General features: G+C 55.5%; 109 protein-coding genes and 1 other RNA gene (2 of these 110 running past the window's edge). 39 read left to right on the top strand and 71 right to left on the bottom strand.

Annotated features, from left to right (window positions below; genetic code table 11):
- On the top strand, nucleotides 1-1104 hold the 3' portion of the coding sequence (locus tag USH94_RS12515) for a PLP-dependent aminotransferase family protein (RefSeq protein WP_111963403.1). The gene continues 318 nt to the left of window position 1, outside the view; only the last 1104 of its 1422 coding nucleotides appear in the window; its start codon lies beyond the left edge, outside the window; it ends in the stop codon at nucleotides 1102-1104.
- Nucleotides 1105-1185: 81 nt separating this feature from the next.
- Here the strand turns inward: USH94_RS12515 and USH94_RS12510 are convergent, their stop codons facing one another.
- From USH94_RS12510 to ffs, 6 genes are all read right to left on the bottom strand, one after another.
- Nucleotides 1186-1401: a hypothetical protein gene (locus tag USH94_RS12510; RefSeq protein WP_023310588.1), complete on the bottom strand. Its 216-nt coding sequence runs from the start codon at nucleotides 1399-1401 to the stop codon at nucleotides 1186-1188.
- Nucleotides 1398-1649 carry a hypothetical protein gene (locus tag USH94_RS12505; RefSeq protein WP_032638522.1) on the bottom strand — a complete coding sequence of 84 codons (252 nt, stop codon included), beginning with the start codon at nucleotides 1647-1649 and terminating at the stop codon, nucleotides 1398-1400. Before USH94_RS12505 ends, USH94_RS12510 begins: the two co-directional genes overlap by 4 nt.
- Before the next feature lie 452 nt (nucleotides 1650-2101).
- The gene (locus tag USH94_RS12500) at nucleotides 2102-2491 is read right to left on the bottom strand and encodes a hypothetical protein (RefSeq protein WP_258525015.1); all 390 of its coding nucleotides are present in this window, start codon (nucleotides 2489-2491) and stop codon (nucleotides 2102-2104) included.
- A 106-nt stretch (nucleotides 2492-2597) separates the two neighbouring features.
- Entirely contained in the window at nucleotides 2598-3206 is a 609-nt protein-coding gene (locus USH94_RS12495) for a hypothetical protein (RefSeq protein WP_111963404.1), read from the bottom strand.
- The gene (locus tag USH94_RS12490) at nucleotides 3203-4252 is read right to left on the bottom strand and encodes an N-acetylmuramidase family protein (protein ID WP_258525016.1); all 1050 of its coding nucleotides are present in this window, start codon (nucleotides 4250-4252) and stop codon (nucleotides 3203-3205) included. Before USH94_RS12490 ends, USH94_RS12495 begins: the two co-directional genes overlap by 4 nt.
- Before the next feature lie 162 nt (nucleotides 4253-4414).
- Nucleotides 4415-4511: signal recognition particle sRNA small type (ffs, locus tag USH94_RS12485), an RNA gene on the bottom strand.
- A 118-nt stretch (nucleotides 4512-4629) separates the two neighbouring features.
- Here ffs and USH94_RS12480 point away from each other — a divergent pair.
- Nucleotides 4630-4995, top strand: coding sequence for an MGMT family protein (locus USH94_RS12480; protein ID WP_249575790.1), 366 nt, complete (start codon nucleotides 4630-4632; stop codon nucleotides 4993-4995).
- A gap of 33 nt (nucleotides 4996-5028) precedes the next feature.
- On the opposite strand, the gene USH94_RS12475 is transcribed toward USH94_RS12480, so the two are convergent.
- Nucleotides 5029-5556 (bottom strand): YbaY family lipoprotein, encoded by a 528-nt coding sequence (locus tag USH94_RS12475; protein WP_024906833.1) that lies wholly within the window; start codon nucleotides 5554-5556, stop codon nucleotides 5029-5031.
- A gap of 200 nt (nucleotides 5557-5756) precedes the next feature.
- Between USH94_RS12475 and tesB the strand changes: the two genes are divergently transcribed.
- Nucleotides 5757-6617, top strand: a complete 861-nt coding sequence (gene tesB / locus USH94_RS12470; RefSeq protein WP_111963407.1) for an acyl-CoA thioesterase II — start codon at nucleotides 5757-5759, stop codon at nucleotides 6615-6617.
- A 96-nt stretch (nucleotides 6618-6713) separates the two neighbouring features.
- Here the strand turns inward: tesB and amtB are convergent, their stop codons facing one another.
- The 5 genes from amtB to USH94_RS12445 all read right to left on the bottom strand — a co-directional run bounded on the left by amtB (nucleotide 6714) and on the right by USH94_RS12445 (nucleotide 12633).
- Nucleotides 6714-8003: an ammonium transporter AmtB gene (amtB, locus tag USH94_RS12465; RefSeq protein ID WP_008503303.1), complete on the bottom strand. Its 1290-nt coding sequence runs from the start codon at nucleotides 8001-8003 to the stop codon at nucleotides 6714-6716.
- A gap of 35 nt (nucleotides 8004-8038) precedes the next feature.
- Nucleotides 8039-8377 (bottom strand): P-II family nitrogen regulator, encoded by a 339-nt coding sequence (gene glnK / locus USH94_RS12460; RefSeq protein ID WP_008503304.1) that lies wholly within the window; start codon nucleotides 8375-8377, stop codon nucleotides 8039-8041.
- 220 nt (nucleotides 8378-8597) lie between these two features.
- Nucleotides 8598-10379 carry a SmdB family multidrug efflux ABC transporter permease/ATP-binding protein gene (locus USH94_RS12455; protein ID WP_111963408.1) on the bottom strand — a complete coding sequence of 594 codons (1782 nt, stop codon included), beginning with the start codon at nucleotides 10377-10379 and terminating at the stop codon, nucleotides 8598-8600.
- A complete protein-coding gene (locus USH94_RS12450) occupies nucleotides 10372-12144 on the bottom strand; it encodes a SmdA family multidrug ABC transporter permease/ATP-binding protein (RefSeq protein ID WP_111963409.1) in 1773 nt (590 codons plus the stop codon). The genes USH94_RS12455 and USH94_RS12450 overlap by 8 nt, the downstream gene beginning before the upstream one ends.
- A gap of 30 nt (nucleotides 12145-12174) precedes the next feature.
- On the bottom strand, nucleotides 12175-12633 hold the full coding sequence (locus USH94_RS12445; RefSeq protein ID WP_023310581.1) for an Lrp/AsnC family transcriptional regulator: 459 nt from the start codon (nucleotides 12631-12633) through the stop codon (nucleotides 12175-12177).
- A 115-nt stretch (nucleotides 12634-12748) separates the two neighbouring features.
- Between USH94_RS12445 and USH94_RS12440 the strand changes: the two genes are divergently transcribed.
- Entirely contained in the window at nucleotides 12749-13795 is a 1047-nt protein-coding gene (locus USH94_RS12440) for a PLP-dependent cysteine synthase family protein (protein WP_111963410.1), read from the top strand.
- A 40-nt stretch (nucleotides 13796-13835) separates the two neighbouring features.
- Here the strand turns inward: USH94_RS12440 and cof are convergent, their stop codons facing one another.
- Nucleotides 13836-14654 carry an HMP-PP phosphatase gene (gene cof, locus USH94_RS12435; protein ID WP_111963411.1) on the bottom strand — a complete coding sequence of 273 codons (819 nt, stop codon included), beginning with the start codon at nucleotides 14652-14654 and terminating at the stop codon, nucleotides 13836-13838.
- Nucleotides 14655-14755: 101 nt separating this feature from the next.
- Between cof and USH94_RS12430 the strand changes: the two genes are divergently transcribed.
- Nucleotides 14756-16456 (top strand): SgrR family transcriptional regulator, encoded by a 1701-nt coding sequence (locus tag USH94_RS12430; RefSeq protein ID WP_111963412.1) that lies wholly within the window; start codon nucleotides 14756-14758, stop codon nucleotides 16454-16456.
- Nucleotides 16457-16522: 66 nt separating this feature from the next.
- Entirely contained in the window at nucleotides 16523-17218 is a 696-nt protein-coding gene (gene queC, locus USH94_RS12425) for a 7-cyano-7-deazaguanine synthase QueC (protein ID WP_008503311.1), read from the top strand.
- Between the two features lie 61 nt (nucleotides 17219-17279).
- Here the strand turns inward: queC and USH94_RS12420 are convergent, their stop codons facing one another.
- From USH94_RS12420 to bolA, 9 genes are all read right to left on the bottom strand, one after another.
- Entirely contained in the window at nucleotides 17280-17678 is a 399-nt protein-coding gene (locus USH94_RS12420) for a YbgC/FadM family acyl-CoA thioesterase (protein WP_024906822.1), read from the bottom strand.
- Nucleotides 17679-17777: 99 nt separating this feature from the next.
- Nucleotides 17778-18158, bottom strand: a complete 381-nt coding sequence (locus tag USH94_RS12415; protein WP_111963413.1) for a helix-hairpin-helix domain-containing protein — start codon at nucleotides 18156-18158, stop codon at nucleotides 17778-17780.
- Between the two features lie 148 nt (nucleotides 18159-18306).
- Nucleotides 18307-20178 carry a peptidylprolyl isomerase gene (gene ppiD / locus USH94_RS12410; protein WP_111963414.1) on the bottom strand — a complete coding sequence of 624 codons (1872 nt, stop codon included), beginning with the start codon at nucleotides 20176-20178 and terminating at the stop codon, nucleotides 18307-18309.
- A 212-nt stretch (nucleotides 20179-20390) separates the two neighbouring features.
- Nucleotides 20391-20663 (bottom strand): nucleoid-associated protein HU-beta, encoded by a 273-nt coding sequence (gene hupB, locus USH94_RS12405; protein ID WP_002444653.1) that lies wholly within the window; start codon nucleotides 20661-20663, stop codon nucleotides 20391-20393.
- A gap of 210 nt (nucleotides 20664-20873) precedes the next feature.
- Nucleotides 20874-23228 (bottom strand): endopeptidase La, encoded by a 2355-nt coding sequence (gene lon, locus USH94_RS12400; protein ID WP_023334706.1) that lies wholly within the window; start codon nucleotides 23226-23228, stop codon nucleotides 20874-20876.
- A 182-nt stretch (nucleotides 23229-23410) separates the two neighbouring features.
- A complete protein-coding gene (gene clpX, locus USH94_RS12395; protein ID WP_023310570.1) occupies nucleotides 23411-24685 on the bottom strand; it encodes an ATP-dependent protease ATP-binding subunit ClpX in 1275 nt (424 codons plus the stop codon).
- Nucleotides 24686-24811: 126 nt separating this feature from the next.
- Nucleotides 24812-25435 (bottom strand): ATP-dependent Clp endopeptidase proteolytic subunit ClpP, encoded by a 624-nt coding sequence (gene clpP / locus USH94_RS12390; RefSeq protein WP_010428105.1) that lies wholly within the window; start codon nucleotides 25433-25435, stop codon nucleotides 24812-24814.
- A 260-nt stretch (nucleotides 25436-25695) separates the two neighbouring features.
- Nucleotides 25696-26994 carry a trigger factor gene (gene tig, locus USH94_RS12385; RefSeq protein ID WP_023310569.1) on the bottom strand — a complete coding sequence of 433 codons (1299 nt, stop codon included), beginning with the start codon at nucleotides 26992-26994 and terminating at the stop codon, nucleotides 25696-25698.
- A gap of 330 nt (nucleotides 26995-27324) precedes the next feature.
- Nucleotides 27325-27642 carry a transcriptional regulator BolA gene (gene bolA, locus USH94_RS12380; protein ID WP_021241655.1) on the bottom strand — a complete coding sequence of 106 codons (318 nt, stop codon included), beginning with the start codon at nucleotides 27640-27642 and terminating at the stop codon, nucleotides 27325-27327.
- A gap of 305 nt (nucleotides 27643-27947) precedes the next feature.
- Here bolA and USH94_RS12375 point away from each other — a divergent pair, with 305 nt between their 5' ends.
- From USH94_RS12375 to USH94_RS12340, 8 genes are all read left to right on the top strand, one after another.
- Nucleotides 27948-28526, top strand: coding sequence for a lipoprotein (locus USH94_RS12375; protein WP_023310568.1), 579 nt, complete (start codon nucleotides 27948-27950; stop codon nucleotides 28524-28526).
- A gap of 46 nt (nucleotides 28527-28572) precedes the next feature.
- Complete coding sequence (ampG, locus tag USH94_RS12370) at nucleotides 28573-30048, top strand: muropeptide MFS transporter AmpG (protein WP_111963415.1); 1476 nt, start codon at nucleotides 28573-28575, stop codon at nucleotides 30046-30048.
- Nucleotides 30049-30525: 477 nt separating this feature from the next.
- Nucleotides 30526-31473: a cytochrome o ubiquinol oxidase subunit II gene (cyoA, locus tag USH94_RS12365; RefSeq protein WP_014882770.1), complete on the top strand. Its 948-nt coding sequence runs from the start codon at nucleotides 30526-30528 to the stop codon at nucleotides 31471-31473.
- 16 nt (nucleotides 31474-31489) lie between these two features.
- A complete protein-coding gene (gene cyoB, locus USH94_RS12360; RefSeq protein WP_014168864.1) occupies nucleotides 31490-33481 on the top strand; it encodes a cytochrome o ubiquinol oxidase subunit I in 1992 nt (663 codons plus the stop codon).
- Nucleotides 33471-34085, top strand: coding sequence for a cytochrome o ubiquinol oxidase subunit III (locus USH94_RS12355; RefSeq protein WP_111963416.1), 615 nt, complete (start codon nucleotides 33471-33473; stop codon nucleotides 34083-34085). The genes cyoB and USH94_RS12355 overlap by 11 nt, the downstream gene beginning before the upstream one ends.
- A complete protein-coding gene (locus tag USH94_RS12350) occupies nucleotides 34085-34411 on the top strand; it encodes a cytochrome o ubiquinol oxidase subunit IV (RefSeq protein ID WP_006176899.1) in 327 nt (108 codons plus the stop codon). Before USH94_RS12355 ends, USH94_RS12350 begins: the two co-directional genes overlap by 1 nt.
- Nucleotides 34412-34422: 11 nt before the next feature.
- Entirely contained in the window at nucleotides 34423-35310 is an 888-nt protein-coding gene (cyoE, locus tag USH94_RS12345) for a heme o synthase (protein ID WP_013095848.1), read from the top strand.
- Nucleotides 35311-35460: 150 nt separating this feature from the next.
- Complete coding sequence (locus USH94_RS12340) at nucleotides 35461-36822, top strand: MFS transporter (protein WP_111963417.1); 1362 nt, start codon at nucleotides 35461-35463, stop codon at nucleotides 36820-36822.
- 31 nt (nucleotides 36823-36853) lie between these two features.
- Here the strand turns inward: USH94_RS12340 and USH94_RS12335 are convergent, their stop codons facing one another.
- On the bottom strand, nucleotides 36854-37345 hold the full coding sequence (locus USH94_RS12335) for a YajQ family cyclic di-GMP-binding protein (protein ID WP_023334701.1): 492 nt from the start codon (nucleotides 37343-37345) through the stop codon (nucleotides 36854-36856).
- A gap of 121 nt (nucleotides 37346-37466) precedes the next feature.
- Between USH94_RS12335 and panE the strand changes: the two genes are divergently transcribed.
- Together panE and yajL are read left to right on the top strand one after the other, a co-directional pair.
- Nucleotides 37467-38378 carry a 2-dehydropantoate 2-reductase gene (gene panE / locus USH94_RS12330; protein WP_111963418.1) on the top strand — a complete coding sequence of 304 codons (912 nt, stop codon included), beginning with the start codon at nucleotides 37467-37469 and terminating at the stop codon, nucleotides 38376-38378.
- Nucleotides 38341-38931 carry a protein deglycase YajL gene (gene yajL / locus USH94_RS12325; protein ID WP_111963419.1) on the top strand — a complete coding sequence of 197 codons (591 nt, stop codon included), beginning with the start codon at nucleotides 38341-38343 and terminating at the stop codon, nucleotides 38929-38931. The genes panE and yajL overlap by 38 nt, the downstream gene beginning before the upstream one ends.
- Before the next feature lie 69 nt (nucleotides 38932-39000).
- Here the strand turns inward: yajL and thiI are convergent, their stop codons facing one another.
- Nucleotides 39001-40449: a tRNA uracil 4-sulfurtransferase ThiI gene (gene thiI / locus USH94_RS12320; RefSeq protein ID WP_111963420.1), complete on the bottom strand. Its 1449-nt coding sequence runs from the start codon at nucleotides 40447-40449 to the stop codon at nucleotides 39001-39003.
- A gap of 191 nt (nucleotides 40450-40640) precedes the next feature.
- On the opposite strand from thiI, the gene xseB reads away from it, so the two are divergent.
- From xseB to USH94_RS12300, 4 genes are all read left to right on the top strand, one after another.
- Nucleotides 40641-40883 (top strand): exodeoxyribonuclease VII small subunit, encoded by a 243-nt coding sequence (gene xseB, locus USH94_RS12315; protein ID WP_008503331.1) that lies wholly within the window; start codon nucleotides 40641-40643, stop codon nucleotides 40881-40883.
- Complete coding sequence (gene ispA, locus USH94_RS12310) at nucleotides 40884-41783, top strand: (2E,6E)-farnesyl diphosphate synthase (RefSeq protein WP_111963421.1); 900 nt, start codon at nucleotides 40884-40886, stop codon at nucleotides 41781-41783. It abuts the gene before it with no gap.
- Nucleotides 41784-41807: 24 nt separating this feature from the next.
- Nucleotides 41808-43670: a 1-deoxy-D-xylulose-5-phosphate synthase gene (gene dxs / locus USH94_RS12305; protein ID WP_111963422.1), complete on the top strand. Its 1863-nt coding sequence runs from the start codon at nucleotides 41808-41810 to the stop codon at nucleotides 43668-43670.
- A gap of 64 nt (nucleotides 43671-43734) precedes the next feature.
- Entirely contained in the window at nucleotides 43735-44709 is a 975-nt protein-coding gene (locus USH94_RS12300; RefSeq protein ID WP_111963423.1) for an aldo/keto reductase, read from the top strand.
- 88 nt (nucleotides 44710-44797) lie between these two features.
- Here the strand turns inward: USH94_RS12300 and thiL are convergent, their stop codons facing one another.
- The 5 genes from thiL to nrdR form a co-directional block, all read right to left on the bottom strand.
- Nucleotides 44798-45769 (bottom strand): thiamine-phosphate kinase, encoded by a 972-nt coding sequence (gene thiL / locus USH94_RS12295; RefSeq protein WP_111963424.1) that lies wholly within the window; start codon nucleotides 45767-45769, stop codon nucleotides 44798-44800.
- 77 nt (nucleotides 45770-45846) lie between these two features.
- Nucleotides 45847-46266: a transcription antitermination factor NusB gene (gene nusB, locus USH94_RS12290; RefSeq protein WP_006809908.1), complete on the bottom strand. Its 420-nt coding sequence runs from the start codon at nucleotides 46264-46266 to the stop codon at nucleotides 45847-45849.
- Between the two features lie 21 nt (nucleotides 46267-46287).
- Nucleotides 46288-46758: a 6,7-dimethyl-8-ribityllumazine synthase gene (gene ribE, locus USH94_RS12285; protein WP_006176874.1), complete on the bottom strand. Its 471-nt coding sequence runs from the start codon at nucleotides 46756-46758 to the stop codon at nucleotides 46288-46290.
- Between the two features lie 87 nt (nucleotides 46759-46845).
- On the bottom strand, nucleotides 46846-47949 hold the full coding sequence (gene ribD, locus USH94_RS12280) for a bifunctional diaminohydroxyphosphoribosylaminopyrimidine deaminase/5-amino-6-(5-phosphoribosylamino)uracil reductase RibD (RefSeq protein WP_111963425.1): 1104 nt from the start codon (nucleotides 47947-47949) through the stop codon (nucleotides 46846-46848).
- Nucleotides 47950-47953: 4 nt separating this feature from the next.
- Nucleotides 47954-48403 carry a transcriptional regulator NrdR gene (gene nrdR, locus USH94_RS12275; RefSeq protein WP_008503337.1) on the bottom strand — a complete coding sequence of 150 codons (450 nt, stop codon included), beginning with the start codon at nucleotides 48401-48403 and terminating at the stop codon, nucleotides 47954-47956.
- 152 nt (nucleotides 48404-48555) lie between these two features.
- Here nrdR and USH94_RS12270 point away from each other — a divergent pair, with 152 nt between their 5' ends.
- Together USH94_RS12270 and USH94_RS12265 are read left to right on the top strand one after the other, a co-directional pair.
- Nucleotides 48556-49095 carry a DUF3251 domain-containing protein gene (locus USH94_RS12270; RefSeq protein WP_111963494.1) on the top strand — a complete coding sequence of 180 codons (540 nt, stop codon included), beginning with the start codon at nucleotides 48556-48558 and terminating at the stop codon, nucleotides 49093-49095.
- Between the two features lie 270 nt (nucleotides 49096-49365).
- Nucleotides 49366-50244, top strand: coding sequence for a nucleoside-specific channel-forming protein Tsx (locus USH94_RS12265; protein ID WP_111963496.1), 879 nt, complete (start codon nucleotides 49366-49368; stop codon nucleotides 50242-50244).
- 88 nt (nucleotides 50245-50332) lie between these two features.
- On the opposite strand, the gene USH94_RS12260 is transcribed toward USH94_RS12265, so the two are convergent.
- The 7 genes from USH94_RS12260 to queA form a co-directional block, all read right to left on the bottom strand.
- A complete protein-coding gene (locus USH94_RS12260; RefSeq protein WP_111963426.1) occupies nucleotides 50333-51013 on the bottom strand; it encodes a helix-turn-helix transcriptional regulator in 681 nt (226 codons plus the stop codon).
- A 14-nt stretch (nucleotides 51014-51027) separates the two neighbouring features.
- Complete coding sequence (locus USH94_RS12255) at nucleotides 51028-51393, bottom strand: VOC family protein (RefSeq protein WP_111963427.1); 366 nt, start codon at nucleotides 51391-51393, stop codon at nucleotides 51028-51030.
- 143 nt (nucleotides 51394-51536) lie between these two features.
- Entirely contained in the window at nucleotides 51537-52508 is a 972-nt protein-coding gene (secF, locus tag USH94_RS12250; RefSeq protein WP_008503342.1) for a protein translocase subunit SecF, read from the bottom strand.
- Nucleotides 52509-52518: 10 nt separating this feature from the next.
- Nucleotides 52519-54366 (bottom strand): protein translocase subunit SecD, encoded by a 1848-nt coding sequence (secD, locus tag USH94_RS12245; protein ID WP_111963428.1) that lies wholly within the window; start codon nucleotides 54364-54366, stop codon nucleotides 52519-52521.
- Nucleotides 54367-54393: 27 nt separating this feature from the next.
- On the bottom strand, nucleotides 54394-54726 hold the full coding sequence (gene yajC / locus USH94_RS12240) for a preprotein translocase subunit YajC (protein ID WP_003859109.1): 333 nt from the start codon (nucleotides 54724-54726) through the stop codon (nucleotides 54394-54396).
- Between the two features lie 22 nt (nucleotides 54727-54748).
- Nucleotides 54749-55876 carry a tRNA guanosine(34) transglycosylase Tgt gene (tgt, locus tag USH94_RS12235; protein ID WP_003859110.1) on the bottom strand — a complete coding sequence of 376 codons (1128 nt, stop codon included), beginning with the start codon at nucleotides 55874-55876 and terminating at the stop codon, nucleotides 54749-54751.
- Between the two features lie 53 nt (nucleotides 55877-55929).
- A complete protein-coding gene (gene queA / locus USH94_RS12230) occupies nucleotides 55930-57000 on the bottom strand; it encodes a tRNA preQ1(34) S-adenosylmethionine ribosyltransferase-isomerase QueA (protein ID WP_045328322.1) in 1071 nt (356 codons plus the stop codon).
- 92 nt (nucleotides 57001-57092) lie between these two features.
- Between queA and acpH the strand changes: the two genes are divergently transcribed.
- Together acpH and USH94_RS12220 are read left to right on the top strand one after the other, a co-directional pair.
- Complete coding sequence (gene acpH / locus USH94_RS12225) at nucleotides 57093-57674, top strand: ACP phosphodiesterase (RefSeq protein ID WP_111963429.1); 582 nt, start codon at nucleotides 57093-57095, stop codon at nucleotides 57672-57674.
- A gap of 251 nt (nucleotides 57675-57925) precedes the next feature.
- On the top strand, nucleotides 57926-58528 hold the full coding sequence (locus USH94_RS12220; protein ID WP_008503347.1) for a peroxiredoxin: 603 nt from the start codon (nucleotides 57926-57928) through the stop codon (nucleotides 58526-58528).
- Between the two features lie 43 nt (nucleotides 58529-58571).
- Here USH94_RS12220 and USH94_RS12215 read toward each other — a convergent pair whose 3' ends face one another.
- From USH94_RS12215 to phoB, 7 genes are all read right to left on the bottom strand, one after another.
- Entirely contained in the window at nucleotides 58572-59957 is a 1386-nt protein-coding gene (locus tag USH94_RS12215) for a DUF3999 domain-containing protein (protein ID WP_111963430.1), read from the bottom strand.
- Complete coding sequence (locus USH94_RS12210; RefSeq protein ID WP_111963431.1) at nucleotides 59954-62569, bottom strand: DUF2339 domain-containing protein; 2616 nt, start codon at nucleotides 62567-62569, stop codon at nucleotides 59954-59956. The genes USH94_RS12215 and USH94_RS12210 overlap by 4 nt, the downstream gene beginning before the upstream one ends.
- A gap of 86 nt (nucleotides 62570-62655) precedes the next feature.
- A complete protein-coding gene (malZ, locus tag USH94_RS12205) occupies nucleotides 62656-64473 on the bottom strand; it encodes a maltodextrin glucosidase (RefSeq protein WP_111963432.1) in 1818 nt (605 codons plus the stop codon).
- A 163-nt stretch (nucleotides 64474-64636) separates the two neighbouring features.
- Nucleotides 64637-66010, bottom strand: coding sequence for a proline-specific permease ProY (gene proY / locus USH94_RS12200; RefSeq protein WP_111963433.1), 1374 nt, complete (start codon nucleotides 66008-66010; stop codon nucleotides 64637-64639).
- Between the two features lie 81 nt (nucleotides 66011-66091).
- Nucleotides 66092-67411 carry a branched-chain amino acid transporter carrier protein BrnQ gene (gene brnQ / locus USH94_RS12195; RefSeq protein WP_111963434.1) on the bottom strand — a complete coding sequence of 440 codons (1320 nt, stop codon included), beginning with the start codon at nucleotides 67409-67411 and terminating at the stop codon, nucleotides 66092-66094.
- A 409-nt stretch (nucleotides 67412-67820) separates the two neighbouring features.
- A complete protein-coding gene (gene phoR, locus USH94_RS12190) occupies nucleotides 67821-69116 on the bottom strand; it encodes a phosphate regulon sensor histidine kinase PhoR (protein ID WP_111963435.1) in 1296 nt (431 codons plus the stop codon).
- A 21-nt stretch (nucleotides 69117-69137) separates the two neighbouring features.
- A complete protein-coding gene (phoB, locus tag USH94_RS12185; RefSeq protein ID WP_008503265.1) occupies nucleotides 69138-69827 on the bottom strand; it encodes a phosphate response regulator transcription factor PhoB in 690 nt (229 codons plus the stop codon).
- Nucleotides 69828-70014: 187 nt separating this feature from the next.
- Here phoB and sbcD point away from each other — a divergent pair, with 187 nt between their 5' ends.
- Both sbcD and sbcC read left to right on the top strand, forming a co-directional pair.
- Entirely contained in the window at nucleotides 70015-71220 is a 1206-nt protein-coding gene (gene sbcD / locus USH94_RS12180; protein WP_111963436.1) for an exonuclease subunit SbcD, read from the top strand.
- Nucleotides 71217-74348 carry an exonuclease subunit SbcC gene (sbcC, locus tag USH94_RS12175; RefSeq protein WP_111963437.1) on the top strand — a complete coding sequence of 1044 codons (3132 nt, stop codon included), beginning with the start codon at nucleotides 71217-71219 and terminating at the stop codon, nucleotides 74346-74348. The genes sbcD and sbcC overlap by 4 nt, the downstream gene beginning before the upstream one ends.
- Nucleotides 74349-74424: 76 nt before the next feature.
- On the opposite strand, the gene mak is transcribed toward sbcC, so the two are convergent.
- Nucleotides 74425-75330, bottom strand: a complete 906-nt coding sequence (gene mak / locus USH94_RS12170) for a fructokinase (RefSeq protein ID WP_111963438.1) — start codon at nucleotides 75328-75330, stop codon at nucleotides 74425-74427.
- 123 nt (nucleotides 75331-75453) lie between these two features.
- On the opposite strand from mak, the gene rdgC reads away from it, so the two are divergent.
- The gene (rdgC, locus tag USH94_RS12165; RefSeq protein ID WP_023310540.1) at nucleotides 75454-76368 is read left to right on the top strand and encodes a recombination-associated protein RdgC; all 915 of its coding nucleotides are present in this window, start codon (nucleotides 75454-75456) and stop codon (nucleotides 76366-76368) included.
- 48 nt (nucleotides 76369-76416) lie between these two features.
- On the opposite strand, the gene ppnP is transcribed toward rdgC, so the two are convergent.
- The 5 genes from ppnP to USH94_RS12140 all read right to left on the bottom strand — a co-directional run bounded on the left by ppnP (nucleotide 76417) and on the right by USH94_RS12140 (nucleotide 79054).
- Nucleotides 76417-76704, bottom strand: a complete 288-nt coding sequence (gene ppnP / locus USH94_RS12160; protein WP_008503270.1) for a pyrimidine/purine nucleoside phosphorylase — start codon at nucleotides 76702-76704, stop codon at nucleotides 76417-76419.
- Nucleotides 76705-76775: 71 nt separating this feature from the next.
- Nucleotides 76776-77453: an AroM family protein gene (locus tag USH94_RS12155; RefSeq protein ID WP_111963439.1), complete on the bottom strand. Its 678-nt coding sequence runs from the start codon at nucleotides 77451-77453 to the stop codon at nucleotides 76776-76778.
- A gap of 237 nt (nucleotides 77454-77690) precedes the next feature.
- The gene (gene yaiA / locus USH94_RS12150; RefSeq protein ID WP_023334675.1) at nucleotides 77691-77882 is read right to left on the bottom strand and encodes a protein YaiA; all 192 of its coding nucleotides are present in this window, start codon (nucleotides 77880-77882) and stop codon (nucleotides 77691-77693) included.
- A gap of 44 nt (nucleotides 77883-77926) precedes the next feature.
- The gene (aroL, locus tag USH94_RS12145) at nucleotides 77927-78451 is read right to left on the bottom strand and encodes a shikimate kinase AroL (RefSeq protein ID WP_032639634.1); all 525 of its coding nucleotides are present in this window, start codon (nucleotides 78449-78451) and stop codon (nucleotides 77927-77929) included.
- 144 nt (nucleotides 78452-78595) lie between these two features.
- The gene (locus USH94_RS12140; protein ID WP_010428006.1) at nucleotides 78596-79054 is read right to left on the bottom strand and encodes a YaiI/YqxD family protein; all 459 of its coding nucleotides are present in this window, start codon (nucleotides 79052-79054) and stop codon (nucleotides 78596-78598) included.
- Between the two features lie 97 nt (nucleotides 79055-79151).
- Here USH94_RS12140 and proC point away from each other — a divergent pair, with 97 nt between their 5' ends.
- On the top strand, nucleotides 79152-79961 hold the full coding sequence (proC, locus tag USH94_RS12135; protein ID WP_111963440.1) for a pyrroline-5-carboxylate reductase: 810 nt from the start codon (nucleotides 79152-79154) through the stop codon (nucleotides 79959-79961).
- A gap of 14 nt (nucleotides 79962-79975) precedes the next feature.
- Here the strand turns inward: proC and adrA are convergent, their stop codons facing one another.
- The 6 genes from adrA to USH94_RS12105 all read right to left on the bottom strand — a co-directional run bounded on the left by adrA (nucleotide 79976) and on the right by USH94_RS12105 (nucleotide 85643).
- Nucleotides 79976-81079, bottom strand: coding sequence for a diguanylate cyclase AdrA (gene adrA, locus USH94_RS12130; protein WP_111963441.1), 1104 nt, complete (start codon nucleotides 81077-81079; stop codon nucleotides 79976-79978).
- 102 nt (nucleotides 81080-81181) lie between these two features.
- Nucleotides 81182-81502, bottom strand: a complete 321-nt coding sequence (gene psiF / locus USH94_RS12125) for a phosphate starvation-inducible protein PsiF (protein WP_008503278.1) — start codon at nucleotides 81500-81502, stop codon at nucleotides 81182-81184.
- Between the two features lie 89 nt (nucleotides 81503-81591).
- The gene (phoA, locus tag USH94_RS12120; protein ID WP_111963442.1) at nucleotides 81592-83007 is read right to left on the bottom strand and encodes an alkaline phosphatase; all 1416 of its coding nucleotides are present in this window, start codon (nucleotides 83005-83007) and stop codon (nucleotides 81592-81594) included.
- Nucleotides 83008-83106: 99 nt separating this feature from the next.
- Nucleotides 83107-83367, bottom strand: a complete 261-nt coding sequence (gene iraP, locus USH94_RS12115; RefSeq protein ID WP_024906786.1) for an anti-adapter protein IraP — start codon at nucleotides 83365-83367, stop codon at nucleotides 83107-83109.
- Nucleotides 83368-83576: 209 nt separating this feature from the next.
- Nucleotides 83577-84791 (bottom strand): multidrug efflux MFS transporter, encoded by a 1215-nt coding sequence (locus USH94_RS12110; protein ID WP_048990434.1) that lies wholly within the window; start codon nucleotides 84789-84791, stop codon nucleotides 83577-83579.
- Nucleotides 84792-84959: 168 nt separating this feature from the next.
- On the bottom strand, nucleotides 84960-85643 hold the full coding sequence (locus tag USH94_RS12105) for an extensin family protein (RefSeq protein WP_111963443.1): 684 nt from the start codon (nucleotides 85641-85643) through the stop codon (nucleotides 84960-84962).
- Nucleotides 85644-85746: 103 nt separating this feature from the next.
- Here USH94_RS12105 and ddlA point away from each other — a divergent pair, with 103 nt between their 5' ends.
- Complete coding sequence (ddlA, locus tag USH94_RS12100) at nucleotides 85747-86847, top strand: D-alanine--D-alanine ligase (RefSeq protein WP_111963444.1); 1101 nt, start codon at nucleotides 85747-85749, stop codon at nucleotides 86845-86847.
- On the opposite strand, the gene USH94_RS12095 is transcribed toward ddlA, so the two are convergent.
- Nucleotides 86844-87080 (bottom strand): DUF2754 domain-containing protein, encoded by a 237-nt coding sequence (locus tag USH94_RS12095; RefSeq protein ID WP_111963445.1) that lies wholly within the window; start codon nucleotides 87078-87080, stop codon nucleotides 86844-86846. The two genes, ddlA and USH94_RS12095, sit on opposite strands and share 4 nt — an antisense overlap.
- 247 nt (nucleotides 87081-87327) lie before the next feature.
- On the opposite strand from USH94_RS12095, the gene USH94_RS12090 reads away from it, so the two are divergent.
- Entirely contained in the window at nucleotides 87328-87627 is a 300-nt protein-coding gene (locus USH94_RS12090) for a DUF2755 family protein (RefSeq protein ID WP_008503287.1), read from the top strand.
- On the opposite strand, the gene USH94_RS12085 is transcribed toward USH94_RS12090, so the two are convergent.
- The 3 genes from USH94_RS12085 to USH94_RS12075 form a co-directional block, all read right to left on the bottom strand.
- Nucleotides 87624-88721 (bottom strand): DUF1615 domain-containing protein, encoded by a 1098-nt coding sequence (locus tag USH94_RS12085; protein WP_111963447.1) that lies wholly within the window; start codon nucleotides 88719-88721, stop codon nucleotides 87624-87626. The two genes, USH94_RS12090 and USH94_RS12085, sit on opposite strands and share 4 nt — an antisense overlap.
- Nucleotides 88722-88735: 14 nt before the next feature.
- Nucleotides 88736-89956 carry a peptide antibiotic transporter SbmA gene (gene sbmA / locus USH94_RS12080; RefSeq protein WP_104949290.1) on the bottom strand — a complete coding sequence of 407 codons (1221 nt, stop codon included), beginning with the start codon at nucleotides 89954-89956 and terminating at the stop codon, nucleotides 88736-88738.
- Nucleotides 89957-90071: 115 nt separating this feature from the next.
- Entirely contained in the window at nucleotides 90072-90605 is a 534-nt protein-coding gene (locus USH94_RS12075; protein ID WP_111963449.1) for an isochorismatase family protein, read from the bottom strand.
- A 204-nt stretch (nucleotides 90606-90809) separates the two neighbouring features.
- Between USH94_RS12075 and ampH the strand changes: the two genes are divergently transcribed.
- Nucleotides 90810-91970 (top strand): D-alanyl-D-alanine-carboxypeptidase/endopeptidase AmpH, encoded by a 1161-nt coding sequence (gene ampH / locus USH94_RS12070; RefSeq protein ID WP_111963450.1) that lies wholly within the window; start codon nucleotides 90810-90812, stop codon nucleotides 91968-91970.
- 2 nt (nucleotides 91971-91972) lie between these two features.
- Here ampH and USH94_RS12065 read toward each other — a convergent pair whose 3' ends face one another.
- Both USH94_RS12065 and USH94_RS12060 read right to left on the bottom strand, forming a co-directional pair.
- Entirely contained in the window at nucleotides 91973-92596 is a 624-nt protein-coding gene (locus tag USH94_RS12065) for a helix-turn-helix domain-containing protein (RefSeq protein WP_111963451.1), read from the bottom strand.
- Between the two features lie 93 nt (nucleotides 92597-92689).
- The gene (locus tag USH94_RS12060; protein ID WP_111963453.1) at nucleotides 92690-95464 is read right to left on the bottom strand and encodes an autotransporter outer membrane beta-barrel domain-containing protein; all 2775 of its coding nucleotides are present in this window, start codon (nucleotides 95462-95464) and stop codon (nucleotides 92690-92692) included.
- Between the two features lie 454 nt (nucleotides 95465-95918).
- On the opposite strand from USH94_RS12060, the gene hemB reads away from it, so the two are divergent.
- Together hemB and USH94_RS12050 are read left to right on the top strand one after the other, a co-directional pair.
- Complete coding sequence (gene hemB, locus USH94_RS12055; protein WP_111963454.1) at nucleotides 95919-96893, top strand: porphobilinogen synthase; 975 nt, start codon at nucleotides 95919-95921, stop codon at nucleotides 96891-96893.
- Nucleotides 96894-97020: 127 nt separating this feature from the next.
- A complete protein-coding gene (locus USH94_RS12050; protein WP_111963455.1) occupies nucleotides 97021-98733 on the top strand; it encodes a lysophospholipid acyltransferase family protein in 1713 nt (570 codons plus the stop codon).
- 25 nt (nucleotides 98734-98758) lie between these two features.
- Here the strand turns inward: USH94_RS12050 and tauD are convergent, their stop codons facing one another.
- From tauD to mmuP, 6 genes are all read right to left on the bottom strand, one after another.
- On the bottom strand, nucleotides 98759-99610 hold the full coding sequence (tauD, locus tag USH94_RS12045; protein ID WP_111963457.1) for a taurine dioxygenase: 852 nt from the start codon (nucleotides 99608-99610) through the stop codon (nucleotides 98759-98761).
- Complete coding sequence (gene tauC, locus USH94_RS12040) at nucleotides 99607-100434, bottom strand: taurine ABC transporter permease TauC (RefSeq protein WP_111963459.1); 828 nt, start codon at nucleotides 100432-100434, stop codon at nucleotides 99607-99609. The genes tauD and tauC overlap by 4 nt, the downstream gene beginning before the upstream one ends.
- Nucleotides 100431-101198: a taurine ABC transporter ATP-binding subunit gene (gene tauB / locus USH94_RS12035; protein WP_111963460.1), complete on the bottom strand. Its 768-nt coding sequence runs from the start codon at nucleotides 101196-101198 to the stop codon at nucleotides 100431-100433. The genes tauC and tauB overlap by 4 nt, the downstream gene beginning before the upstream one ends.
- Before the next feature lie 10 nt (nucleotides 101199-101208).
- Complete coding sequence (gene tauA / locus USH94_RS12030; protein ID WP_001018397.1) at nucleotides 101209-102171, bottom strand: taurine ABC transporter substrate-binding protein; 963 nt, start codon at nucleotides 102169-102171, stop codon at nucleotides 101209-101211.
- Between the two features lie 178 nt (nucleotides 102172-102349).
- The gene (gene mmuM / locus USH94_RS12025) at nucleotides 102350-103282 is read right to left on the bottom strand and encodes a homocysteine S-methyltransferase (RefSeq protein ID WP_111963462.1); all 933 of its coding nucleotides are present in this window, start codon (nucleotides 103280-103282) and stop codon (nucleotides 102350-102352) included.
- Nucleotides 103269-104669 (bottom strand): S-methylmethionine permease, encoded by a 1401-nt coding sequence (gene mmuP / locus USH94_RS12020; protein ID WP_008503244.1) that lies wholly within the window; start codon nucleotides 104667-104669, stop codon nucleotides 103269-103271. The genes mmuM and mmuP overlap by 14 nt, the downstream gene beginning before the upstream one ends.
- Nucleotides 104670-105003: 334 nt before the next feature.
- On the opposite strand from mmuP, the gene USH94_RS12015 reads away from it, so the two are divergent.
- Together USH94_RS12015 and USH94_RS12010 are read left to right on the top strand one after the other, a co-directional pair.
- Complete coding sequence (locus USH94_RS12015) at nucleotides 105004-106113, top strand: AI-2E family transporter (RefSeq protein ID WP_111963463.1); 1110 nt, start codon at nucleotides 105004-105006, stop codon at nucleotides 106111-106113.
- A gap of 119 nt (nucleotides 106114-106232) precedes the next feature.
- Nucleotides 106233-108017, top strand: a complete 1785-nt coding sequence (locus USH94_RS12010; protein WP_111963464.1) for a diguanylate cyclase — start codon at nucleotides 106233-106235, stop codon at nucleotides 108015-108017.
- Nucleotides 108018-108048: 31 nt separating this feature from the next.
- On the opposite strand, the gene USH94_RS12005 is transcribed toward USH94_RS12010, so the two are convergent.
- Together USH94_RS12005 and USH94_RS12000 are read right to left on the bottom strand one after the other, a co-directional pair.
- Nucleotides 108049-108558 carry a hypothetical protein gene (locus USH94_RS12005; RefSeq protein ID WP_111963466.1) on the bottom strand — a complete coding sequence of 170 codons (510 nt, stop codon included), beginning with the start codon at nucleotides 108556-108558 and terminating at the stop codon, nucleotides 108049-108051.
- Nucleotides 108559-108574: 16 nt separating this feature from the next.
- A complete protein-coding gene (locus USH94_RS12000; RefSeq protein ID WP_111963467.1) occupies nucleotides 108575-109474 on the bottom strand; it encodes a LysR family transcriptional regulator in 900 nt (299 codons plus the stop codon).
- A 109-nt stretch (nucleotides 109475-109583) separates the two neighbouring features.
- On the opposite strand from USH94_RS12000, the gene USH94_RS11995 reads away from it, so the two are divergent.
- Nucleotides 109584-110789 carry an L-dopachrome tautomerase-related protein gene (locus USH94_RS11995; RefSeq protein WP_111963468.1) on the top strand — a complete coding sequence of 402 codons (1206 nt, stop codon included), beginning with the start codon at nucleotides 109584-109586 and terminating at the stop codon, nucleotides 110787-110789.
- Here USH94_RS11995 and USH94_RS11990 read toward each other — a convergent pair.
- Together USH94_RS11990 and USH94_RS11985 are read right to left on the bottom strand one after the other, a co-directional pair.
- Nucleotides 110786-111190, bottom strand: coding sequence for a helix-turn-helix domain-containing protein (locus tag USH94_RS11990; protein WP_111963470.1), 405 nt, complete (start codon nucleotides 111188-111190; stop codon nucleotides 110786-110788). The genes USH94_RS11995 and USH94_RS11990 overlap by 4 nt on opposite strands.
- Before the next feature lie 124 nt (nucleotides 111191-111314).
- Nucleotides 111315-111959, bottom strand: coding sequence for a TetR/AcrR family transcriptional regulator (locus USH94_RS11985; RefSeq protein ID WP_111963472.1), 645 nt, complete (start codon nucleotides 111957-111959; stop codon nucleotides 111315-111317).
- Between the two features lie 179 nt (nucleotides 111960-112138).
- On the opposite strand from USH94_RS11985, the gene USH94_RS11980 reads away from it, so the two are divergent.
- The 3 genes in view from USH94_RS11980 to USH94_RS11970 are tightly spaced (at most 50 nt apart) and all read left to right on the top strand, a layout consistent with a single transcriptional unit that may run on beyond the window.
- Nucleotides 112139-113635, top strand: a complete 1497-nt coding sequence (locus tag USH94_RS11980; RefSeq protein WP_146749024.1) for an efflux transporter outer membrane subunit — start codon at nucleotides 112139-112141, stop codon at nucleotides 113633-113635.
- A 50-nt stretch (nucleotides 113636-113685) separates the two neighbouring features.
- The gene (locus tag USH94_RS11975; protein ID WP_111963476.1) at nucleotides 113686-114828 is read left to right on the top strand and encodes an HlyD family efflux transporter periplasmic adaptor subunit; all 1143 of its coding nucleotides are present in this window, start codon (nucleotides 113686-113688) and stop codon (nucleotides 114826-114828) included.
- A 13-nt stretch (nucleotides 114829-114841) separates the two neighbouring features.
- Nucleotides 114842-115074, top strand: partial view of a DHA2 family efflux MFS transporter permease subunit gene (locus tag USH94_RS11970; RefSeq protein WP_258525017.1) — the 5' end (the start) only. It continues 1312 nt past the right edge of the window; only the first 233 of its 1545 coding nucleotides appear in the window; it begins with the start codon at nucleotides 114842-114844; the stop codon falls past the right edge of the window.

Here is a 115074-nt window from a genome sequence, read left to right as displayed (position 1 = left end):
GCACTGGATCTCTCCACTGCCGCCCTCAATGCCGGGCCGGAGATCCATCAGGCGTATACCCATGCGCTCACGGCCATTACCCCGCATCTCTCGCTGACGGGCTACGATCAGCTAGGGTTGCCGACGCTGCGGGAAGCCATCGCTGCACGCTATACCGCGCGTGGTCTGCCCACCCGCGCAGACGAAGTGATGGTGGTCAATGGCGCCGTCAGCGGCTTTGCGCTGGTACTGCGGATGATGGCCGGGCCGGGGGACCGCGTCGTGGTCGATCATCCCACCTATCCGCTGGCGATTGCCGCCATTCAGGGCGCGCAGTGTCGGCCAGTCGGGGTGTCTCTGCCGGAAACCGGTTGGGATACGGATGGCTTTGCCGCAACGCTTGCCCAGACGGCGCCTCGTCTGGCCTATCTGATGCCAGATTTTCATAATCCGACCGGGCGCTGTATGGATATTGCCACCCGTCAGGCCATCACGGATATTGCAGCCCAAACCCGCACGGCGCTGGTGGTGGATGAAACGATGGTGGATCTCTGGTTTGATGCGCCTCCCCCACCACCGCTGGCCTCCTTCAACCCGCAGGCCACCGTCATCACTTTAGGCTCTGCCGGCAAAAGCTTCTGGGGAGGGCTTCGTCTAGGTTGGATCCGCGCCTCATCGCGCACCATCGCCACGCTTGCTCAGGCGCGGGATACGCTGGATTTAGGCTCGCCGCTGCTGGAACAGCTGGCAATGCAGTGGCTCATTAACAGCAGCGAGACGTTTCTGCCCGCACGCCGGAAAATGCTAGCGGAACGGCGCGATCGATGCGGTGACCTGCTGCGAGAACATTTCCCGGAGTGGAAATTCCACGAGGCGGAAGGCGGGCTCTCCTACTGGATAGAGCTACCGGGCATGCTGGCGACACAGCTTGCCGCACGGGCAGAAATAATCGGGATTAACCTTGGAACCGGGACGCGATTTGGTTTATCGGGGGCGTTTGACCGCTATTTACGTATGCCCTTCTCGCTGGAATCGACAGAGCTTGAGCAGGCGTTACTGAGGATCAAACCGTTATGGCTCGCCCTGAATAAAAACGTGCCATCGTTAAAACGCAGCGTAATTTAATATTAAAAAATTTGAAGCAGATCATAAAATAAAAACTGCTGACTGTAATATATGCAGTCAGCAGTTTTCACTGGTCAGTGTTTAATGCTGAGGAGGAATAGGAAAGCCTTTTAGTGAAATAACGAAATTATCACCGTCTTTCTTTATTTTTGCACCGGTATCACACCAGTCAGACGCAATACGAAAGAACTCATCGCTTCCAACATTCCAGCCAAGACGTACATGCTTCACGTAGCCTGAACGCAACAGATCGCAGGCCTCGTTGTAGTCACTGGCAGTTGACAGTTGTTGTTTCATTTTCTCTTCTTCAGAAGTTTACGTAGAGCCTTGATTTCTTTAGGAGTAAAAGGAGAAACACTCTCTTCTTCCGTATGCTGATTATCAATATCCTCTTCCGATACTCCCGCCTCTTCTACTGCTTCGAATGCCAGCAGCAGCAGTTTCTCTGTTGTCACGCTTAAATTCTCGTTATTGAGTTCCGCATAGTGGCGAAGCCTTTCTTTTAGCGCGTCATCAATCTTAACGTTTAATACCGCTGTAGCCATGTTTGTCACTTCCCTTCGGAATAAGTACTTTATTTAATACACGAAGTTAACAATGTTATCCAGATATAAATTTTTTCGAGTTTTGGAAGAAAATAGACGTCCAATTATAAAATGACAGTCTATTATTACAGGTTTATGACAATAATATTTCAGTGCGATGAAATATATATTACACGATATAGTCATAATATTATTGTGGGATAGCAGTCAAAAGTGAGAGGTGAAAGCAGGAAGATTTTATGAGGGCGGAAATGGGTAGGGGCCCTGCCAGCTAAGCTTTTTCTAATAAAACCTATGTATTTCAATGCACTAAAAAGCGGTGGAGCAATGATTTTGTATCACCAAAAGTATACACTGGCAAGCCGTTTTCTCATGCGACAGACACAAAAAAACCGGGGCTGACCCGGCTTTGTATGGCTTTTTACCAAACTCCATCTAAGCTACATTTTCCACTACCATGTAGGATCGCCCAACCTCTTCAATAGTGGTTGGAGGTTCGTATTGCTGCCTTTGACTGTAAATAGGTCTTCTGGCTGTTCATCTTTTACGGCTTTTTTAACATAACCATAATACGGACGACTAACCGCAGTCCTTAAAGATACCTCCGCACAAGAAGATAAAGCGACCACATTTTCCCCTGTGTACTTGAACACTGGCGGCTCGTAGTTTTTGATCACACTCCGGCAAGAGTTCATAAATTGTGTGAACGCTTCAATTTTACCTGCCAGGGCCATACGACGGGCATGTTCGATCTCATCTACCGTGAGATCGGGAGCGGAATATCTGTCGCACAAATGGGTGGGCCCCTGACGGCTAGCTATAACTCTCATTTTCAGTGTCATAGGGTGCGGTCATGCGGGGAAAATAGCGTTACGGATTAGCTTAATGAGATTGCCGATGCGAAAGCATCGCCCGGCAATATTGAATTCAGGGGGAGAAATAAATCGATCAGGATGCAGGAGGCGTTAACGGCTGAACGTCATTGCTATTCACCCAGCCGTGCGTCGTTTTTCCGCTACGGGCGACAAACTCTACCTCTGCCCAGCCAGCCTGGGTTTGTATTACCCCTACTACGTCTCCTTTAACGATCCAGGCTTTACGCCGGGTCGCGGCATCAGGCGTGGAGCTCAGATAAGCCCGCGGGCTGCTTACCTTCATCAGCGTTTGCCACTGTGTCTGCCGCGTCCTCTCCAGCTCCAGACCTGTCGCAATTTCAGGCATCAGCACATTCATACACCCAGCATGGTTTTGCCCATCAGGAATGGCTAATGTGACACCCGCGGTATTCGCGGCAATATGGCCCGCGAGCACAGATGAAGACCATGAAGTGATGGTGTCTGGCTGTTGCGCTGAAACATGGCCTGTCAGAAAGAAAGTGCAGGTACGTTTTACGCTGTCTTCAGCCGATTCAGAGTAATACCCGGTGATATTGCCCGTCGGTGAGACGGCGAGTAACAAACCTTCATATACGCCAGACTGTAGCGTCGTGGCATACGAAGAAAACGCCGCCATTAAGACTGAAAAACCGCAAACTATGCGCATCATTTTAATTTTCATCTCCGCCCCTTCTCCAGGCTTTCATACGTTCTGCGAATTTTAACGTCATAATCACCGAAATCGCTTCCGTTATAGTTGAATGCCATATTATAAAAGTCCTTATTTACCATTGCCGACAGTAGTGAGCTGTTCTTATTGCACAAATGTAAAAAAGCATTTAATTGCTTACAGGCATTAGACTTCATATCTTTTAAAAATGTGCCGAGATCTTTATAACCGCACGATTCGTAATTAAACCCCATAATCTGGAACATCCCCCATGAACACGATTTTATCGCAGCTTCGGCATCAAGTGCGTAGGCCTTCGCCAGGGTATTCCATGCAGAAAGCTGGTCGATATTGTTTTTTTGCCATTCCGGACCCGCTTTCTTTACATATTTATAAGACAAAAAAGGGTGGGTTTGATCGTATTTCCTTTTGGTGTATTTACGGAAAATATGCCCTTCATACGCAATAATCGGTAGATTTAAAGCATTAAACCCAGATCGTCCGCCCGACTCCACAATAGAAAAAGCTTTGATGATATTCAGTTCTACCCGACGATTAAGATTTTCCCAGGCTTCAGTAAAGTCCTGTTCCGTCAGCGATACAGCCCCATCAATTCCAGGCGCTATCAGCTTGCTTCGCTCAAGGGTTTCATCTGCTACGTTGTAGCGCTCTTTTCTCAGATAATCGTTAACCAGCTGACGGACGCTATTTTCATTGGCAGAAGGTTGCCTAAAAAATGAAGACGTGAAAGACGATTGTTGAGACGCAAGGGGATATTTCATCGCAGCAGCAACTAATCCACGGAAAGTCTTCCCTTCTGGCTCAATAACCCCATCGGGATGCTGGAAACGCAAATGAATGGACTGAAACTGGCTGATGGTTCTGATCAATGTCGGGGAAATAATCCCATCTTCTGGGATGTCATACTGGATGATAGGCTTAATGAGATTAAACAGGTATTGCACGATAATCACGTCGCGCTGAAAGTTTCCTGCTTTGCCTGGCGTTCCTACGGCACTTTTCAATAAAGGTGACAAACGTCTGAGAGAATTATCCATTTCTGAGTACTCATAAATGAAAAAATATACGGTTAGTGGGAAACCGCATCTCGTGATCGACAGCATCAAGCTGCTCACATCCAGCAGGCATTGATACGCCACTTGCGCCACACCAGGTAAACACTGAAAACAGGAGTTATTGGGAGCACAAATGGGTGGGGGCCCTGCCAGCTACATCCCGGCACACACGTCGTCTGCCCTGGCTGCTTCCTTCCGGACCTGACCTGGTGAACAGAGTAGCGTTGCGGGAGAACCAACAGAGCCCCCATTGAGAGCGTTGATAACCAACGCGCTGGCGCATTATCCCTGTGCTAAAGCCCAATTGCAAGCGACCAGCAACCGGATGCTGGTTTCTTGCGCAAACAGGCGCAGCAATCATGAAGATCTTCATTTACCATAGCGTTCCAGAAACTACCCCCACAGGTGAAGGTATGGACGAACACGACTCCTTTCCACAGCGCGTATGGCAAATCGTGGCCTCAATCCCCGAAGGCTATGTCACTACCTATGGTGATGTTGCGCGCCTGGCCGGTTCCCCGCGCGCGGCGCGACAGGTTGGAGGCGTGCTGAAACGGCTACCGGAAGGCAGTACGTTGCCCTGGCATCGGGTGGTGAATCGTCATGGCACCATTTCGCTCACCGGGCCGGATCTTCAGCGTCAGCGTCAGGCGTTACTTTCAGAGGGTGTCCAGGTGACAGGGTCGGGTCAGATCGATTTGCAGAAGTTTCGCTGGATATATTGACCCCTCTCCCGGAGGAGAGGGGAAATGCAGAAATTACATCTGAGTCGGTGGGGTTGGCAGAGACGGCTGATTGGTCTGCGGTGCGACCGGTACTTCGGTCTGCTGCACCGGCACCAGGTTCAGGTCGATTTTTGTCCCACCGTTGTTGATTGCTTCCTGAACCGTATCGGTGATAAAGACCAGCTTACCGTTGATGGTTACCGCTGCACTCAGCAGAATACGGGCGTTAGGCTGCACGTCCGACGGGTTATACGGCAACACGAAGCTAAATGGCGCCTGCTTACCTTCTGTACGGACCGCACGCTGGGCCACGACTTTAGACGGCGCGTCGGCCAGGGAAGCATCAGACAGCGTTACCGTTAGTACCGCGTCCGGTGGCAGAGCTACTCTCTGCTTGATCCAGATTGTACCGGAAACGTTAGGCTGCTGAATGGACTGCTGTGAAAGGGTATTAATCCCGTTCGGATCTGCAGCTGGAACCGGCACCTGGGCGCTCTTACCGGCACAGGCGGACAACGCCACCGCAATAGCTACACCACTAAGCATGGGCACGAGTTTCATTGAAGTCTCCTTATCAATGCACCAGCGGGATCGATCCCATCCGATGTCGTTTCAATCACATATCGTATTCAAGTGTGGCACAGATCACCGATTTATGCCTGAAAACGTGCCGATATTCAGATTATTCTACCCATCGGACCACTTTCATTTCTGCGTTATACTCTGCCTATCTTTCGCTGCGGCGTTTATTGAGGACAACTATGAGTCAGGCACTGAACAATCTGCTGACATTACTAAATCTGGAAAAAATTGAGGAAGGACTCTTTCGCGGACAGAGCGAAGATCTCGGCTTACGCCAGGTATTCGGGGGGCAAGTCGTCGGACAGGCACTGTACGCAGCAAAGGAGACTGTCCCGGCAGACCGTCTGGTGCATTCATTCCACAGCTACTTCTTACGCCCTGGCGATAGCGCAAAACCGATTGTGTATGACGTTGAAGTTCTGCGAGACGGCAACAGCTTCAGCGCGCGCCGCGTAGCGGCCATTCAGAGCGGCAAGCCGATCTTTTACATGACGGCCTCTTTCCAGGCGCCGGAGCCGGGCTACGAGCATCAGAAAGTGATGCCCCCGGCTCCGTCACCTGACTCTTTAAAATCAGAGACGGATATTGCTCGCGCGCTGGCGCATCTGCTTCCCCCTCAGGTCAAAGAGAAGTTTCTCTGCGATAAGCCGCTGGAGATCCGCCCGGTTGAGTTCCACAACCCGATGAAAGGCCATACCGCCGAGCCGAAACGCCAGGTTTGGATCCGTGCCAACGGGACCGTGCCGGAAGATTTCCGCGTCCATCAGTATCTGCTGGGCTATGCGTCTGACTTCAACTTCCTGCCGGTGGCGCTGCAGCCGCACGGCGTTGGTTTCCTGGAAAAAGGGATGCAGGTCGCGACGATCGATCACTCCATGTGGTTCCACCGTCCGTTCAACATGAATGAGTGGCTGCTTTACAGCGTGGAGAGCACGTCAGCGTCGAGCGCGCGCGGATTTGTGCGTGGAGAATTTTATACTCAGGACGGCGTGCTGGTCGCTTCGACGGTGCAGGAAGGGGTGATGCGTAATCACGGGTGATTGTGTGCGGCCTGATGCCCTCACCCTGCCCCTCTCCCACCGGGAGAGGGAATACACATTAAAAACGGCAACCAGAGGTTGCCGTTTTGCTGTTTATCAGGCGTTATACGCATTCTCGCCGTGGCTGTTAACGTCCAGGCCTTCGCGCTCCTGCTCTTCCGGTACGCGCAGACCCACCGTCATATCCGCCAGCTTATAGCCAATGAAGGCCACAACAGCAGACCAGACAACGGTGATAGCAATACTTTCCAGCTGCACCAGCACCTGATGAACCATGGTGACACCTTCCGCGTAACCCACGCCACCGAGCGATTTCGCCGCGAAGATACCGGTCATGATACAACCGACTATGCCGCACACGCCGTGCACGCCAAATACATCGCATGGGTCGTCGACGCGCAGCACACGTTTCAGTGCGGTCACGCCCCACAGACCCGCCAGACCCGACACCAGGCCGACCAGCAGCGCACCGCCGACACCGACATAACCACACGCAGGGGTGATACCAACCAGACCGGCAATCGCACCTGAACAGGCACCCAGCAGAGAAGGTTTACCGCGCACCGCCCACTCGCCAAACACCCAGGAGAGAATCGCACCCGCCGTGGCAACAACGGTGTTCACGAAGGCCAACGCGGCGATTTCGTTGGCCGCACTCGCAGAGCCGGCGTTGAAGCCAAACCAGCCAAAGTAGAGGATCGCAGTACCGGTAAACACCATCGGCAGGTTGTGCGGTTTAAACGCTTCTTTACCGAAGCCCACGCGTTTGCCAATCAGGTAGGCCCCCACCAGACCCGCTACCGCGGCGTTGATGTGTACAACGGTACCGCCCGCGAAGTCCAGCGCACCGTGCGTTGCCAGCAGACCGCCACCCCAGACCATGTGCGCAATCGGCACATAGGAGAGCGTCAGCCAGACCACCACGAAGATCAGAACGGCAGAGAAACGAATACGCTCCGCCAGTGCGCCCACAATCAGCCCGACGGTAATACAGGCGAAGGAGCCCTGGAACGCCACGTGAATATACTGATAGAAGCTGCCCATCAGCGCGGTCAGCTCAATATTTTTCAGCATCACCCAGTCGAAGTTACCAAAGAACGCGTTGCCCGTACCGAACGCCAGCGAGTAACCGTAAACCACCCACAGCACGCAGACCAGCGCAAACGTCACGGCAACCTGCGTCAGCATGGAGAGAACGTTTTTGCCACGGATCAGGCCGCCGTAGAACAGCGCAATGCCCGGAATGGACATGAAAAGCACCAGCGCGGTGCTGATCATCATAAAGGCGTTATCGGCTTTATCAGCCACCGCAGGAGCAGCAGCCAGCGCCAGGCCCGGCAGCAGCGCCAGCGAACCCAGACCCGTTTTAAGTGTTGCTATCTTCATTTTCTCGATCCCTATCACTGTGTGCCAGGCGTTATTTACAATGCCGCTTCGTCAGATTCGCCGGTACGGATGCGAATGACGCGCTGCAGTTCGGCAACGAAAATTTTGCCGTCGCCAATTTTGCCGGTGTAGGCCGCTTTGCTAATGACATCAATGACTTCATCAAGCTGATCGTCAGCAATCGCGACATCAATTTTTACTTTTGGCAGAAAGTTAACGCTGTATTCCGCCCCGCGATAAAGCTCGGCATGACCCTTCTGACGACCAAAGCCTTTCACTTCGGTGACAGTCAGTCCCTGAATACCCATTGAAGACAACGCTTCACGCACGTCTTCGAGTTTGAATGGTTTGATTACAACCGTAACCAGCTTCATAGATCCCCTCCAGTCAGAATTCGGTAATGGCCGTAGCTTACGCAGAAGGTATTGCAAGGGATGTGCCAGAAATGCAAACGGGGGGGAACGGCGGCGCACAGAGCATTACACGGCCTTGATAAACGAACTGGTGAAAAAAAACGCACCATGCCGGTGCATGGTGCGTTTCAGTTTTGCACCAACAGGAATGACTGTTAGTGCGCCGCCTCATTTTGGTGCATCAGGCGCTAAGCGACTCTTCATCGCGCACGCTGGCCGCCAGCTCTTCGCCCGCCAGCTGCAGCTGGTACATCTGCCAGTAGCGCCCTTTTGCTTCCAGCAGTTCACGGTGGGTACCACGTTCAACGGCCTGTCCGCGATGTAGCACCAGAATGGTATCGGCATCGACGATGGTGGAAAGACGGTGGGCAATCACCACCAGCGTCGTATGGTCGCGTACGGCGGAGAGTGCCTGCTGGATGGCCTGCTCGGTGCCGGAGTCAATACTGGCAGTGGCTTCATCCAGAATCAGGATCTGCGGCGTTTCAATCAGCACCCGCGCCAGCGCCAGGAGCTGCTTTTGCCCGACAGAGAGATTATTCCCCTGCTCGCCCAGCCTGGTATTTATCCCATCGCTAAACCCGCGCGCAAGCTCTGCCAGCTGCACTTTTTCCAGCACGTCCCAGACCTGTTCCTGAGTGTAGTCTCGTCCCAGAGTCACGTTGGCGTAGAAGGTATCGGCCAGCACGACCGGATCCTGTTGCACCATCGCGACGCCTTTACGCAACACAGTGTGGCTGAGAGACGCGAGCGGGCGCCCGTCGAGGCGGATTTCGCCGCGCGTGACCGGGTAATAGCCCATCAACAGGCTGGCAAGTGTGCTCTTACCGCTGCCGGTATGCCCCACCAGCGCCACGAAACCGCGCGACGGAACGTCAAGCGTGATGTCCTGCAGCACCAGCCGATCTTCGCGATAGGCAAACGAGACGTTATCAAAGGCGATAGTCCCGCTTTGCAGAGGTTGCTCGTCATTGCCGTAGGCCTGACGCGGCCTGTCCATCAGCTCAAACACGCGCTCACCGGCGACCACCGCCTGCTGCAGCATCGATTGCTGCGTGGTGAGCTCGATCAACGGCTCGTTAAGGCGTCCCAGATAGCTAATAAAGGCGTACAGCACGCCCACTTCAATCGTACCGTTTGAGCTCAGCCCAAAGAGCATCAGCAGCCCGCAAAGCACCAGCGCCGAGAAAAGGCTCAGCAGCGGACGCAGCAGGAAACCATCAAGCCGCAGCGTCTGCATACGCGCCATATAGTGCGAACGGCTGGCTTCTCCCATGCGTTCGCCAAAGCGGGCCTGCTGGCGGAACTGCTGGATGACGCTCATACCGTTAATCACTTCGTTGAAGCCATCGTTGATGTCGGCCAGATAGGCGCGAACACGGCGCACAATCGGCGTGCTGTAACGCTGGTAAATCACCATGACGATCAATACCGCCGGGAAGATGGTGATCGCCACCAGCGCCATGCGCCAGTCAAGGCTGAACATCGCAACCAGCATCGCGCCAATCAGCGCCGCGCTGCGCAATACGGTCGCGACCACGGTGACGTACAGATCGCGGATCACCTCGGTATCGTTGGTCACGCGCGAAATTACCTGCCCAACCGGCTGGATATCAAACTCGCTGAGCGGCTGGCGAAGCGCCGCGTCCATCACATCCGTACGCAGTTGCTGAACAACGCCCACGGCAGCACGGTTAAACAGCAGCGACTGAGCATAGTGCAGCCCTGCCGCCGCCAGCTGAAGGCCAACGTAGGCCACGCCTAACCCCGCCACCAGCCCCAGGGGCAGATAGCTTTTGGCGACCATATTGTCGATGAAGTAGCTAATGAGCAAAGGACCGCTCACTTCAGCAATCGCCGCAATCCAGAGTAAAAGCACGGCAACGGAGAGCGGTTTACGCCACGGCGAGCCGTAGGCCAGCAGACGTTTGAGCGTCGGCCACATCGTTCCGAGCTTACGCATTGGCGGCCTCCTCATCTTCTTCCGGCGCATCGTCCAGCGCCGCCTCAAGCTGTTGATAGCGGTACATATCGCGATACCAGCCCGGCTGCTCGGCAAGCGTTTCATGCTGCCCGCGCTGGGCAATGTGCCCGTGCTGCAAGACCAGAATTTCGCTGGCTTCGGTTAGCGCAGACAAACGGTGGGCGCTGATAATGACCGTGCGTCCGTCGCCCCACTGGCGCAGGTTATGCAGAATTTGATGCTCGGTACGGCCGTCCACGGCGGAAAGTGCATCATCCAGAATCAGGATTTCAGCATTCAGCAGCAGCGCGCGGGCAATGGAGATACGCTGTTTTTGCCCGCCGGACAGCATGACGCCGCGTTCCCCGACTTCCGTCTCGTACCCCTGCGGCAGACGCAAAATATCATCATGAACGCTGGCCAGACGCGCCACGTGTTCAATCTCTTCCTGCGTCGCCCCAGGGCGGCCAAGGGCGATGTTGTTCGCCACGGTGTCCGAAAATAAAAACGGCGTCTGGCTGACAACCGCCAGGCGACCACGCCACTCGTCCAGCAGCAGATTCGTCAGGGGGATATCATGGAAACAAATATCGCCCTCGGTGACGTCAAAGTGGCGCTGGAGCAGAGAGAGCACGGTACTTTTACCGGATCCCGTCGGGCCGCAGATGCCCAGCATCTGGCCCGGCTGAAGCGTAAAGCTGACGTTCTCCAGCACCGGATGCTCCGTTTGTGGATAGGCAAACTTGCGGACGTCGACATGCATGACGCCGCGTCCTTCCGGTACGACTTCGCTGCCGTCATTGACCACCGGCGCTTCGGCCAGCATGGCGCGAATACGGCTGTAGGCGGCGCTGCCGCGCTCCACGATGTTAAACATCCAGGCCAGCGCCAGCATCGGCCAGATCATGAGACCCAGATACATCGCAAAGCTGGTCAATTGCCCCAGGGTAAGCGTGCCCTGCACTACCATCCAGCTTCCGCCGCCAATGGCCAACATATTTGCCATGCCGATTGCGATGTAAATCGTCGGATCGAAACGGGCGTCGATACGCGCGACGCGCATGTTTTTCGCCCCCGTGTCCGCGGCATCGGCGGCAAACAGCGCAGACTGCCGGTCTTCCAGACCAAACGCTTTGATCATGCGGATGCTGGTCATGCTCTCCTGGGTGCGATCGTTCAGCGACGAAAACGCCGCCTGCGCCAGCTTAAAACGCTCGTGTAGCTGTTCACCATAGCGATTAATCGCCAGCGCCATGAGCGGCATCGGCAGCAGGGCCAGCAGGGTCAACTGCCAGCTGATCTGCGTAGACATCACGATCAGCACCGCACAGCCCATCACCAGCGAGTCCACCAGCGTCAGCACCCCTTCCCCGGCAGCAAAGACCACGCGATCGACGTCGTTCGTCGCGCGGGCGATGAGATCCCCGGTGCGATGGCGCAGATAAAATTCGGGATGCTGTCGGCTCAGCTGGCAGTAAAAATCTTCACGTAGCTCAACGGCCAGCTGATAGGACGCACCAAACAGCAGCACGCGCCAGACGTAGCGCAGCAGATAAACAATGACCGCCGTCAGCACCAGCGTGCCAACCCACATCAACACCCGTGCGGTGGTGTAATGCTGTTCGGTGACGCCATCCACGACGTAGCCCACCACTTTCGGCGGGATCAGCTGCAGGATGGCAATGATAATAAGCAGGGCGACTGCACCGAGGTAGCGTTGCCACTCCCGACGAAAGTACCAGCTTAATTGGGCAAATAATCGCACGCGGTTTGTTCCTGAAGGTATTTTACGAAGTTATTCAATAGGTAATGCTGTGGTGTATTTAATCTGTTCCATGGCGAAGCTTGAGGTGACGTCCGACAAACCCGGCACGCTGTTCACCAGCCGCTTGTAGAAATCATCATAGCGCTTCATGTCGGCCACCTGGACGCGCATCAGGTAATCATACTCTCCGGCCATGCGCCAGAAACCAAGCACCTCGGGCATCTCAGACACCTGAGTGACGAAGCGGCAATACCACTCGCTGCTGTGATGCTGGGTTTTTATCAGCACAAATGCCGTCAACCCAAGCCCCAGCTTTTCGGGATCTAACAACGCGACGCGCCCCAGAAGAATGCCGTCATCTTCCAGCTTCTTAAGACGCTTCCAGCACGGGGTGGTGGTCAGATTAACGGCATCTGCCAGCGCCTGCAAAGAGAGGGTACAGTCATTTTGCAGCAATGAAAGGAGCTTGCGGTCAATTTTATCTAGCATACCCACCTCTCAGAGAAAATTTTTCTCCCTTCATTCTATTTTAAAGGCCAGATAGCAACAATTTTTTCTGTGCTTTTCGCTATGCTAGGCACAAAATGACAAACGGATAACGACGATGAATAGCACCTGGGTTAAACATGCGATCAGCGAAATTAATGCCGACTATCAGCGCTCTGCGGATACGCACCTGATTCGCCTTTCCCTGCCGGGATTTGACGGCATTCAGCTCTATCTGAAAGATGAAAGCACCCATCCTACCGGCAGCCTGAAGCATCGCCTGGCGCGCTCGCTGTTTTTATACGGTTTATGTAACGGCTGGATTAAAGAAGGCACGACTATCATTGAATCTTCGTCCGGTTCAACGGCGGTGTCCGAAGCCTATTTTGCCCGCCTGCTGGGCCTGCCGTTTATCGCGGTGATGCCGTCCTGCACCGCGAAACGCAAAATTGAACAGATCGAGTTTTACGGCGGACGCTGCCACTTTGTGGAAAGCGCCTGCGAAATCTACGCCGCTTCTGAAATGCTGGCCCGCGAGCTGAACGGCCACTATATGGACCAGTTCACCTTCGCCGAGCGCGCGACGGACTGGCGCGGGAATAACAACATTGCCGACAGTATTTTCCGCCAGATGACCCACGAACCACATCCGGTTCCGTCCTATATCGTCATGAGCGCCGGTACCGGCGGCACGTCAGCCACGATCGGACGCTACATCCGCTGTCAGGGTTACGATACCCAGTTGATGGTGGTTGACCCGCAAAACTCCGTGTTCCTCGACTACTGGCAAAACCGCGATGCTGGCCTGCGCAGCCCGGTGGGCAGTAAAATTGAAGGGATTGGCCGCCCGCGCGTGGAGCCCTCTTTCATCCCCGACGTGGTGGACGAGATGATGCGCGTGGCAGATGCCGCAAGCGTGGCAACGGCACACTGGCTGGAAACGCAGCTGGGCCGCAAAGTGGGTGCATCGACGGGCACCAATATGTGGGGAGCACTGCAGCTTGCCGCACGCATGCGCGAAGAGGGCCGCACCGGTTCCATCGTCACGCTGCTGTGCGACAGTGGAGAGCGCTACCTTGAAACTTACTACAATGCGGAGTGGGTGCAGGCCAACATCGGCAATATCGCCCCGTGGAAAGCGCAGATTGCAGAACTGGTGAAATAAAAAAAGCCAGACCGAAGTCTGGCTTGCTGGAAGGGTCTCACTATTCGGGGGAATACGGGAGATTGTTGTTGTCCAGCCAATGAGTCAAAAAATGAGACACTGCTTCATTGCGGCAGTGGCCAATAACCGGCAGATGGGGAAGTTCTGCTTTCAGCTGCGCCATCGCATTTCCCATGATCAGACCGCGACCTACGCTACCCAGCATTTCGCGGTCGTTCATGGCATCACCAAACGCCATACACTCCTGCAGCGTTAAGCCCAGGTGGTCGCTCAGAACCGCCAGAGCGGAACCTTTGTTACAGCCCACCGGCAGCACTTCCAGACAATCCACCGCCGAGAAGGTCAGGTGCGCCAGGTCGCCCAGCGCCTCATTCAGCTGAATCCGTAAGCGACACAGATCTTCATGATCGCCGCAGAAGCAGATCTTAGTGACCGCATGGGCGGGGATCCGACGCAGATCGATAAGCTGATATTTGAAACCGCTGTATACATGCGCGTGCAGCAGTTCAGGGATTTCGCTTCCGGTAAACCAGCCCCGATCGTTAAAGACGTGGATACTGGCCTGCGTGTCCCAGGTGCTGTGCAGCACGATATCCGCCACTTCCGGATTGAGATCCTGACGGTGCAGTACATCGCCTTCTATAGAATGTATTCGCGTCCCGTTGCCGGTAATCAGAAAAGCGTCGAGGGAAAACGCACCAAGCAGATGGCGCATCTCCAGCACATGGCGGCCAGTGGCAAACGTCAGGGTAACATCACGTTCGTGCAGGCGTTTCAGCGTGTTCAGGGTTTTTTCCCCTAAACGGTGATCCGGCATTAACAGCGTACCGTCCATATCAAATGCAGCGAGCCGAGCCATGATTACTCCCGAAATGTGATGCGGTTAACTTGTGCATCAGTATCGTGTGAGATATACGGAAGTAATAGTGAATAGATGAAAATTATTGTTCCGGGTTTCTTATGCGCCAGCTCAATCGACTCAATCAGTATCACCGCCTCTGGCAGCCTTCCCTGGGTGCAACGCAACAGGTCACTATCAGCGAGCTGGCTGCCCGCTGTTTTTGCAGCGAGCGGCATGTCCGAACGTTGCTGCGTCAGGCCCAAGAGGCGGGCTGGCTGAGCTGGCGAGCGCAGTCTGGCCGCGGTAAGCGCGGTGAGCTGACGTTTCATGTCGCGCCGGAGTCACTGCGCAATGCGATGATGGAGGAGGCGCTGAAGAGCGGGCAGCAGCATAACGCGCTGGAACTGGCCCAGCTTGCCCCTGAAGCGCTGCGATCATTACTGCATCCTTTTTTGGGCGGGCAGTGGCAAAACGATACGCCGACGCTGCGCATTCCCTACTATCGCTCCCTGGAGCCGCTGCAGCCGGGGTTCTTACCTGGTCGGGCGGAGCAGCATCTGGCAGGACAGGTGTTCTCAGGCTTGACGCGTTTTAACGGTAACAGCAGTGAACCCACGGGCGATCTGGCGCATCACTGGGATGTCTCTGCTGACGGTATGCGCTGGCATTTCTACATTCGCTCCACCCTGCACTGGCATAACGGCGATAAAATAGAAACGGCGCAACTCCAGCGAAGTCTGACAGCGATGTTGACGCTCCCCGCCCTGCGCACCCTGTTACAGAGCGTCTTAAATATTGAGACAACGCATCCACAGTGTCTGACGTTTACGCTGCATCAACCTGACTACTGGCTACCGCACAGGCTGGCAACCTACTGTAGCCGTCTGGCGCATCCCGACCATCCTTCGGTTGGCTCTGGCCCCTTTCGGCTGGCTGCCTTTGAGCCCGACCTGGTTCGTCTGGAAAGCCATGAGCAGTATCACCTGAGTCATCCGCTGCTCAAAGCCATCGAATATTGGATCACACCCCAGCTTTTTGATTACAGGTTGGGTACCAGCTGTCGTCACCCGGTGCAAATCGCGATCGGCGAGGCCGACGAGCTGGAAAGTCTGCGGCTGGTAAGCAGCAGCACCAGCCTGGGGTTCTGTTACCTTACGCTAAAACAGAGCGCACGCCTGAGTGAGCTCCAGGCAAAGCGGCTTATCAATATCATTCATCTCTCCCGGCTTCTCCACACCCTTCCACTAAACGAAGGGCTCATCACGCCAACTCAGGAACTGCTTCCCGGCTGGACCATCCCCGAATGGCCTGATTTATCGGGCGTAACCCTCCCTGAAGCATTGACGCTGGTTTATCATCTCCCTGTTGAGCTTCACACCATGGCCAGCCAGTTGAAGGCATACCTGGCGCTACAGGGTTGTGAACTGACCGTCATCTTTCACGACGCCAAGACGTGGGACGGATGCCTGGCGCTTGCAGATGCAGACATCATGATGGGCGACAGGCTTATTGGCGAAGCGCCGGAATATACGCTGGAACAGTGGCTGCGCTGCGATGCCCTCTGGCAGCACGTTCTTAGCGCACCGGCTTACGCCCATTTGCAAGCGACGCTGGATGCGGTACAGACGCAGGCAGAGGCGCGGGATAGGCACGCGGGGCTGCAAGCCATCTTCAACCGGTTAATGGAAAGTGCAGTGCTGACACCACTCTTTAATTATCAATACCAAATCAGTGCTCCACCAGGCGTGAATGGTATACGTCTCAATACCCGCGGCTGGTTTGACTTTACCGAAGCCTGGCTTCCCGCCCCTAAATCGTGAAGAAGCTGGTCGGCGCCACAGGCAGACGGTAACATAACGTTTTTACCGTAACAGTCGAGATGATTTATGAAACGTGCCGTCGTCGTGTTCAGCGGAGGACAAGACTCTACTACCTGCCTGGTTCAGGCCCTTCATCAGTACGATGAAGTTCACTGTGTCACTTTCGATTATGGTCAGCGCCACCGCGCTGAAATCGACGTTGCCCGTGAACTTGCCCTGAAACTGGGCGCACGCGCGCACAAGGTGCTGGACGTTACGCTGTTAAATGAACTGGCCGTGAGCAGCCTCACCCGCGACAGTATTCCCGTCCCGGACTACGAACCTGATGCCAGCGGCATTCCGAATACCTTCGTGCCGGGCCGTAATATCCTCTTCCTGACCCTGACGGCGATCTACGCCTACCAGGTAAAAGCCGAAGCGGTGATTACGGGCGTTTGCGAGACCGACTTCTCCGGCTACCCGGACTGTCGTGATGAGTTCGTGAAAGCGCTAAACCACGCCGTCAATCTGGGGATGGCGAAAGAGACGCGCTTTGAAACTCCGCTCATGTGGCTGGATAAAGCCGAAACCTGGGCGCTGGCGGATTACTGGGGCAAGCTGGACCTGGTTCGCAGTGAAACGCTCACCTGCTATAACGGTATCAAAGGCGACGGTTGCGGCCAGTGCGCGGCCTGTAATCTTCGCGCTAACGGACTGAACCACTATCTTGCCGATAAAGCCGGCGTGATGGCCGCGATGCAGAAAAAGACCGGCCTAAAATAGGGCTACTTGACCGTGCTGTCGCAAAACGGGTGTCGACAGCACGAGTACGCCTTAACAAGTCTTACGCGATCATCAACTCCAGCTTTTCACGCAACTCCCCTTCCAGCGGCAGCGCTTTCTGCGTTTTCAGATCGATACAGACAAAGGTGATCAGCGCATCAGCCACCACCTGCCCTTCTGGATCGAGCGTCACCACCTGGCTTAACACCCCGCTTTTGCCATTGATTTGCTGCACCTGGCTTGTCACCGTGAGCACATCGCCCAGCACGGCCGGACGGCGGTAGTTGATGTTGATATTGACGACCACGAACGCGATGTTGTGCGCGGTCAGCCACTGAAAGCTTTCGCTGTTTTCTAGCCCGTCCCACCGCGCTTCTTCAAGAAACTCAAGATAGCGGGCATTGTTCACATGCTGATAAACGTCGAGATGAAAACCGCGTACTTTGATTTTTGTCTGCATAGCGCAATAGCCTTTACTGTTATTGTAGGATGAGAGGTCATAACTGGTATGACCTCATTATCCTGGCAAAATTTTGCCGCAGTGCAAGAAATTGCGTAATTACAATGTCAGGTGTGAGAGGTTGCGTTCAACCAGTGCGCTGCCCATGCCCGGCACCTGTTTGAGATCGTCTACCGTTTTGAAAGGACCATACTCTTCGCGGTAGCTGACGATGGCCTGCGCTTTTTTCAGGCCGACACCATTCATCGCGCGGGCCAGATCTTCCGCAGAGGCAGAATTGATACTGACCCGCGTACCGTCATCATCCGCGTTTTTACCGGCGTCAATCGCTTTGGTTTGCCCTTGCACCGGCGCAGCCGCGTCGGACTTGCTCTGGGTAGTTTGTGATTTGGCGGCGGGAGCCGACGCCATCGCACCCACGCTCATCCCGGTGGTGGCAATAGCCAGCGTAATTAACAGTGCTTTGATTCCACATTTCATGCTGTTATCTCCTTGTTTGTTGACAGCCACGTCACGATAGCCGCCAGTTCAAACCGGCACAAACAGCAGATTGCAGAAATGGAAAAGGCCGCGAAAGCGGCCTTTAGTTTTTGCAGAGCGTTACGAAAATCTGCGAGCAGACACGTAATTACTGCTGCTGAGTCATTACATCACCCAGCTTGATTTTGGCTTCTTTACGCAGGTTGCTCATCATGGCTTCGAAGGCAATCTGGGCATTGTTCTGGGTAATTCCCTGAACCATCGCTTTCTTCTGCGCTTCTGGCAAGGTGCCGGCTTTCACTTCATCCAGCGCCAGCAGAACGACATTACCCTGCGCATCGGTGGTGGTACCGAAGCTTGGCTTGTCCTTTGCAGGCAGGGTCAGACCAAACGCGGCCTGGCTGATAGGGTCCTGACCGGTACGGCTCAGCGTTTTCGCTTCACCGAAGCTCAGGCCAGCCGCTTTCAGCGAGTCTTCTTTACCCGCTTTCAGATCGGACAGAATCTTCTCAGCATCCAGTTTCGCCTGCTGTTCCGCTTTGTTGTGCTTAACCTGAGCGATGACCTGATCCTTCACTTCCGCCAGCGGTTTGACCGCTTCTGGCTTATGCTCGCTGACGCGCAACACAAATGCACGATCGCCGTCGACGGTAATGATGTCAGAGTTACTGCCCGGCGTGCCGTTCTCGCCCACCAGACCACCGTTGAAGATTGCATCAGAAACCGGTTTGAAGTTCAGCTCTTCCGGCAGGTTGTCACGACCAAACCAGCCAGTTTCAACCGCCTTCACGCCCGCCGCCTGCTCTGCACCTGCCAGAGATTCGTTGTCGTTGCTGGCAGCATCGCTAACCTTCTGCTGCAGCGCGTAGTAGGCATCCAGCGCTTTTTCCTGTTTCACTTTCGCTGCGATATCATCGCGGACGTCAGCCAGCGGCTTGGTTTTCGCCGCGGTGATGTCGTCCAGACGCACGACCAGGAAACCTACGGAAGACTTAATGACGCCAGAAAGCTGGCCTTTCTCTTTCAGACCGGCATTTTTCAGCTCGTCAGGCGTGGTCGCGTCTTCCAGCCAGCCCATATCACCGCCGTTTTTCGCCGAGATAATGTCGGTGGATTTCGCTTTCGCAACGGTCGCGAAATCAGCGCCTTTGTTCAGCTCATCGAGCGCCGCTTTAGCATCAGCCTCGGTTTTCGTCTGAATCACGCTGTAGCGGTTACGCTGGGGCTGAGTGAACAGATCCTGATGCTGATCGTAGTAAGACTGGATCTCTGCATCAGACGCGGTTTCCTGCAGCGCGGCCGCATCCAGCTTGATGTAGCTCACGCGGAACTGCTCTGGAGAAACAAAAGAATTCTTGTTCTGTTCGTACCAGGCGTTAACGTCAGCGTCGCTCACCTGCTGTTTCGCCGCCAGGGCGTTAACATCAATGGTCGCTTCGCGTACAACACGCTGCTGTGCCACCAGCGCGGCCAGTTCGTCCGTTTCACCTTTGAGCATGAAATCGGTGCCCACGACAGCATTGATGAGCTGCTGGGTGGTCAGCTGGTTACGCAGCGCCTGAGCGTACTGATCGGCCGTCATCCCAATCTGGTTGACGATACTGTTGTAACGCGCGTTGTCGAATTTACCGTTAGACTGGAAGGCCTGGGTGGAGAAGATGGCTTTTTTCACCTGCTCATCACTAATGCCAAGGCCGAGTTTTTTGGCATACTGATCGAGCAGCGCTTCGTCGATAAGACGGTTCAACGTCTGTTGGCGCAGAGTCTTCATGTACCCTTCGTTCGCCGCCAGTTCAGAGAATTGGTCGCCCAGCTGTTGCTGCATACGGTTACGTTCACCGGCAAAAGCATTCTCGAACTGACCGCGGCTGATCTCCTGGCCATTCACTTTTGCGGCGTAGTTTGCGCCACCGCCAATAAGGTAACTGCTCACGCCGGTCAATATGAACGACACGATAATGATACCGAAAATAATCTTGAGCACGAGACTGTTAGCAGCCGTGCGTAAGCTGTCCATCATGGTGTAACAACACTCCGCTGTAGGTGACTGGTTACCTGACGCTGACGGAAAATCCTGACCGTCGCGCGTGAAGGCGTATTGTGACAAGAAAACGGGGCGATTGTCAGCCCACAACTCGCATAAACTCGCACAAATCAGGTCTGGACAAACAAAAAAGGCACATCAAATGATGCGCCCTTGTACTTTCCGGCTTCCCTGAAACGGGAGAGCAATCAGTTTACTGCGTCTTTCAGCGCTTTACCTGCACGGAAACCCGGCACTTTAGCAGCAGCAATGGTGATCTCTTTACCGGTCTGAGGGTTGCGGCCAGTACGGGCAGCACGCTCTTTAACAGCAAAAGTACCGAAGCCTACCAGTGCAACGTCGTCCCCAGCCTGCAGAGATTCAGTAACAGAAGCAATTAATGCATCTAACGCACGTCCAGCTGCAGCTTTAGAAATATCAGCACCAGCAGCAATTTTGTCAATCAGTTGAGATTTATTCACTGTTCTCTTCCTCTCTTTATAATTTATATCGCGCCTGAATCCTTCACAACGCGACCGCGCAGCAGTTATATCAGGCCTGCCATGACCTTACAACACCCGTTGTTGATGGCTGACCTAATCAGCAATCTAAATTAGCTATACAAAAAAAGGCTGGCAAGTGCGAAATCACTTACCAGCCTTGTTTTTATTGACGCTCTTTGCGCGAGGTCACTATTTTGCGGTTACAACCTGCATTCCGGAGGGTTCATTCTGCAAAGCGAGACTGAGAACTTCCTCAATTCGCTTAACAGGATGGATCTGCAGATCGGCAATCACGTTGTCCGGAATCTCTTCCAGATCGCGTTTGTTTTCGTAAGGGATCAATACGGTTTTGATCCCACCGCGGTGTGCCGCCAGCAGTTTTTCTTTTAAACCACCAATCGGCAGAACCTGGCCACGCAGCGTAATTTCACCGGTCATTGCCACATCGGCACGCACCGGGTTCCCGGTCAGGCAGGAAACCAGAGCGGTACACATGGCAATACCCGCGCTTGGACCATCTTTTGGCGTCGCCCCTTCAGGTACGTGCACGTGGATGTCGCGTTTTTCGTAGAAATCAGGGTTAATTCCCAGTTTCTCCGCACGCGCGCGTACCACGGTCAGCGCAGCCTGGATGGATTCCTGCATCACTTCACCCAGCGAGCCGGTGTAGGTCAGTTTGCCTTTACCCGGTACACAGGCGGTTTCGATGGTCAGCAGATCGCCGCCCACTTCCGTCCATGCGAGCCCGGTCACCTGACCAACGCGGTTTTCGTTGTCCGCGCGGCCGTAGTCGAAGCGCTGAACGCCGAGATAGGCATGCAGATTGTCGCCGTTAATCACAATGTGTTTCAGGCTCTTATCCAGCAGCAGCTGTTTCACCGCTTTACGACACAGCTTTGAGATTTCACGCTCAAGGCTACGCACGCCCGCTTCACGGGTGTAGTAACGAATGATGCCGATAATCGCGCTGTCCTCAACGGTCAGCTCGTTGGCTTTCAGCGCGTTACGCTCAATCTGTTTCGGCAGCAGGTGCTGCTTAGCAATATTCAGCTTCTCGTCTTCGGTATAGCCCGAGAGACGGATCACTTCCATACGATCCAGCAGCGGGGCCGGAATGTTCATGGAGTTGGAGGTCGCTACGAACATCACATCGCTCAGGTCGTAGTCCACTTCCAGGTAGTGATCGCTGAACGCCACGTTCTGTTCTGGATCAAGCACTTCCAACAGTGCAGATGCAGGGTCGCCACGCATGTCCGACGACATTTTGTCGATCTCATCGAGCAGGAACAGCGGGTTTTTAACCCCCACTTTCGCCATCTTCTGGATCAGTTTACCCGGCATAGAACCGATGTAGGTACGGCGGTGACCGCGGATTTCCGCTTCATCGCGCACGCCACCCAGCGCCATACGGATATATTTACGTCCGGTCGCTTTGGCGATGGACTGACCCAGAGAGGTTTTACCCACCCCCGGCGGTCCTACCAGGCACAGAATTGGCCCTTTAATTTTGTTTACACGGCTTTGTACCGCGAGGTACTCAAGAATGCGGTCTTTCACGCGTTCCAGGCCGTAGTGGTCGGTATCCAGGATTTCCTGTGCCTGACGCAAGTCTTTTTTGACCTTGCTGCGGGCGTTCCACGGAACCTGCACCATCCACTCAATGTAGCCGCGTACAACGGTCGCTTCAGCCGACATTGGAGACATCATTTTCAGCTTCTGCAGTTCTGCTTCGGCCTTCTCTTTCGCCTCTTTCGGCATCTTCGCCGCGTCGATCTTACGCTTCAGCGCTTCGTTTTCGTCCGGCGCGTCGTCCATCTCGCCCAGTTCTTTCTGAATGGCCTTCATTTGCTCATTCAGATAGTACTCACGCTGAGATTTCTCCATCTGCTTTTTCACGCGGTTGCGAATGCGCTTCTCAACCTGCAGCAGATCGATTTCAGACTCCATCATCGCCATCAGGTATTCCAGACGCTCGTTAACGTCGGACATTTCCAGCACGGACTGCTTGTCAGCCAGCTTCAGCGGCATATGTGCAGCGATGGTGTCCGCCAGGCGCGCAGGATCGTCGATGCTGTTCAGCGACGTCAGCACTTCTGGTGGGATTTTCTTGTTCAGCTTGATGTAGCCTTCAAACTGGCTAATCGCGGTGCGAACCAGTACTTCCTGCTCGCGCTCATCAAGCTCAGGCGAATCAAGGTACTCTGCCTTGGCAGAGAAGTGTTCGCCGTCGTCTGACAGAGTGGTAATACGCGCACGCTGCAGGCCTTCTACCAGCACCTTCACGGTGCCATCAGGCAGCTTCAGCATCTGCAAAATAGAGGCCACGGTCCCGACGGTGAAAAGATCGTTTACACCCGGCTCATCCGTTGATGCTTCTTTCTGCGCCACCAGCATGATTTTTTTATCATGATCCATGGCGGCTTCAAGGCAACGGATAGATTTTTCCCGCCCTACAAATAAGGGTATGACCATGTGCGGATAAACCACCACATCGCGCAACGGCAATACGGGGATTTCAATGCGTTCAGAACGCTCAGGATTCATAGAGCTCTCTCTTAGTTAGTGTCCGCCAGGTAAGCTGGTCATGTCACTGTGCTTCACATAACCATTAACATGTATCCAGTATATGGGGATGTTTCCCACACATTCAACGCTATGAATACGGAAAAAGTAAAGGGGAGATAAAATCCCCCCTTTTTGATTAACTGCTTGTATGGTTTGGTGAATTATTCGCCAGATGCCTGCTGCGCTTCCGGTTTGCCGTAAATCAGCAGCGGCTTGGTTTGACCGCTAATAACGGACTCGTCAATCACCACTTTCTCAACATCTTCCATCGACGGCAGATCGTACATGGTGTCGAGCAGTGCTGCTTCAACAATTGAACGCAGACCACGAGCACCGGTTTTACGGACCATCGCTTTCTTGGCAATAGCATCCAGCGCTTCGTCGCGGAATTCCAGGTCAACGCCTTCCAGATTGAACAGCGCCTGATACTGCTTGGTCAGCGCATTTTTCGGTTCTTTCAGGATCTGGATCAGCGCGTCTTCACTCAGCTCATTCAGCGTTGCCACAACCGGCAGACGGCCGATGAACTCAGGGATCAGACCGAATTTGATCAGATCTTCCGGTTCAACCTGAGACAGCAGCTCGCCTTCGTTTGGTTTTTCGGACGTCGATTTCACCGTTGCGCCAAAACCAATGCCGGAGCCGGTTTCAACACGGTGGGAGATGACTTTATCCAGACCAGCAAACGCACCACCACAGATGAACAGGATCTTGGAGGTATCAACCTGCAGGAACTCCTGCTGCGGATGTTTACGACCACCCTGTGGCGGAACGGCGGCAACCGTACCTTCAATCAGTTTCAGCAGTGCCTGCTGTACGCCTTCACCCGATACGTCACGGGTGATGGACGGGTTGTCTGATTTACGGGAGATCTTGTCGATCTCATCGATGTAAACAATCCCGCGCTGGGCTTTCTGTACGTCGTAATCGCACTTCTGCAGCAGTTTCTGAATGATGTTTTCAACGTCCTCACCCACGTAACCGGCCTCGGTCAGGGTGGTGGCATCCGCCATCGTGAACGGAACATCGAGCAGACGCGCCAGGGTTTCAGCCAGCAGCGTTTTACCGGAACCGGTTGGGCCGATCAGCAGAATGTTACTTTTACCCAGTTCTACGCCATTGCTGGTGTCGCCGTTACGCAGACGTTTGTAGTGGTTATAGACCGCTACCGCCAGCACTTTCTTGGCCTGCTCCTGTCCGATGACGTAGTCGTCAAGGTGATGACGAATTTCATGCGGCGTTGGCAGCGCGCTGCGCTCACGGTGCGGTGCGACTTCTTTAATCTCTTCGCGAATAATGTCGTTACATAAATCGACACATTCGTCGCAGATATACACGGACGGCCCGGCAATCAGTTTACGCACTTCATGCTGGCTTTTGCCGCAAAAAGAGCAGTACAGCAGTTTGCCCGAACCATCTTTGCGTTTATCTGTCATGAGTCCAAACCTCTTTTTAAGTTCTTTGTGCCGCACATGACGACGCAAATGCCATTCTAAGACGCAAGCTGCAATGAGCAGCGTGCCGCCCTACCTTAGTATAGCGGCACACTCGCGTCGCGGGCATCAATTACGATGGGTCAACACGGAGTCGACTAAGCCGTACTCAACTGCCTCTGGAGCAGAGAGGAAGCGATCGCGCTCGGTATCGCGCTCGATCTGCTCGAGTGGTTGACCCGTATGCTGCGCCATAAGTTCATTCATGCGCGCTTTTACTTTCAGAATTTCGCGGGCGTGGATTTCGATATCCGTCGCCTGCCCCTGATAACCGCCCAGCGGCTGGTGAATCATCACGCGGGAATTTGGCAAGCAGAAACGCTTACCCTTCGCTCCTGCTGTTAACAGGAACGCGCCCATAGATGCAGCCTGACCCATACAGATAGTGCTTACATCAGGTTTGATGAATTGCATGGTGTCATAAATGGACATCCCTGCTGTAATCACGCCACCCGGGGAGTTAATGTACAGGTAAATGTCTTTTTCCGGGTTTTCCGCTTCCAGAAACAGCATCTGCGCCACGATCAGGTTAGCCATATGGTCTTCCACCTGGCCAGTCAGAAAGATAACGCGTTCCTTGAGCAGACGGGAATAGATATCAAAAGAACGCTCACCACGTGAGGTCTGTTCAATAACCATTGGCACCAGAGCCATATGGGGTGCAAAGTTATCTCGTTCGCCACTGTATGACATTTCCGTCTCCTGGATCAAAATTGAAAACACCTGCTGTACTGATTGTAACCTTACGGACGGATTATCAGCCAGTCTCATTCATCGTGATTACGTACTTATGGGGTTTACAGTGCCCTATTTCAAGCATAACAACCTTTTGTTGTTACGCTAACACCGAAAGGGCGTTTTAGCACTCTTCCTGGGCTATAGCTGCGATAAAAAAAACCCGTTGCCGCAAGGCAACGGGTTTTCTGTTCAAACTTTAAACCGTTGGGGCGAAATTACGCCTGCTGGTTCATCAGTTCGTTGAAAGAGGTCGCTTTTTCGGTCACTTTCGCTTTCGCCAGTACCGCTTCAACAGCCTGCTCTTCCAGGGCAACGTTGCGCATGTTGTCCATCAGTTCTTTGTTCTTACCGTAGAACTCGATCACTTCTGATGGATCTTCGTATGCAGAAGCCATCTCTTCGATCAGGCCTTTCACACGTTCTTCGTCAGCTTTCAGCTCGTGGGTACGAATCACTTCGCCCAGCAGCAGGCCAACAACAACGCGGCGTTTCGCTTGCTCTTCGAACAGCTCGCGTGGCAGTTCCATCGCTTGCTGCTGGTTGCCACCGAAACGCTGTGCAGCCTGACGGCGCAGAACGTCGATTTCGCTGTCGATCAGGGCAGCTGGAACGTCGATTTCGTTGGCTTTAACCAGACCTTCGATCGCCTGAGATTTCACACGGTTACGCACCGCGCCGTTCAGTTCGCGTTCCATGTTCTTACGCACTTCGGTACGCAGACCCGCTACAGAACCATCTTCCACGCCGAAACGCTTGATGAATTCTTCAGTCAGTTCTGGCAGTTCGCGCTCTTCAACTTTCTTCAGGTTGATAGCGAACTTCGCTGCTTTCCCTTTCAGGTTTTCAGCGTGGTATTCTTCCGGGAAGGTCACGTCGATGGTGAACTCTTCGCCAGCTTTGTGGCCTTTGATACCGTCTTCGAAGCCTGGGATCATACGACCCTGGCCCATTGCCAGTACGAAGTCAGACGCTTTACCGCCTTCGAACTCTTCGCCGTCTACAGAACCGGTGAAGTCGATGGTGACACGGTCTTCAGCGTCAACAGCGCCTTCTTTCTCTTTCCAGTTCGCCTGCTGCTTGCGCAGGGTATCCAGCATGCCGTCAACGTCTTCGTCAGTCACGGAAACAACTGGTTTTTCAACTTCGATAGATTCCAGACCTTTCAGCTCAACTTCCGGGTACACTTCGAACTCTACAGAGTAGGTGAAGTCTTCGCCCAGTTTGTATTCGCCTGGAACGTAGTTCGGCGCACCGGCCGGATTGATTTTTTCTTTGATGATCGCATCGATAAAGTTGCGGCTCATCAGTTCACCCAGCACATCCTGACGCACGGAAGCGCCATAACGCTGAGCAACAACATTCATTGGTACTTTGCCCTTGCGGAAGCCGTCAATACGTACTTTTTTTGCTACGTTGACCAGCTCGCTTTTCACAGCAGTTTCGATGCTGTCAGCAGCGATAGTAATCGTTACACGGCGGCCAAGGCCTTGAGTGGTTTCAACTGAAACTTGCATCTTGTTACCTCAAAAAAATCACAGTGCTCGGTCAACTCTGAATCTGTCTGTTATACCGGGATGCTCTCTTAGTGCAGATTCACATTCCCTGTCGCCAGAATCATCCCGAAGACATTCAATAAGACGCGGCATTATAGCGGCATCACTTAGGTGAGTCGAGAACGGTTGGGGCATGTTGCTGCGGCTTTTTTCACACTTTAAGGCTATTTTTAGCCTTAAAATCGCACCATCCGCTCAAAACTCAGACAAAACAAAACGGCCCGGAGGCCGTTTTGAGGAAATCTCTAAGCAACATACTGGAAAAGCTCCAGCCGTTGCAAATCCGATTTATCAGGCGATAGTGCCTGCACCGCGACAAGGTGGCGATGCGAAAACCGTATCCTGCAGACCTTCCCATTCCTTAATGGTGTAGGTATGCAGTGCCAGCGCATGCACGGTCGTGGAGAGTTCTTCCGTCAAGGTGCTGTAGATCAAGCGGTGTCGATTCAGGAAACGTTCTCCCGTGAAGCGATCGCTAACCAGAACCACTTTAAAGTGGCTTTCAGAACCTGCCGGCACGTTATGACGATAGCTTTCGTCGACGACTTCGAGGAACACAGGGTTGAACGCTGCCCTTAATTTATCTTCTATATGCTCACGTATCATCATGAAATTACTCCTCCGACAACGCCAGGATGTCACCCATCCCTTTAAATGTTAGCCGCTTTTACCGTTTCCATTACACCTTGACAACAAATATTTAGCTTTCGTCTGATTTTCTCATTCAAACGAATGAAGTTCACTGTGAGACTCATACGTTTTGTCATACACGGTTTGGGAAAAACGGTGAACTGGTCAGTTTTCGGACAAGGCGATGAATTTACATGCGTTGACCACTTCCCCTCGCCGTTGGCGATGTTATGATGACGACAATTTTTCTCTTTATATGCTTACGATTCGTTGAGAACCCGAAAATGTTAAAAAAACTCTTCTTTCCGTTGGTAGCCCTTTTTATGCTGGCAGGCTGCGCTACCCCGCCTACCACTATTGATGTCTCACCAAAAATCACCCTGCCTCAGCAGGACCCAAGCCTGATGGGCGTCACCGTGAGCATTAACGGCGCCGATCAGCGTCAGGATCAGGCGCTGGCTAAAGTGACCCGCGATAACCAGCAGGTTACCCTCACCGCGTCCCGTGACCTGCGCTTCCTGCTGCAGGAAGTGCTGGAGAAACAGATGACCGCTCGCGGGTATATGATTGGCCCAAGCGGCGCGGTCGATCTGCAGATCATCGTGAACAACCTGTACGCTGACGTGTCTCAGGGCAACGTGCGCTACAACATCGCGACCAAAGCGGATATCGCCATCATTGCCACCGCGAAGAATGGCAACAAGATGACCAAAAACTACCGCGCCAGCTATTCTGTTGAAGGTGCGTTCCAGGCCTCCAACCAGAACATTGCTAACGCCGTTAACAGCGTGCTGACCGATACCATCGCCGATATGGCGCAGGACACCAGCATTCACGACTTCATCAAGCAGAACGCGCGTTAATCCCGCTCGCTGACCCGGTGTATCACCGGGTCAGTTTTATAAGAACATGTCCAGCCATTACTTACGCATTTTCCAGCAACCGAAATCAGCGATTCTGCTGATCCTCGGCTTTGCCTCGGGTTTACCCCTCGCGCTCACTTCCGGCACGCTTCAGGCGTGGATGACGGTTGAAAACATCGATCTTAAAACCATTGGGTTCTTCTCGCTTGTCGGCCAGGCCTATGTCTTTAAGTTCCTGTGGTCTCCGGTCATGGATCGCTACACGCCGCCTTTCCTCGGGCGTCGGCGCGGCTGGTTAGTGATGACGCAAATTCTGCTGCTGCTGGCTATTGCGGGTATGGGCCTTCTTGAACCCACCACCCAGCTTCGCTGGATGGCCGCACTTGCGGTAGTGATTGCTTTCTGTTCCGCCTCTCAGGATATCGTGTTCGACGCCTGGAAGACGGACGTGTTACCTGCGGAAGAGCGCGGTGCTGGTGCAGCAATCAGCGTGCTGGGCTATCGCCTCGGGATGCTGGTTTCCGGCGGGCTGGCGCTGTGGCTCGCCGACAGGTACCTCGGCTGGCAGGGTATGTACTGGCTGATGGCCGCCCTGCTTGTCCCCTGCATTATCGCGACGCTGTTCGCGCCCGAACCGAGTGACGTTATTCCGGTACCCCGCTCGCTGGAGCAGGCCGTCGCCGAACCGCTGCGTGACTTTTTTGGCCGCAACAACGCCTGGCTGATCCTGTTGCTTATCGTCCTTTATAAGCTGGGTGATGCTTTCGCCATGAGCCTGACCACCACCTTCCTGATCCGCGGCGTCGGTTTTGACGCCGGTGAAGTAGGCGTGGTGAATAAAACGCTTGGGCTGTTTGCGACCATCGTCGGCGCGCTTTATGGCGGCGTTCTGATGCAGCGTCTGACGCTGTTTCGCGCGCTGCTAATTTTCGGCATCCTTCAGGGTGCCTCTAACGCAGGCTACTGGCTGCTGTCGATTACCGACAAACATACGATCAGCATGGCCACAGCGGTATTCTTCGAAAACCTCTGCGGCGGCATGGGCACTGCGGCGTTTGTCGCCCTGCTGATGACCCTGTGCAATAAGTCGTTTTCAGCCACCCAGTTCGCTCTGCTCTCGGCGCTCTCAGCCGTTGGCCGGGTGTACGTTGGCCCGATTGCCGGCTGGTTCGTGGAAGCCCATGGCTGGCCAACATTTTATCTCTTCTCGGTCGTAGCTGCCGTGCCGGGAATTTTATTGCTGCTGGTCTGCCGTCAGACGCTGGAATATACCCAGCGAACAGAACACTTTATGCCGCGCACCGAATATCACCGCGCCTACCGTTTTGCGTTACGTCTGTTAATGGCGGGCTGCATTGCTCTGGCGCTCTGGCTCGTGGTGCTTATTATCAATGCCAGCACCTCTCTGGAACTCCCTTTCGAAGCCCTTCTGCTGGACGCAGGCGCCCTGCTGGCTATCGCCGGGATCCTGATCGGAGGTCTGCTTGATTTCATGGCGTTGCGTAAAACGCAGATGACCTGAAGAAAAATGCGAAAGGTTATTTCCCGTTGTAATCACTAACCGAAATTATAACGACGAAATAGCCGCCAGGCGCAAAAAAAATATTTGTTGTTTTGTGCGGGATAGGATTTGGAAATTATTGGCTCCTATTCCAAAACGCTATTTTTCATTAAACGATTCAGCATACGAGAGTTTGATTTTTCGTTTTTTATATGTCTTTTTATTGATAATTAATTGTTAATTTTTTGTTTATTTTCAACAATGGTTATACCAATTGCCCCTTTTAAGGTATGCTTGGGGGTCCTTTCGTTATAAAGCCCATGCCGTGCGGCTTCGGTCATAAAAACCGACATAATTTGCAACACTTGTGACACGTGCGGCAGAACCCGGTAACACCTTCCTGACACAGGCCTAATGATGTTTACAGTAATGTAACCTTCCCGTAAAATGCCCGCACACTTTAAACGCCACCAGACTCCGTGGAATTGAGGTCGTTAAATGAGACTCGGGAAATACAATAAAAGTTTGGGATGGTTGTCATTATTCGCGGGCACTGTATTACTCAGTGGCTGTGATTCTGCACTACTAGACCCCAAAGGACAGATTGGACTGGAACAACGTTCACTGATATTGACGGCTTTTGGCCTGATGTTGATTGTGGTTATTCCTGCCATTTTGATGGCTGTTGGTTTCGCCTGGAAGTATCGTGCGAGCAATAAAGATGCGAAGTATAGCCCTAACTGGTCACACTCCAATAAAGTGGAAGCTGTGGTCTGGACGGTACCTATTCTGATCATCCTGTTCCTTGCCGTGCTGACCTGGAAAACCACTCACGCACTTGAGCCAAGCAAACCGCTGGTTCACGATGAGAAACCTATTACCATTGAAGTGGTCTCCATGGACTGGAAATGGTTCTTCATCTATCCAGAGCAGGGTATTGCTACCGTGAATGAAATCGCCTTCCCGGCGAACACTCCGGTTCAGTTCAAAGTGACCTCCAACTCCGTAATGAACTCCTTCTTCATCCCACGTCTGGGTAGCCAGATTTACGCGATGGCCGGTATGCAGACCAACCTGCATCTGATCGCGAATGAAGCAGGCACCTATGATGGTATCTCCGCCAGCTATAGCGGCCCGGGCTTCTCAGGTATGAAGTTCAAAGCTATTGCGACGCCAGACCGTGCCGCTTTCGACCAGTGGGTTGAAAAAGCGAAGCAGTCTCCAAACACCATGTCTGACATGGCGGCGTTCGAAAAAGTGGCTGCACCAAGCGAATACAACAAGGTGGAGTACTTCTCTAATGTGAAACCTGATTTGTTCAAAGATGTTATTGGCAAATTTATGGATCACGGCAAGAGCATGGACATGACCCAGCCAGAAGGCGAGCACAGCGCGCACGAAGGTATGGAAGGCATGGACATGAGCCACGCGGAAACCGCTCACTAAGGGGCCGAGGAAGAAAATGTTCGGAAAATTGACACTGGATGCAGTGCCCTACCATGAACCGATTATCGTGGTTACGGTGGCTGCAATTATCATTGGTGGCGCGGCCTTACTGGCCCTGATCACTTACTTCGGTAAGTGGAGCTACCTGTGGAACGAGTGGCTGACTTCGGTTGACCACAAAAAACTCGGTATCATGTACTGCATCGTCGGTATCGTCATGTTAATTCGTGGCTTTGCGGATGCGATCATGATGCGTAGCCAGCAGGCACTCGCTTCTGCGGGTGAAGCCGGCTTCCTGCCGCCGCACCACTACGATCAGATCTTTACCGCCCACGGCGTTATCATGATCTTCTTCGTGGCGATGCCGCTGGTTATCGGTCTGATGAACGTTGTCGTTCCGCTGCAAATCGGCGCGCGCGACGTGGCGTTCCCGTTCCTGAACAACCTGAGCTTCTGGTTCACGGTTGTCGGCGTTATCCTGGTTAACCTGTCACTGGGTGTGGGCGAATTCGCGCAGACCGGTTGGCTGGCTTACCCACCGCTGTCAGGAATTGAGTACAGTCCTGGCGTTGGCGTCGACTACTGGATTTGGGCGCTTCAGCTCTCCGGTGTTGGTACAACCCTGACCGGTATCAACTTCTTCGTGACCATTATCAAGATGCGTGCCCCTGGCATGACCATGTTCAAGATGCCGGTATTTACCTGGGCATCTCTGTGCGCCAACATCCTGATTATTGCCTCCTTCCCAATTCTGACCGTCACCATCGCGCTGCTGACCCTGGATCGCTATCTGGGCACCCATTTCTTCACGAATGATATGGGTGGCAACATGATGATGTACATCAACCTGATTTGGGCCTGGGGTCACCCGGAAGTGTACATTCTGGTTCTGCCTGTGTTCGGTGTGTTCTCCGAAATCGCGGCAACCTTCTCGCGTAAACGTCTGTTTGGTTACACCTCTCTGGTGTGGGCAACCGTGTGTATTACCGTTCTGTCGTTCATCGTTTGGCTGCACCACTTCTTCACCATGGGTGCGGGCGCGAACGTAAACGCCTTCTTCGGTATCACCACCATGATTATCGCCATCCCTACCGGGGTGAAGATCTTCAACTGGCTGTTCACCATGTACCAGGGCCGTATCGTGTTCCACTCAGCGATGCTGTGGACCATCGGCTTCATCGTAACCTTCTCCGTAGGTGGGATGACCGGCGTACTGCTGGCGGTACCGGGCGCTGACTTCGTTCTGCACAACAGCCTGTTCCTGATTGCGCACTTCCATAACGTTATCATCGGTGGCGTGGTCTTCGGCTGCTTCGCTGGCGTAACCTACTGGTGGCCAAAAGCGTTCGGCTTCACGCTGAACGAAAAATGGGGTAAACGCGCGTTCTGGTTCTGGATCATCGGCTTCTTCGTAGCATTTATGCCGCTGTACGTGCTGGGCTTCATGGGTATGACCCGTCGCCTGAGCCAGCAGATCGATCCGCAGTTCCACCCAATGCTGATGGTTGCAGCGGGCGGTGCCGTGCTGATTGCCTGTGGTATCGCGTCTCAGCTGATTCAGTTCTACGTGTCTATTCGCGACCGCGATCAGAACCGTGACCTGACCGGTGACCCATGGGGTGGCCGTACGCTGGAGTGGGCGACCTCTTCTCCACCTCCTTTCTATAACTTCGCCATTGTGCCGCAGGTTCATGAACGTGACGCATTCTGGGAAATGAAAGAGAAAGGTGAAGCGTACAAGCAACCTGCTCATTACGAAGAGATCCACATGCCGAAAAACAGCGGTGCGGGCATCGTGATTGCCGCCTTCGCAACGGTATTTGGTTTCGCAATGATCTGGCACATCTGGTGGATGGCGATTGTTGGCTTCGCCGGCATCGTAATCAGCTGGATTGTGAAGAGCTTTGACGAGGACGTGGACTACTACGTACCAGTCCGTGAAGTTGAGAAGCTGGAAAATCAGCATTTCGACGAGATTTCTAAAGCGGGGCTGAAAAATGGCAACTGATACTCTGGCGCACTCAACTGCCCACGCGCATGAGCATGCGCACCACGATACAGGACCGACCAAAGTCTTCGGTTTCTGGATCTACCTGATGAGCGACTGCATTCTGTTCTGCTGTCTGTTCGCAACCTATGCCGTTCTGGTGAACGGCACAGCGGGCGGCCCGACCGGCAAGGACATCTTTGAACTGCCGTTCGTTCTGGTTGAAACCGCACTGCTGTTATTCAGCTCCATCACCTACGGCATGGCGGTTATCGCCATGTACAAAAACAACAAGAGCCAGGTTGTTTCCTGGCTGGCGTTGACCTGGTTGTTTGGTGCTGGATTTATCGGGATGGAAATCTATGAATTCCATCACCTGATCATGGAAGGCTTCGGCCCGGATCGCAGTGGCTTCCTGTCCGCGTTCTTCGCGCTGGTCGGCACTCACGGTCTGCACGTGACCTCCGGCCTGATCTGGATGGCAGTCCTGATGTTCCAGATCTCCCGTCGCGGCCTGACCAGTACTAACCGTACCCGTATCCTGTGCCTGAGCCTGTTCTGGCACTTCCTGGACGTGGTGTGGATCTGTGTGTTCTCTGTTGTCTATCTGATGGGGGCGATGTAATGAGTCATTCTAACGATCATGGCGCTTCCCACGGCAGCGTAAAAACCTACATGACAGGTTTCATCCTGTCGATCATCCTGACGGTGATCCCGTTCTGGATGGTGATGAGCGGTTCTGCGTCTAAGCCGGTTATCCTGGGTGCAATCCTGGTAACCGCTGTGATTCAGATTCTGGTGCATCTGGTTTGCTTCCTGCACATGAACACCAAGTCCGATGAAGGCTGGAATATGACCGCCTTTATCTTTACCGTGATTATCATCGCTATCCTGGTAGTCGGTTCCATCTGGATTATGTGGAACCTCAACTACAACATGATGGTTCACTAAGAGCGGCGAGTATGTTTAAGCAATACCTGCAAGTAACGAAACCAGGCATCATCTTTGGCAACCTGATCTCCGTGATCGGAGGGTTCCTGCTGGCCTCTAAGGGCAGCATTGATTACACCCTCTTTATCTACACGCTGGTCGGTGTGTCACTGGTTGTTGCGTCCGGTTGTGTATTTAACAACTACATCGACATGGATATCGACAAGAAGATGGAAAGGACCAAAAATCGGGTGCTGGTGAAAGGCCTGATCGCCCCTTCCGTCTCGCTGGTGTACGCCACCTTGCTGGGTATTGCTGGCTTTATGCTGCTGTGGTTTGGTGCTAACCCACTGGCCTGCTGGCTGGGGGTGATGGGGTTCGTGGTGTATGTGGGCGTCTACAGCCTGTATATGAAACGCCACTCCGTCTACGGCACGCTGATTGGTTCTCTCTCCGGCGCTGCGCCGCCGGTGATTGGCTACTGTGCGGTCACGAACGAGTTCGACAGCGGTGCGCTGATCCTGCTGGCTATCTTTAGCCTGTGGCAGATGCCGCACTCCTATGCCATCGCGATTTTCCGCTTTAAGGATTATCAGGCAGCGAACATCCCGGTTCTGCCGGTCGTGAAGGGCATTTCGGTTGCCAAGAACCACATCACGCTGTACATCATCGCCTTTGCCGTGGCAACGCTGATGCTCTCTCTGGGTGGTTACGCTGGATATAAATATCTGGCGGTAGCGGCTGCGGTGAGCGTCTGGTGGCTCGGTATGGCGCTGCGCGGTTACAAAGTGGAAGATGACAAAGTCTGGGCGCGCAAACTGTTTGTGTTCTCGATTGTGGCCATCACCTCGCTGTCCGTGATGATGTCCGTAGACTTCATGGTGCCGGATTCACATAACCTGCTGACTTACGTCTGGTAAGCCAAAACAGGTCAATAAAGGGGGTGCTTCGGCACCCTTTTTTATTCGCTGAATCTACTAATAACGCATGTAATATTTGTTAAATAACCCTTTATTTACCCCGCCCCTTCCCCGCACTACACTATGGCCTGCTTTTGAACTGAGGTGGTAATGAACGATTATAAAATGACGCCAGGCGAGCTACGCGCGACCTGGGGCTTAGGGACTGTCTTCTCGCTACGGATGCTTGGCATGTTTATGGTCCTGCCTGTTCTGACCACGTACGGTATGGCGCTGCAGGGGGCCAGCGAGGCGCTGATTGGACTCGCGATCGGCATCTACGGCCTGGCGCAGGCGGTTTTCCAGATCCCGTTTGGCCTGCTCTCTGACCGGGTGGGCAGAAAGCCGCTGATTGTCGGCGGGCTGCTGGTCTTTGTGCTCGGAAGCGTGATTGCCGCCCTCTCCCACTCCATCTGGGGGATTATTCTTGGCCGCGCCCTGCAGGGCTCCGGCGCGATTGCCGCCGCGGTGATGGCGCTGCTGTCCGACTTAACCCGCGAGCAAAACCGCACCAAAGCGATGGCGTTCATCGGCGTGAGCTTTGGCGTGACGTTTGCGATTGCGATGGTGCTTGGCCCCATCATTACGCACACGTTGGGTCTGCACGCCCTGTTCTGGATGATTGCCGTGCTGGCAACCATTGGTATTGCGTTAACCCTGTGGGTCGTGCCGGACAGCAAAAACCACGTCCTCAACCGTGAATCCGGGATGGTAAAAGGCTGCTTCAGCAAAGTGATTGTCGAGCCGCGTCTTCTGAAGCTGAACTTTGGCATTATGTGTCTGCACATCCTGCTGATGTCGACCTTTGTCGCCCTGCCCGGCCAGCTTGCGGCAGCGGGTTTCCCGGCGGCTGAGCACTGGAAAATTTATCTGGTCACGATGCTGATTTCGTTTGTCTCCGTCGTGCCGTTCATCATCTACGCCGAAGTGAAGCGCAAAATGAAGCGCGTCTTCGTGGGCTGCGTGGCGGTCCTGCTGATTGCCGAAATCGTGCTCTGGGGTGCCGGTCCGCACTTCTGGGAGCTGATTGCCGGCGTGCAGCTGTTCTTCCTGGCATTTAACCTGATGGAAGCCCTGTTGCCGTCGTTTATCAGCAAAGAGTCCCCCGCCGGTTACAAAGGTACGGCAATGGGTATTTACTCCACCAGCCAGTTTCTCGGCGTGGCGATCGGCGGCTCGCTCGGCGGCTGGGTGGACGGCCTGTTTGATTCACAAACCGTATTTCTCGCCGGTGCGCTGTTAGCGACAGTCTGGCTGCTGGTCGCCAGCACCATGAAAGAGCCGCGCTACGTGAGCAGCCTGCGGATAGAAATCCCGGATGATGTGGAAATCAGCGATGCGCTAAAGCAGCGTCTGGAAGAAAAAGAGGGCGTGACGGACGTGCTCATTGTCCCGGAAGAGCGCAGCGCTTACGTCAAGATAGACAGTAAAATGACTAACCGCTTCGAAGTCGAGCAGGCGCTCAAGGCGTGAAAAAAAGCCCGGTTTAACCGGGCTTTTTATATTAATCGCGGAAGTTTTTAAACTGGAACGGTTGTCCCAAATCGCCGCCGCGCACCAGCGCCATTACGGACTGAAGATCATCGCGGGACTTACCGGTCACGCGAATTTCTTCACCCTGGATCTGCGCCTGCACCTTCAGCTTGCTGTCTTTTATGAGCTTAACGATTTTCTTCTGTACCGCGCTCTCAATACCCTGCTTCAGCTTGGCTTCTACAAACCAGTTCTTACCGCTGTGCACGAACTCTTCCGGCACATCGAGAGACGTCCCTTCGATACCGCGCTTTAACAGCTTTGCACGCAGAATGTCGAGCAGCTGATTCACCTGGAAATCAGACTCGCTCAGCACCTTAATGGTCTTATTTGCATCGTTCAGCTCAAACGACGCCTCAACGCCACGAAAATCGAAACGTGACTCAACTTCGCGGGTTGCGTTCTCAACGCCGTTGCGAACTTCCTGGATATCAACTTCGGAAACAATATCGAAAGATGGCATCTTTTCTTCTCCCTTCACTTTTGTTGCGTTGCATAATACCCGCTACGAGGCATAACTCAACAGAAGCTTAGCTGTATAATTAAGCTGTAACACCTGACGCAGTTGCAGGTGAGGAGGAACAATGAAAATTACGGTGCTCGGATGCGGAGCGCTTGGTCAGCTGTGGCTGACCGCGCTGTGCAAGCACGGACATGAGGTTCAGGGCTGGCTGCGAGTGCCCCAACCCTACTGCAGTGTAAACCTGATTGGTGAAGACGGAAGCATCTTTAACGAATCTCTCACCGCCAACGATCCTGATTTCCTGGCGCAAAGCGACCTTTTACTAGTGACGCTCAAGGCCTGGCAGGTCTCAGACACGGTAAAGACACTGGCCGCGCAGCTCCCCCCCACTTCGCCCATACTGCTGCTGCATAACGGCATGGGTACCCTCGATGAGCTGAAAAGCGTCCCGCAGCCCCTGCTGATGGCGACGACCACGCACGCTGCCCGTCGCGACGGCAACATCATTGTGCATGTCGCCAGCGGCGTGACGCACATGGGTCCTGCCAGACCACAGGATGGCGACTACAGCTATCTTGCCGATGTTCTGCAAAAGGTCTTACCGGACGTCGCTTGGCACAACAACATCCGTCCTCAGCTGTGGCGTAAGCTTGCGGTAAACTGCGTGATCAATCCGCTGACGGCGCTGTGGAACTGCCCGAACGGGGAGCTGAAAAATCATCCGCAGGACGTTGCCATTTTGTGTGCGGAAGTCGCGGCGGTCGTTGAGCGGGAAGGGCTGCATACCTCGGCAGACGATTTGCGCTGCTATGTCGAGCAGGTTATTGAGAGTACAGCAGAAAACATCTCCTCAATGCTGCAGGATGTTCGGGCATTACGCCACACGGAGATCGATTACATCACGGGATATCTGCTAAAACGCGCCCGCGCGCACGGCATCGCCGTGCCGGAAAACGCCCGTCTGTATGACCTGGTTAAACGTAAGGAGAGTGAATATGAGCGCGTCAGCACTGATCTGCCTCGCCCCTGGTAGCGAAGAGATGGAAGCGGTCACCACCATTGATTTGATGGTGCGCGGCGGCATTAAGGTCACCACCGCCAGCGTCGCCAGCGACGGCAATCTTGCAATCACCTGTTCACGCGGGGTGAAAATCCTGGCAGACGCGCCGCTTGTTCAGGTGGCAGACGGAGATTACGACATCATCGTGCTGCCCGGCGGCTTAAAAGGCGCGGAATGTTTTCGCGACAGCCCGCTGCTGGTCGAGACCGTGCGTCAGTTCCATCTGTCAGGCCGTATCGTCGCGGCTATCTGCGCCGCCGCGGGAACGGTTCTGGTTCCGCACGATATCTTCCCCGTCGGCAATATGACCGGCTTCCCGGGGCTGAAGGATACGATCCTGGAAGAACATTGGGTGGACAAACGCGTCGTCTGGGACCCGCGCGTAAACCTGCTGACCAGCCAGGGGCCAGGCACTGCGATTGATTTTGGCTTAAAGATTATTGACCTGCTGATCGGGCGCGAGAAGGCCTACGAAGTGGCATCATCGCTGGTGATGCCGGCGGGGATTTATAATTATTACGAATAGATGTTTTCTCCCTCTCCCCGTGGGAGAGGGCCGGGGTGAGGGCATCTGGCCGCACTCCCCGGTAATAAACTACGGGCGATACACCTTCACATTCGCAAAGCCCTGCTCGCGCAGATACAGCGCCTGCAGGCGACTCATCACCCCGCGCTCACACCACAGCAGATACGTTTTGCTCTGGTCGAGATCGCCAAACTTGGTGCTCAGCTTGTAGAACGGCAGAGAAACCACTTCGACGCCTTCCACCTGTAGCGGCTTGTCATCCTGCTCGTCAATGGAGCGAATATCCAGAATCGCATCGTTCGCGCCGAAACCGCTCACGGTCTCCACTTCAACCACTTCCTGCTCGGTCTGCTGGGCAATCTCGCGGATATCAATGTTGGACGCTTCTTCCACCACTTTATCCAGAATGCTGAAATCGAAGTTCTCTTCTTCCGCTTCGATCTTCGCCTTCACCGCTTTCACCGTTGGGCTTTTAGAGATCACGCCGCAGTATTCCGGCATGGTGCGGGCAAAATCTTCGGTGCCGATTTCGCGCGCCAGATCGATGATGTGCTCTTTGTCATGGGAGATGAGCGGACGCAGGATCAGCGTATCAGATACGTTGTCGATCAGACGCAGGTTGGTCAGCGTCTGGCTGGAGACCTGGCCCAGCGCTTCGCCGGTGACCAGCGCCTGCACGCCGTAGCGTTCAGCCACTTTGGACGCCGCACGCACCATCATGCGCTTAAGGATGACGCCCATCTGACCGTCGTCCACTTTCTCGAGGATTTCGCCGACCACAGGTTCGAAATTGATTGCCACGAAACGCACGCGGTGGGAGCTGCCGAAGCGGTTCCACAGATAATGCGCCACCTGACGAACGCCGATTTCGTGCGCCGCGCCGCCCAGGTTGAAGAAGCAGTAGTGCACACGGCAGCCGCGACGCATCAGCATATAGCTTGAGACGCCGGAGTCGAAGCCGCCAGAGATCAGGGATAATACGTCTTCCTGGGTGCCGATAGGGAAGCCGCCGATACCTTCATAGCGCCCTTTCACCAGCAGCAGGCGATCGTTTTCGATCTCCAGGTTCACCGTCACGTCCGGGTTGGTCAGACGTACGCGCGCCGTTTCAACGTGCTGGTTTAAACCGCCGCCGACATAACGTTCCACTTCAATGGAGCTGAATTCGTGCTTACCGCGACGCTTGACGCGCACGCAGAAGGTTTTGCCTTCGATCTGGTCACGGTACTGGACCAGCGCTTTCTCGAAGATGTCGTGCATATCGCTGAACGGAACATCTTCCACTTCCAGGATATGGTGGATCCCCGGAATACGGGTCAGCGCGTCGCGAATATCCTGACGTTTGTTTTCGTCTTTCGCACGGACCTCAACGTGGTCCCAGTGGCGCACCACGGCGAGGGTTTCGTCGTAGTGCTTTAATACGTTACGAATGTTCCCGGTGAGAATTTTAATAAAGCGCAAACGCACAGATTGGCTTTTGATGGTGATTTCAGGGAACAATTTAATGATAAACTTCATGGCGGCAATGTTTCTTAGGCAAGCCTGTTAAGGCTTGTAATGGAAAAGAGTACAGCAGCCCACACCCGTGGCTGCATCCAGGCGCGCAAGTATACCACCATCGCGCCGCTCCTGTGCACATTGCGCGTTATTTGCTTATCCGCCCGAGTCCGTTACCATGTCGGGGCGAAGAATATAAGAGTCAATTCACTATGCCGAAGAAGAACGACGCACCGGCCAGTTTTGAAACTGCGCTGAGTGAACTGGAGCAAATTGTTACCCGTCTTGAGAGCGGCGATCTCCCGCTGGAAGAGGCGCTCAACGAATTCGAGCGTGGCGTGCAGCTGGCGCGCCAGGGGCAGGTCAAGCTGCAGCAGGCCGAGCAGCGCGTGCAGATCCTGCTTTCCGACAGCGAAGACGCGAAAACCACGCCTTTCACACCGGACGCCGAGTAAATGGATTTTGCCAACGAGCTTCAGGCGCGTGTCGTACGCGCCAACGACGCCCTGCGCCGTTTTATTGCGCCACAGCCTTTTCAGAACACTCCACTGGTTGAAGCCATGCACTATGGCGCACTCTTGGGTGGAAAGCGCCTGCGCCCGTTCCTGGTGTATGCCACCGGCAATATGTTTGGCATCAGCGATAACACGCTGGACGCTCCGGCAGCCGCCGTTGAGTGCATCCATGCCTACTCGCTGATCCACGACGATCTCCCGGCCATGGACGACGACGATTTGCGTCGGGGTAAACCCACCTGCCATATCAAGTTTGGCGAGGCGAATGCCATCCTGGCGGGTGATGCCCTGCAGACGCTGGCGTTCTCGATTCTGAGCGACGCGCCAATGGCGGAAGTGGCTGACCGCGACCGTCTGGCGATGATCTCCGAGCTGGCAATGGCCAGCGGCGTGGCCGGCATGTGCGGCGGACAGGCGCTGGATCTTGAAGCGGAAGGACGTCAGGTTAATCTGGAACAGCTGGAGCGTATTCACCGCCATAAAACCGGGGCACTGATTCGTTCCGCCGTTCGCCTGGGCGCGCTGAGCGCGGGTGAACAAGGGCGCAAAGCCCTGCCGATTCTGGACAGATACGCAGAAAGTATCGGTCTGGCATTCCAGGTTCAGGATGACATTCTGGATGTGGTGGGCGATACTGCAACATTGGGTAAACGTCAGGGTGCGGACCAGCAGCTTGGCAAAAGTACCTACCCCGCCCTGCTGGGCCTTGAGCAAGCCCAACGTAAAGCCCGGGATCTGATTGACGATGCCCGCCAGTCGCTGAATCAGCTGGCTGCGCAATCGCTGGATACCTCGGCACTGGAAGCGCTAGCGGACTATATAATCCAGCGTGATAAATAAACTATATATCTCGATGAGCCTTTGATGAGTTTTGATATTGCCAAATACCCGACACTGGCGTTAGTTGACTCCACCCAGGAGTTACGTCTGTTGCCGAAAGAGAGCCTGCCGAAGCTGTGCGACGAGCTGCGTCGCTACCTGCTCGACAGCGTAAGCCGCTCCAGCGGCCATTTCGCCTCCGGGCTTGGCACGGTAGAGCTGACCGTGGCGCTGCACTACGTCTATAACACGCCGTTCGATCAGCTCATCTGGGACGTGGGTCACCAGGCCTATCCGCACAAAATTCTGACCGGCCGTCGCGATAAAATTGGCACCATTCGTCAGAAAGGCGGCCTGCACCCGTTCCCGTGGCGCGGTGAGAGCGAGTACGACGTACTGAGCGTCGGCCACTCCTCTACCTCCATTTCGGCGGGCATCGGTATTGCCGTTGCCGCCGAGAAAGAGAATAAGCAGCGCCGCACCGTCTGCGTGATTGGCGACGGCGCTATCACCGCCGGTATGGCCTTTGAGGCCATGAACCACGCGGGCGACATCAAGCCGGACATGCTGGTTGTTCTTAACGATAACGAAATGTCGATTTCCGAAAACGTCGGCGCGCTGAACAACCATCTTGCTCAGCTGCTCTCCGGCAAGCTTTACTCGTCGCTGCGTGAAGGCGGTAAAAAGGTCTTCTCCGGCGTACCGCCGATCAAAGAGCTGCTCAAGCGTACCGAAGAGCACATCAAAGGCATGGTCGTGCCGGGTACCCTGTTTGAAGAACTGGGCTTTAACTATATTGGGCCGGTTGACGGTCACGACGTGCTGGGTCTGGTGACCACGCTCAAGAACATGCGCGACCTGAAAGGCCCGCAGTTCCTGCACATCATGACCAAAAAAGGGCGTGGCTACGAACCGGCGGAAAAAGATCCGATCACCTTCCACGCGGTGCCTAAATTTGACCCGTCCAGCGGCTGTCTGCCAAAAAGCAGCGGCGGCATGCCGAGCTATTCAAAAATCTTCGGCGACTGGCTGTGCGAAACCGCCGCAAAAGACAACAAGCTGATGGCGATTACCCCGGCCATGCGCGAAGGCTCCGGCATGGTCGAATTCTCCCGAAAATACCCGGACCAGTATTTTGACGTCGCCATTGCCGAGCAGCACGCGGTGACGTTTGCAGCGGGCCTGGCGATCGGCGGCTACAAGCCGGTTGTCGCTATCTATTCCACCTTCCTGCAGCGCGCCTACGATCAGGTGATTCACGACGTGGCGATCCAGAAGCTGCCGGTTCTGTTTGCTATCGATCGTGCGGGCATCGTCGGTGCCGATGGTCAGACGCACCAGGGTGCGTTTGATCTGTCGTTCCTGCGCTGTATTCCGGATATGGTTGTCATGACGCCAAGCGACGAGAACGAATGTCGTCAGATGCTGTTTACCGGCTACCACTATCAGGATGGCCCAAGCGCCGTTCGCTACCCGCGCGGCAATGCGGTAGGCGTTGAGCTTCAGCCGCTGGAAAAACTGCCGCTTGGTAAAGGAGTGGTTAAGCGTCGCGGTGAGAAAGTGGCGATCCTGAACTTCGGCACGTTGATGCCCGAAGCCGCGAAAGTGGCTGAAACGCTGAATGCCACGCTGGTGGATATGCGCTTTGTGAAGCCGCTCGACGAATCTCTGATCCTGAGTATGGCTGAGACCCACGACGTGCTGGTGACGCTGGAAGAAAACGCCATCATGGGCGGTGCGGGTAGCGGCGTGAACGAGGTACTGATGGCAAATCGTAAAGCCGTGCCGGTGCTGAACCTCGGCCTGCCGGATCATTTCATTCCGCAAGGTACTCAGGACGAAGCCCGCGCGGCTATTGGCCTGGACGCCGCCGGTATCGAAGCCAAAATCCGCGCCTGGCTGGACTGACCCCTTCCCCCTTTTCCGCTCCTGCTATGCTTAAACCTGGTGTTTAAACAGCAGGAGCGGAACCGTGCAATACACAACATTAGGAAAAACGGACCTTAAGGTTTCCCGACTTTGCCTGGGCTGCATGACCTTTGGCGAGCCCGATCGGGGAAACCACGCCTGGACGCTGCCGGAAGAGAGCAGCCGTCCGATCATCAAACGCGCTATCGAGGGCGGCATTAACTTCTTTGACACCGCCAACAGCTATTCCGACGGCAGCAGCGAGGAGATTGTCGGCCGCGCCCTGCGCGATTTTGCCCGTCGGGATGACGTTGTCGTCGCTACTAAAGTCTACTACCCGGTGGGCGACCTGCCGCAGGGCCTTTCTCGCGCGCAGATCCTGCGCTCGATTGATGACAGCCTCAGACGCCTGAACATGGATTACGTCGACCTGCTGCAAATTCACCGCTGGGATTACAACACGCCAATCGAGGAGACGCTTGAGGCGCTCAACGACGTCGTCAAAGCCGGTAAAGCGCGCTATATCGGCGCGTCGTCTATGCACGCGTCGCAGTTTGCCCAGGCGCTGGATCTCCAGGCTCAACACGGCTGGGCGCGCTTTGTCACCATGCAGGATCATTACAATCTGATCTACCGCGAAGAAGAACGCGAGATGCTGCCGCTGTGCCACCAGGAGGGCGTGGCGGTTATCCCGTGGAGCCCGCTGGCGCGCGGCCGCCTGACCCGTCCGTGGGGGGAAACCACGGCTCGCCTGGTATCGGATGAAGTGGGAAAAAATCTCTATGAAGGAACAGAGGCCAGCGATGCGCTGATTGCCGAACGCCTGGCCGGGATTGCCGATGATACCGGCGCAACCCGCGCCCAGGTAGCGCTGGCATGGCTACTGGGCAAGCGCGGCGTCGCGGCTCCCATTATCGGCACGTCCCGGGAAGAGCAGTTGGACGAACTGTTAAACGCGGTGGATATCACGCTGACGCCGGAGCAGGTTGCCGAGCTGGAGACCCCGTATCAGCCGCATCCGGTGGTGGGGTTTAAGTAGGCCCTAACCCTCTCCCGCAGGGAGAGGGAACAAAACCCGTAGGCCGGGTATGGCGGAGCCGCCACCCGGCAATACAAAGCGTACAAACTCACGCGAAGTGATCGTACCCTTTCCAGTCCAGCGTAACCGGCGCACCGTCTTTCACAAACTTCAGCCCTTCACTCTCCGGCATGATCTGACCTATGCAGGTGAATTTCGCACCAAGATGCGCTAACGCCACGTCGAGCGTTCCACGGTTCAGCTCCGGAACGGTAAAGCATAGTTCGTAGTCTTCACCACCAGACAGCGCCCAGCGCAGCGCCTGCGCAGGTTCGACATGACGAAGCAGTTCCTCTGACAGCGGGAACAGATCCAGATCAACGCGCGCCCCAACGCCGCTGGCCTTTAAAATATGGCCAAGGTCTGAGATCAGCCCGTCAGAGAGGTCGATAGCAGAGCTCGCGCGCTCGCGCAGCGCCTGGCCGTGCAGAATACGCGGCGTCGGGCGCAGATGGCGTTTCACCAGATACGCCGCATCGTCGGCATCCTTCACGGTTAAGCGATCCTGGAGAATCGCCAGCCCTGCCGCACTGTCGCCCGGCGTACCGGTGACGTAGATCCAGTCGCCGGGTTTTGCGCCTGAGCGCTTCAGGGCGCGACCGAGCGGCACATAGCCGTGGATCGCCAGCGTCATCGACAGCGGCCCGGCAGTGGTATCACCGCCAATCAGCTGCATATCGTAGTAGTTAAGCTGCTCAAACAGCGCATCGCTGAAAGCTTCAAGCCAGGATTCGTCCACCTCAGGCAGCGTCAGCGCCAGCGTTAACCACGCGGGATCGGCACCCATCGCCGCCAGATCGCTGACGTTAACCGCCAGTGCTTTATACGCCAGATCGGCAGGATCGATATCCGGTAAGAAATGACGGCCGCACACCAGAGTGTCGGTGCTGATTGCCAGCGTCTGTTTTTCTGGAATATTGAGAAGTGCACAGTCATCGCCGATGCCGGTTTCAACATCAAGACGAGAGGTTCTGACACGGTCGAAATAACGGGCAATCAGGGAGAATTCGCCGCATGCCATACGTTATGCCTCAGCAAATAAAAGAAAAAACCGGAGCCGCACCGCCCGTCAGGCAATGCAGGACTCCGGTTTGCGGATCACTTTTTGTGGGGACGGATCGCAGGTGCTGCTTTATCAAGTACGCCGTTTACAAACTTGTGGCTGTCTTCAGCGCCGAAGGTTTTCGCCAGTTCGATCGCTTCGTTGATGGCCACTTTGTACGGCACATCATCACGTTTAGACAGCTCAAACAGCGCAATACGCAACACTGCTTTTTCTACCTGGCCCAGCTCTTCGAGCAGACGGGACAGATAAGGCTTCATCAGACCATCGAGATACGCGCTATTAGTCGCCACTCCCGACAGCAGTTCACGGAAGTACAGAACGTCAACGTCTTTCACGTCCTGTTCTGACAGGAACTGGTATTCAACATCAGCGATGTCGTTCTGGGACAACTGCCAGGAGTAAAGTGCCTGGACGGCACATTCACGGGCGCGGCGACGAGCAGCAGGTTTCACGGAATTCCCCTTACAAAAAAATCAGGCCTTGATGGCTTTCAATACATTAATCATTTCAAGCGCGGTCAGTGCAGCTTCTGCACCTTTGTTACCGGCTTTGGTGCCAGCACGTTCGATGGCTTGTTCAATACTTTCGGTGGTCAGCACGCCGAATGCGACAGGAATTTCAGCATCCTGCGCAACGTGTGCCAGGCCGTTGCTTGCACCGCCCGCAACGTATTCGAAGTGAGCAGTGCCGCCACGAATAACGGTACCCAGCGCAATCACCGCGTCGTATTTACCGGTTTTCGCCAGCGCGCCTGCCGCCAGTGGCAGTTCGTAAGCGCCTGGAACCCAAACAACGGTAATGTTGTCATCTTTAACCTGGCCGATACGTTTCAGGGCGTCAATCGCACCTTCCAGCAGGCTGTCGTTGATGAAGTTGTTGAAACGCGCAATGGTGATGGCGACGCGAGCGTCCGGGGTAGCTACAGCAGCTTCAATAATGTTCATACTCTTCCTTTACGGGTTCATTTGGCCCCGCAGGGGGGCGGATTTTATCATAATACTTTGCGCACTGCTTCCCTATTTAAGGAGCAATTACGCTGTCGTTAAGTGGAGGCAGACATCCGGACCTACCGGACGAATCTCGCTAAATTTGAGTTGCGGTGCGTCGGCCAGTTTTTCAAGGCCGGGCAGCACAAACAGGCCGCGTGCGTCGTGGCCCAACAGTTTAGGCGCAACGTAAACAAGCAGTTCATCCACCAGCCCGGCCTGTAAGAGCGCACCGGCAAGCGTTGGCCCCGCCTCTACCCAGATGCTGTTCACCTGCTGCTTGCCGAGCAGCATCATCAGCACCACGAGATCCAGGTGACCGTTATGTTCCGGCACCAGAATGCTGCGCACGCCTTCCGGCCATTCGCGAGTATCTTCTTTGGTGCGGGCAATCCAGGTTTCCCCCGGCTGCTGGACGATGCGGTGCTCCGGCGTCAGGCGGTTCTGGCTATCAATGACAATACGCAGCGGCTGACGCAGGTTCTCCTGCGGGTAAAGAGCCTGGGTATCGGCATTCAGCTCGTCCCAGCGCACGGTCATGGCCGGATCGTCAGCCAGAACGGTTTCACTGCTGGTGAGAATAGCATGGCTTTGCGCGCGCAGACGTTGCACATCGCGCCTTGCCTGTGGAGAAGTGATCCACTGGCTCTCGCCGTTTGCCATTGCCGTACGACCGTCCAGCGAGGCACCCAGCTTAAGCTGGATATACGGGAACCCCGTGCGCATGCGCTTCAGGAAACCTTTGTTAAGCGCTTCCGCGTCCTGCATCATCAGACCATGGCTGACGTCAATGCCTTCCTGCTGCAGGCGATACAGACCGCGTCCAGCCACCTGCGGATTTGGGTCCTGCATCGATGCGACCACGCGTGAAACACCCGCCGCGATCAACGCTTCACAGCACGGCGGCGTACGCCCGTGATGGCTGCAGGGCTCCAGCGTAACGTAGGCTGTTGCACCGCGCGCCTTCTCACCGGCCATGCGCAACGCATGAACCTCGGCATGCGGTTCGCCCGCCCGATAGTGAAACCCCTCTCCTACAATCTCGCCATCGTTGACGATAACGCACCCGACGTTCGGGTTGGGATGGGTAGTAAAACGACCGCGCTGCGCCAGCTTCATGGCTCGCGCCATGTAGATCTCATCCTGCATGAGCTTAATCCTGTAAGCGGGCGATCTCTTCGCCAAACTCTTTGATGTCTTCGAAGCTGCGGTAGACCGAGGCGAAGCGTATATAGGCGACCTTATCGAGCTTTTTCAACTGCTCCATCACCAGGTTGCCGATCATTTTGCTTGGCACTTCACGCTCACCCAAACCACGAAGGTAAGATTTTATGTGGTTTAACGCCATCTCCACGTCGTCCGCACTGACGGGACGTTTTTCGAGGGCCTTCAGCATCCCGCTGCGCAGTTTCTCTTCGTTAAACGGCTCGCGCACGTCGTTACTTTTTACCACGCGCGGCATTACCAGCTCTGCAACCTCAAAGGTCGTGAAACGCTCGTTGCACACCAGACACTGCCGACGACGGCGTACGGATGACCCTTCGCCCACAAGACGAGAGTCGATGACTTTGGTATCCACAGCGGAGCAGAATGGGCAATGCATACGGTATCCCTGTTATCTGGTTAACTAATTTTCATTTTACCCTGATCTGGCCTGACAACAAAGGAAGAGCTTTTTGAGACAAAGGATCTATATCTCACATGATGATGCTGGCTAACATTAAGGCGATCCGTTATTTCAAGGAAATAAACGCAATGACAAGACGTTACCTGAAAATCTTGCTGGTGGGGAGCCTCTTCACCCTTAGCGCCTGTGCACAGCAAACCGAAGTCCGTCAGTTGAAACAGAGCGTCAATACGCTCAATACGGCGATGGACAAGCTGAACAAAGAAACGGTGAAAATCACCCAGCAAAACGCGCTGAATGCCAAATCCAGCAGCGGGGTTTATCTGCTGCCGGGCGCGAATACGCCTGCGCGTCTCAATAGTCAGATCGGCACGCTAAAAATGTCTCTGGTGAATGTAGCGGCGAACGCAGATGGTACTCGCGCAACATTACGCATCCAGGGAGAGTCCAACGATCCGCTTCCGGCCTTCAGCGGCACCGTCGAGTGGGGCCAGATCCAGGGCACAACGGAGAATTACCAGGAGGTGAACGTGAAGAATCAGCTCTTCACCGCCCCGGCAAGTGTTTTAGCACCAAGCGATGTGGATATTCCGCTTCAGTTAAGCGGCGTTACGCCGGAACAGTTAGGCTTTATCCGCATTCACGACATTCAACCCGCCGCGCACTAATCCCCTCCTTTTTAGCGGAGCGAAATGTCACTCCGCTAACATTTACATTTCGTATGGATTGGCAACATAAATGATTGCCGCTACAATCCCGCCCGTTTAAAGTACGCAAACGTGAACGCAATCGATTACGTGTGTGAGAGATATGTGAAACAACACATATTTTTGTGAGCAGGGATTCCTATAATAGGCACCGCAGAAACACGAAATATTTAGAAACGCAATTCGCGCATTTTTCACTCCCGAAAGGGAATTTCAATCAGTGGCATGATTATGAAAAAAACATTACTCGCAGCTGGCGCCGTGCTGGCACTTTCTTCCTCTTTCACTGTTAACGCAGCGGAAAACGATAAACCACAATACCTCTCCGACTGGTGGCACCAGAGCGTTAACGTGGTAGGCAGCTACCACACCCGTTTCGGACCACAGATCCGCAACGATACCTACCTGGAGTACGAAGCATTCGCCAAGAAAGACTGGTTTGATTTCTATGGCTATATGGATGCACCGGTCTTCTTCGGCGGTAACTCTCAGGCAAAAGGTATCTGGAACCACGGTTCTCCGCTGTTCATGGAGATCGAGCCGCGCTTCTCCATCGACAAGCTGACCGGCACCGACCTCAGCTTCGGTCCGTTCAAAGAGTGGTACTTCGCGAACAACTATATCTACGACATGGGCCGCAACGAGTCTGGTCGTCAGAGCACCTGGTATATGGGTCTGGGTACCGATGTTGACACCGGCCTGCCAATGAGCCTGTCCCTGAACGTTTACGCGAAATACCAGTGGCAGAACTACGGTGCAGAAAACCAGAATGAGTGGGATGGCTACCGTTTCAAAGTGAAATACTTTGTACCAATCACTCAGCTGTGGGGCGGTAACCTGAGCTACATCGGCTTCACCAACTTCGACTGGGGTTCAGAACTGGGAGATAAGAGCGGTTACGCAGAGAACGGTATTAAACAGCGTACTAACGACTCCATCGCCTCCAGCCACATCCTGGCGCTGAACTACGATCACTGGCACTACTCTGTAGTGGCGCGTTACTGGCACAACGGCGGTCAGTGGAACGACGACGCCGACCTGAATTGGATGAAAGAAAACGTCCGTTCTACCGGTTGGGGTGGTTACCTGGTTGTAGGTTACAACTTCTAATCAGTGTGGGTTTCGCCCGGTGGCGCTACGCTTACCGGGCCTACGACCCAAATGTAGGCCGGGTAAGGCGTAGCCGCCACCCGGCCTTTTACTGCTTCACCTTCCGCAAAAAATCCGCCAGAGACCTGTCCGCGCTCTCGCTAAAACGCCTCTCCGTAGCCACAATATTGAGGCATCGGTCGAGCCGGAAACAGCGATAGTCATCGCGCCGTTCACACCACGCAGCCAGCAGCCAGCGCTCTCCCCAGAAGAATAGCCCCAGCGGCTGAACCTCACGTTTAGACAGCTGTCCGGCTTCATCACGGTAATGCAGCGCCAGCACGCGCTGGGCGGAAATCGCCTGATGAATCATGTCAAAATCGCTGCGGGAGTGGCTTTGCATGCAAAAGTCCGGGGCGTAGATCCGCGTCTGCTCCGCCTTTCGGCGGCTCTCCTCGGGCAGGATAGCCAGCACCTTCTCCTGAGCCGACTCCAGCTCGCGCGACAGCGATTCCCCACCCCAGGTTTTGAGCAGGCGAATCGCGACGATCAACGCCTCGGACTCCTTATTTGTCAGCATCAGCGGCGGCAGGTCAAAGCCCGACATCAGCCGATATCCACTTCCCGCCTCACCTTCCACCGGCACGCCGGAAAGCGACAGGTCGCGGATATCGCGATATACCGTGCGCTCGGACACGCCAAGCCGGTCCGCGAGATGCGCTGCCGTTGTCAGACGCCTGCCCCGCAGGATCTGCACAATCTGAAACAAACGGTCAGCGCGTCGGGTCATAACTTTGTCCGCTCTCAGGCAGGTTGATGGAGCCCGACGCGGTTGCCCTCGCTGTCGGTAAACAAGGCGATAGTGCCAATGCCATGCGGCAGTTCCAGCGGGCCAAACACGCACTCGCCGCCCGCAGAGGCGATGCGATCGAGCGTGGCCGCCAGATTGTCAGTATGCAGGTAAATAATAGCGCCCTGCAAAGACGGTGTAACGCCGTCAAATTTTGCCAGTGCGCCTCCGGTACCCGGATCCTCATGCGGGAAAACGGCCAGCTCCGCACAGTCCATTTTCTCGCGACGCAGCGCAAGTTGCATCACGGGCTCATAAAATTTGATGGCGCGATCCATATCCGAGACCGGAATTTCAAACCAGTTAATGACGCTTTTCATACATCCTCCTGCCTGTTGTTTGGGTTCAGACGGAGTCTACGACAGGGCTCCTGACAGCATACTGTCAGGAGTGTTTGTCAGGAGCAGATAAAAAAAAATCCCGGTCAACCGACCGGGATTTCGATAACGCGCTAAACGTCGCCTTACGGCAGAATGGACGGCTGATCCGCCCCTTCTTTCTCGACTTTCTGCTGGAGCAGGTGCTCGCGCTTCATGCCGAGTTTCAGTGCCAGGGCGGACGCAACGTAGATAGACGACGCCGTACCGATGGTGACACCAATCAGCATGGTCAGCGAGAAGCCTTCCAGTACCGGACCACCGAAGAGGAACAGCATCAGGATCACCATCAGGGTAGTACCGGAGGTGATCAAGGTACGGTGCAGCGTCTGGGTCAACGACACGTTAAAGATTTCGTACGGCGTACCGCGACGGATCTTACGGAAGTTTTCACGAATACGGTCAGATACCACGATACTGTCGTTCAGCGAGTAACCGATAACGGACATCAGTGATGCCACGATCGTCAGGTCAATCTCAATGTGGAACAGCGACAGTATGCCCATGGTGATCACCACGTCGTGCGCCAGGGCGATAACCACACCGGCCGCCAGTCGCCACTCAAAGCGGAAACCGACGTACACCAGGATGGAGATCAGCGCCACCAGCAGCGCCATCGCGCCGGTCTGCGCCAGGTCAGCACCTACGCTTGGGCCGACGAACTCAATACGCTTAACCGCCGCGTTCTGGCTGGTTGTTTCGTTAATCACGCTAACAACCTTACTGCCCAGCTCCTGGCTGCCGTTGGCATCGTGCACCGGCGGCATACGTACCATAATGTCGCGGCTGCTGCCGAAGTTCTGCAGCAGCGGCTCTTCAAAGCCCGCTTTCTGCAGCGATTCGCGCATCTGGTCCATATCGACCGGTTTTTCCAGGGAGATTTCAATTACCGTACCACCGGTAAAATCGAGCCCCCAGTTAAAGCCTTTCACGCCCATAATGACGATGGACAGAATCAGCAGGAAACCTGAAATGCCGAAGGCCCAGTAGTCCCAGCGCATAAAGTCCCAGACTTTACGGCCGTGGTTCAATTGTTCAACAGTATATTCCTGTGCCACAACGCACTCCTCAGATAGACAGCTTTTTGACGCGCTTGCCGCCGTACAGCAGGTTCACGATGGCACGGGTGCCGACAATAGCGGTAAACATTGACGTTGCGACACCGATACCGGTTGTAATCGCAAAGCCTTTGATAGCGCCAGTACCCACTGCATACAGGATAAGAACCTTGATCAGTGTTGTTACGTTCGCATCGAAGATAGAGCTGAACGCGCCTTTATAACCTTCGTCAATCGCCTGCTGAACAGAACGACCGTTGCTCAACTCTTCTTTGATACGTTCGTTAATCAGTACGTTGGCGTCGACCGCCACCGCAAGGGTCAGAACGATACCCGCAATACCCGGCATTGTCAGCGTCGCCCCCGGCAGCAGGGACATGATGCCGATAATCAGCACCAGGTTCGCAATCAGCGCAGAGGTCGCAATCAGACCAAACTTCTTATAGAAGAAGATCATGAACAGAATAGAGACCACCAGACCGGCCAGACACGCTTCCAGGCCCTGCTGGATGTTTTGCATACCCAGAGTTGGACCAATGGTACGTTCTTCAACAATCTGAATTGGCGCAATCAGCGCACCGGCACGCAGCAGCAGGGAGAGCTGACGCGCTTCGTTCGGGTTGTTGATGCCGGTAATACGGAAGCTGTTACCCAGACGAGACTGGATATTGGCGATGTTAATCACCTCTTCCTCTTTCACCAGCACAGCACGACCGTTTGCATCTTTCTTACCGCTGTCTTTGTACTCCACGAACAGGGTTGCCATCGGTTTACCGATGTTGTCCTTGGTGAAGTTAGACATGATGTTACCACCCGCGCTATCGAGCGAGATGTTAACCTGCGGCTGGTTGTATTCATCCTGGCTCGACGTGGAGTCGGTGATGTGATCACCGGTCAGAATCACGCGTTTGTACAGCACAACCGGCTGACCTTCGCGGGTCTGTTTCACTTCGGAGTCACCCGGAATACGGCCAGAAGCGGCAGCAGACTGGTCAACGTTGGTATTCACCAGACGGAATTCCAGGGTTGCGGTCGCACCCAGAATCTCTTTCGCACGCGCGGTGTCCTGAATACCCGGCAGTTCAACTACGATACGGTCAGCACCCTGACGCTGTACCAGCGGCTCGGCCACACCCAGTTGGTTTACACGGTTACGCAGAATGTTGATGTTCTGCTGAACGGCATATTCACGCGCTTCTTTCAGACGCGCATCGGTCATCACCGCGCGCAGCTGGTTGCTGCCCTGAGAGGTGATTACCAGGTCACGGTGACGTTGGGTCAGGTAATCTACAGCCTGATCGCGCGCCGCGCTGTCGCGGAACGTGATGCTCATGCCGTAGTTATCTTCTTTACGCACGGTGGTGTAAGCGATGCCTTTATCACGCAGATCGCTGCGCAGGCTGTCGATATTCTGTTCCTGCAGCTTGCCGAGCGCGGTATCCATATCCACTTCCATCAGGAAGTGAACGCCGCCACGCAGGTCAAGACCGAGTTTCATTGGCTCTGCTTTCATCGCAGCCAGCCAACGCGGGGTTGCAGGGGCAAGGTTAAGCGCCACGACGTATTTGTCACCCAGCACGCCCATCAGCGCTTCGCGAGCGCGGAGCTGCGTGTCGGTGGTGTCGAAGCGAGCAAGAATTGCGCCCTCTTCCAGAGCCACAGACTTAGCGGTAATTTTTTCTTCTTGTAACGTTTTCTGGACCTGGATCAGCGTTTGCTCACTGGCGGCGACACCGCGCGCGCCAGTGATTTGAACAGCCGGATCCTCACCATACAGGTTGGGAAGCGCGTACAGCAGGCCGACGAGAATCACGACGACCAGCATGATGTACTTCCACAAAGGATAACGGTTTAACACGGCAGTTCCCTTTGGGAAAAGTTGGGATTACAGCGCCTTCATGGTGCCTTTCGGCAGAACGGCAGCTACGAAGTCACGTTTGATGACCACTTCAGTGGTGTCGTTCAGGGCGATAGCAATGTAGCCGTTTTCAGCCACTTTGGTTACGCGACCGACCAGACCACCGTTAGTCAGCACTTCATCGCCTTTCGCAATGGAGTTCATCAGGTTTTTGTGCTCTTTGGTGCGCTTCTGCTGTGGACGCAGGATCATGAAGTAGAAGATCAGACCGAACACAACCAGCATCAGAATCAGAGACATCGGGCTGCCCTGCGCTGGAGCACCTGTTGCCGCTACCGCATCAGAAATAAAAAAGCTCATTCAAATTCCCTCATTATTAAAATTAATCAACGTTCAACGGTGGAACATCCCGCCCCTGACGTTGGTAGAAATCGGTCACGAAGCTCTCTAATTTACCCTCTTCGATAGCCTTACGTAAACCAGCCATTAAGCGCTGATAGTAACGAAGATTATGAATGGTATTGAGACGCGCGCCCAAAATCTCGTTGCAACGATCGAGATGATGCAGATACGCGCGAGAATAATTGCGACAGGTATAGCAATCGCACTCAGAATCGAGCGGGCTGGTGTCACTCTTATGCTTCGCGTTACGGATTTTCACCACGCCATCGGTAACGAACAAATGGCCGTTACGCGCGTTGCGGGTTGGCATGACGCAGTCGAACATATCAATGCCACGGCGTACGCCTTCAACCAGATCTTCTGGTTTACCCACGCCCATCAGGTATCGTGGTTTATCCGCAGGGATTTGCGGGCAAACATGCTCCAGAATGCGGTGCATGTCTTCCTTCGGCTCACCCACAGCCAAACCGCCGACAGCGTAGCCATCAAAACCTATCTCTACCAGACCTTTAACAGAGATATCGCGTAAATCTTCGTAAACGCTACCCTGGATAATGCCGAACAGCGCATTTTTGTTCTGCAGGGAGTCAAAGCGGTCACGGCTGCGCTTCGCCCAGCGCAGAGACATCTCCATTGAACGCTTGGCGTAATCCCAGTCGGCCGGGTATGGCGTACATTCGTCGAAGATCATCACGATATCAGATCCGAGATCGTACTGAATCTCCATCGATTTTTCCGGATCGAGGAAAATCGGATCGCCGTTGATCGGATTACGGAAGTGAACGCCCTGCTCGGTGATCTTACGGATATCGCCCAGGCTGAAGACCTGGAAGCCGCCGGAATCGGTCAGGATTGGGCCTTTCCACTGCATGAAATCGTGCAGGTCGCCGTGGAGCTTCATGATCTCCTGACCCGGACGCAGCCACAGGTGGAAGGTGTTGCCGAGGATAATCTGTGCGCCCGTGGCTTCTACTTCTTCCGGCGTCATCCCTTTTACGGTGCCGTACGTGCCCACAGGCATAAACGCGGGGGTTTCCACCACGCCGCGATCAAACACCAGGCGACCGCGACGCGCGCGACCGTCGGTGGTATCGAGTTCAAATTTCATTTTTTCTCCGACGTCAGAAAAACAGTCCAACGTTGTAAAACGGTGCCGCGGACTTATTCCCCGACACGCTCATTCAAAGCCAGCGGATTGTACGTGATAAACATCGCGTCCCCGTAGCTAAAAAAGCGATATTTTTGTTCTACCGCAGACTTGTAGGCCGCCATAGTGTGCTGATAACCGGCAAACGCGGAAACCAGCATAATCAGCGTCGATTCAGGCAGATGGAAGTTGGTCACCAGCGCGTCAATTACTTTGTACTGATAGCCCGGGTAGATAAAGATCTGCGTATCGCCAAAGAACGGCTCGATAAGACCGTTCTTCGCTGCCTGCGCGGCGCTCTCGAGTGAGCGCACGGACGTCGTACCAACCGCCACGACGCGGCTGCCGCGCGCTTTCGCCGCCAGCACCGCGTCCACTACGTCCTGCGGCACTTCGGCATACTCAGAGTGCATGATGTGGTCTTCAATGCTGTCCACGCGCACCGGCTGGAAGGTTCCCGCACCCACGTGGAGCGTCACGAACGCCATCTCCACGCCCTTCGCGCGCAGTTTCTCCAGCAGCGGCTCATCAAAATGCAGGCCCGCGGTCGGCGCAGCGACGGCGCCAGGCTTCTGGCTGTAGACGGTCTGGTACAGCTCGCGGTCAGCCTCTTCGTCCGGACGCTCAATATACGGCGGCAGCGGCATGTGGCCGATGGCGTTCAGGATATCGAGCACCGTGCGTTCGTCGTTGAACTCCACCTCGAACAGCGCGTCGTGGCGCGCGGTCATGGTCGCTTTGATGCTCTCATCATCGCCCAGCAGCAGCTCCGCGCCCGGCTTTGGCGCCTTAGATGCGCGAATATGTGCCAGAATACGTTTATCATCGAGCATACGTTCGACCAGCACTTCAATCTTGCCGCCGCTGGCTTTGCGGCCGAACAGGCGCGCCGGGATCACGCGGGTATTGTTAAAGACCAGCAGATCGCCAGGGTTGAGCTTGTCGAGCAAATCGGTGAAAGTACCGTGCGTCAGCTCGCCCGTTGGCCCATCCAGTGACAGTAAGCGACAGCTGCTGCGCTCAGGCATGGGATAGTGAGCAATCAGGGATTCAGGTAGTTCAAAGGAGAAATCGGCGACGCGCATGACGTATACTCGTGACTTAAAAACAGGCGGCATAGTCTAGTGCTCACACCCTTTTGCTGCAACAACTAGCCGCCCCCGGACAAATAAAACGCATGAATTTTCTCGCTCACCTGCATCTCGCACACCTCGCTGACAGCTCCCTTTCCGGCAATTTGCTGGCCGATTTCGTTCGCGGCAACCCCGCGGAGGACTACTCCCCTGAGGTTGTCGACGGGATTTTTATGCACCGCCGCATCGACGTGCTGACGGATAAGCTGCCGGAAGTGACGGAAGCCAAAGCGTGGTTTCGGCCGGAAACGCGCCGCGTTGCGCCGATTACCCTCGACGTGATGTGGGATCACTTCCTGTCGCGCCACTGGGCACAGCTCTCGCCGGAGCTATCCCTGCCGGAATTTGTGCGTTATGCCCATCAGCAGGTGTCGATCATTCTGCCCGACTCGCCGCCGCGCTTTGTGAATCTGAATAACTATCTGTGGTCAGAACGCTGGCTGGAGCGTTATCGCGAGATGGACTTCATTCAGAATGTATTGAATGGGATGGCGAGCCGTCGCCCGCGCCTGGATGCGCTGCGGGATTCCTGGTATGACCTGGATGAACATTACGATGCGCTGGAGACCCGCTTCTGGCAGTTTTACCCGCGCATGATGGTCCAGGCGAAAAACAAACAGCTTTAAATACACGTCATCCTTCAAGCTGCCTCTGCGCTGGCTACGTCTGCTCACCCCAGTCACTTACTTCAGTAAGCTCCTGGGGATTCCCAGACTTGCCGCCTTGATGCAACTTGAATGATTTTGTGTATAAAAATGACATTGATAGGTAAAAGCTGGCGGAACGATTGTCACCACCTCTTTGTCTTATCCATGAACACTCTCTATACTGGCTCGCGTTGCGTTCCAAATAACCTTAGTATCTACAGGAGAATCATATGGTTCTGGTAACTCGTCCGGCTCCGGATTTTACAGCTGCAGCAGTTCTGGGCAACGGTGAAATCGTTGAAAACTTCAACTTCAAACAGCACACCAACGGTAAAGCGACCGTTCTGTTCTTCTGGCCAATGGACTTCACTTTCGTTTGCCCGTCTGAGCTGATCGCGTTCGACAAACGTTATGAAGAATTCCAGAAGCGTGGCGTGGAAGTTGTTGGCGTCTCCTTCGACTCTGAGTTTGTACACAACGCATGGCGTAACACCCCTGTCGACAAAGGCGGCATCGGTGCGGTGAAATACGCAATGGTTGCAGACATCAAACGCGAAATCCAGCAGGCTTACGGTATCGAACATCCGGACGCTGGCGTTGCGCTGCGCGGTTCCTTCCTGATCGACGCGAACGGCATCGTTCGTCACCAGGTTGTGAACGATCTGCCGCTGGGTCGTAACATCGACGAAATGCTGCGCATGGTTGACGCGCTGCAGTTCCACGAAGAGCACGGCGAAGTGTGCCCGGCTCAGTGGGAAAAAGGTAAAGAAGGTATGGCTGCTTCCCCAGACGGCGTAGCTAAATACCTGTCTGAGAACGTATCCAGCCTGTAATCGGCACGGTTTACGAAAAAGGCCCGCTTATGCGGGCCTTTTTTTATGCCTTACGCTGCGTCTCTCGCCAGATGCGCCAGGCCATGCCCGCAAGCAGGATCACGCCCGCAATCAGTACGCCCCATACCAGCAGGGCGTTCATCCAGCTCGCCCGCTCAGCTGCAGAGGTGGCGTTCAGCCGCCCCTCGCCGCCCAACGCGACATCATCCACAATATCGGCCTGCGGCAGGTTCGCCATATCATAGGTCTTGCGCAGGTCGGCTGGGATCAGCATGTCAGGCTCCACGCTGGCAGGCTTTGCGGCACCGTTGCCCCAGGCGAGAACGTACGGCGCTTTCCCCTGCGCGTTGAACACAAGATCATAGCGGTCGCGATGCCCCGTAACGCTCGGCAGGTATTCTGGCAGACGCGCATTCAGCGTCGTGATTTTCACTGCCTGCACCAGGCCCCCGCTAAGCGAAACCGGTCCGGACGTTTTCCCCTCCAGACGGTAAATCACCTCTTTCTTCAGGGGATGCCATGCCTCTTTTTCCGTACTGCGCCACGCGATCTCCACGGGAAGAACGCCATCGCCGTTCAGCGAGATGCTGACAGCACTCAGCGGCTGCGGGCGCGCCCAGCGCCACTGAGCTTCACTTGTCGATAACTGCTCACCTTCCCCTTCAAGACTAATCTCTTCCGGGGCCGCCTGGGCAGGTGCGCTGATTGCGTTTACGCCGGTCAACGTTACCCCCTGGCTCTGCGTATTCAGCACCACCATGAGATAGCGATTCGCATCGGGAGATAAAACCGTATCGGTATCGATCCGATCGAGCTTAAGACGATCCTGACCGCTGACGACGTCCAGCAGCGGCATATCCTCGCGCAGGGTATACCACCGCTTGAGATCCTCGCTGTAATAGACCGACGCCGTTCCCTGCCACGGCGTCTCATGGGTATTCCAGAGGAGCTGCAGCTGGGATATGACCAGTTCACCCGTCGTCTGCTCCGGCAGGGTCAGCAGGTAATGTTGCCCGGCCGCAGCGGCTTTTTGCCCCTCCAGCACAATCTCAATGCCGTTTCGGGAACGGAGCCGGATCTTATCGCTGTCACCGGCGTCTGAGGCAGCCGCGAGCGGCGAGGCATCCAGCGGAAAGAGGCGCAGCGCCGTGGATTGCGCTGTCGCCTGCGGGCGCGTCGCGGCGATCAGGCTAAAGGGAACCGGCTCACCCGACTGGTTAAAGACGCGGACATCGTGCAGATCCGGCGACGTGCTTTGCTCATAGACGGCAAGCGGCAGCATTACCCGATACCACCGGGAAGGAACGGACGTGTCGAGTGAACGACCAAAGGCATAGTCACGGGGCGATTCCGTTGGTACTTCGTCGCAGAACGCCGGGCCGGAAAGCGCCAGCAGCGCGGTACACGCAACCGCTTTCATCCATTTCATTTTTCATCTCCTGTTTTTGGCGGTAGCGGCGAGAAATAGCCCACTATCAGTACCAGTATCGCCACGCCGATAAACGCCACCGCGCGCGACAGACCGCCTCCGCCCGCGCTGTCCACCAGCATCAGTTTCACCATCACCACACCCAGCAGCGCGGCACCGCAAAGCCACTCCTGCCGGGAAGCCCTGCGGGTGGCATGGATCATGACCACCAGCGCGCTCAACATCCAGAACAGGGCAAAGCTTGTCTGGATCAGCCGCGAATCCCACAGCGATGCCATATTCCAGGCCACGTCGCCATACCAGGCCAGGGCGCGCATCAGCACACCGTTTAGCCACCAGAAGCCAAACGCCATAATCGCGACGGCAGGCCACGGGCGCGCTTGCGCAAGCCATGACGGGTAGTAGCGATCCACCCCCCGATAAAAAACCACCAGCCCCAGCAACGCGAACGCAGCACCTTCCTCGAGCGGGTTCACCAGCGGCAGCCAGGTCTGACGATAGACCACGCCGTCCTGGAAATTGGTCACCACCAGCAATACCAGCAGCGCCACGACGACAGGGATCGGTGCCAGACACGCATAGAGCGCAGGCCACTCCCGGAACGGCCACACGCGACGCCGTACGGCTGCAGAAAGTGCCATAATAATCCCGCCACCTGCGGCCATCGCTAATCCGCTTCCCCAGGCCGCCATTCCCCACGGCAGAGACCGGGCAAACCAGTAAAGCTCCGCGGCCAGCGCCAGCAAAATCATCAAGAACAGCGACAAATGCAGCCCCATCGCGATACGCGGCAGGAGTCTTTCACCATCGCGCCGCAACAGCATTAGCGCGGCAGGAAGCGCAACGCACCAGGCCAGATTTGACCAGCCGGCGGTAACGATCTGCTGATGCCAGAGCTGATAACCCACCATCAGCAGCATAACCGGCCACAGCAGCCATTTGCTGGCGTCCAGCTCCCGCCACGTCAGGCTAGCAGCCACCTGCCGCCAGCCCCAGACCGACGCCGCCGTCAGCGTCAGCACGCCCGCCAGAATCGGTAATTCCTTCGTCAGTACCAGCTGCGACGCGCCCAGCTGCGCCACTATCCAGAACAGCAGCCCGCCTGCCAGCAGCGCCCAGCTGACCGGCAGGAAGAGAGTCCGCCACAGCCAGGCCGCAGCCAGCCAGCAAAGGCTGAGGATGGCGAAGATGAGGAACAGGCTCAGCGCCGTAACACCGTCCGTTTGTGCCCACAGCGCGCTGCCGAGCGCCAGCAGCAGCAGCGCCGTCCCGCTATAGCTCATGCGACGCTGATGCTGCTGCACGCCCAGCCAGAGAATCCCCAGCCCCTCCAGCGCCCAGGCCATCGCCGTCCAGCGAGCCGACAGCGCCAGCGGAATGGCGAGCGTGGCGAACCCGCCGCCGATCGCCAGCGCCGCCATGACCAGCGGTCGTCCGAGGGAGGGGTAGCGACGCAGCGCGAGGAACGCGAGGGTAAGATAAAAAGCACCATATCCGAGGGCACTCAGCGCCGGGCCATAGTTCCACTGCTGCGTCATGCCGTACTGCATTCCAAAACCAACCAGCGGCGGGGCAAACAGCAGCACGCCGTCGATAATCTGCTTCCCTTTCTCCTGCGCCCGCAGCGACAGCGCCACGCTCAGCACGCCGAATATCAGCGTATTGGCAATCAGGAACAGCTGGCAGATCCAATAGTCTTCAGGCTGGTAGTCATTCAGCCCCCACAGGCCGCCCACGCCGAACGTAAACAGCAGCCCGAGCAGGTTCAGCTCGCGCCAGTGCTGCCAGATGCTGATCGCGAGAATGCCGATGGACAGCAGAAGATAGAAAGAGAAAAGTGCGACAAAGCTACCGCCCCCAGTAGATAAGAGCAGCGGCGCGAGATATCCGCCAAGGCTCGCCAGCATGGCAAGACTCAGCGCCTTCTGCAGCACCGCCAGCCCGACGCTCGCCGCGCAAATCACTACCAGCAGCGTAAAGGCCAGCGTCATCGGCAACATTTGCCAGAGCCGGAATGCACCAAACACCGTCAGGTAGAGCACGCCGGTCGCCCCGCCCTGGAGGATCAGCGCATAGACGCGCTGCCTGTGCCGCACCCGCCACCCAATCGCCAGCAGAACAACGGCAAACAGCGCCGTTGCCACGAGGCGCAGCTCAAGCGGGAACAGGGAATGTTCGACGGTATAGCGCAGCAGAAAAGAGAGGCCGAGGAAGAGCAGCAGAATGCCAAGCTTCGCCAGCGGATTGCCCTGCATGAACCAGCGCGCAAGCGACGTCAGGATGCCGCCAAAGGCTGAAGGCTGTTTTGCCGCTGGCGCAGGCGCCAGAGCGGGTTCTGCCACGGCAGCGGAAATATCGGGGCGCCAGGGGTCAACAGCCGCGGGAGCTTCCTCCACTATCGGCGCGGTAACAGCCTCCGGCGCGGCGGTCCGCACCGGTTCCGGCGCGTTCTCAGACACGCCGCGCTGCTCAAGCGCCTCAATGCGCTGGCGCAGCAGGGCTATCTCCTGCCGCGCTGCCGTACTTCGATTAAACCCGATAACCGCAAGCACGGGCGCAACCAGCAGCGCAAAAACCAGGAATAAACAGCCAAGGATGTAAAGCTCGTCCATGTTTCCACCTTCACCGTAAACGATCTGTTAAGATTGACACAAATCGTTGCATTTGCGCCATCTTAAAAGGTGGAAACATTAGCGCATTAGCTACCGAACCAGATCGTCGCGGATATCGCAGGCAGCGCCAGCACGCCGTCCTGAATCGTGGCCTTGCCCTCTTTACTCTTCCACGCCGCCACCTTCAGCAGCGGCGAATCATCCAGCACCACTTCGCAGGCCTCGCCCCGGTTGATCGCCACCAGCACGCGCTGCTGGTTATAGATGCGAGCAAACACCACCACGTTATCGTGGGCGTACACCACCTGACAGCCGCCATAGCGCAGGGCGAGACTCTGCTTACGCAGCTTCGCCAGGCGCTGATACAGGCTGAACAGCACCGTGTCCTGTTTCGCTGGCTCCCACGGGAAAGTTTTGCGGCAGAACGGATCGTTGTTGCCGTCCAGTCCCACCTCGTCTCCGTAGTAGATACACGGCACGCCCGGCCAGGTGAAGAGCCAGGTCACCGCCAGCGGCAGACGCGCGACATCCTTGCCGAGCAGGGATTTAAAGCGCGCGGTATCGTGGCTATCGAGCTGGTTAAACATCCGCAGCTGCTGCTGATGCGACAGGCCGGCGCGGTAGTTCTCCATCCACGCCATGCAGGTTTCAGCATCAATATGATTCGGATCGTAGGAGATATCGGTGTTGGCGAGGAATCCCCACAGCGGGAAGGTAAAGCCGCGATAGTTCATCGCCGCATCTTCCGCATCGTTCTGCAGCCACTGGCGCGCGTCGCCAAAGTGCTCGCCAAAGACGAACGCCTCCGGCTGAGCCGCTTTCGCCGAGCGCGTGATCCCGGCGACGTGCTGAAGGTTATTCCGCGCTCCGCCCGCTTCACCGAGCATATGCACCACGTCCAGGCGCCAGCCGTCCATATTCCATGGTGCCTTCAGCCAGTGGCGCACGATGCTGTCTTCCCCGCCGTAAATCTCGTTAACCAGAGACGGCGACTGGAAATCCAGCTTTGGCAGGCTCGGGTAGCCCAGCCAGTCCAGCGCACGCCCCTCCTCGTTAAAGCTGTACCAGTCGCGCTGCGGCGAGTCCGGGTTATGACACGCCCCGCCCATCGACTGGTTATGCCGGTCAAACCACGTATGCGAATCTCCGCTGTGGTTGAACACGCCGTCCAGAATCAGGCGCATGCCTTCGTTTTGGGTGTTCTTACGCAGGCGCAGCAGCGCCTCATCACCGCCAAACTGCGCGTCAACGTGGCGATAATCTTCGGTATCGTACTTGTGTACGCTCGGGGCTTTAAATACCGGGTTGAGATACAACGCCGTCACGCCGAGTTTTTTCAGGTACGGCAGCTTTTCGCTGATGCCGTCGAGATCGCCGCCGTAGAAGGTCGATCCGCCCGCCTGCGCGGTTAACGGCTCGTCCCACGCTTTCAGAATAATGTCATGACCCGCCGCATGGTGGTGATAGATCTTATCCTGGTCGGCAGTGCGCTTTTCGCTGCGCGCAAAACGGTCCGGGAAAATCTGGTAAAAGACCTGATCGTTAACCCACTGCGGGCCGTTATCCGGGTAATCGACCGCAAACTGTTCCAGCCGTGCGGGCGGGAAACGGCTAAACCCCTGCGGGGTAAGCCACAGCTGACGGTTGTTCCACAAAAGCTTAAAGCTGTAGCGGCGGCGAGGCTGCCCGCTGCGCAGGTCGATATTCACCCGCCAGGCCGTGATGCCAGGCTGCGGCTGGCTGCGCAGCTTGTGCATTTTCAACCCGGTCTCTTCGTTATCGATTTCGGCGCGGAGCGTCACGCGTTCAGGCTGGTTTTCACCCGCCAGCCAGAGCGTAATCACCAGGTTGTCTTTGTTTTGCTTAACAAATGGGGCAACCGGAAGGTGCCAGGCGTTTAACATCACGAATCCCCTTTGATGAAATTGACGTCACCTTGCCACAGGGTGGTTAAGGATAGCTCACCATGATGGGATTTATTGGGGGAGGAGGACGGGGGAGGAGGCACCAGTGCAGCCTAATGCCCTCACCCCAACCCTCTCCCACAAGGAGAGGGAGAAAAAAAGATTACTGCGCTTCCGCCAGCTGACGGTCGCGGCGGCATTTAAACACCCAGCCCACCAGCAGCAGCACAATCCACGCGCAGCCCACGTACAGTGAAATGCGGGTGTCCGGATGGTAGCCAATCAGGCCAATGATAAACACCAGGAAGATCAGCCCCACGACGGTCGTTGCGACGCCGCCCGGGACTTTGAACTTCAGCGCTTTCGCCTCTTCAGGCGACAGGCGGCGGCGGAACGCAATCTGCGACAGCAGGATCATGATCCACACCCAGACGGTTGCGAAGGTCGCCAGGGACGCAATCACCAGGAAGACGTTCTCCGGCATGATGTAGTTCAGGTAAACCGAGAACAGCAGCGCTACGGTCATCACCACAACGGTTACCCACGGCGTGCCGCGGCGTGAGGTTTTGGCGAATACCTTCGGCGCACTGCCCTGCTCCGCCATGCCGTGCAGCATACGGCCTACGCCAAAGACGTCACTGTTAATCGCCGAAAGCGACGCGGTCAGCACCACAAAGTTCAGAATGCTGGCCGCAAACGCAATGCCCATATGCTGGAAGGTCAGGACAAACGGGCTACCGTTGGTGCCTACCTGGTTCCACGGGTAGATGGACATAATCACGAACAGCGTACCCACGTAGAACACCAGAATACGCATCGGCACAGAGTTGATGGCGCGCGGAATGGATTTCTCCGGATCTTTCGCTTCCCCGGCGGTGATACCGATAATCTCGATACCGCCGTAGGCGAACATTACCATCTGCAGCGACATCACCATCCCGAGCCAGCCGTTGCTGAAGAAGCCGCCGTTGCTCCAGAGGTTGTGGATCCCGGTCGGCTGCCCGCCGTTGCCAATCCCCCAGATGATAATCCCGAAACCGGCCACAATCATGATGATGATGGTGGCGACCTTGAAGAAGGAGAACCAGAACTCCAGCTCGCCGAACACCTTCACGCTCATCAGGTTGACGGCGCAAATGATCAGCACAACGCTCAGCACCCAAATCCAGTGCGGTACCGCCGGGAACCAGACGCCCATGTAGATGCCAAACGCCGTCACGTCAGCAATCGCAACAATCAGGATTTCGAAGCAGTAGGTCCAGCCGGTGATAAACCCGGCCAGCGGGCCGAGGTTTTCCTGCGCGTAGCGGGAGAAAGAGCTGGCGGAGGGGTTGTGAACCGACATTTCGCCGAGGGCGCGCATGATGATATACGCCGCCACGCCGCCGATAATGTACGCCAGCAGAACGCTGGGACCGGCCATTTTGATGGCATCTGCCGAGCCATAAAAAAGACCGGTGCCGATAGCAGAGCCCAGCGCCATAAAGCGGATGTGGCGCGTGCTCAATCCACGTTTAAGTTTGTTAGTGCTTTCCATTTAAATCTTGCCATTCAACACGAAAAAAACAAAAAACCACGGGGCCTTAAGCCCCGTGGTTAAACAGTTTGTTGCCGTTGATTAATGAGCGTTCGATGCGACCTGACGCCCTGCAGCACGGTCCCAGATAATCGCCAGAACCAGTGCAACAACGGTAGGCATCAACCAGGCCAGACCCTGCTCGGACAGCGGCAGACGCTGTGTCCATGCCGGCAGTATGTGCGCGAAAGCTGATGCTTTAATCCCGTCAAGGATACCAAAAATCAGGCTGATAAACATGGCTGGCGCAATAATTCGTGAAGAGTTGTTCCACCACGGACGAGTAAAGCTCAGCACTACCAGTACGATGCACGGCGGATAAATCGCCGTCAACACCGGAATAGAGACCTGAATCAGGTGGCTCAGACCGAGGTTAGACACCGCCATGGAGAAGATACCGAGGATAAACACCAGGGTGCGGTAAGAAAGCGGCAGATACTGTGCAAAGAACTCTGCGCAGGCGCAGGTCAGGCCAACCGCGGTAACCAGACAGGCCAGGAAGATCAGCGCTGCCAGCAGCATACTGCCCGCACCGCCGAAGGTGTGCTGCACGTAGGCGTGCAGGATAGCCGCACCGTTGGCGTTCTGTTCAACCAGCATGGCGCTATCGGAACCCAGACGGAACAGCGCCAGATACAGCAGGGTCAGCCCCACACCGGCCATCAGGCCAGCCCAGATGGTGTAGCGGGTCAGCAGACGCGCTTCGGTCACACCGCGGGAACGCGCGGCGTTAACGATAACGATACCAAACACCATCGCGCCTAGCGTATCCATCGTCAGGTAGCCGTTCACGAAGCCGTTAGAGAACGCGGCATTTTTATAGGCGTCCATCGCGTCGCTAATCGGGCCGGCGGGCCAGACGATGGCCGCTACCGCCAGAACAATCAGCGCCACAATTTTCAGCGGAGCCAGGAAGTTACCCACGGTATCCAGCAGCTTGCCCGGATAGAGGGAAACCAGAATCACGATCGCGAAGTAGATCAGGCTGTAGATAAACAGCGGCATCGCGCCGTCACCGGTCAGGGGAGCAATACCCACTTCGAAGGACACGGTTGCCGTACGCGGGGTCGCAAACAGCGGGCCAACGGCGAGATAGCAGACGGTTGCCAGCAGAACGCCCGCCACTTTGCCAATCGGGGTGCTGAGGCTATCCACACCGCCGCCGACTTTCGCCAGCGCGATGACGGTCAGCACCGGCAGACCCACGGCAGTAATCAGGAAACCAAACGCGGCGGTCCAGACGTGTTCACCCGCCTGTAAGCCAACCATTGGAGGGAAAATGATGTTGCCTGCGCCAACGAACAGCGCAAATGTCATAAAGCCCAGCGCGATGATGTCACGCGATTTTAAGTGATGGGTCATAAAACCTTACTGCCTGTGGATGTGGTGTTGAAAACATTGAGATTTTCGACATCCCTCACGGGACGATACAGCCGAAAATTTGCTCAATTTCAGCGGGAAATGCTCCCGTCCTGGCGTGGAGAAGAATAGTTTTTCGATTTACCACGCAAATACAGTCGCTCTGACAGTATCTGGGGCGCAATTTAAACGCTTATAACGTTTAAAGGCAAGGTGGGATCGTAAAACCAGAACAATATGCCAGCATGAAAATACACACCAGCACAATACGCTGTTTATAAGAAAAACCCATGGCTAATCATGCGAACAAAAAACAGTCAGCCGTATAAAATTCATCCGCGTTTCGCTTGACTGCAAAGCAAACGGGCCAGCTATGGCTGACCCGTGGAAAGGTAAAATGACACGCCCGCCGTCAGGCGGTCTTTTTGGCAATTAATCGTTCCGGAATAACGAAACTGAAGCGGGTTCCTTTACCCAGGGTACTCTGAATATCGAGACGGCTTTCATGGTGATTGACCGCGTGTTTCACAATCGCCAGCCCCAGGCCGCTTCCGCCTGTCTGGCGCGATCGCGCTTTATCCACACGGTAGAAGCGCTCGGTCAGACGCGGAATATGCTCCGGCGCAATCCCCGGCCCGTTGTCCTCCACGCTAAACTCGGCCCCCGTGGGGGTATGGTGCCAGCGCACCACGATATCCGTCCCCTCCGGCGTATGATTCACCGCGTTATACACCAGGTTGGAAATGGCGCTGCGCAGCTCATCTTCGCTGCCCAGCACCTTCAGCGTGTTGTCGACGTCAAAGGTCAGGTGATGCTTTTTGTGGCTTAACGTCTGCGCTTCACGCTCCACGACCCGCAGCATCATCGGGACATCAATGGTGTCATTCAGCGCGAGCGTTGGCGCCGCTTCAATCTTCGAGAGCGTCAGCAGCTGCTTCACCAGCCCTTCCATCCGGTGCGTTTGCTCACGCATGGTGTGCAGCGCTTTTTCACGCGGCGCACCTTCCAGCGTTTGCTCCTGCATCATCTCCAGGTAGCCCTGCAGCACGGTCAACGGGGTTCTCAGTTCGTGGCTGACGTTGGCGAAGAAGTTGCGACGCGCCCCTTCCAGCTGGTGCATCTGGGTAACATCGCGCGCCACCATCAGCCACTGCTTATCGCTGTAGGGCATCACGCGGATTTCCAGATGGCGACCATTATTGAGCTTCAGATTGTGCGGACGGCTGAAATCACGCTTTTTCAGGTACAGCGTAAACTCAGGATAGCGCAGAAGGTTGAGGATATTCTGGCCATTGTCATCCGGCCAGCGCAGGCCCAGCAGCTGCTGCGCCAGGCCGTTACACCAGAAGATCGTCCCTTCTTCGGTGGTCAGAATCACGGCATCCGGCAGCGACTCTGCGCCGCTGCGAAAACGCTTAATCAGGCTTCCCAGCTCGCGGCGACGCTTTTTATTACGCATCTGCATCTGATGCAGGCCGTACAGCAGCGGCTCCCAGCTGCCGCTTCCCGGCGGCGGCGTCATGCTTCGGTCAACCCACAGCCACCAGGAAAGGCGCAGCAGGTTCCAGAAATGCCAGATGAGCAGCCCGGTGACCGACGCCAGCAGAAACCACGGCAGGTGTCCAAGAAAGGCCCCCAGAATGAAGGCCGGAATACAGCATAAGATCAGTTCAAAGACGAGCCTTTTCCATGACAGACGTTCCAGCACGCGTCACACTCCTGTCATTGTTCAGAAACGGGTAGAAAAACGATAACCCGTGCCGCGGACCGTCTGCACCATGCGATCGTGGCCGCTCAGTTCCAGCGCTTTTCGCAGGCGGCGGATATGTACGTCAACCGTCCGGTCTTCGACATACACGTTAGTTCCCCAGACGTTATTCAGCAACTGCTCGCGGCTGTAAACGCGTTCCGGGTGGGTCATAAAGAAGTGCAGGAGTTTAAATTCGGTAGGCCCCATGTCGAGGGGATTTTCACCGGTCATCACGCGGTGAGAAGTAGGATCAAGGCTCAGCCCCTGCATTTCGATCACCTCTTCCACCGCCATCGGTGAAATACGGCGCATCACGGCTTTAATGCGAGCCACCAGCTCTTTTGGGGAGAACGGTTTAGTAATGTAATCGTCCGCACCGGTCTCCAGACCGCGCACGCGATCCTCTTCTTCTCCGCGCGCCGTGAGCATCACAACCGGGATATCGCGGGTCAGCGCTTCACGCTTCAGGTGTTTGATAAACTGCAGTCCGGAGCCGCCGGGCAACATCCAGTCCAGCAGAATCAGATCGGGCCAGGGTTCATTCAGCTGGTTCACTGCGCTGTCATAATCTTCCGCTTCAACCGGCTGGAAGCCGTTTTGCTCGAGCACGAAGCACACCATTTCACGAATTGGAGCTTCATCTTCTACGACCAGAATACGTCTCGCCATACTTTGCCCTGTCTTATCTTATTTACGTTACAAGTTTGTAATTCGGCGCCATTATGCGTCAGATTTATGACAGATTTATGAAAAACAGTACCACTATAAATGGCAAACTGTTGTTTTATTACAGCGGTTATTTTCCCTTCTCTGAACGTTTATAATCCTGCTTTCTCTTTTTTGCCACGGATCAGCTATGCGCATACTACACTCCTCGGACTGGCATCTGGGTCAAAATTTTTACAGCAAAAGCCGTGCGGCTGAACATGAAGCGTTCCTGAACTGGCTGCTGGAAACGGCCCGGACGCATGAGGTGGACGCGATTATCGTGGCGGGAGATATTTTTGATACCGGCTCGCCGCCGAGCTACGCGCGCGAGCTGTACAACCGCTTCGTGGTGAATTTGCAGCAAACAGGGTGTCATCTGGTGATTGTCGCCGGCAACCATGATTCCGTCGCAACGCTGAATGAATCCCGCGACATCCTGGCGTTTCTCAATACCACCGTCGTCGCCAGCGCCGGGCACGCCCCGCAGATCCTGAAAAAACGCGACGGGTCGCCGGGGGCGGTGCTGTGTCCGATACCGTTTTTACGTCCGCGCGACATCGTGCAAAGCCAGGCGGGGCTGTCGGGTGCGGAAAAGCAGCAGCATTTATTACAGGCCATCACCGACTATTACCACCAGCAGCACGCCGAAGCCTGTGCACTGCGGGGTGACCAGCCGATTCCTGTGATTGCAACCGGGCATCTCACCACGGTCGGGGCCAGTAAAAGTGACGCCGTGCGTGACATCTATATCGGCACGCTGGATGCCTTTCCGGCGCAAAACTTCCCGCCAGCCGACTACATCGCGCTCGGCCACATCCACCGCGCTCAGGTCATCGGCGGCTGCGAGCATATCCGCTACTGTGGCTCACCTGTTTCGCTCAGCTTTGACGAAACGGGCAAAGCCAAATCCGTGCATCTGGTGAGTTTTAGCGAGGGCAAACTCAGCGCCGTCGAGACGCTGGAGGTGCCCGTCACCCAGCCGCTGGCGGTGCTGAAGGGCGATCTCGACGCCATTACCGCCCAGCTGGAGCAGTGGCGCGGCGTCGAGCAAGATCCCCCCGTCTGGCTGGATATCGAAATCACCACCGACGACTACCTGCACGATATGCAGCGAAAAATCCAGGCACTGACCGAAGACTTGCCGGTAGAGGTGTTACTGGTGCGCCGCAGCCGCGAGCAGCGCGAGAAAATTCTGTTAAGCGCTCAACGCGAAACGCTCAGTGAGCTTCGGGTTGAAGAGGTGTTTGAACGCAGGCTCTCGCAGGAGGAAATCGACGACACGAAGCGCGCAAGACTCAGCGAACTGTTCAGCCATACCCTGCATGCGCTCAATGATGAGGAAGAAAACGCGTGAAAATTCTGAGCCTGCGCCTGAAAAATATCAACTCCCTCAAGGGCGAGTGGAAAATTGACTTTACCGCTGAGCCGTTTGCCAGCAACGGGCTGTTTGCCATCACCGGCGCGACCGGGGCAGGTAAAACTACCCTGCTCGACGCCATCTGTCTGGCGCTTTATCACGAAACGCCGCGCCTGAATAAGGTCTCCCAGGCGCAAAACGATCTGATGACGCGCGACACCGCCGAGTGCCTGGCGGAAGTGGAGTTCGAGGTAAAAGGCATCGCCTACCGCGCCTTCTGGAGCCAGAACCGGGCGCGCAACCAGCCTGACGGGAACCTGCAGGCACCGCGCGTTGAGCTGGCGCGCTGCGAAGATGGCAAAATCCTGGCCGACAAAGTGACGGATAAACTGGAGCAAACCGCCGCGCTCACCGGGCTGGACTATGGCCGCTTTACCCGCTCGATGCTGCTCTCACAGGGGCAATTTGCTGCCTTCCTCAACGCCAAACCGAGCGATCGTGCCGAGCTGCTGGAAGAGCTGACCGGCACCGAGATCTACGGCCAGATTTCCGCCATGGTGTTTGAAAAACACAAAGCCGCCCGCAGCGTGCTTGAAAAGTGCGAGGCGCAGGCGGCGGGCGTCGTGCTGTTGAGTGAAGAGCAACAGCAGCAGTTACAGCAAAGTTTGCAGGCACTTACTGACGAAGAGAAAATCCTGCTGGAACAGCAGCAAAGCCAACAGAAAGATTTTCAGTGGCTTACGCGCCATGAAGAGCTCGTAAGAGAGCAACAGCGCGTCAACGCGCTCCAGCAGCATGCGCAACAGGCGCTGGCGGACGCAGCACCTGAGCTGGCAAAACTCCAGCTTGCTCTGCCCGCCGCCCAGCTTCGACCGCTTTGGGAGCATCAGCAGGAACAAACCGCACGCCTGACGCAAACGCAGCAGCGTATTATCGAAGTAAATACTCGCTTACAAGCCAAAACCGCACTGCGCGCGCGGATCCGCAACTCTGCACTGCGTAACCACGAGCAGCTACAGACCGAACTGACGTCGCTGGCGCAGTGGCTGGCGGAGCACGAGCGCTATCGTCTGTTAGGCCAGGAGATTGCAGGCTGGCGCGCCCAGTTCTCTCAGCTTAACCGCGATAAAACGCAGTTAGCCTCGCTTGCGGCGCGGATAGGTGAATTACGCAACAAGCTGGCTGAGATGCCGGAAAATGCGCTGACGCTAACGGCGGACGAAGTCAGCGTGGCCATGGAGCAGCAGTCCCGGTCACGCACGCTGCGCCAGCAGCTGACGTCGCTGCATGCCCGCTATCAGCCGCTGCAAAAGCGCCTGCGTCAGAGCGGTGAAAGCGTGCAGAAGGCGCAGGCCGAACAAAATAAACTCAATGAAACGCTGACGCTGCGCCGCCAGCAGTACAAAGAAAAAAACCAGCACTATCTCGACCTGAAAGCCCTGTGCGAGACCGAAGCAACAATCAAGAAGCTGGAGCATTACCGTTCGCAGCTTGAGGCGGGTAAACCCTGTCCGCTGTGCGGTTCCTGCGAACATCCGGCCGTTGAGCAATATCAGTCGCTTGAGCTGACGGATAACCAGCGCCGCCGTGATGCCCTGGAAAAAGAGGTCGCCGCGCTTAAAGAGGAAGGCCTGCTGGTGCTGGGACAGGTTAATGCCCTGACTCAGCAGATCCAGCGTGAAACAGACGACGCGCAGACGCTTTCTCAGGAAGAGCAAGCGCTCACTAAAGAGTGGATGGCGGCCTGCACGTCCCTGAACATTGCGTTGAATATTCAGGATGATATCGCACCATGGCTGAACGAACAGGAACAGTACGAGCGCCAGCTTTATCAGCTCAGCCAGCGTCTGACCCTGCAGAACCAGCTGAACGAACAGGAAGCGCAGGAGCGGCAGTATCAGCAGCAGCTGGCGGCCACGCGCCAGGCGCTAGAACATGCCCTGCTCGCGCTCTCACTTAACGCACCTGAAGAGGGTCAGGAAGCCGCCTGGCTTCAGGCCCGTGAAGCTGAATTCGCGCAGTGGCAGGAGAAGCAAGCGCAGCACGGCGTGCTTCAGGAACGCATAAACGCCCTGAAGCCGCTGCTCGACGCGCTTCCGGCAACGAACAGCGAAGACGCCGAACCGGTTATCTCTGATAACTGGCGCGCCATCCACGACGAATGCGTGTCGCTGCAAAGCCAGCTTACCGCGCAACAGCAGCAGGAAAAGCTGGAGCAAGAGCGCCTGCAGCAGTCGCAGACGCAGTTCACCGCGGCGCTCGCAGCGAGCTGCTTTGCCGATCGGGACGCGTTTCTTGCCGCCCTGCTGGATGACGATGCCATTCGCCACCTCGAACAGCGAAAGCAGTCGCTGGAAAATCAGATACAGCAGGCCGCGGCCCTTTCCGGGCAGGCTAATCAGCAGCTGCAGGCTCATCTGGCGCTGCGGCCGGAAGGGCTCAACGAAGATGCTCCTGCGCTGCAAAGCCAGCTGCAGCAGCTGGCGCAACGGCTTCGCGAGAACACCACGCATCAGGGTGAGTTCCGTCAGCAGCTTAAGCAGGACAGCGATAACCGGCAGCATCAGCTGGCGTTGATGCAGGAAATTGAAGAGGCCGCGCGCCAGGCAGACGACTGGGGGTACCTGAACGCGCTGATCGGCTCGAGCACCGGCGACAAGTTCCGCAAGTTCGCCCAGGGGCTGACGCTGGACAATCTTGTCTGGCTTGCTAACCAGCAGCTTAACCGTTTACACGGGCGTTATTTATTGCAGCGTAAGGCCAGCGACGCGCTGGAGCTGGAAGTGGTGGATACGTGGCAGGCGGATGCGGTTCGTGATACCCGCACGCTCTCAGGCGGCGAGAGCTTCCTGGTCAGCCTGGCGCTGGCGCTGGCGCTTTCCGATCTGGTGAGTCATAAAACGCGAATCGATTCCCTGTTCCTGGATGAAGGGTTCGGCACGCTCGACAGTGAGACGCTGGATACGGCGCTGGATGCGCTCGACGCACTAAACGCCACCGGGAAAACCATCGGCGTGATCAGCCACGTAGAGGCGATGAAAGAGCGTATTCCGGTGCAGATCAAGGTGAAGAAAATTAACGGGCTGGGGTATAGCAGGCTGGATAAGGAATTTGCGGTGGGGTGAAGGGTGGAACGGTGCGTTCTGGTGCCCCTCACCCTTGCCCTCTCCCACAGGGAGAGGGAATAAACACTATTTGCTTTTATTCCGGCCACAGCCACGCCGCGCCGCGCACGCCGCTGGAGTCACCGTGGACAGCTTTGCGGATCGGGGTTTCACACTCGCCGCCGAAAACCCACTGTTTCACCAGGTTCGGTACCGTGGCGTACAGCCGGTCGACGTTGCTCATGCCGCCGCCGAGCACAATCACGTCCGGATCGAGAATATTCACCACGTGGGCCAGCGATTTCGCCAGCCGCATTTCGTAGCGGCTCAGCGCCAGCTCGGCGACCGGATCCTGCGCTTCGACCAGACGCATGATCTCATTACCCTTGAGCGGCTGGCCGCTCAGGCGATGGTAGTCGGTCGCAAAACCGGTACCGGAGATAAACGTCTCAATACAGCCCTGTTTTCCGCAGTAGCACGGCACTTCAGCGCGGTATTTAAGCTCGTCTTCATCCATCCACGGCAGCGGGTTGTGACCCCACTCACCCGCGGTGCCGTTACCGCCGATATGGGCGCGTCCGCCAAACGCCACGCCCGCACCGCAGCCGGTACCGACGATCACGGCAAACACGGTCTGGGCACCTGCCGCCGCGCCGTCGATGGCCTCGGAGACCGCCAGACAGTTAGCGTCGTTGGCCAGACGCACTTCCCGGTTCAGACGTTGGCTCAAATCTTTATCGAACGGCTGACCGTTGAGCCAGGTGGAGTTGGCATTTTTAACCACGCCGGTATACGGCGAGATCGACCCCGGGATCCCCATCCCTACGCTCCCGGTTTGCCCTGTCGCCTGCTCGGCCATCTCAACCAGTTGGGCAATCGTCTCGATAGTCTGGCGATAATCATCGCGCGGCGTTGGCAGACGATGGCGAAACAGCTGCTGCCCCTGCTCGCTCAGCGCGATGACTTCTGTTTTGGTGCCGCCCAAATCGATCCCAATACGCACAAGACTCTCCTCATTATTTTGATTATCAACAGAGTAGAAGCACGCATCCCGATTAGCAATGCAAGCGATGCGACAATTCGTTATCATGCCCGCTGATTTAACGACAAGGCCGTGGAAATTATCATGCTGTGGTTCAAAAATTTGATGGTTTACCGTCTCAGCCGCGACGTTTCGCTGCGTGCAGAAGAGATGGAAAAACAGTTAGCCGCTTATACCTTTTCCCCTTGCGGTAGCCAGGATATGGCAAAAACCGGTTGGGTTCCGCCAATGGGTTCACAAAGCGATGCACTGACCCACGCCAGCAGCACGGGTCAAATTATCGTCTGTGCCCGTAAAGAAGAGAAAATCCTGCCGACGCCGGTGGTTAAGCAGGCGCTCGAGGCGAAAATTTTTAAGCTGGAAGCCGAACAGGGCCGCAAGCTGAAAAAAACCGAAAAAGATTCGCTGAAGGACGAAGTACTGCACTCCCTGCTGCCGCGCGCCTTTAGCCGCTTCAGCCAGACCATGATGTGGATCGACACCGTCAACGGGCTGATCATGGTGGACTGCGCCAGCGCCAAGAAAGCAGAAGATACGCTGGCCCTGCTGCGCAAAAGCATCGGATCTTTACCGGTCGTTCCGCTGGCGCTGGAAACGCCGATCGAGCTGACGCTGACCGAATGGGTACGCAGCGGCGCTGCGGCCCAGGGCTTCCAGATCCTTGATGAAGCCGAGCTGAAAGCCCTGCTGGAAGATGGCGGCGTGATCCGCGCGAAGAAGCAGGATCTGGTCAGCGACGAGATCGCCGTACACATCGAAGCAGGTAAAGTGGTCACCAAGCTGGCGCTCGACTGGCAGCAGCGCATCCAGTTCGTGATGTGCGACGACGGCTCCGTGAAGCGTCTGAAGTTCTGCGACGAGCTGCGCGATCAGAACGAAGATATCGACAGAGAAGATTACGCCCAGCGTTTTGACGCGGATTTCATCCTGATGACCGGCGAGCTGGCCGCGTTGATTCAGAATCTGGTGGAAGGTCTCGGCGGCGAAGCGCAGCGATAACGGGCAAAACGTAGGCCGGGTAAGCGTTAGCGCCACCCGGCTAATTTTTTATTTCAGGTAGCGGCACAGATAAGAGGTGGGCTCAGCCACCTGCAAATGAAATTCGCTGTGGCCAGGGACGTTGAAAACTTGCCCGGCAGCGTAAACTTTCCATTCCGTTTCGCCCGGCAGCAGGACGTTCAGCGCACCGCTGACGACCGTCATTTCTTCCGCTTCCGCCGTGCCAAAGGTGTATTCCCCTTCTGCCATTACGCCAACGCTGGCGCGGCCAGTGCTGCTGCTGGTAAAACCAATGGATTTCACTTTACCGGAAAAGTATTCGTTACTCTGAAGCATGAACTGGCCCTTATATTTTTAGATAAAAATTCACTATAGGGGCCATGCTCATCACCTGTCACGCAAAATCATTACACGAGCAGTTCCGAGGCCAGGCGAGCCATCAGAACGTTGGATAACAGCACCGGGACATCCAGCGCTTTTTGCAGTAAATCACGATGATGCTGGTGGAAACCCAGGCAGTCCAGAATCAGGACATCGGCCCCTCTCTCCAGCAGTTCCTTCCCGGCAGCAATGAGTTTGGCCTCACTGTCCCAGAACGGATTGGCCAGTGCGTACAAAGGCACTTTTTCCAGCACGTGCCATTTTGCCTCCTGGTTATCCATGAGTTCCTCGATGGGGACAATCACCCCCACCTGATGACCATCCACGATGGAGGCCACCAGCGGCGGAATGATCCGCATCGGTTCCAGTAAAATCGCATTGCGCGCCATCAGCCCCTTAATGGGAGCCGTGCTCATCAGCAAAATAACGTCATAACCTTGATTATCGAGCACTTCTATCACGCCCTGCAGCGAGCGCTCGATTTTCTGGCGTGAAACGTGCGCCAGTTTACCGTCACTTAATAACGTCGCCAGGGGATCCTCCCCCGCCTCGACAGCGTAGTCCTCCATGACCTCTTCCCGACTCATCTTCCCCAACAGGCTAAGATGCGTTATCTGTTGTTCAGATACATGCTCGGTTAAGAGCGGTAACACTTCGCTTACAGGGACCACACCAATGGTGAGGATCGCCAACGTTGCCTTCATCTTTATCGCCTTCCATTACTCCAACATCGTGCACACAGGTACAGGCTCACTACGCTGCACAGTTCGTTTTTTCAACAAAACAGCACCAAGCGTAGCAGGTGATCCCGACATCGAAATGTAAAGATCGCCTGCCGATACCAGAGTTACTTGTAATAACTAAATATTAACTCCTGCTTAACTTTCACGATGAGTAAAAAGTGTGATTCAGGCACGATCCTGGAGCGTTTAGGAAAACATTCAGGTTATATCGGGATCTTCATAGCGCCGTTTCGCATCCAGCGCTTCCTGTTCAGTCTCGTGTTCACTGATCAGCGAGTCCGGCTTGGGGTGATCGGCACGCAGTTGATACCAGGTCACGGTATGACCCGTATGGCCTTTTTCAACGGTAACAATGCGCGCTTCACGCGGATAGGGAGGTCTGGTTGGCATAGCTCATCCTTTTTTTATGTCTGAGCTATAAGTATAGACGCCGCTTAGCTGGCACAAGCCAAACGCAGGGCGGTAATAATCTGAATCACAACGTCTTCAGGAGAGGCTGACGCATCCACCACGTGGTGAGCCGCTTCGCGGTATAACGCATCGCGTTCCGCCAGCACTTCACTCACCTCTTCGTTCAGCGGCCTGGAGGTCAGCGCAGGGCGTTGCCCCTCTTCCGGAAAGGCTTCCAGACGCCCAACCAGGGCCGACACCGGCGCGCTAAGGTAGATCACAATCCCCTTTTCGCGCATAAAGTGACGATTACACTCCGCCAGAACAATGCCACCCCCGGTCGCGATCACGGCAGACGGGGTGGTGACCGCTTTCAGCGCGGCCGTTTCGCGCGCGCGAAAGCTCTCCCATCCCTCTTGCTCAACAATCTCAGCGATGGTTTTTCCGGCCTCGGTTTGCAGCCAGTGGTCGGTATCCACAAACTGGCGATGACACACGCGTGCCAGCTCCAGGCCAACGGTGGTTTTCCCACAGCCGCGGGGGCCAACTAAAAAGATGGGTTGGGTCATAGCCAGGTGTTCCCCTTGATGCCGGATGGCTGAAGAGTGTAAAGAAATAATTGCAGAAGATGTTGCGATTACTTTACTGCAAAGCGGTACGGGATGACAACCCTGTGGAAGCCACACTGTACCACAAATTGACAATAATTATCATTACGCTGTGCGGCGCTTTACTTCCAGCAGCCATTTATCCAGTTCGGCAGCAAACTGCTGACGATCGCGCTGTGACAGGCTGTCCGGTCCCCCGGTCTGCACGCCGCTGGCCCGCATCGTATCCATAAAATCGCGCATGGTGAGCTTCTCGCGAATGGTCGACGGCGAGTATCGCTCTCCGCGCGGATTGAGCGCCGCGGCCCCTTTTTCCAGCACTTCGGCAGCCAGCGGAATATCCGCCGTGATCACCAGATCCTCCGCGCTGCACAGGCGGACAATTTCGTTATCCGCCACGTCGAACCCGGCCGGCACGCGTAAAGAGCGGATGAAGCGCGAAGGCGGTACGCGAATATTCTGGTTCGCCACCAGCGTCAGCGGCATCTGAACGCGCTCGGCGGCGCGAAATAAAATCTCTTTAATCACATTCGGACACGCGTCCGCATCAACCCAAATCGCCATATTGTCTCCCCATAATAACTCTGCCGACTATTGTCGCCTGCATTTCGTTGTTAAGCTATCAATCAGAGAAAACAACGCATAATGACGGAGAATCGTGATGGACAAGAAAATCGGGTTTATCGGCTGCGGTAACATGGGCAAAGCCATCCTGGGCGGCCTGATCGCCAGCGGGCAGGTGCTGCCGGGTCAGATTTGGGTCTATACCCCGTCACCGGACAAGGTCGCCGCGTTGCGCGATCAGTACGGGATCAACGCCGCCGAAAGCGCGCAGGAAGTGGCCCAGGTCGCCGATATCGTCTTTGGCGCCGTCAAGCCGAACATCATGATCAAAGTACTGAGCGATATCACCTCCAGCCTGAATAAAGAGACGCTGGTGGTGTCGATTGCCGCGGGCGTCACCCTCGATCAGCTGGCGCGCGCGCTGGGTCACGATCGTAAAATCGTCCGCGCGATGCCCAACACCCCTTCGTTGGTCAACGCCGGCATGACCTCCGTCACGCCTAACGCGCTGGTGACCTCAGAAGAAGTGGCTGATGTACTGAACATTTTCCGCTGTTTCGGCGAAGCAGAAGTGATTGCCGAATCGATGATCCATCCGGTGGTCGGCGTCAGTGGATCAGCCCCTGCGTATGTCTTCATGTTTTTAGAAGCGATGGCCGATGCCGCCGTTCTTGGCGGAATGCCGCGCGCCCAGGCGTATAAATTCGCCGCGCAGGCCGTCATGGGCTCCGCCAAAATGGTGCTGGAGACCGGTAAACACCCGGGTGAGCTGAAAGATATGGTCTGCTCCCCAGGCGGTACCACCATTGAAGCGGTGCGGGTGCTGGAGGAGCGCGGGTTCCGTTCGGCCGTCATTGAGGCAATGGCAAAATGCATGGAAAAATCAGAGAAGCTGAGTAAATCCTGATTTCTGACCGGGCGTCAGGCGGCCACTTCGGTGCGGCCGCGCCCGGCATTTTTCGCCCTGTACAGCGCCACGTCAGCCGCCTTCAGCCACTCCCGATAATGTCCAAACTGCGGCCCCCAGGGGGCAACGCCTACGCTGATGCGCAGCGCTTCTTTTGGTGCGCACGGTAACGTCAGTTTTTCCAGCCGCTCATGCAACCGCGACATCACCGCGATGGCGCTTTCCGCCGCGGTCTGCGACATAATCACCGCAAACTCATCCCCACCAAACCGGCCTATAGCATCGCCTGACCGTACTGACCGCTGGAGCTGACGCGTAATGGCGATGATCGCCTCGTCGCCGACAGCGTGCCCCCAGGTGTCGTTGATGTTTTTAAAGTGGTCGATATCAATCAGCAAAATCGTGGCGGTGCAGTGGTCGCGGCGGCAATGCTCAAATTCATTTCGCAGCAGCATTTCCCAGTGGCGGCGATTAAAGACCCCGGTCATGCCGTCACGGGTGCTCATCATTTCCAGCCGCTGCTTGTGCTCTGCAAGCCTGACGGCGGTGCGGTGGCTGAGCCAGGCAAACAGCATGGGATAAAGCACCAGTACGGGCAGCGTTAGGCCCCACTCTACCGGGTCGGGCCTGAAAACAGCCACGCTCCCGACAAGCGGCAGCGTCACCAGCGCGGAGAGCAGAGTCAACAGGATCCCCGGGATAAACAGGCGACAGCCCCCGGAGCCCATCATATTCATACCTACCATCATCACCAGCGCTGCCGAGGGTAACGCGCTCATCCCCATCACGCCGATCCAGAGCCCGGCAATGATGGCATCGATCTTAAGATTGAACACTTCCTGCTGTTGAGGTGACGCGGCCCGGCAGGATAACTGCCAGGCGAAATGGGGCCATACGAACGCCCAACCGACCAGTAAAAGCCACCAGCCTCCGGGTAAAAAATGGGTGACCAGCATTCCCGCAACCGGGAAAAACATCGCTGCCAGCCCCACGGCGCGCGCCAGCCGAACCCGCCGGGCAAACTGAATGCCGGCACGGTGAGGGTCATCCTGAGAAAGGGTTAAATTCCACTCTTCCCGAATGCGCTTTTTGTTGTAATACGTTTCATCATTCATCATTTTTGGGAATATTCTGAAACATTTTCCCAAATTATAGAGAGGGGGTCTGCGGGGAAAGTATGAAATTTCGGGTGAGCCGCCGATGCCGCTCACCCGTTCGAACTACACTTTTTTCTTCAGGCAGGCACTCATGAACTTGCTGCGGTCATCCCCTTTAAGGGACTGCTCGGTTGCCTTGGCATTACACTCGCGCATCTTTTGCTGCTGAGGCGTGAGGCTTTTTTCAGCCGGCTTCGAGGCGCCGTTTTTGAGGCAGTCGCTCATGTAGGTCTTACGAGCATCGCCCTTCAGACTCTGAGACGTCGCCTGTTGATTACAGGTGGTCATACGCTGCTGCTGCGGCGTTAACGTTTTCTCTTCCGCGTTCGCCGATGCGACCAGGAACAGGCCGGAGAGCAGAGTAACCAGTAATGTTGTTTTCATTGCACCATCCTTTTGTGAACATTCCCTGTAAGTCTGGTTCGTGACAGGAAAAAAACCACCCGGCAGATGTGATTTCCGCCGGGATTTTATTATTTAAGGCCCAGCGCAGCCTTCATGGTGTAGAACAGATCCGTTTGATCGGTCAGGCCTACCACGTTGGCCGCGTGCGGGCCGTAGGCGGCAATACGCAGCTGGGTGCCCGTGTGCTCCATGGACTCTTCTTCAGAGTTGCCGTAGCTCATCACCATGACGGCACCATCTTTGGTGTTTAGCGCCTGCGTCAGGCCAGGGGCTTTGGTATCTGGCGGAACGATCTGGCTAGCGTGCGCGTGGTCCGCGGTGACGATCACCAGGGTGTTACCGTCTTTTTTCGCGAACGCGAGCGCTTTCTGCACCGCTTCGTCCAGATCGACGGTTTCGCCAATCTGACCGCACGGATTTGCCGCATGATCTTGCTTATCGATCGACGCGCCTTCTACCTGCAGGAAGAACCCTTTTTCGCTCTTGCTCAGCAGAGAAATCGCTTTATCGGTCATCGCCGCCAGCGTCGGTACGCTGTCCGTGCGTTTCGGGTTTGGCGCACAGGTCACCGCAGGCTTATCAATATTGCCGTGATACGAGGCTTTTGGACCTTCCCAGCGCACGGGCATGTTGCCGTCAGAGAACAGCCCCAGCAGCGGTTTATCCTGGTTCGCCTCGCTTATCGCCGCCAGAGCATTTGCGTCACTCACCAGCTGATAGCCGCGAGCCTGCGCCTGCTCGCGCAGCGTTTTGCCCTGCCACTCGCCCGCCGTCGCGGTTTCCGCGAAGGTTTTCGCGCCGCCGCCCAGCGTCACGTCAGGACGCGCGTTCAGCAGCTGTTCCGTAATCGAACCTTTGCCGCCTTTTTCCAGCGCATTTGTAGGGCATTTTTCGCTGGTCACTGACGGGCCGTAGCACTTACGCGAGGTCACGTGTGCCACCAGCGCCGCAGGCGTCGCATCCTGAAGTTCAGCGGTGGAGACGTTGCCGGTCGCCAGGCCCGCCGCTTTTGCAATCTCCAGAAGGGTTTGATGATCTTTTTCGTGAATATCCACGCCCAGCGCACCATTATAGGTTTTCACGCCGGTGGACCACGCCGTGGCAGAGGCCGCGGAGTCCGTTACGTAATCCGGTTTACCGGTTTTTTTATCCAGCGCGTAGTGGGTATATTGTCCGGTCAACGGTAATGCGTCGATACCTTTAAAAAAGCCGCCCGCACCCTCGGCATAATTTCGCGCCGCCGTGATTTCGGAATCCCCCATTCCATCGCCAATCAGCAAAATAATATTTTTCGCTGGCTTATCATTCAGCGAAGCGCGAATAGCAGCAGTTTGATCTTCAGATAAACGACGCGCGCCGCCAGGCTGGGTGATATCCCCTTTTGCCGCACGATTATCCAGCACGCTGGTTTGCGTCGTATCAGCATAAATGGCAGGGGTAATTAACAGGGGAAGTAATGCGATGAAAAGTGCGCTCTGTTTCAATTTATTTTCTCCATGTACAAATACATAAAAATAAAAACAGAGCGACTATAGGCATCCTGCATGACAATTCTATGACACGTCGTTACGTCCTGTGACGGTTTAGCTGCGCGGATGCCTTAACAGCTTCTTTACGTACTGGTGGAGCATCTCAGCATCCTCAACCGGTACCTGCGATTCAGGCCTGACGCTATCCAGCGCGCCTTCCACGCTCTCAATCAACGCCTGCTGATCGGTTTTCGCCATTTGTCGCAGCAGCGCGGTGACCACAATTTCAAGCGCTTCGACCTGAGCCACCAGCTCTTTTGACTCTTCTTCCTTTTGTGCCAGCTTGACCAGCAATTCAGCAATGAGGTTTTTCATCGTGCCAGTTCCTTTTCAGTTTTGTCTGAAGTTATCACTCTGAATCCCTATTGCAAAGAGAAGAAATTAATTATGGTATGCAAAAGTGATACAGGAACGGAAATAAAGAGGCAGCGCCGTGAGCGAAACGTTTTTCTATAAAAAGCAGCCGCATTTTGTTATATAAAAATGCGGCTACCATAAGAATATATAATACATCTATGAAATCGTTACCTTGCCGATTTGGCCTCCGCCATTTGTCTGCGGCGTCGCAGCGCAATAGCCAGCTGGATAATATTGATTAAAACGACAATCGCTGTCGCCGCAAATACCCAACGAAAACCGGCCATCGCAGAAACGGAGGCGCCAATAAGCGGGCCGGCAACATTCCCCAGATACATAAACGACTGGTTATATCCAAAAATACGCCCCGTCACCTGGTCGCTGGAATATTTGACCAACAGGGTCTGTACCGCAGGCAACATGGCGCCATCAGCAAAGCCGAGCAGAAATCGCAATATGCCAAGCTGAAGCGGAGAGGTGACAAACGACATCGCGAAGAAGAGCACCACCGCAAAGATCAGCGTCGCCATCAGGATGCGCGCCGTGCCGATCCTGTCACCCAGTTTTCCCAGACGCGGCGCGGAAATCAGGGCTGATACGCCCGGCACGGCGGCAATCATGCCGCTAAGAAAAGCGATATTCGTGCTCTCCGGCTCCATCGACTTGATAAACAGCGCCAGAATCGGCCCCACCGAACCATTACAGAGCTGGATCACCATAGTGGTCACAAACAGGCTGATCATCAGGCCCGGATAAGGCAGCGAGGCGAAAACGGCCTTGCCGCTGAGGCGTTCAGACTTACTGATAACCGGGCGGCCCCCTTCTTTAATCAGAAAGAGCGTGACCAGAAAACTGACCACCAGCAGAACCGCAGTGATGATAAATACCGCACGCAGCCCGACGTGGTCCGCCAGAAAGCCCCCCAGCAGCGGCCCGCCGATGACGCCGCTGATCTGTGCCGTGGAGAGTGTACTCAGCGCCCAGCCGCTACGCTCGCGCGGCACCTGAGAGGCGACCAGCGCCATAGCGTTTGGAATATACCCGGACGTCAACCCCATCACCGCCCGCAGGAAGAACAGCTGCCAGACGTTGGTGGCGAAGGCCTGCAGCAGAATGGCAATCGCCATCCCGAGCGAGGCGCGTAGCAGCATCAGTTTACGGCCTTTCCGATCCGCCAGGCTGCCCCACATCGGTGACACAATGGCGGAAACCAGAAACGTGACGCTGAACGTCAGACCGGACCACATGGAAAGGGCTTCATGCGAGGTCACCCCCAGCTGCGACACGTACAGAGGCAGGAACGGCAAAATCTGGCTGATGGCCAGTCCGGTAAAGAAGCAGCCGAACCAAACCGAGATGAGATTAACTTTCCAGGATTCCATAAAGAAATAGTCTTCATTTTTAGGCGAATTCGCCGACAGATTAGCAAGTTACGCGTATTAACGTCGCACCAGAGATGCGGCCCGACTGACTTTGGTGTTTTATCTCCCCAGTCATCATATTTGTGAAATAAGTCACAATTCATCCATTTTCTGGCGGAATATTATGCTTCAACGGCAGAGGCCAAAACCGCGCATTCCCAGATGAAAATGGTTGGCATGCGCCGCGTTATACTCCGGCCCCAGTCCGTTTCCGTAGTACCCACAGCTCGCCGCCAGCATGGCCTTCAGCCAAGGCTGCGTGGTGGCCGCCTTCCAGCCGTTCAGCACCGTGACGCGTTCACCGTTCGCCAGACGAAAAGCAGCGATATCCAGCGCCTCCGCCGTGGCATGTTCACTGCGGCGCGCGTCAGGGCGATGATAAATATTGCGGCAGGCAAAGCTGCCGAGGTGGTCGATACGCGCCAGGTCACTGCCCGTATAACGTTTTGTCAGCGGCCGGGCCTGCTGGCTGATATAGAGGGCTGAGCTGAGCGCCAGCGGGCAGCTGGCAAGAAAACTGCTGTTCAGGCCGACCGGGCCGAAGTCACTCACGCGCACGACGTTATTCAGCGGACACGCGCCGCCGCTATCAGCCACCGGCTGGGTGCGGATGAGATCGCGTTGATTAGCCTGTGCGAGCAGGCTCGCGCACGCCTCGTGGGTTAAACGCCGAAGCTTATACTGGGTGATTCGACCCGGCGGGTCGTCAAGCGACAGCGGCATGAAAGGGTTGTAGTAAGGCGGCAACCAGCGGTAACCCACCGTTGCGATGGCCAAAATGATAAATACGGTCAGCAGCGTTTTTCCTTTCACTCTCCCCCCTCAACATTCCCCAAAACATTATGGCAGAAGGCCGCGAAACCCGCCGGGCATCGTGGTATGTTATTGGCTTTTCGTCATACTGGAAGAGAGTGAGATGGCTAAGCAGCGCGTAGGTATTGTCTTTGGGGGAAAATCAGCGGAACACGAAGTGTCATTGCAATCGGCTAAAAATATCGTTGATGCGATCGATAAAAGCCGTTTCGACGTGGTGCTGCTGGGCATTGATAAACAGGGCCAGTGGCACGTTAACGATGCCAGCCAGTATCTGCTGAATGCCCACGATCCGGCACATATCGCCCTGAATCCTTCAGAAATTAGCGTCGCCACCGTACCCGGCGTCGTAAAAGGGCAGCTCATCGACGCCGGCAACGCGCAGGCTCTCGCCCAGATCGACGTCGTCTTCCCGATTGTTCACGGCACCCTGGGCGAAGATGGTTCCCTGCAGGGAATGCTGCGCATGGCCAACCTGCCGTTCGTCGGATCGGACGTCCTCGGCTCTGCCGCGTGCATGGACAAAGACGTCACCAAACGCCTGCTGCGCGATGCCGGGCTGAATATTGCGCCGTTCGTGACGCTCACCCGCGCCAACCGCGACAAACACAGCTTTACGCAAATCAGTGCAGAGCTGGGTCTGCCGTTGTTTGTGAAGCCTGCAAACCAGGGCTCCTCCGTGGGCGTCAGCAAAGTGACCAGCGAAGCTGAGTTCACGCAAGCCGTCCGCCTGGCTTTTGAGTTCGACCATAAAGTGGTGGTTGAGCAGGGCATCAAAGGTCGTGAAATTGAGTGCGCCGTGCTGGGCAACGATTTTCCCCAGGCGAGCACCTGCGGTGAAGTGGTCTTAAACAGCGACTTCTACTCGTACGACACCAAATACATTGATGATAAAGGCGCGCAGGTTGTCGTGCCTGCGGATCTCGATCCGGCGGTTAACGATAAGATCCGGGCGATCGCCATTCGCGCTTATCAGACGCTCGGCTGCTGCGGCATGGCGCGCGTGGATGTGTTCCTGACGGCGGAAAACGAGGTGGTGATCAATGAAATTAACACGCTGCCGGGGTTCACTAACATCAGCATGTATCCGAAGCTGTGGCAGGCGAGCGGCCTGAGCTACCCGGAATTGATCACCCGCCTGATCGAGCTGGCGCTGGAGCGTCACGCCGCCGACAGCGCGCTTAAAAGTTCCGTAAACGGTTAATCGGCGCGCTTCGCCGACTCTGCCTCATCCGCTGTCGTCTCTTCAGGGCGACGGCGGATAATCAACCCTGCCAGCCAGAAACTAATGACCCAGGTCACCAGCCCTACGGCATACGTTTGCCAGCCTTTTGCTTCAAACCCCAACAGGCCCACAATACCGTTAAGAATAAAGATCAGCCCGATAGCGAAGGCGTAGTAGTGCCAGTCACGGCGTAGTTTGGACGTGAGCTTCATAACAACTCCGGCAGGAAAAAAAGACATCCTCTCATAGTTTTACGGCCAGGTCTGTGGCAGATACGGAAATTCTGAAACGCGACGCAATTTCACTTAAGTTAATAAATTGTGACGTGCTGCAGAAATCAACAATCCAGGAGGATTCCGGCGCGTAAATTACCACGATTCTGATATTGACAAATGCGATGACCTGTCAAACTCACCCTGTACGAAGCGTATTAACAGAGCGATTTATCCGGAGGTCTTCATGGCTGACTTTACATTGTCGAAACCGATTTTTGGCGGAAAACCAAAAACCTCTACGGCGGGTAATATCGCGTATGCCCTGTTTGTCCTGTTTTGCTTCTGGGCCGGCTCTCAGCTGCTCAATATGCTGGTGCATGCGCCAGGCGTTTATGAACATCTGATGCAGGTGCAGGATAACGGACGCCCGCGAGTTGAGATTGGCTTTGGCGTCAGCACCCTGTTCGGCCTGATCCCCTTCCTCGCGGGATGTATGATTCTGGGCGTTGTGGCATTAGTGCTGCGCTTTCGCCGCCGCCGTTAAAGCCCCATACAGCGAGCCCGGCGATCGTCCACGCGTTTTGCAAACCACGCAGTGGTCAGGTTACGCGTGATCTTCGGGCTTTCCAGCTGAATACCCGGCAGGATAGCCCTCGGTAACGTTTTCCCGCTTTTCTGCTCTGCGAGCGCAAAAACCTTCTTGTACAGATCCGTTCTCTCAAAGGCCAGACTATCGCCTTTCTCAAGCTGACGGCGAATGTCGCTGTTGCTCAGACCCAGCGTTCTCGAAAGTTTCCGTACGGCAAGCTCAGTGCTCCCCGCCTCGCTGCTGCCGTAAGCGATGAGATCGCCGTCCAGCGCGAGCTTGACGCCGCTTGCGCGGCTGACCGCACTCTGGAATGCCGCATTACGGCTGGCATACCAGCCGGCGTTAAAGTCGGCAAAGCGGTACAGCGGCTCATCGTAGTTCGCCGGGTAGTTCAACAGGTGATACGTGCCGAACCACAGTCCTCCGCGCAGGGAGAAGACCTCCTGACGCACCGTACCGTCGATTTTCCACGGATAGCCGTCGGTGTGTTTCTCCGCGAACGCGATGCTTACCTGCATCGGACCGCCGGTGTGGACCGGGTTCAGGGAGCCAAACAGCTTCTGCCCCATTGGGACCATGCTGATGAAATCATCAAAGATGGCGCTAAGCTGTTTTTCGGTTTTCACCGTATCCAGCCGTTCGCTGTAGCTTTTGCCGTTCGGCGAGGTGATTTTAAGCGCGGTATGCACGAGGAACACCGGGATATGCATGGACTCCGCGCGGCGGTCGATCTCTTTCCAGGCGATTTTGTTCAGACCCGGCACAGCCGGATCTGACTGGTACATTGACTCTTGCTGCGCCACCGCCAGCACCGAACAGATGTTCTCCTCGGTCGGCGCGATCTTTTGGCTTTCAAAGGTTTTTGCCAGCGCGTCTGCCCACGCATTGCGATCCTTTACGCTGGCGGGCATTTTCTGCCGCACAACGCTCGCCACATCGACGGGCTTCTCGCCCTTTTTGAGCGGAGCGGCCCCCTTTTCGGCACAGCCTGCCAGTACAAAAGCGGCCAGAATGGTCAACGGTAACGCGCGCGGTACGGCAAAAGACATAGCAACTTCCTGTATTAGCTAAATGTGTTGGTGACTTCCTGCAGGTCACGATCGTCCAGCTCGCGTTCAAAGCTGCGCAGACGTTTGTAGATGGACATCAGTTCTACCAGCGTGGTCCAGGAGCTGATCAGGTACTGGAACGACCCGCGAACCTGACCGAAAACGTTGGTGATCTGCGTCATCAGACCGAGCGTAATCGTACCCGCAACAATGGACGGAAACAGCAGGAACAAACCGAAAACGTTATCCACCTGCAGATACAAAATACGCGCGATGTTGAAATACATATAGTGGAAGTAGAGACGGAAATAGTTACGACGCACGGCGCCAAACAGCTCGCGGACGGTCGGCGGCGAGGCGCGGTTAGCATCGTCTTCGCCATAAACCAGCTCTTTACGGTATGCGGCTTCGACGCGTTGATTCTTAAACTCCAGACCCGGCAGTTTGATCCCCACCACCGCCAGCAGGCCCGTCCCCATCAGCGACCAGACGATCGCGGCAATCACCAGACCATACGGAATATGGCCGACAATCGGCAGATCCGGTACATGCGCCGAGAGCGTTACCAGCACCGGCAGGAAGGCAATCAGCGTCATAATGGCGTTGATAAAGCTGACGCCCATGTCTTCAAGCGTGGAGGCAAAACGCATGGTGTCTTCCTGCACACGCTGTGCGGCACCTTCGATATGGCGCAAGTGCTGCCAGTGCGCCATATAATGTTCGTTCATCGCGGTACGCCAGCGGAAAACGTAGTGGCTGACGAAGAAATTGTTCATCACGCCGATGATAACCGCAATCAGGGCGATGCCGAGGAAGACGCCAACTTCATGGTAGAACTGATTGATGGTCACCTTATGCGGCGAGCTCAGCGCGGTCTGGATCAGATCGTAGAACGGCGCATACCAGGCGTTAACCGCCACGCCCACTTCCACCAGGAACCAGGTGACGAAGATAATCAGCGATGTGCCGAGGATCGACCAGTACTGCCAGCGGTGCGGAGAATAGACAAACCAAAAAAGGGCAAACAGCCCTACGCACACCGTGTAGTAGGCATAAAACAGCAGGTAGCTGAGCGACCAGAAGCGCGCCGCGCTAATCGGTACCTCGCCTGTCGCTCCCGTGATGCGCGTCAGCCATGCGCCGCCGCCCGCCTGCCAGAAAATGACAGCGATGAGTGCCCAAATAAATGCCGACAGGAAAAAAGGCCCCGGCTTTGGGAAAAAAGACTTAAACATAATGCTTCCTTTTTGTTGTTATGGCTGTTGCTGTGCACAACACGTTACCAAACGAAATACCTGCCCAGGCCAGCCTCCCGGCTCAGGCAAAAAGGTCAGACCCGAGGGTTGATTATTAGTTCGCTTTCCAGTTTTCGAGAATTGTTTCGGTGCGTTTCACTGCGAGAGGGTTCGCCGGTGCGATGAAGTTACGCCAGACGTCGTTGTGATGGTTAATCAGGATCTTTGCTTCAGCAGCCGGGCGGTTAGATGTTGTATGGGCATCTTCCGCAACTGTGATGTGATAACCCCGGCTAACGCCGTTCTTGATCGTCGCATCGACGCAGTAATCGGTGGCGCAGCCGCAGATGACAAACTCGCGAATGCCCTGGTCACGCAGCAGCGTCTCAAGCCCGGTGTTGTAGAAGGCATCGCAGGCCGTTTTGGTCACGTAAAGCGCGTCAGCGGGCTGATGGAGTTCAGGCAGTAGCGCAAATCCTTCACTTCCCTCTTCCAGCCCCCCGGCCTCGGTGTGCTGAATAAAAATCACCTTGTCGGCAGCCTGCGTAAGCTGGTTGATCAGAGACACACACTTTTCGCGCTGATGACGAGGGGTTTCAAATACCCCGTTCTGCATATCGACAACCATAACCACACGCTTCTCAGACATACCGTTCTCCGTAAGATTGAGTGACACTGGTGCCTATCATAAGCCCGATGTCACAAAATGGGAGATGGCTCGTAAGTAAATTGTTCATATTTACCCATGGTTACGTTTTTCTCGCTATCGTTATGCAATTCGGGGCATTGCGCGGTACCGTTTAGTAGTATAAATACCCATAACTTTCCTATTTCACTTCATGGATGCTTTTCGTTGAAACGTTGTCTGCTCTCTTTTGCCGCGCTGTGTGCGGTGAGCTTTTCTACCGCCCAGGCAGCCCAACCGCTGACGGCTCCCGTTTTAGCTTCAGATATTGCCGATCGCTACGCGAACCTTATCTATTACGGCAGCGGCGCGACCGGAATGGCGATGGTCGTCATCGACGGAAACCAGCGCGTGTTCCGCAGCTTTGGTGAAACGCGCCCAGGAAATAACATTCATCCGCAGCTGGATTCCGTTATCCGCATCGCGTCCTTAACCAAGCTGATGACCAGCGAAATGCTGGTGAAACTGCTCGACCAGGGCGTGGTGAAGCTCGACGACCCGCTCAGCAAATACGCGCCTCCAGGCGCCCGGGTTCCAACCTATCAGGGTACGCCGATTCGGCTTGTGAACCTTGCCACCCACACCAGCGCCCTGCCGCGTGAGCAGCCGGGCGGGGCGGCGCATCGTGACGTATTTGTCTGGCCAACGCGCGACCAGCGCTGGAGCTATCTGAGTACCGCCACGCTGAAGGCGGCACCGGGCTCGCAGGCCTCTTATTCAAACTTGGCGTTCGACCTGCTGGCAGATGCCCTCTCAACGGCGGCTGGCAAACCCTACACGCAGCTGTTTGAAGAGCAGATAACCCGTCCGCTGGGCATGAAAGACACCACCTTTACCCCGTCCCCGGATCAGTGCCGTCGCCTGATGGTGGCGGAGAAAGGCGCAAGCCCCTGTAATAACACGCTCGCGGCCGTGGGCAGCGGCGGGGTCTATTCCACGCCTGGCGACATGATGCGCTGGATGCAGCAGTTCCTTTCCTCGGATTTCTACGCTCGCAGCAGCCAGGCCGATCGTATGCAAACCTTGATTTATCAGCGTACCCAGCTGCACCGCGTCATCGGGATGGACGTGCCGGGTAAGGCCGATGCGCTCGGCATGGGCTGGGTCTATATGGCACCGAAAAATGGCCGTCCGGGTATTATTCAGAAAACCGGCGGCGGCGGTGGATTCATCACCTATATGGCCATGATCCCGCAGTCAAACGTGGGCGCATTTGTGGTGGTCACCCGCTCTCCGCATACGCGTTTCGTCAATATGAGTGACGGGATTAATAACCTGGTGGCTGAGCTGAGCGCCAATAAAGCCCAGGTGCTTACCGCGTCCAACTGATATTAATATTCCGTGGGCAAGCGGTTGATGCTGACCAGCTTGCCCCGGCTCATATTGATATAGTTTCCCTGTCGCAGGGCGGCAAGAACTTCGGCAACAACAGAACGTGAAATGCGTGTGCTTTGCTGAATATGATTCATCACACCGATTTTTGAACGCAGCGTTTCATCCCACTCAGCCATATTTAACAGCATCGCGCGGATTTGGTGATAAGAGTTATTGCCAACCAGTTGCATATCACGTTTTTCAAGAACGTAATTTATCCAAGATAGCCAGCAGAAGGCTTCTTTCCAGAGAGAATTCTGTTGGATAAGTTGGCGGGTGGTCTCGGTAGGCAAATAAAAACCAGTACAGGCCGTTTTAGCAATCACCCTGTATTCCTGATAGTGATTAATCATCACCGTAGAAAGACCGAAAATAAAAGGAGCTGTCGCAATCCCAACCAGCAGCTCATCAGAGGAACGACAGACCTCAATAACGCCGGTTTGTAATACGATCGTACGAGGCTCACTCCATTCATCTGACGTTATTAATTGTTGGGGTGTACATGTAAAAGGAGTACTGGCCGATATTAAACACTGTTCGAGCCGGCGTAATTCAGAAAGCGGTTTCGCATTAACGTTCATGCAGACCTCAAAACATCCGTATTTGTCGGTTCAATATTATTTTTATTGCTTTTTTAAAAAGCGGGGAGGTAACCCCTCCCCCGATTTTATGCATTACCAGTTATATTTCACACCCAGGTTTGCGCCCCAGTTCTGGTCAACGTCACCGCCGCCCAGATAAGTCGCATCAGTGTAAGCACTGAAGTTCTTCGTGAAGCTGAACTGGGTGCCCAGCCCAACACGAACAGCTGAACCTTTCACGCCGTTATCAATGCCGTCGCCGTTAATATCGGCATTGTTATCGGCGTCGTCATAGACGTAGGCCAGTTTGAAGTAAGGGGTCAGAGCCTGATCGCCGCCGTAGTTGAAGGTGTAACCCGTATCAACACCGAGTTCATAACGCAGGCTATCGTAAGATTGCCCATCCATGCGCATGTCATTGCTCAGACGATAGTCATCACCTGACTGGAACAGGCCAGACACGGCAGCATATGGCGTAACGTAGCCTGAGAGGTTTGGTTTCCAGTCATAGCCCAGCTTCAGCCCAAAACCAACAGCGTCACTGGTAGTATTACCGTCAACATAATGACCGTTGCTCATGTTAGCGGAGAGATCGCTGTTGAAACGGGTGTAGCTCAGTGAGCTGTCGAGGAACAGATCGTTCATGAACTTCGCTGACGCGTAGATCATCGCAGTCTGGCTATCCTGATCGACCTGACCGGTACGATCGCTGATATCACCCTTCGCGAAACCTGCTGCACCACCGACGATCCACTTCGCGTTATTAGCGTCAATCTGGGTATCCAGACCCACCATAATACCGCTCACGTCCTGATCGTAGCTGATAACGCCATTGTCACCGTCGAAATTGCCGCCGAAGAAGCTCACCCACGCCCCGCCGTTATCAGCCAGGCCGTGACGGCTGTTGGTCAGACGCGTGCCTACGGTATCCTGCTGCAGATTCCAGATATTGGTATTTGCAGAAGGAATGCTCAGCGCCATATTCGCGTAGTCGGTCAGCGCTTTCTGCTGGAGGACAACGGAGTCACCCTGCTGCTGTGCCTGGTAAGTGTAAGCACCTAAATCGGCTTTGTTTGCGGCAGTGAAGCTGGCTGTGGTATCCGCGTTATTGTCATAGACGCGAATAATCTCTTTGTTTTTGTAATCAGCAACAGAACCTGCTCCGGTCGCGTCGTCAATACGGACCCGGTAGTTGCCTGCAACATCACCGTTCACCGCCAGATGACCGTCAGAGTTAATGGCCACAACGCCGTAGTCATAATCAGCGCTGCGCTTATCGTTGGTGATATAGCGGGCGTTGTTCAGATCGCTGTTCAGCACGTAATCACAGCTGGCAACGTTCAGCACACCACCATCGGTCAGTACCATATTGTGCGTATCAACCTGGCCCAGCCCCAGCGCCAGCTCTGCACCGTTATCCACGGTGATAGTATTGGCATAAAGATCGGCCGTTTCTTCCGTCAGTGCCGCACGGCTATAGCTGTCGAGATACAGATGGTCGGTGGCTACGTCGCCGCTGTCGCCGATATTCAATGAGGAAGCATTGGTCAGGGTGATGGTATCCGCCAGCAGGCCAGAGCTTTCAACATTGACCTGAGACTGGTTGTTTACCGTCAGCGTGTCGATTTTAGACATCTTACGGGTATCCCACTCGGAGCCGTTATCCAGCGCGATGTTAAACAGACCGCTCTGATACACCGCTTCGCCCGTAACATGTCCGTTGCTGTCATAGGTGGAATCCGGCCAAATGCTGTTAGGAGACAGAGTGCTCCAGTCTACGTTGCTGTAGCCCTGGCCATACATCTGCGCCGTGCCAATAGCCTCGACGCTGGACTGCGCTGCACCGACCCATTTGCTGCCGTTGGTAAGAGTAACATCCAGCTTATCGGTGCCATCCCAGCCGTTGGTAGTAGGGTTATAGATGCCGTCTGCGGTGGTATCGGTTGCCGGATCGCCGTTCGGGTAGAAGTTCTTGTCGAAGGTGCTGGAGAACAGAATATCGCCAGTAACGGTGGAGTGATCGAACGTGGCGGTGGTCTGCATCGCGTTATCAGACGAGCTGGCGGCCACAATCAGCGCTGCATCATCTGCCGCTGTCGCGTTGGTTTCACCGTAGTCGCTCGGCTTCGCGCTTTGACCGTAGAATCCGCTGGTACCTAAATCGCTGTACGCACCGGAAGTCAGTACCGAATCTTTCACAACTAGCGTGTCGGTAAAGACTTTGCTGCTGTTGGCTACGCCTTCAACTCCGTCGTATGGGGTATTATCCAGTTCCTGATACCCCTGTGTGAGCGTAATCCCCGCAACGTGGGAGTTATTCTGGATCACGATATCCGATTCAACATCCAGGGTAATCGCGTTACCGAGAGCATAGGTGTCAAGATAATGCGTCTCTTTGCTCTGACCATTTAGGACATCATAAGCGTAATGCTCATAGGTATCGTTGATCGTAGAGTTATCCACGGTCAGGCTAAAACGATCGTACTGAGAATGGGCAGTGCCGTCGGCATCTATACCATCAGCACATGATGTGGTCATACATTCAGAAGTAATCATGCCATTAATGGTACTGTTGGAAATGCTCAACGCATTCGCCCGACCATTGATGCCATCATTCAAATAATATGTTGAAATAACGCCATTCACGGTGGCTTTATTAATCACGGGATAAATATCACCATCGTGGATGGCATCTGAGTAATCCCAGTCGGCATAACCATAATACCAGGGAGTGGACGCTGTGTTATCGTATCCGAAGGTATTATATGTCGTACCGGAAATATCCTTCGCATTGGCCTGAGAAGCGATAGCCAGGGTGCAGGCTAATGCAAGTTGAGATACAACCAGTTTCTTTTTCCATGTTTGCATTGGGTCATCCCTCCTCAGGGACGTAAGCAAGTTTGTCCATCAATGAATTTGCAATATTTAATTGCGGAGGGAATTATGCAATTTCATTTCGAAAAGGTTCAATGAATGTTTCCATTAAGTCCGTATCCGGACCAAAAACACATTCAGACCATAAAAGCATAAGGCATCATGGAATAAACATTATAAAAACAAAACGTTAATAGCCTACTAATTTAACCGAAAAAGAATTATAAAAAACAATAAATCACTTTTAATTATGCATTCATTTCCATATAGAAATAACACGAATATTTCACTCTCCTCTCAGCGTTATGCCGACCTGCATTATATATTATTGGTAACAGGCAAACTCACCTGCCGCATTTTTCAAAAGCAAAATGCCCACTTTAGTAAAACACCCATCGCCACTTTGAGGTACACTAGCCTTCTTTGTTCCACAAACATCAGGCATACCATGACCGATTTAATTGCACGTCCCCGCCGCCTGCGCAAGTCACCTGCACTGCGCGCTATGTTTGAAGAGACAACCCTGACCTTAAACGATCTGGTGTTGCCGATTTTTGTCGAAGAAGAGATCGATGACTACAAAGCCATCGAAGCCATGCCGGGCGTAATGCGCATTCCGGAGAAGTATCTGGCGCGTGAGATTGAACGCATCGCCAACGCGGGTATCCGCTCGGTGATGACCTTCGGCATCTCCCACCATACCGACGCCAGCGGCAGCGACGCGTGGAAAGAAGATGGTCTCGTCGCCCGCATGTCCCGCATCTGCAAAGAGACCGTGCCGGAAATGGTGGTGATGTCCGACACCTGCTTCTGCGAATATACCTCTCACGGCCACTGCGGCGTGCTGTGCGATCACGGCGTGGATAACGATGCCACCCTGCTGAACCTTGGCAAACAGGCTGTGGTCGCTGCCGCAGCAGGTGCGGATTTCATCGCTCCATCTGCCGCAATGGACGGACAGGTTCAGGCGATTCGTCAGGCGCTGGACGCGGCCGGTTTCACCGACACCGCCATCATGTCTTACTCCACCAAATTCGCCTCCTCCTTCTACGGCCCGTTCCGCGAAGCGGCGGGAACGGCGCTGAAAGGCGATCGTAAAACCTATCAGATGAACCCGCTGAACCGTCGGGAAGCGATTCGTGAATCCCTGCTCGATGAAGCCCAGGGCGCAGACTGCCTGATGGTGAAACCGGCTGGCGCGTATCTCGATATCCTGCGCGACATCCGCGAGCGCACCGAGCTGCCGCTGGGCGCTTATCAGGTGAGCGGCGAGTACGCGATGATCAAATTCGCCGCCCTGGCGGGTGCCATTGATGAAGAAAAAGTGATCCTGGAAAGCCTCGGCGCGATCAAACGCGCGGGCGCGGATCTGATCTTCAGCTACTTCGCGCTGGATCTGGCCGAGAAAAAAATTCTGCGTTAATCCTTTTTAGCGCCGGGTGGCGGCTTCGCCTGGCCCGGCCTGTTCTCTGCTCAAATCTTCACCCAACTGCAATACAACCGACATCTGCGCCTTCTACTGTCTTCGCAAGACGGCAGGAGGAGTGACCATGTTTAGCCTCGATAGCGTTCTCGACGATCTTTGGCCTCAGGCGAGGCCCGCACCCTGGCAAAAAAGTCTATTAAAAAGACTGTTCTACGAAGACGAATTTCAGCAATTTGCCGCAGCACACCGCCACCTGAAAGGACTGGATATGGTGGAGCAAGTTCTGGAGCACCTTGATATTCTCTGCACCGTTTCCGCCCGCGATCTTGAACAAATCCCCGAACATGGCCCGCTGGTCATTATTGCCAACCACCCGACGGGCACACTGGACGGCCTGGCGCTGATGTACGCCGTCTCCCGCGTGCGGCGCGATGTTAAAGTCGTGACCAACCGGATGCTGACCCACCTTGAGCCCCTCAGCTCGCTGTTTATTCCGGTGGACAATATGGGCGGCAGGACGGCGAAATCGTCCCTGGTGCAGATGGAACAGCATCTGCAAAACGCGGGCGTGCTGATCTTCTTCCCGGCCGGAGAAGTTTCCCGCCCTACGCGCAAGGGCATTCGCGATAAGAAATGGCACTCCGGCTTTATCAAACTCGCCAGCAAGCTGCGCGCCCCGCTGCTGCCGGTGCATATTCAGGCGCATAACAGCCTGCTCTTCTATGCCAGCACGCTGGTCTCCCCGACGCTGTCGATGCTGCTGCTGATGCAGCAGATGTTCCGCCGCCGCCACAGCCAACTGCCGATTAAGATCGGCCAGCAGATGGCCTGGCATCACTGGCACTGCGCCACCCTTTCGTCGCGTGAGATGGCCGAGCAGTGCCGTCAGCACGTGATGCGTCTTGGCAAGGGATTGCCTGGGGTCTTTAAAACCCAGTGCGCGATTGCCCGTCCGGAAGACAGGGCCACACTGAAACGCGCGCTGGCGAAGGCCGAGAGCCTGGGAAAAACCAGCGACGGTAAAAGCATCTATCTTTGGCAGCGAAACGGCCAGGAAGACGCCCCGCTGCTGCGCGAGCTGGGCCGCCTGCGCGAGATTGCCTTTCGCGCGGTGGAGGAAGGGAGCGGCAAACGCCGGGACACCGACAGCTACGACGATGATTATCTGCACCTAATCCTGTGGGATGAGGAGGATCTGGAGATCGTCGGGGCGTATCGCTTTATGCCGACGGCCATGCAGATCGAAAAGCGCGGCGTTGAGGGGTTGTACAGCTATAGCCTGTTTCACTACGACGACAAAATGCAGGACGTACTGGAACACGGTATTGAGCTGGGGCGCAGCTTTATCCAGCCGCGCTACTGGGGACGCCGCGGCCTGGACTATTTATGGTCCGGCATTGGGGCCTATCTGGCGCGTTATCCGCACTACCGCTACCTGTTTGGCCCGGTCTCCATTTCCGGCGGCTTACCGCCTGCCGCGCGGGATCTGCTGGTGGCATTTTATCGCCTGTGGTTCCCGGCGACGCATCCGCTCGCCGCCTCACGTCAACCGTATCCCGCATCGCTGCCGGACGTGCTCGCGCAGTTTGGCGGCGTGGATTACGTGGACGATCTAACAAAGCTGAAATCCCTGCTCGGTAATCTTGGGTGCGGTATTCCGCCGCTCTACAAGCAATATTCCGAGCTGTGCGAGCCCGGCGGCGTGCAGTTTATTGATTTTGGCAGCGACCCGGCGTTCAACAACTGTATTGACGGGCTGGTGCTGGTGGATTTGTGTTATCTGAAGGCGAACCGCTATCAGCGGTATATTGAGGCGCATTTACAGCCCTCTCCCTAAAAGGGAGAGGGTTAGGGTAAGGGGATCAAGGCGCACGATAAAACGGCTTATCGCCCAAAATCGTCGCCCGCTGCATAATCCGGCGTTGCGGAAGATAGTCCGCATTGGCGTAGTGCTGCGTCACGCGGTTATCCCAGATCGCCAGGTCATTCTCCTGCCAGCGCCAGCGTACCTGGAACTCCGGTTTGGTGATATGCGCGAACAGGAAACCTAACAGCGCCTCGCTCTCTTTCTCGGACACATCCACAATGCGCGTCGTGAATCCTTCGTTCACAAACAGCGCCTGCTTGCCCGTGACCGGATGGGTCCGCACCACCGGGTGCAGCAGCGGAGGATGTTTCGCAACCGCCTCCTGCCAGCGCTGATGTTCCTCTTCACTCTTGCGATACTTGTATTCCTGGAATGATTTTTTGAAGTCGTGCTCCGCCCGCAGACCGCTCAGCAGCGTCCGGAACGGCACTGACAGCGCCTCATACGCCGCAATCCCGCTGGCCCACAGCGTATCGCCTCCCGTATCCGGCAGCAGCTTCGCCGCCAGAATCGCCCCCGCAGGCGGCGTCTCGATAAAGGTTACGTCGGTATGCCAGTTGTCGTTGTCCGGCGGATTATCGTTGTGGGTGTCGAGGACGATAATCTCCTCCACCCCTTCCGCATGCGGATAGACGGGGTGAATATGCAGATCGCCAAAGCGCAGGGCCAGCGCGCGCTGCTGCTGCGGAGTGATCGCCTGCTCGCGCAGGAATACTACCTGATGACGCAGCACCGCGTGGTATAGCTGCTCGAACTGGTTATCACTCAGCGGACGGGTCACATCCAGGCCTGATACCTGTGCGCCAATGTACGGCCCCAGCGGGGTAATGGTCAGACGTTCACTCATTGTATTTCTCCATGCCAGGGCGTCAGGCGACGCTGTAACGCGCGCAGCCCCAGTTCTAATCCGAAGGCGATCGCGGCGATCACCGCGATCCCAGCCAGCACCACGTCAGTCGCCAGGAACTCCCCCGCCGACTGCACCATAAAGCCAAGGCCGCGCGTGGCCGCAATAAGCTCTGCGGCCACCAGCGTGGACCAGCCCACGCCAAGGCCGATGCGCAGCCCGGTTAAAATCTCCGGCAGTGCGCCCGGTAAAATCACGAACAGCAGCACCTGCATGCGGCTGGCTCCCAGCGACTGCGCCGCGCGGATCCGCACCTGCTGGGCGCTCTTTACGCCCGCCAGCGCCGACATGGCAACCGGGGCGAAAATCGCCAGATAAATTAGCAGGATTTTTGACGTTTCACCGATGCCGAACCAGATCACCATCAGCGGCAGATAGGCAAGCGGCGGGACCGGGCGGTAAAGCTCAATCAGCGGGTCGAGGATGCCTCGCACCGTCGGGCTCAGCCCCATCGCAATCCCCACGGGAATGCCGATAATCACCGCCGCCAGCAGCGCCACCAGAATGCGCGCCAGGCTGGCACCTAAGTGCTGCCAGAGCGTGGCATCCATAAAGCCCTGCGGCCCGGCGATGGTAATGAGTTTGGCCAGCACCTGTCCCGGCGGCGGCAGAAACAGCGGGCTGACCCACTGCAGGGCAGCAACTGCCCACCACACCGCCAGCAGCACCAGCAGCGTACCGACGCTCAACGTGATTTGACGTGAGAAAGGCCAGCGCAGCGCCAGACGCGTGCGGCGCGTTTTTTCACTGAAGACGATGCTCATGAGAAAGCCTCCCTCTGTTCAAACACGCGGCTTAAAACGTACTCACGCTGTTCGATAAACAGCGGATCGGATTTGATGCTGCGCACGGGTTCCCCGGCGACGTAGCGGCGGGCGAAATCCAGCGGCAAACGCTCCAGCACGCGGCCCGGCCCCGGCGAGAGCAGCACCAGCTCCGTCGCCATAAACACCGCCTCTTCGATATCGTGGGTAATCAACAGCACCTGCTTGCCCGTCTCATGCCACAGGCGCAGCAGCAGGGTTTGCATCTGCTCGCGGGTGAAGGCATCGAGCGCTCCGAACGGCTCGTCCAGCAGCAACAGCTGCGGATTCGCTGCCAGCGCGCGGGCAATACCGACGCGCTGCCGCTGGCCGCCGGAAAGCTGCCAGATGAAGCGTTTTTCCGCCCCTTCCAGCCCCACTTTTTTCAGCATCGCCCGCGCCGTTTCCAGCCGCTGTTCACGATTGATGCCCGCAAGCTGTAGCCCAAACGCCACGTTTTCCTGCACGTTGCGCCACGGGAGCAGACCTTCATTCTGGAAGACCACGCCGCGCTCGGCGCCGGGGCCTTCCACCTTTTTGCCTTCCAGCTGAATGGTGCCATGCTGATAAGGGACAAACCCGGCGATCAGATTGAGCAGCGTGGTTTTTCCGCACCCGGACGGACCCAGCACCACCAGCAGTTCACCGCTGTCCAGCGTCAGGTTGATATCCTCCAGCGCGGGTTTACCACCGTAATCAGCAGACAGATTTGTAATATTCAGCATGGCGGACTCCTTATTTCACAAAACGATCGGTTACGTACTGGCTGTAATCCGTCGCCACCGCGGGCACTTTGCCCTGCTCTTTCAGGAAGGTGGCAGTATCTACAATCGCTTTGTTTACCGGCCCGGTCAGCTGCTGCACCTGCTGCGCGGGGGTCAGATAGGTATTGCCCTTCACCAGCCCCGGCACGTCCGCTTCCGGCACGCCGCTCAGGCGGGAGAGTTTTTCCAGGTTTGCGGGCTGCTTCAGCCATTCATCCGGGTTACTGATATACGGCTGCTGGGCGTCAATCGCGCTTTTCGCGAAGGCTTTCACCACCTCAGGATGTTTCTCGGCGAAGTCTTTACGTACGACCCACACGTCGAGCGTTGGCGCCCCCCACTGGCCCACTTTTTCGGAGTCGGTCAGCACGGTGCCGTCTTTTTCCAGCTCGTTCACTGCTGGTGCCCACACATAGGCCCCGTCAATGTCGCCACGCTGCCAGGCCGCGATAATCGCCGGTGGCTGGAGGTTGATAATTTGTACCTGCCCCGGCTTGATGCCCCAGTGTTTCAGCGCCGCCAGCAGGCTGTAGTGGGTGGTGGAGATAAACGGCACGGCGATGCGTTTGCCGATCAGGTCTTCCGGTTTGGTGATGTTTTTCTTCACCACCAGCGCTTCAGAGTTACCGAGCTGCGAGGCGAGCAGGAACACCTCAATCGGCACCTGCTGGCTGGCCGCAACCGCCAGCGGGCTGGAACCGATATTGCCGATCTGCACGTCGCCGGAGGCTAGCGCACGCACCACGGACGCGCCGCTGTCAAACTTGCGCCAGTCGACTTTCGCGCCGCTCTCTTTTGCAAAGGTATTATCCGCCTGCGCGACTTTCGCCGGTTCCGCAGAAGTTTGATACGCGACGGTGACGTCCACCGCCTGCGCCTGAAATGCCCACAGCGCCAGTGCGCCGAGTAGTGTGATTCGCGATGAAATTGCCATAGTGCCTGCTCCCCTTGTTGTTATGAGGGCAGTATTTCCAACGCGGGAATTTTGATAAAGGAATAAAAATGAATCGCTCATAACGATTCGTTTTTAGATAAAAAGCGGGAAAGGATAGTTGGTTTTGTGCGGTTCGTTTTTTCCCCTCTCCCCGTGGGAGAGGGTCAGGGTGAGAGCATCAGCGCTGCGCGTTCAGCTCAGCAATATCCTTCGGCGTGGTGCGACAGCATCCGCCAATCAGCTTCGCGCCGGCTTCCAGCCACTGCGGCAGATACCCCGCCAGCGTCTCGCACGCTTCACCGTGGTGGTGCCAGGTTTTGGTCACTGCGTCATAATGCTCGCCCGAGTTCGGGTAGACCACCAGCGGCAGCGGCGTCAGGCTTTGCAGATGCTTCAGCGCGGCCGTGGTGTTTTCCAGGGCGATACAGTTAATGCCCAGTGCGACAATGTGCGGCGAGTTTGCCAGCACGCTGACCACGTCACGCAGCGGCGTACCGTCGCTCAGGTGCTCGCTGTCCCGCAGGGTAAAGGAGAACCACGCCCGGGCGCGGGGATACTCGGCCAGAAGCGCCGCCAGCGCCTTAGTCTCGGCAAACGAGGGCAGCGTTTCGCAGGCCAGCAGGTCAGCGCCCGCGTCCAGCAGCGCTTCCACGCGCGGCCGGTGGAAGTCGGTAAATGCTTCCGCACTGCGCACGTAGTCGCCGCGATACTCTGAGCCATCCGCCAGATACGCGCCATACGGCCCAACGGATCCCGCCACCAGCAGCGTGCCCGCATGCGGATTTTCAGCCAGATACGCTTCACGCGCCTTACGTGCCAGCTCCACGCTTCTGCCAATAAGCGCCCGGGACTGCGCCTCGTCGAGGCCGCGTGCCGCAAAGCCCGCAGGCGTGGCCTGATAGCTGGCGGTGATCGCCACCTGCGCGCCCGCGCGGTAGTAATCCAGATGCACTTCGCGGATAAGCTCCGGGTTTTCCATCAGCACTTTGGCAGACCAGAGGCTGTCTGCCAGGTTACAGCCGCGCGCTTCCAGCTCCGTCGCCATCGCGCCATCCAGCACCACAAACGGCTGTTTTTCAAGGATGGCGGTAAGCGGATTATTCTGCGACATGTTCAGGCTCCTGCGATGTCATATTTCGGGTCAGGTAGTAGGCACCATAACACAGGGCGACAAACGGGATCCCGCAATAAAGGGCAATGCGCTGGCTTGGGTCAAACCACAGGCCGACACAGGCCACCACGCAGAGGATAAACCCGAGCACCGGCACAAGCGGATACCACGGCGCGCGGTACTGCAGCGCAGAGAGCGGCTGCCCGGACTGCAGATGGCGACGACGGAAAACGAAGTGCGACGCGCAGATGCTGATCCACACCGCCACCACCGCAAAGCCCGAAATTGCCGAGAGCGCCACGAACACCGTGTCCGGCGCCACCACGCTTGAGAACAGCGCCAGCACGCCGCCGAGCATCGAAACCGAGAGCGCCGTCAGCGGCACGCCGTTTTTGTTCACCCGGGCAAAGCAGCGCGGCAGCGTTTTCTCATTAGAGAGCGACCATAGCATGCGCCCGGAGGCATACAGCCCGGAGTTCGCCGCCGAAAGGATCGCCGTAAGGATCACGAAGTTAAAAATATCCGCCGCGTAAGGAATACCGACCTTTTCAAACACCAACACGAACGGGCTCTTTTCCACGCCCGCCTGCTGCATCGGGATCAGCGCCGCCAGCACAAACACGGTACCGATAAAGAAGATAATGAGGCGCGCAATGGTAGTGCGGATCGCGACCGGAATCACCTTGTGCGGATTTTCAGTTTCCCCCGCCGCAATCCCGATGAGCTCGGTCCCGGAGAAGGCAAAGTTCACCGCCACCATGGTCATCAGGATCGGCAGGCCGCCGTGCGGGAACCAGCCTTCGGCGGTAATGTTGCTTAAGCCCGGCGCGGGTGAACCATCCTGCATCGGGATAAAGCCAAAGACCGCCGCGCCACCCAGAATAATAAAGGCGATGATGGTGATGACTTTCACCAGCGAGAACCAGAATTCGCCTTCAGCAAAGAAGCGCGTCGAGATGACGTTCAGGCCAAAAATCACCACGCAGAAGACCACGCACCACGCCCAGACGGGCACCTGCGGGAACCAGTACTGCATACAGAAACCCGCGGCGGTGAAGCTCGAGCCGAGCGCTACCGTCCAGGTGAGCCAGTAGAGCCATGCCACGGTGTAGCCCGTCGCCGGGCCAAGATAGCGAGCGGCATAGACGTGGAACGCGCCGGTTTCCGGCATCGCCACGGAAAGTTCGCCCAGACACTGCATCACCAGCCAGACCACCAGCGCGCCTATCAGGTACGCCAGCAGCGTGCCCGCTGCCCCGGTCGTGGAAATGATGTAGCCGGTATTAAAGAATAACCCTGTCCCAATCACGCCACCCAGCGAGAGCATAATCAGGTGGCGTGTTTTCATGGTGCGCTTAAGCTGCCCATTTTCTTGTTGTGTTTGCATATTACCTTCTATACGTATGGACATCTAAACATCCAAAGAAGGTGTGTTATACCGCGATTGTTAATAAAAAGCTAGATGACCAGACGCAAACGGGCGCGCCGCGCGCTGAGTCTGGGGTGGGTTGTGAGGATCACATAGAGAATCGGACGCCAGGCCATAAGCACCTCCGCAAGCAGATACTTACAGCATGGTGCGGGAAAAGGCGAACTTCGGTCAGTCGAAAGTGGTATCCGTGAAGAGCGGAGTCATACCGCAACACTGCCCGGCGCAAGGGTTGGTAATTCTCACAATCAGTTCTATAGTCGACACTGCTTATTCGTTACCAGGAATCACTATGCGCTTTAATGGACTGACTAAAGGTTTCTTTATTTTCATTCTCGCCCTCGTCACCTGGGCCTTCTTCGACGTGCTGTCGCCCTACTTCTCCGCCATTCTGTGGGCCGCCATTCTGACCGTTATTTTTAACCCGGTAAAAAACAGGCTGCGCGCCGCGCTTGGGGATCGCAACGGGCTGGCCTCGCTGTTGACCATCGGTATTATCTGCCTGATCGTCTTTATTCCGCTGATGGTGATCCTCTCTTCGCTCGCCATTGAGCTGAACGTGGTTTACACGAAGCTCCAGGAGAACAACACCCAGTTCCCGGAAGTGGTGGCGAGCATCTTCAACCACCTGCCTGACTGGGCCAGCGGCTTCCTCGCGGATCACAATCTGACCAACGCGGCGCAGATTCAGAAAAAACTCTCCGATGTCGCCCTACAGGGCGGACAGTATCTCGCCGGCAGCGCGTTCCTGATCGGCAAAGGCACGTTTGGCTTTGCGATTAGCTTCGGCATTATGCTTTATCTGCTGTTCTTCCTGCTGAAAGACGGCCCGTATCTGGTGCGCCAGATCCTCGACTCTCTGCCGCTGTCTGATTTCGCCAAGCAGCACCTGTTCGCCAAATTCGTCGGCGTGTCGCGGGCCACGGTAAAAGGTACGGCGGCGGTGGCGGTTGTTCAGGGCATCCTCGGCGGGATTGCGTTTGCTATTGCCGGTATTGACGGCAGCGTGCTCTGGGGCGCTCTGATGGCCTTCCTTTCCCTGGTGCCCGCCATCGGCTCGGCGATTGTCTGGGTGCCCGCCGCAATCTTCCTGTTTGCCACGCACCAGATCTGGCAGGGGCTGTTTATTGTCGGCTTCTTCGTGATCGTCGTCGGGCTGGTGGACAATATCCTGCGCCCGCTGCTGGTCGGAAAAGACACCAAAATGCCGGACTACCTGATTCTGATCTCCACCCTCGGCGGCATGGAGCTGTACGGCATTAACGGCTTTGTGATTGGGCCGCTCATTGCCGCGCTGTTTATCGCCTGCTGGAACCTCTTCTCAGGGCGCGATCACGAAGGTAACGCCGAAGAGCTGGACCCCGACTTCATCGAAGAAGGAAAAAATCCTCCAGATTTGTAAGGACGTGACGATAAAGACCACACCAGGCGGCACTGAGCCGCCTTTTTTTTCGCCTTAAATCAGACGTTTTCTATAATTTGAAGAACGCCATCCTACTCATGTCGTAAAAGGATCATCTGGTGCGAATCGCGACGATAACAAACTGGGCCTATGGGGCCACGGTCTGCCTGACCATCGCCTCCGGCATCATCATGCTGATGGCGTCCAATGCGGATAACCTCGAGCGCCAGGCCGTTGAACAACGGCAGAAATTTGATCAGCTGACGGAAGATATCGAAACCGATATCTGGGCGCAGTCTGATTTAGCACGGCTGTACGTCATCAAAAAAGATCCTCAGGCTCTCAAGGAATATAACCAGGCAGAAAACAGCCTGAAGCGCATCGAGCTTCGGCTGGAAAAGCTGCAGGATAATGGCGCATCGGATGAAGAACTGGCCCTGCTGCATGAAGGAATAAAGATCGTCGATGAGCTGCAGGACGAACAGCAAACCGCCCTCGCCAGCCTTGAACGCGGAGAAGACGCCCAGGCCGTAGCCTTGCTCTATGGTCAGCCCTATGAGCAGGAGCTTGAGCGCGCGCAGAATCAGCTCGATCACTTCCGCCAGATACTCGATAAGCGCGTCATAGCCGCCGTTCAGGAGGCGACAAAAAAATCGAAAGCGCTGCGTACCGCCTCTGAGCTGACGGTCGGCCTGACCGCCCTGCTGTTCCTGTTTGTGCTCGGCTTTATATTAAAACGCCGCGTGCTACGCCCCGTGGTCCGCCTGAGCGACGTGGTGCACCGTCTGGCATCCCAGGATTACGCGGTTGAAACGCCCAATTTCAACCAGATCGATGAGATAGGCGATATGGCCCAGGCCATCAGCATCTTTCGTGAAAACGGCCTGGCGCGGCAGCGTCTGGAAAAAGAGCGCGATGCCGACTGGGCCATCCGCGAGCTGCTGGCGCGCATGACCCAGCGGCTGCAGGGGTGTGAGAACTTTAACGATGTGATTAACGTGGCGGAGCTGTTTGCTCCCAATATCGCGCCGGGGATCGCGGGCCGACTCTACGTCCTTGATCGCGAACCGTGGCAGATGCGCTGCGTCGCGCAATGGCTCTCGCCGGTTGGTGAAGAGACGACGTTCCATCCGGACGAGTGCTGGGCCGTGCGTCGCGGGCAGAGTCACCCGCCGGTGAACGGCGAGCCGGATATCGCCTGCTACCATCTTCCGCCATCCCAGGCGGAAAGCGCCCTTTGCGTGCCGCTTATCGCTCAGGGCGAGGCCATTGGCCTGCTCTCCTTCCAGAATATCACAGCGGACAATGCCCCTTCCCGCGCGTATCTGGAACTGATGGCCGAGGCGCTCGGGCTGGCGCTGGCCAACCAGCGTCTGCGCGACGCGTTGCTGGAAAAAGCGTTGTTTGACCCGCTCACCGGCCTGCGTAACCGTCATCATCTGGAAGATACCCTGCAAACCCAAACGGCGCAGGCGATACGCACTGGCGTACCGTTAAGCTGCATGATGATTGATATCGACCACTTCAAGAGCATTAACGATCGGTTCGGCCATGAAGCGGGCGATCTGGTGATCAAAAGCGTGGCGTCAATTGTTCAGCGGGCCGCACATGACAACGGACTGGCATTCCGCTACGGGGGCGAGGAGTTTCTGGTGCTGCTTTCCGGTGCCGATGAAGCAGAAGCGTACGCCTGCGCGCAGAAGATTTACACCGGCGTGCATGAGCTGTCGATTCGCTACGGGCTGACCGAGATTGGGCCGGTGGACGTGTCGATTGGCATTGCCAGCTACCCACAACATGCCCAGACCGACAACCTACTGCGCGCCGCGGATGTGGCCTTGTACCGAGCAAAAGAGCTGGGCCGCGCGCGGATTGTGAGTTTTGGGATGCTGGAGGCGGGCTGATGCTGATTCTCGCGCCCTGACTTTCCCCGATTCAGGCGCGCGTGATAGCCCAAAGCACCACAATCCCCAGGGCATTGCTCCGCTTTTCCACATACAGGGTGGTATCGGAATAAACGTTACCCTGCGGGTTACAGATGCGGATCTCCTTCTTTAATTCCGGCTCGTAGACTTCCGCACCCGAGCAGGTGTGGCGGGTACTGGATTCATACCGGTAAGGTTTGCTCCAGCCCGAATAGTTCCCCTCCAGCAGCCAGGCCGTTGTAAAGACCACGAACATGGCAACCGGCAGGCTGCAAATAAAGAAGCCGAGGTAGATTTTTACCGCGTCAGCAAGGCTCTTACCTTTCAGTCTCCCCTTTCTGATGAAATAGACCATCGGCACCAGCGCCAGCAGCAACGCACCACAGGCAAGGTACTGCTCCCCGCGAATCGAAAGGTATGTCACGCGGTAAATGTTGACTGACCACACCACAAAACCCGATATCAGTGCTATCCCGCCTGCGATGAGTGGGATCCAAAAGGAAAAACGCGCTTTTTTCATGGTGGACTCGTCCTTGTCATTCTTGTCGGGTCAGATGGTCAATCATTGCCCGGGTCGCTGCTGACTGACGTCGGTGCGGGGCAAACAGCACGGAGAAAGGTCGCGATCGTCCCCGAAGGTGCGGCAGCACCTCAACTAATTGGCCGCCCTGTATTCTGTCGCGAACGATAAATTCATAGCTCTGGCAGATCCCCATCCCCTGCTCCGCCAGCGAAACCACGCCGAGTACATCGTCTGATATTTCGATAGTTGAACCCGGCATCCAGTCGATATCGCGCCCTTCATCATGAAATACCCAGGGAGCGATACGCCCGGTGCGCGGCATGATAAACGGCAGGCACTGATGGCCCTGCAGCTCTTCCAGCGTCCGAGGCTTTCCTCTCCGATGCAGGTAGTCCGGAGAGGCGACCAGGAGCAATGCCGCGTCTTCCAGCTTACGCGCCACAAGTCCACTGTCAGGCAACTGTCCCAGACGGATCGCCAGATCGAACCCCTCTGCGATCAGGTCAACGTTGCGATTGGTAATGTTCAGCTCCACCTGTACGCGCGGGTAGCGTTGATTATAGTGCGCCAGCAGCGGCGGCAGGCGGTAGTGGGCATAGGTGGTCGGGACACTCATTCTCACGCGACCGGTCAGATCCCCCTCCTGACCCCGGCCAACGCGTTCGGCGTCATCGAGCAGAGAAAACGCTGAGCGAGCCTGCTCAAGATAGACGCGTCCGGCTTCAGTCAGCCCCACCCGGCGGGTCGTGCGCTGTAACAGCTGCCGTCCAAGACGCGCTTCCAGGCGAGTGACCGCGCGGCTCAGTACCGAAGGGGTGGTTGAAAGGGCAACCGCTGCGCCCGTAAATGAGCCGTGTTCAACCACAGCAATGAACACTTCAACGTCGCCGAGGTAATCGAATTTCCGGCCCATTTTGCTCTCTCAGGAACAAATGTTTTTCAATTTGGCTAATTTATCTCCCGTTGGGCGATGAGTAAAGTGGCCAGCATTCATCAACTGAACGTTCCACTGGAGCCTGTCAATGTTCAACCGCCCCCTTATTCTGCCCGCCATCGCAATGGCGGCGCTGTTCTCTTTCCCGAGTGTTGTCAACGCGGCGAAACACGCGCCTCTGGAGCGCTGGCGAAGCTATGCCGGTGTGAGCTGGGATACCGCTCAAGACGGAAAGATACCGGCGGCGTTCTCCGGTTCGGTCAATGCTCCTATTGCGGGTATCCACTTTGATGCAAAGGACCGGGCCTTTGTCAGCACGCCCCGGCTGGTTTCCGCCGCAGCACCCGCTACGTTAAGCATTCTGGATACAACGGTACAGTCCGGCCCTGCCCGCCTGACGGCGTTTCCATCCCGCGAGGGGAATGCGGTGAACACCGATCCCTCTCAGAGCCTGCGTAACGTGCTCGGTTTTTATATTGACCGTAAAAACGGCTGGCTTTGGGCGCTGGACATGGGGTTTGTTGCAGGGGAAACAGAGTCCCCCGTGGGGTCGCAAAAACTGGTCGTGCTGGATCTCAGCTCAGGCCGAACCATTAAACGTATCGCCCTGGACGGCGTAGCGGACCGCAAGGCAAGTTTCCTTAATGATGTGGTTGTCGATGAGAACCGCCGTGTCGCCTATATCTCCGACAGCGGCTCGCGGAGTGCTCCTGAAAACCAGGTAGGACTAATTATCGTTGATTTCGCCGCCGGTATGGCTCGACGCGTGCTCGATCGTCATCCTGCGCTGCAGATTGAGCCAGGCGTTAACGTCGTCTCGCACGGGGCTGAAGTCTGGCCTGGTAAACCATTACTGATAGGTATCAATGGCATTGCGCTTTCACCCGATGCGGGCACGCTGTACTGGACGGTGACAACCGGCACGCACGCCTATGCGGTACCGACTGCGATACTGAGGCAGCCCGCGTCAACCGATGCGCAAATTGCCGGGCAGATCCGCAATCTGGGGAGCGTGGGGGGCAACACCGACGGAATGGTGACAGATGTAAAAGGTAACCTCTACATTACCGATGTCACACGCAATGGCATCGTCAGATACGATCCTGAGAGCCTTTCCATGTCGCTGATTGCGGCAAGCCAAGACGTCCACTGGCCAGACACGCCGGCAATCCGTCCGAACGGAGACCTGGTATTTACCTCGAGTCGCCTCAATGACCACTTCGCGGGAGCCGTTAAACCGGGAGAAGAACGCTATGATTTGTGGCGCTTGCGTCGCGATGCTTCAAAGGATTAGTCGCGCGTCACCTCAGTAATCAATATCGACAAGCCATTCATGTCATGACTTTTTTTAGCCATCTCACGGTATTTGGTTGGGGAGAGTCCATATTGGTTTGAGAACGCTCTGCTGAATGTGGACGGCTCTTCATAGCCTAACATTGTAAATATATCTGAAACAGAGAGCTGCGTGTGTCTGAGCATATGCGCGGCTTTTTCAAGTTTCCGGCTGCGGATATAGAGACCGATACTTATGCCACACTCCTGGCGAAAGTTTCGTTGAATATAAGCCAATGAATAACCGGATTTTCGCGCCACATCCAGAACGGTAATGGGTCTATATAAATTCGAGTCAATCCAGTGAGTCAGGGACTTAATTACAGCTTCACGTTCTTTTAAGAGAGTAAACTTTATACACATAAGTATCCACGGAATTTTATTAACAAGAAGGCCGCTGGCAACGTCATCCAATGACAATTGAAAATAATATTTCCAAAAAGAAAAAATCACCCTAATAATAGGGTGAGAGAATGCTTACTGTATTTTAGTGAGATGTCTTTGCAACATGCTCATTTTGTTCAGGACCATACAACTTCATAAACGCATTAACGGAGGCCTGCGCTTTCATAACAATTTCACTTTCGTCCGGCTGATCCTTTCGTGCTTTTAAAAGCAAGGGTTCAAGGATTCCGGCCTGGAGAAGAGAGCGAAAATACTCAGCGGCTAGCACTGGGTCATCTTTTCTTAAGATATTTTGATTCATTAAATCGGTGAAAAGCGCCGATACGTTTGAACGAAGTTTTTGCATTCGCTCATAATATAACTCTCCAATTCCCGACCTTCCGGCTTCGGAAATCATTAATCTTTGCAAATCCACAATATCCGGTGAACAAATATAACGTAAAAAGGCAACGGCAAATTGCTCGATAACCAGCTGTGGTGATTTTCTGAAAAGGCGCACCTGCCCTGCAGTTTCAATAGTCATGCTCTTTATATACTGTTCAGTTTCTGAAGACATGCATTCTACAAATAGCTCTTCTTTCGAAGAAAAGTGACTGTAAATAGTCGATTTCGAGCCACCAACAATCGCGTTAATCTCTGAGATAGACGTGGCATCAAATCCCTTTTGTCGAAACAGTCCGGATGCGACCTCCAGAATCTGTTGCCGTTTAAGCGCTCTTTTATCCATATGTTTCCTCGTTAGTTTAGATGCCAGGCCGGGGCCAACACTTTTTGTTCTCTGATTTCGGAATCACGTCTGGTAGTAGGGTTCGTAATCGTACTGACGAGTACATTTTCATTTGACGGCGCTAAGAAGTCAAGATATAAAGTGTACCGTACTGTACGGTACTGAATTTGGACTTCTCTATGAACAGCATGACGAGCGTACTGATGAAAGGTTTTCAGGAGACACTTCCGAGGTGTCGTATTTCCGGTTTAACCCGGTCCAGGATAGTGATGGGCTGTGTTGTCATTTCCGCCATCAGTATGAGCGGATGCGCCATGATCCCCGATCTTGGTACCCCAACGCCGATGAAGACGGTCTCACAACTTAAAAGCGACCAAAGTTTTCCACATCAGAACGGCCAGTGGCCGAAAAATTACTGGTGGAAGAAATACGGTGACGAGCAGCTCAACGGGCTGATTGATGACGCGCTTAAAAATTCCCCCACGCTTAACATCGCCGAAGCTCGCGTGAAACAAGCGCAGGCGATGACGCAAAGTGCGAGTGGTTCGCTTTTTCCTGAGGTCACCGCAAACGCCAGCTTTATGCGGGACAAAATGAGTTACAACTATGTGACGCCTGAAAGCGCAACGCCTCAAAACTGGAACAGCTATGGGCGTACCACGCTTGATATGAGCTGGGAAATTGATTTTTGGGGTAAAAACCGCGCCGCGCTCGCAGCTGCAACGTCAGGTGAAATGGCGGCGGTAGCGGAAGAAGCACAGACAAGACTGGTGCTCTCTTCTTCTATTGTTACCGTTTACGCGGAGCTGGCGCATTTATACACCGTTCGCGCAACGCTTAACGACACCCTCACGATAAGAACCAGTACGCTTGCGTTGTTCCAGCAACGACATGACGCGGGGCTTGAAGATTTATCCAGCCTGCAACAGGTTGAGACGCGTCAACTCAACGCAAAAGCAAATCTGGTGGCAATAGACGAAGCTATTGCGATTAAAAAACATGAGCTCGCTGCATTGATCGGTGATGGGCCTGACAGGGCGCTGGCAATCACCGCGCCTAAGGCAACGCTTTTAGCGCATGAGGAACTTCCTCCCAATATTGCGCTGGATCTGATTGGTCGACGTCCTGATATTGTCGCGGCACGTTTACGCGCCGAGGCGGCAGCAGAGCAAATCAAACAGAAAAAAGCCGGTTTTTACCCCAGCGTTAATCTGGTTGCCTTTGCCGGGTTCCAGTCACTGGGTATTAACAACCTTACCCGGAGCGGGTCAGCAATTGGCAGCTTTGGCCCAGCCATATCGTTGCCAATATTTAATACACAAAAGCTACAGGGTGATTTGAAATACGCCAGCGGTGAATATGACATTGCGGTGCAGGTTTATAACGACACGTTAACGAATGCACTTCGGGAAGTGAGCGATGCGCTTACCAGCAGAGCCTCTCTGAAAGACGAGATGCTTTATTCTCAGGGGGCAGTTACGTCGGCAGAAAAGGCTTATTCCCTCACCAAACAAAGGTATGAAGGAAAGGTAGCTGATTATCTCGACGTTTTGTCCTCGGAAGATGAACTGGTTGCGGCCCGCAGAAAATTAGCCGATGTAAATTCTCGCGCCTTTACGATTGACGTCGCATTAGCGCGCGCATTGGGCGGCGGATATACCTCGAACAAGCAGTGATTTTTTTAACACCAGGTTAATTACTAAATAGTGGAAAGAAAGGAAATAAAATGAGTCATTCTGCAGCTATTGAAAATCAAAATATTGAATCATCCGATATCAAAAAGAAAAAAAGAAAACGTTTGTTCTCTTATCTCGCATTAAGCATCGCGCTGGCTGGCGCAGGCTCGTTCGCATATTGGGAATTAGTGGGCTCTCGCTATGTTGAGACCGATAACGCCTATACCGATGTCGAGTCCGCTCAGCTCTCTTCCGCGATCACCGGTACGGTAAGTGCCATCCTCGTCACGGATTCTCAGGTGGTAAAAAAAGGCGATGTTCTGATCCAGCTGGATCCTACTGATGCAGAGTTAGCCCTTAATCAGGCGGAAGCAAACCTGAACCTGGCCATTCGGCGGGTAAATGGATATAAGGCCACCGACACAAAGCTCGGCGCTGAAGTTGTGGCGAATGAAAAAGAGCAAAAACGCCTGCTGGCCCAGGTTGATGCCGCAAACGCTGACTTTCAGCGCGCGACGGTTGACCTCAAGCGACGCGAGGCGCTCATGCAAACAGGCGCGATTTCAGGCGACGAACTGACGCGTATTCAAAACGTTTATGCTTCCGCACTGGCAAACCTGAATGCCGCTAAAGCCGCCGTGGCGCAAGCAGATGCAGCGAGACAGGCGGCTGTGGGTGCAAGACAGGCAAATGCCGTGATGATTGAGGATGCAAATACCGAGACTAACCCAGAAGTGGCTCTCGCCAGAGCGAAGCGCGATCAGGCCAGACTGGACCTGGAAAGAACCGTAATCCGTTCGCCAGTCGATGGCGTGGTTGCTCGTCGTCAGGTCGAGCTTGGACAACGCGTCCAGCCTTCAACACCGTTATTGTCCGTGGTGCCGGTGCAGCAAATTCACGTCAATGCCAACTTCAAGGAAGTTCAGCTCCAGCATGTGAAAGTGGGGCAGAAGGTAGAACTGATAAGCGATCTATATGGCGATAGCGTGCCTTTCCATGGAACGGTAGAAGGCTTTGATGGAGGCACCGGCGCAGCGTTTTCAATTATTCCTGCGCAGAACGCAACGGGTAACTGGATTAAGGTTGTTCAGCGTTTGCCCGTGCGCATCAAACTCAATGCTGATGAGCTTGCGGCGCATCCGTTGCGGGTTGGTCTGTCCATGAAAGCGACAGTTAACTTAAAAAGTGAATGACGGAAACCAGGCCATGACTACATTAGTTATCGATAATCAGCCGCCTTCGCTGAAAGGCGGTATGTTATGGATTGGTGCCCTGGTACTTGCAATGGCTAACTTTTTAGCCGTGCTCAACATGACCATTGCAAACGTCACTCAACCCAACATGGCTGGCGCCCTGGGCGCAGGCACCAGCCAGGGAACGTGGATCATTACCGCCTATGCCGTGGCTGAAGCCATTACGGTACCGCTTTCAGGATGGTT

It is taken from the genome of Enterobacter sp. 148H3 (genome assembly GCF_034107425.1).
Lineage (GTDB): Bacteria > Pseudomonadota > Gammaproteobacteria > Enterobacterales > Enterobacteriaceae > Enterobacter > Enterobacter vonholyi.
Note: the sequence above shows the minus strand (reverse complement) of the source record. Positions and strands in the feature narration are given on the sequence as shown.

Coding starts and splice junctions, on each gene's coding strand:
- USH94_RS12075 (WP_111963449.1), bottom strand. CDS start 90,605: ATGTCTGAGAAGCGTGTGGTTATGGTTGTCGATATGCAGAACGGGGTA.
- USH94_RS11990 (WP_111963470.1), bottom strand. CDS start 111,190: ATGTGTATAAAGTTTACTCTCTTAAAAGAACGTGAAGCTGTAATTAAG.
- glnK (WP_008503304.1), bottom strand. CDS start 8,377: ATGAAGCTGGTTACGGTTGTAATCAAACCATTCAAACTCGAAGACGTG.
- tig (WP_023310569.1), bottom strand. CDS start 26,994: ATGCAAGTTTCAGTTGAAACCACTCAAGGCCTTGGCCGCCGTGTAACG.
- USH94_RS12110 (WP_048990434.1), bottom strand. CDS start 84,791: ATGGAATCCTGGAAAGTTAATCTCATCTCGGTTTGGTTCGGCTGCTTC.
- USH94_RS12270 (WP_111963494.1), top strand. CDS start 48,556: ATGACAAGACGTTACCTGAAAATCTTGCTGGTGGGGAGCCTCTTCACC.
- USH94_RS12050 (WP_111963455.1), top strand. CDS start 97,021: ATGTTTAGCCTCGATAGCGTTCTCGACGATCTTTGGCCTCAGGCGAGG.
- USH94_RS12255 (WP_111963427.1), bottom strand. CDS start 51,393: ATGAAAAGCGTCATTAACTGGTTTGAAATTCCGGTCTCGGATATGGAT.
- tgt (WP_003859110.1), bottom strand. CDS start 55,876: ATGAAATTTGAACTCGATACCACCGACGGTCGCGCGCGTCGCGGTCGC.
- ribE (WP_006176874.1), bottom strand. CDS start 46,758: ATGAACATTATTGAAGCTGCTGTAGCTACCCCGGACGCTCGCGTCGCC.
- tesB (WP_111963407.1), top strand. CDS start 5,757: ATGAGTCAGGCACTGAACAATCTGCTGACATTACTAAATCTGGAAAAA.
- panE (WP_111963418.1), top strand. CDS start 37,467: ATGAAAATTACGGTGCTCGGATGCGGAGCGCTTGGTCAGCTGTGGCTG.
- brnQ (WP_111963434.1), bottom strand. CDS start 67,411: ATGACCCATCACTTAAAATCGCGTGACATCATCGCGCTGGGCTTTATG.
- USH94_RS12210 (WP_111963431.1), bottom strand. CDS start 62,569: ATGGACGAGCTTTACATCCTTGGCTGTTTATTCCTGGTTTTTGCGCTG.
- queC (WP_008503311.1), top strand. CDS start 16,523: ATGAAACGTGCCGTCGTCGTGTTCAGCGGAGGACAAGACTCTACTACC.
- ppnP (WP_008503270.1), bottom strand. CDS start 76,704: ATGCTTCAGAGTAACGAATACTTTTCCGGTAAAGTGAAATCCATTGGT.
- USH94_RS12090 (WP_008503287.1), top strand. CDS start 87,328: ATGGCTGACTTTACATTGTCGAAACCGATTTTTGGCGGAAAACCAAAA.
- USH94_RS12440 (WP_111963410.1), top strand. CDS start 12,749: ATGAATAGCACCTGGGTTAAACATGCGATCAGCGAAATTAATGCCGAC.
- USH94_RS12015 (WP_111963463.1), top strand. CDS start 105,004: ATGCGCTTTAATGGACTGACTAAAGGTTTCTTTATTTTCATTCTCGCC.
- USH94_RS12000 (WP_111963467.1), bottom strand. CDS start 109,474: ATGGGCCGGAAATTCGATTACCTCGGCGACGTTGAAGTGTTCATTGCT.
- aroL (WP_032639634.1), bottom strand. CDS start 78,451: ATGACCCAACCCATCTTTTTAGTTGGCCCCCGCGGCTGTGGGAAAACC.
- USH94_RS11985 (WP_111963472.1), bottom strand. CDS start 111,959: ATGGATAAAAGAGCGCTTAAACGGCAACAGATTCTGGAGGTCGCATCC.
- USH94_RS12375 (WP_023310568.1), top strand. CDS start 27,948: ATGTTAAAAAAACTCTTCTTTCCGTTGGTAGCCCTTTTTATGCTGGCA.
- dxs (WP_111963422.1), top strand. CDS start 41,808: ATGAGTTTTGATATTGCCAAATACCCGACACTGGCGTTAGTTGACTCC.
- USH94_RS12480 (WP_249575790.1), top strand. CDS start 4,630: ATGAAGATCTTCATTTACCATAGCGTTCCAGAAACTACCCCCACAGGT.
- USH94_RS11995 (WP_111963468.1), top strand. CDS start 109,584: ATGTTCAACCGCCCCCTTATTCTGCCCGCCATCGCAATGGCGGCGCTG.
- lon (WP_023334706.1), bottom strand. CDS start 23,228: ATGAATCCTGAGCGTTCTGAACGCATTGAAATCCCCGTATTGCCGTTG.
- ppiD (WP_111963414.1), bottom strand. CDS start 20,178: ATGATGGACAGCTTACGCACGGCTGCTAACAGTCTCGTGCTCAAGATT.
- thiL (WP_111963424.1), bottom strand. CDS start 45,769: ATGGCATGCGGCGAATTCTCCCTGATTGCCCGTTATTTCGACCGTGTC.
- yajC (WP_003859109.1), bottom strand. CDS start 54,726: ATGAGCTTTTTTATTTCTGATGCGGTAGCGGCAACAGGTGCTCCAGCG.
- clpX (WP_023310570.1), bottom strand. CDS start 24,685: ATGACAGATAAACGCAAAGATGGTTCGGGCAAACTGCTGTACTGCTCT.
- clpP (WP_010428105.1), bottom strand. CDS start 25,435: ATGTCATACAGTGGCGAACGAGATAACTTTGCACCCCATATGGCTCTG.
- amtB (WP_008503303.1), bottom strand. CDS start 8,003: ATGAAGATAGCAACACTTAAAACGGGTCTGGGTTCGCTGGCGCTGCTG.
- USH94_RS12060 (WP_111963453.1), bottom strand. CDS start 95,464: ATGCAAACATGGAAAAAGAAACTGGTTGTATCTCAACTTGCATTAGCC.
- xseB (WP_008503331.1), top strand. CDS start 40,641: ATGCCGAAGAAGAACGACGCACCGGCCAGTTTTGAAACTGCGCTGAGT.
- ampG (WP_111963415.1), top strand. CDS start 28,573: ATGTCCAGCCATTACTTACGCATTTTCCAGCAACCGAAATCAGCGATT.
- USH94_RS12350 (WP_006176899.1), top strand. CDS start 34,085: ATGAGTCATTCTAACGATCATGGCGCTTCCCACGGCAGCGTAAAAACC.
- USH94_RS12215 (WP_111963430.1), bottom strand. CDS start 59,957: ATGAAATGGATGAAAGCGGTTGCGTGTACCGCGCTGCTGGCGCTTTCC.
- tauC (WP_111963459.1), bottom strand. CDS start 100,434: ATGAGCATCGTCTTCAGTGAAAAAACGCGCCGCACGCGTCTGGCGCTG.
- adrA (WP_111963441.1), bottom strand. CDS start 81,079: ATGATGAATGATGAAACGTATTACAACAAAAAGCGCATTCGGGAAGAG.
- yaiA (WP_023334675.1), bottom strand. CDS start 77,882: ATGCCAACCAGACCTCCCTATCCGCGTGAAGCGCGCATTGTTACCGTT.
- cyoE (WP_013095848.1), top strand. CDS start 34,423: ATGTTTAAGCAATACCTGCAAGTAACGAAACCAGGCATCATCTTTGGC.
- phoB (WP_008503265.1), bottom strand. CDS start 69,827: ATGGCGAGACGTATTCTGGTCGTAGAAGATGAAGCTCCAATTCGTGAA.
- USH94_RS12475 (WP_024906833.1), bottom strand. CDS start 5,556: ATGAAACTCGTGCCCATGCTTAGTGGTGTAGCTATTGCGGTGGCGTTG.
- thiI (WP_111963420.1), bottom strand. CDS start 40,449: ATGAAGTTTATCATTAAATTGTTCCCTGAAATCACCATCAAAAGCCAA.
- queA (WP_045328322.1), bottom strand. CDS start 57,000: ATGCGCGTCGCCGATTTCTCCTTTGAACTACCTGAATCCCTGATTGCT.
- ispA (WP_111963421.1), top strand. CDS start 40,884: ATGGATTTTGCCAACGAGCTTCAGGCGCGTGTCGTACGCGCCAACGAC.
- USH94_RS12430 (WP_111963412.1), top strand. CDS start 14,756: ATGCGCCAGCTCAATCGACTCAATCAGTATCACCGCCTCTGGCAGCCT.
- USH94_RS12445 (WP_023310581.1), bottom strand. CDS start 12,633: ATGCTAGATAAAATTGACCGCAAGCTCCTTTCATTGCTGCAAAATGAC.
- USH94_RS12505 (WP_032638522.1), bottom strand. CDS start 1,649: ATGGCTACAGCGGTATTAAACGTTAAGATTGATGACGCGCTAAAAGAA.
- tauD (WP_111963457.1), bottom strand. CDS start 99,610: ATGAGTGAACGTCTGACCATTACCCCGCTGGGGCCGTACATTGGCGCA.
- mmuM (WP_111963462.1), bottom strand. CDS start 103,282: ATGTCGCAGAATAATCCGCTTACCGCCATCCTTGAAAAACAGCCGTTT.
- USH94_RS12220 (WP_008503347.1), top strand. CDS start 57,926: ATGGTTCTGGTAACTCGTCCGGCTCCGGATTTTACAGCTGCAGCAGTT.
- mmuP (WP_008503244.1), bottom strand. CDS start 104,669: ATGCAAACACAACAAGAAAATGGGCAGCTTAAGCGCACCATGAAAACA.
- hemB (WP_111963454.1), top strand. CDS start 95,919: ATGACCGATTTAATTGCACGTCCCCGCCGCCTGCGCAAGTCACCTGCA.
- USH94_RS12155 (WP_111963439.1), bottom strand. CDS start 77,453: ATGAAGGCAACGTTGGCGATCCTCACCATTGGTGTGGTCCCTGTAAGC.
- ddlA (WP_111963444.1), top strand. CDS start 85,747: ATGGCTAAGCAGCGCGTAGGTATTGTCTTTGGGGGAAAATCAGCGGAA.
- bolA (WP_021241655.1), bottom strand. CDS start 27,642: ATGATGATACGTGAGCATATAGAAGATAAATTAAGGGCAGCGTTCAAC.
- cyoA (WP_014882770.1), top strand. CDS start 30,526: ATGAGACTCGGGAAATACAATAAAAGTTTGGGATGGTTGTCATTATTC.
- USH94_RS11975 (WP_111963476.1), top strand. CDS start 113,686: ATGAGTCATTCTGCAGCTATTGAAAATCAAAATATTGAATCATCCGAT.
- cyoB (WP_014168864.1), top strand. CDS start 31,490: ATGTTCGGAAAATTGACACTGGATGCAGTGCCCTACCATGAACCGATT.
- tauB (WP_111963460.1), bottom strand. CDS start 101,198: ATGCTGAATATTACAAATCTGTCTGCTGATTACGGTGGTAAACCCGCG.
- sbmA (WP_104949290.1), bottom strand. CDS start 89,956: ATGTTTAAGTCTTTTTTCCCAAAGCCGGGGCCTTTTTTCCTGTCGGCA.
- USH94_RS12005 (WP_111963466.1), bottom strand. CDS start 108,558: ATGAAAAAAGCGCGTTTTTCCTTTTGGATCCCACTCATCGCAGGCGGG.
- USH94_RS12095 (WP_111963445.1), bottom strand. CDS start 87,080: ATGAAGCTCACGTCCAAACTACGCCGTGACTGGCACTACTACGCCTTC.
- ribD (WP_111963425.1), bottom strand. CDS start 47,949: ATGCAGGATGAGATCTACATGGCGCGAGCCATGAAGCTGGCGCAGCGC.
- USH94_RS12415 (WP_111963413.1), bottom strand. CDS start 18,158: ATGAAATGTGGAATCAAAGCACTGTTAATTACGCTGGCTATTGCCACC.
- iraP (WP_024906786.1), bottom strand. CDS start 83,367: ATGAAAAACCTCATTGCTGAATTGCTGGTCAAGCTGGCACAAAAGGAA.
- psiF (WP_008503278.1), bottom strand. CDS start 81,502: ATGAAAACAACATTACTGGTTACTCTGCTCTCCGGCCTGTTCCTGGTC.
- USH94_RS12085 (WP_111963447.1), bottom strand. CDS start 88,721: ATGTCTTTTGCCGTACCGCGCGCGTTACCGTTGACCATTCTGGCCGCT.
- sbcD (WP_111963436.1), top strand. CDS start 70,015: ATGCGCATACTACACTCCTCGGACTGGCATCTGGGTCAAAATTTTTAC.
- malZ (WP_111963432.1), bottom strand. CDS start 64,473: ATGTTAAACGCCTGGCACCTTCCGGTTGCCCCATTTGTTAAGCAAAAC.
- USH94_RS11980 (WP_146749024.1), top strand. CDS start 112,139: ATGAACAGCATGACGAGCGTACTGATGAAAGGTTTTCAGGAGACACTT.
- USH94_RS12355 (WP_111963416.1), top strand. CDS start 33,471: ATGGCAACTGATACTCTGGCGCACTCAACTGCCCACGCGCATGAGCAT.
- USH94_RS12420 (WP_024906822.1), bottom strand. CDS start 17,678: ATGCAGACAAAAATCAAAGTACGCGGTTTTCATCTCGACGTTTATCAG.
- cof (WP_111963411.1), bottom strand. CDS start 14,654: ATGGCTCGGCTCGCTGCATTTGATATGGACGGTACGCTGTTAATGCCG.
- USH94_RS12265 (WP_111963496.1), top strand. CDS start 49,366: ATGAAAAAAACATTACTCGCAGCTGGCGCCGTGCTGGCACTTTCTTCC.
- proC (WP_111963440.1), top strand. CDS start 79,152: ATGGACAAGAAAATCGGGTTTATCGGCTGCGGTAACATGGGCAAAGCC.
- tauA (WP_001018397.1), bottom strand. CDS start 102,171: ATGGCAATTTCATCGCGAATCACACTACTCGGCGCACTGGCGCTGTGG.
- USH94_RS12490 (WP_258525016.1), bottom strand. CDS start 4,252: ATGGATAATTCTCTCAGACGTTTGTCACCTTTATTGAAAAGTGCCGTA.
- acpH (WP_111963429.1), top strand. CDS start 57,093: ATGAATTTTCTCGCTCACCTGCATCTCGCACACCTCGCTGACAGCTCC.
- USH94_RS12335 (WP_023334701.1), bottom strand. CDS start 37,345: ATGCCATCTTTCGATATTGTTTCCGAAGTTGATATCCAGGAAGTTCGC.
- rdgC (WP_023310540.1), top strand. CDS start 75,454: ATGCTGTGGTTCAAAAATTTGATGGTTTACCGTCTCAGCCGCGACGTT.
- USH94_RS12455 (WP_111963408.1), bottom strand. CDS start 10,379: ATGCGTAAGCTCGGAACGATGTGGCCGACGCTCAAACGTCTGCTGGCC.
- USH94_RS12140 (WP_010428006.1), bottom strand. CDS start 79,054: ATGGCGATTTGGGTTGATGCGGACGCGTGTCCGAATGTGATTAAAGAG.
- USH94_RS12510 (WP_023310588.1), bottom strand. CDS start 1,401: ATGAAACAACAACTGTCAACTGCCAGTGACTACAACGAGGCCTGCGAT.
- USH94_RS12340 (WP_111963417.1), top strand. CDS start 35,461: ATGAACGATTATAAAATGACGCCAGGCGAGCTACGCGCGACCTGGGGC.
- nrdR (WP_008503337.1), bottom strand. CDS start 48,403: ATGCATTGCCCATTCTGCTCCGCTGTGGATACCAAAGTCATCGACTCT.
- USH94_RS12500 (WP_258525015.1), bottom strand. CDS start 2,491: ATGACACTGAAAATGAGAGTTATAGCTAGCCGTCAGGGGCCCACCCAT.
- yajL (WP_111963419.1), top strand. CDS start 38,341: ATGAGCGCGTCAGCACTGATCTGCCTCGCCCCTGGTAGCGAAGAGATG.
- proY (WP_111963433.1), bottom strand. CDS start 66,010: ATGGAAAGCACTAACAAACTTAAACGTGGATTGAGCACGCGCCACATC.
- USH94_RS12495 (WP_111963404.1), bottom strand. CDS start 3,206: ATGAAAATTAAAATGATGCGCATAGTTTGCGGTTTTTCAGTCTTAATG.
- USH94_RS12260 (WP_111963426.1), bottom strand. CDS start 51,013: ATGACCCGACGCGCTGACCGTTTGTTTCAGATTGTGCAGATCCTGCGG.
- USH94_RS12065 (WP_111963451.1), bottom strand. CDS start 92,596: ATGAACGTTAATGCGAAACCGCTTTCTGAATTACGCCGGCTCGAACAG.